This window comes from Lapidilactobacillus achengensis (genome assembly GCF_003946655.1).
GTDB classification, from domain to species: domain Bacteria; phylum Bacillota; class Bacilli; order Lactobacillales; family Lactobacillaceae; genus Lapidilactobacillus; species Lapidilactobacillus achengensis.
The window spans coordinates 1-115,076 of the sequence record NZ_RHOV01000007.1 but is presented as its reverse complement, the minus strand read 5'-3'; the positions used below and the strand labels follow the sequence as shown (position 1 = coordinate 115,076).

The window sequence follows — 115,076 nt, the reverse complement described above, 5'->3', positions numbered from 1 at the left end:
CGGCGTGCGCGTGATTCGGGCCTTTACCAAAATGAAAATGGAAGCTCATAAATTTCATCAGGCCAATGATGAGATCACTACCACGGGTTTACGGATCGGGCGGCTGTCTGCCTTGTACAATCCCTTGACTGGTTTGGTCGTCAACCTGATGATCGTGGTCATTTTGTGGTTTAGTGGCGCGCGGGTCAATGGGGGCACCTTGGCGCAAGGGACTGTGTTGGCTTTGATCAACTATGTCAATATGATTTTAGCGGCGATTCTGATGCTGTCGAACTTGGTGATCCTGATGACCAAGGCGATGGCGTCGGGCGAACGGGTCAACGAGATCTTGGCGATGGCCGCTAGTGAGGATGCCACCACCACTGAACAAATTGACCTTGCCACCGAGACGGCGACGACGATCGCTTTGGATCAGGTTCAATTTTACTTTCCTGACAGTCAAGGCCAACGGGGTGCGGCGATCTTGCAAACACTGAGTTTCGCGCTGAACCAAGGGGAAACCATTGGCATTATTGGCGGGACCGGCGCCGGCAAGTCGACACTTTTGAACTTATTGCCTCGTTTTTACCGGCCGACCAGTGGGAAAATCAGCCTGTTCGGACAGGACGCCCAGACGATTCCACTGCGCCAGTTACGGGGGCTGTTTGCGCTTGTGCCCCAGGAAACTATGCTCTTTACCGGAACGATTCGTAGTAATTTGCAATGGGGCGCGCCTCAAGCCACCGACACCCAATTATGGCAAGCTTTGACGACAGCGCAAGCGGCGGAATTCGTTCGGACTTTGCCAGCGGGCTTGGACGCGCCAGTGGAGCGGGGCGGTCGTAATTTCTCCGGCGGTCAGAAGCAACGTTTGACGATCGCGCGCGCTTTGGTCAAACAGGCCCCGTTCTTATTATTAGACGATGCTACCAGCGCGCTGGATTATTTGACTGAGGCCAATTTCTTACGGGATCTGCGCCAACAAAATTGGCAAAAGAACACCTTACTGGTGACTCAACGCATTGGGACCGTGGCTCATTGTGATCGGGTGCTGGTTTTGCGCAATGGTCAGCTTGTCGGCTTTGATACCCATGCGGCCTTGTTGGCGACGAACCAGTTCTATCAAGAATTAGTCGCCAGTCAATTAGATCAAGATAAGGTAGGTGACCAGCATGCCCGTCTTTAAGCGTTTATTAGGTTATTTCGACCAGAAAAGATATTTGTTCGGTGCGGCCGCTGGTTTAACGATCGGCGCGGTGGTAGGTACCTTGATCGCGCCAGTCTTGGTGGGTCAAACGATTGACCAGCTCTTGGGTCGCGGGCAGGTTGATTTCGCGCGGCTTGATCAAGATCTCCTGCTGCTATTGGGTTTATATTTGGCCAGCAATCTGTTCCTTTGGCTGGCGACTTGGTTCTCCAATACCGTGGCTTATGCTGGTGTCAATCAAATCCGGCGGCAACTTTTTACCAAAATCGGTTCCTTGCCTTTGCGGTTCTTTGATAGCAACCCTCATGGCGATGTGACCAGCCGGTTCGTTAACGATGTGGAAGTGATCTCGGATGGTGTCTTGCAAGGCCTGTTGACCACGTTACAGGCGATCTTTACGATCATTGGCGCCATCATTATTATGGTGCGCTTAGATTGGGTGATGGCGCTAATGGTGTTGATCACCGCGCCACTGTCATTCATCACCACAAGAGTGATCACCACACGCTCGCAAGGCTATTTCAAGGAGCAGGCTGATGATCTAGGCACATTGAATGGCTATGTGGAAGAAACAATCTCCGGCTTGAAAATCGCTCAGGCTTTTCAGCAAGAAGAGCCCAGCCGCGCTCATTTTGAAGCGCTGAATCAACAATTGTATCAGACCGGCTTCAAATCACAGTTCATTTCCTCCTTCGCCAATCCGTCGGCGCGGGCCATCAATAATATCATGTACGCCATCATTGGCATGGTCGGTGGCTTACGGGTGATCGGCGGCCAGATCAGTGTGGGCGAGATCTCTAGCTTCCTGATATTCGCAACGATTTTTGGAAAACCGTTTAGCGACTTTACGAGCTTGACGAGCCAATTTCAGTCCGCCTACGCTTCGGCGAAACGGATCTTCAAGATTATTGATCTAACCGCGGAAATTCCGGATCCCACCCCCGCCCAACAGATCGACCACGTTCAAGGGGCGGTAGCTTTCCACCATGTGGCCTTTAGTTACGAACCGACCCAACGTTTGATCACAGACCTGAGCTTGCAGGTGCGTCCAGGTCAACAAGTGGCGATCGTCGGTCAAACCGGCGCCGGGAAAACCACGCTGGTCAACTTACTGATGCGTTTCTATGATGTGACAGCGGGCCAGATCACGTTAGATGGCGTTGATATTCGCCAGCTGACGCGGCAAAATCTGCGGCAACAATTTGGACTTGTTCTTCAGGATACCTGGCTGTTTGCTGGAACGATCCGCGAGAACATTGCTTTCGGTAAACCTGAGGCCACTTTGGCGGAGATCAAGCAAGTCGCGGCTGAAAGTGGCGTTGCCGAATTCATCGAGCAGTTGCCGCGAGGTTACGAAACACCGTTGCAGGCGGCGACAGATAGCTTATCAGTGGGTCAACGGCAACTGTTGACGATCGCGCGGGTGATGTTGGCCAATCCTCCGATGCTGATCTTGGATGAAGCTACCAGCAATATTGACACTTATACCGAGGCCAAGATCCAACAGGCGTTTAACAAACTGACCGCAGGCCGTACGAGTTTCGTGATCGCCCACCGACTTTCAACGATTCGCCAGGCCGATTTGATTTTGGTGATGGATCATGGGCAAGTGATTGAGCAGGGGACCCACCAAGAACTGTTGGCGGCCCAAGGTTATTACGCTCAACTGTACCAAAGTCAATTCGCGCCCGCTTAGCACACGTAGCAAAAAAGCACTCGACTGCTAGTTGTCGAGTGCTTTTTAGGTAAATCTTTAATCGATTGTCGGATCATAGCCAGTTTGGTCGGCTGCGGTGATGGCTCGCAAAACGCGGGCCGGATTACCCACCGCGATCACATTGGCCGGCAAATCTTTGGTCACGACGCTACCAGAGCCGACGATGGTGTTGGCGCCAATGGTCACCCCGGGATTAACGGTCACCCCGCCACCGAGCCATACGTGATCACCGATCGTAATTGGTTTGGCGTAGCAAGCGCCAGCCACTCGCTCCCGAGCGTCGCTGGCATGGTTGGAAGTGTAGAGGCTGACGCGTGGTCCAAACAGAACATGATCACCGATCGTAATCTCGGCGCCATCTAGCATAATGCAATCGAAGTTCGCGTAGAAGTTCGCGCCCACACTGATATTGTCGCCAAATTCGCAGCGGAAGTTGGGTTCAAAGAAGGCCGCCGTCCCCACTTTTTTCAAAAGTTGACGTAAAAGAGCTTGACGCGTGGCCGCCGGTTGACCGACGCTTTGATTGTAAGCGTTGGTTTTCTGGACGGCCAAAGCCCGCGCCTGAACCAATTCGGGACGTAAATCATTATACATGGCACCAACGCGCATTTGCGCACGCTGGGTCGCTAAATCTTTCTCCATTTGTTTGGACCTACCTTTTTTCAATTTAAGGATCGCAAAATCAACAAGTGGTGGGCGCAGAGCCGGACTTGACCAACCAACTTCAGCGACCTACCTCGCCAAAAGTAAAGTTGAAAGCGGAATAATGACGATTTCTGCGCAGAACCATTGTGTTTCTCTAAGAAACATGATATAACATTAAACGATTTATTGTAATGGTAAAAGGAAGTTGGTGTTGACGTGGTAACAGGTTCAGAATTAGCAATCGGCGAGAAGATCAGTGTCCGCAAGAGTCAAGACGTCCCCCTGAGCTTTAAAGGAACGATTACCAAGGTTTACGAAAATTCGGCCTTAGTTTCGATCGATAGCTTCGATGATCAGTACAAGGAAGTTGTTGCTGATCTACAAAATAAAACGGTTGTTGGCTTTAAGCACATTCGTTTAGTAAATAAAACAGAGAAGTAAGCAAAAGTAAAACCTGGACTGCGGCGATGACCGCAACTCCAGGTTTTTATTTGTTTGGGCACAGCCTCGCGCGTCAACCAGGCGCGGGTGACCCTTGATTCACGCGGAGGCGCGGGTCCCTGAGGCCGCAGTGGCGCGAGAAATTACATGTGCATCTTCATTTTCTCGTAGGAGCCCATGCCGCCGAGCCACAGATCCTTCATTTCGACGCCGCGTTCGTCCGCGAAAGCCTGCATCATCTTGTGATGGTCCATTAGATCGTATTGAACTGCTGGCTTTTCGGGATCGAATACCTCCAGTTGCGCCATCATACCACCATCTTCGTGTTCCAAAATATGACAGTGATACATAAAGACCCCAGTTACATTGAACCAAACCTTGATTTGAACGTGTTCGCCAGGATTCAGGCTGACCACATCTTTGAGCCCAGTTTCGTTAGGATAGGGGGCGTGACCATTGCGGGAGATCACCTTGAAGCCCGTGCCGTGCATATGGAAGGGATGGATCATGCCACCCATTTCATCATTGGTATTTTCAATGTCCCAGATCTGACACTTATGCCAAGGCATACGATAGTCGATCCGATCCATCACAAATTTTGTTCCATCGATCATGACCGCTTCATCCATGCCGGACAAAACAACTTTCTTGATCGGCATTTCTGGATCAGCGTCTGGGACGGCTAAATCTAGCAAATGTTCCGGCAGCGGCCGTGAGTCTGGTTGAAAGTCTTGGATCCGGAAAGTCAACAATGGGGTTTCGTCAGAGTAAAGCGTCACTTCATCCCCGGGCTGATATTGACCGAAATCAACGACGAATTCCTGCCGCTCTGCGCAAGTGATCATCACATGAGTCATCGCGACCGGCTCTGGCAACAGACTCGCGTCGCCAGCAATTTGGACCAGTGGCAGGTCATCACTTAAATGGAGCCGCCACTCCCGCCGATTGGCACCATCAAGGATCCGTAGCCGTACCTTTTGGGTCGTGACATTGAAATAGGGGTTGACTGTCCCGTTGACCAGCGCAGTTGGCCCTTGGACCCCATCTGGATCGTAATCCGCCCGATAATCCCACTGATTATCCTCATGGAAACGCCGATCCTGCAAAATAACCGGAATATCATCCACGCCATAATCACGAGGAAGTGGCAAACTGGCCTCGTGCGCGTCTTGAACGATCGCCAGCGCCGCTAACCCATGATAAACTTGAGCCGCCGTTTCCGGGCAAGGATGGGCATGTAACCAATTCGTTGACGCCATTTGTTGGACCTTAAAGGCCACATCCCGACTACCATCCGGATAAACCGGCGCGTGACAGCCACCATCCTCGATGGGACCAGGAATATCAAGCCCATGCCAGTGAAATGTGGTCAACTCAGGTAAATGATTGACCAAGTGTAAATGGATCGTTTGACCATTCTGAAAAACAGCCGTTTGCCCAAGAAAGGGCGCATTGAACCCCCAAGTCCTCGTCGGCGCTCCAGGCAACATTTGTACCGAACCAGTTTGTGCCGTGATCGTGTAATAAACATCGTTTCCTTCAACACGATCAGGTTGCAACAGTTCTGGAATCCGTAACGGTTGCGGCGCCGTATTCGAAGTTTCTAATGGGACATAACCCGCGTCATGGGTGTTGAATGCCGGTTCATCGAAAAAATAATCAGTATAAGTTTTCATCAAAATACCCCTTTCAACGATCATTCAATTCTAATGTCATGGTACCGCAATCATCTGATAAATGAAAGCCGGACCAATTTCGTGGCATCGTTTGGAAACTGTCCGGTTCCTATTCTTAAACCTGCGCTTAATTGCCGGTGTGGGTGGGTGTTGCGCGTGAGCGCAACCGCCTCAGGACGTTTGTCGTGGCTGGAACGCGGTGGGCACTGTTTTGAGCCAATCCGCAAGCCCGGCGGCTTGTCTCAAAATCAGGCCTTATTCTAAGCGATAAATCGCTAAGAATAATCTCACCGCTGAGCCACACGTCCTGAGGCGGTTGCTAGGCAGAATCGAGCTTATCGGCAATCGAAGCGAAGAATTTGACGGAGTGCTTTTGCAAGATAGAGGTCAAACCATTGCCCCTTTTTTGTGGTGGTACGGCAATGCCAACGGATTTGTATTAGAAGATCGGTACATTTCGGATAGTGCAGACAGCTTTATCTCACTTACCTAAGATGGTTTGAGTTGGAAAGCCAACCGATTCAGTTGATTCGCTGAGAACTAGACCTGTTCATCAGGCAGATTTTACTGGTGTCACCAATTTAAGACTTGTAACCACTAACCACGGCCGTCAACTGCGGGGCTCCCCATCAATTGACCATAGCTTGCCAATTTGGCGTGAGTGCTCAAACGACTGTTATAACGTTGAGCGGCTGGAGCGGAGAAATTCGGGGTGAGATCGCCGTGAAATTGTCCTTGGCGGCTTTGCCGCTTAGGACAAGGCTCAGCTTTGAGATTTTCGGCGCCCTTCCGAAAAGCTCAAAGTGACGCCCACAGCGAGCTCACCCCGAATTTCGCAGCGCAAGCTGCGACCAGCCTACTTTAGAAGAGATCAAGCCAAGCAAATCCACCAACAAAAAAACGCCCTGATCAGTGATCAGAGCGCAATGGAAAAATTATTTTTCGTAGTCCTTGAGGAACTTACTAAATGGAATCAAAGCTTGTGATTGGTAAGTCTCGTTGAATTTGTCGATCGCCGCCTGATCAAACTTCTCTGGATCCAGTTGCAATTGTTCCACCGGCAACGGCCGTTCATCGGCGATTTTCACATCGATCACCACTGGTTCAGTGGCATCTTTCGCGAAATTGAAGGCGTTCAACAACTCTTGATGATTATGGACGGTGAACCCTTTAACACCATAACCTTCGGCGACTTTACCAAAATCAACGTCATCAATGTCAACGCCATAATGACTTTGCTTGGTATCATCTTGCTCGGCCTTGATGAAGCCGAATGCGTGGTTACTGAGAACTACATTGATGATCGGTAAATGGTACTTCGCTTGGGTGACCAGATCTTGGGCGACCATCGCAAAGCCGCCGTCACCACTGATCGAGAAGACTTGACGATCAGGATAACTCAGTTGCGCGGCGATACCAGCGGGCAGGCCATAACCCATGGTCGCGAACCAGCCAGAAGTGGTGAACTTTTGCTTCGGGTTCATTTTCAGGAAACGTAAGCTGTCAATGGTAACGTTACCCACGTCGATGTTGAAAATCGCGTCTTTCTTCGCGATCCGATTGATTTGGGCGAAGACAGGTTCTGGTCGCAATGGCGCTTTGGTTTCTTGCTCCATGGAAGCGACCCAGTCATGCCAATTCTCGTTATTAGCGATGTTCGCCCGATACCAGCCAGTTTCAGGTTGTTCGGTACCTGCGGCAACTAAAGCGCGCAGGGTCGCTTTGGCATCGGCCAAAATCGGCAAATCGGTCCGATGGCGCTTGCTGAATTTCGTGCTGTCGATGTCGACTTGAATAAAGGTCGCCTTGGGATCAAAGAAGAATTTTGCGAAAGGATAGTCACTCCCGACGAACAAAATCAAATCGGCATTTTGTAACGCTTCAACAGATGGCTTGGTTGCTACCCGTCCAGCCGAAGCTAAGTAAGCCGGATTTTTGTCGGGGACGATGCCCTTGGCCAAAGCAGAGGAAGCAATCGGCAGTTTGTACATTTTCGCGAAAGTTTCGATTTCCTCGGTGGCGCCTTTCGTACCTAAACCAACGTAAAGGATGGGATGCTTAGCGGTGGTGATCAACCGCAAAGTCTCCGCAATATCCTTGGCTTCTGGTTGCGGGTAATTGACCCGATAACTAGCGGCGGTGGATTCGAAGGTATCGGGAATGTCTTCCCAACCTAGGCTAACGGGGATAGTGACCACGGCGACCCCTTGCTCCTTGTAGGCGTGCTTGATTGCTTGATCGACCACATGGGGGAGTTGCGCCGCAGTCATGACAGTGCGATTGTAGACCGCCACATCACTGAACATTGGGTTTTCATTCATTTCTTGGAAGTAGTCGGTGTTCATGATATCGGCGCCGACTTGCCCAACCAATGCTAAAACAGGAACGTGATCCATTTTGGCGTCATAGAGACCGTTGAATAAATGGGTAGCGCCAGGACCAGCTGAACCAAAGGCAACCCCGATTTTGCCTGTGATCTTGGCGTCAGCCGCCGCGGCGATCGCGCCAACTTCTTCATGACGAACCTGGATATACTTGATTTTGTCCCGTTCACTGAATAACGCGTCCATCGTTGAGTTGAAAGAACCGCCGGGAATACCGTAGATATGGTCGACACCCCAGTCTTCCAGAACCTTGACCATGGCGATACCTGATTTGATTGTTGCTGTCATTACACAAGACCTCCCAAATAACTTATTTAAAGTTAGTATAATCCTTTTGCCGCGAAAAGGGGTCGATTTTGTCTCCCTGATGCAATCGCTTACTGAAAGGGTACCACACTTTTTTACGAGTGGCCGAAAAAAACCCTCCACCCAAATCGAAACAGTGCGAACCGACCCAACCGGTTGCTGGGCAGAATTGAGTTTATCTGCAATCGGAGCGAAATATCGAACGAAGTTGTTATGCGACTAGCGGTCAAAACGATGGGCAACTTCTTGGTTGGTCCGGCAATGTCAACTAATTCTAGAAACTGAGACGCCGTTTTTGATCTTTCACTTAATTGCGGCCGTGGTAGAGTTTGGTTGGAACGCAACCGCCTCAGGACGTTTGTCGTGGCTGGAACGCAGTGGACGCTGTTTTGAGCCAATCCGCAAAGGGCGCGGCTTGTCTCAAAATCAGGTCTTTGTCTAAGTGGCAAAGCCACAAAGACAAATTTCACTGCTGAGCCACACGCCCTGAGGCGGTTGCTAGGCAGAATTGAGCCTAGCTGCAATCGAAGCTAAGGATCTGACGAAGTGCTTTTGCAAGCTAGAGGTCAAAACAATCGTCCATTTTTTAGGTGGTACGGTAATGCCAATGGGTTCGGATTAGTTGGTTGGGACATTTGTGTAGGCTGAACATCTTTACTAGTTTCCGTAACAATCCATAGCTGAAAAGCCGACCGATTCAGGTGATTCATCAAGAACCTGCCTCGGTTCATCAGGCAGACTGTCCCGGTGTCGCCAATTTAAAGCTGGTGACCACTAGCCAAGGTCGTCAATTGCGTGGTTCTCCATACAATTAACGATAGCTTGCCAAATGGCGCGAGTGCTCAAACGACTGTTAAAACGTTGAGCGGCTGGAGCGGAGAAATTCGGGGTGAGATCGCCGTGAAATTGGTCTTAGTGGCTGTGCCACTTAGACCAAGGCTCAGCTTTGAGATTTTCGGCGCCCTTCCGAAAAGCTCAAAGTGACGCCCACAGCGAGCTCACCCCGAATTTCGCAGCGCAGGCCGCGGCCAAGCTACCAAGGCCAATTTCACCACTGATTGCGTCCACACCCACCACGCCTGCGATACTTTTCAAATCAGAACATGGGTTTGCGGGAGCGCATCAAAGGTTGACAGCCGCAAATTCTCGGTTGATCCGCCTCTTGTTCCCCTTTCCCCAGTCGTTTATAATTAAGGAAGAATACGAGGAGGTTAATGCTTATGACAGATTTTGCTAAATTGCCTTACGCTCGTCCCGAGTACGAGCAAGTGGCCCAACAGTATCAAACCCTGATCGCCGCGCTGAAGAACGCCGACGATCCTTTGACCGCCGTTAAGGCCGCCTTGGCGATCAGCCAATTGAACAGTGATGTGGTTTCGCAACAGATGTTGGCTTACATTCGCTTTAGTGTGAATACGCTGGATAAATTCTACGAAGCGGAAAATGATTATTGGAACGAATTTGGTCCCAAATATGACGAATTCACCACTGCCTATTATCAGGCGCTGGTTGACTCACCTTATCGTCAGGCGTTGCGTCAGGAGTTGCCGGAAACTTTATTTGAAATGGCCGAGAATCAAATCAAAACTTTTTCTGCCGCAGTGATTCCGTTATTGCAAGAGAATAATAAAATCAGCAATCAATATTCAACCTTGATTGCGGCGGCGCAGATCGAATTTGATGGTCAGACTTACAATATTAGTCAATTAGGCAAGTTGCGCAATGACCCTGACCGCGATATCCGACGCCGGGCAACGGCAGCGACCACCCAATGGTTCGTCGACCATGAAACAGAATTTGATACGATTTATGACCAGTTGGTGCAGATCCGGACAAAAATCGCCCATCAATTAGGTTATCGCGATTATGCGGCGATGAGTTTTGATTTCATGAACCGTTTCGATTATGACGAAGCTGATGTTGCTAATTACCGCGAAACCATTCGCCAGAAAGTTGTCCCAATCGTCAACAAGTTGATGGCGCGGCAGCAAACACGCTTGGGCTTGGATAACTTGGCCTTTTATGATGAGGGCTACAATTTCCCAAGCGGCAACGCGTTGCCTCAAGGAACCCCAGAAGAATTGGTGGCCAAAGCTAACGAAATGTACCACGAAATGTCGCCAGAGACAGGCAAGTTCTTCCAAATGATGGTCGATGATCACAACTTGGATCTCTTAAGTCATCATGGCAAGCAGGGCGGCGGTTATTGCGAATTCTTGCCGAAATTCAAGACGCCATTTATTTTCGCCAACTTTAATGGCACTTCCGGCGATGTGGATGTGTTGACCCACGAAGCCGGTCATGCGTTCCAAACCTTTATGGCCCAAAATATCAAGGCGTGGGAATGTATTTTTCCAACCAATGAAGCGGCGGAAATTTTCTCCATGAGCATGGAGTTCATCGCTTATCCTTGGATGCCGAAATTCTTTGGCGAGCAAACGACCAAGTATAAATTTGAGCACTTATCCAGCGCCCTGATCTTCTTGCCATATGGTGTGCTGGTCGATCACTTCCAAACTGAAGTTTATCAACATCCTGACTGGACACCAGCCGAGCGAAAGGCCACTTGGCGTCGCCTTGAGAAAATGTATTTGCCTAGTCGTGATTATTCCGATGACCCCGATTTGGATCGGGGCATCTACTGGTATCGTCAAGGCCATATTTTCGAAGCGCCGTTCTACTATATTGACTACACCTTGGCGCAAGTCGTGGCCTTCCAATTCTGGAAACGATTTGAAGTCGATCATGATCCGCAAGCTTGGTCGGATTATCTGGCGATGGCCAAGGCTGGTGGCAGTTTGAGCTTCAATCAGTTGGTGGCGTTAGGCCACTTGCAAAGTCCATTCAAAGATGGCGCTCTCGATGATGTGTTGACAGCCATCGATCAAAATCTAGCGTCCGTCCCTGAATCGGCGTTACAATAGACCCAGTTTAAGGTAAAAGAGGTTTCGAAATCTTGGTAAAACTAGTCCTGATCCGACATGGTGAGAGTACGGCTAATGCGGATGACACTTATACCGGCTGGTCCGATGTTCAACTGACCAATCGCGGCATCGCTCAAGCCCACGCCACCGCCGACTTGCTGGCCGACCTGACCTTCGCGCCGACCACCGTCCACACCTCTGTTTTAGTGCGGGCGATCAAAACGGCGCTGATCATTTGCGCGGATCGTGATTGGCTAGCTTTGCCATTATTGAAAAGTTGGCGGTTGAATGAGCGTCATTATGGCGCGCTACGAGGTCATAACAAACAACAGACCCGGTTAGAATTCGGCGCCCATCAAGTCGCGTTGTGGCGCCGGGATTTCTGGACGGTTCCGCCGTTGTTGGCCGCGCCTGATCACGATCGCCGCTATGCCAAACTTGATCCGCGCTGTTTACCCTTGGGTGAAAGTTTGGCGATGGCCAGCGCGCGGGTGCTCCCATATTATCAAGATGTGGTCGTCCCCGAATTGTTGCAGGGCCATGATCAGCTGATCGTGGCCCATGGCAGCACTTTGCGGGTCTTGCTGAAGTATATTGAACAGTTGTCGCCTCATCAACTGGATGGGGTCGAGGTGGCTAATGGCGAGCCGATCGTTTACGAGTTTGACGCGCACTTGCAGGTCACTGAGAAAATCGTGCTTGGTGAGTAGTGGCTGCTTGATTGCGGGTGTGGTGGGTTTGGTGGGGACGCAACCGCCTCAGGACGTTTGTCGTGGCTGGAACGCGGTGGGCATCGTTTGAAGCCAATTCCAAAAGCGGGAATTGTCTTCAAATCGAGCCTTATTCTAAGCGATAAATCGCTAAGAATAATCTCACCGCTGAGCCACACGTCCTGAGGCGGTTGCTAGGCAGCGTTAAGCCTATCTGCAATCAAGGCGAAGGATTCGACGAAGTGCTTTTGCAAGCTAGAGGTCAAAAAACTGCCCGCTTTTGAGGTGGTACAGCATTACAACGGATTTGGATTAGTAAGGCAGTACATTTCGGATAGTGCCGACAACTCTATCCCACGTGCCTAAGCGCGTTTGGGTTGGCAACCGACCGATTCAGCCGATTTAGCAAGAACTTGTCTTTAGTTCATCAAGCAGGCTATGCTGGTGTCACCAATTTAAAGCTGGTGACCACTAACCACGGTCGTCAATTGTATGGCTCCTCATCTATTGGCCATAGCTTGCCAGTCGGCGTGAGTGCTCAAACGACTGCTATAACGTTGAGCGGCTGAAGCGGAGCGTGGCGTTGGTGGTGCGTTTATCCGTTTGGCGGAAGGTCGGGCTGGGGGTGAGTCAGCCGCGATATTATTCTTGGCGGCTTTGCCGCTTAGAATAAGGCTCAGCTTTGAGATTCGCACGGGTTTCGCGAAGCTCTAAGTGATGCCCGCAGCGTTCCACCACCCCCAGCCCGACCTGGAGCCCTACTACACTTGTCCACCACCAACGCCACGCGCAGCGCAAGCCGCGGACATCATACTTTCGCAGCGCAAGCCAAACACCAGCAAATTTTGCGATAAAGAAAAACCATGTCAAAAGCGACATGGTTTTTTTGATGAAGATTTAAATTAAAGCGCCAAAGCACCCATTGGATCCCAAGGCTTCAGAACAGTCGGATTGTCATGTTCGTCAGCAACAACCTTTTGTAAGTCAGCTGATAAGAACTTCTTGTCGATGACAACTTGGTAAACGAATTCATCAAACCAAGCGTCACTCATCACGAAGTAGCCCTTGAAACCAGGCTTGTCACCCCATGAGTTCTCAACCTTCCACTTAGTTGGTTGGCCATTGACCAAGTCAACGCCAGTGATCACCATGGCGTGAGTCATCAAGCTTTCGCCGTGGTCCAAACGTTCAGCCTTGGTCATTGAAAGATCAACATCTAAGGTTTCGCCGGTTTGGTAAACTTCAGTATCCAAGATACCAGCTTGGCGATCGGAGATTTTGCCAACATCAGAACCAAACCAAACTGTTTCGCCAGCTTGTAATTGCTTGATCGTTAAGGCTTTGAAATCGTCAATGCTTAAGTTCAAGTGACGGACTTGACGACCGCCAACCACGTTACCCAATAAATCGACTGTATAAACATGGTTGAAAGGCTTGTCAGCCGTTGGGGAGTTGATCAGGGAGATATGATCTTCAAGATCAAGACCAACGAACTTCTCATAGAAACTCTTTGGTGTCAATCCAGCTTCACGGTGATAAACTTTGTCACTGTCTGTATATTCCCAGTCAAATTGAACCGGTGGTTTGCCCAAAGTAAAGACCAAAATACGATAAACTTCATTGAGCATCTTGTCTTTAGCAGCGGCAATCGCGTCAGCAGTCGCTTTGTCAGCAACCAATTGGCGTAATTCAACCGCGTCTTTACGCAATTTAGTGTTCAAAGTTGTGTTCAGTTCGCTTGATTTTGAGCTGTTGTAGGTCTCAGGCATAACATCCTTCGGCACTAAACCATATTTTTCGATCAAGGCGCACAGCATATCCCATTGGCCACCATCTTGTTGAGGTGTTGCCAAAAGGAAGTCAACTTTGCGATCGCCTAATGGCAGGTCAGCTGTTGCAATCACATGTTCCAAGAACCAGTTTGATTTCTCAAATTTATCCCAGAAGTTGGTGTAGTTTTGGGACAATTCGAATCCCTTCAACTTCAATTGATCTTGTAATGGATGGCGCATCGTGTTCAATGCGGCGAACATCCAGCAACGACCAGATTGTTTCTGGTTAGCAACGTCACCAGTTTGGATCTCCACGGAGAAGTTTGGTGTCATTGCCACATCAGCGGCGATGTTCCGGCTCGCAGCCAGGATACCATTGTGGGCAACCGCATTGGCTGTCGCGTTTGATTTTGGCAATTCAGCAAAATCTTGGGCAAATTTTTCAATATTTGCGCTGGTAATTTCTTTACTCATTAAGTCAACCTCCAAAATTTCAAAATTCAATTATATGTTATCCTATTTTAGCACAATAGTCTAATGATTTTTTAATTATTGTCAAAGTAAGCGCGAATTATCAATCGTTGATCGCCAAACAATGATGAGAAAACGCTCTCACAAGCTAACCGTGCTTCCACAGTCCATCGTTTTCAGGAAGACTTTTGAACTGCCAGTAGCAATTGGTATCCTGATCAACCGCGATCGATCATGATTTTTTGGGATCGCCTAGACTAAAGGTGATCTTATCCAACTGCAATTCGCTTAAACGTTGGTCTCCCCAGGCGTACATCGCATCAATGATCGGGAGCAATGATCGCCCCAGCGGCGTCAAAGAATAGACCGTTTTCGTTCTTGGCCCAGCCTCCTCCTGACGATCGAGTAGCCCATCCGCCACCAGTTCCTTCAGTTTTTTGGCGAGTTCTTTGTGTGAGGCCTGGGGTAATAATCGTTGCAATTCATAAAAATAATAAGCGCCGTCATGGCCCAAGTGGTAAATCAGATTGATTTTCCATTTACCACTGAACATGGCTAAAGTGAACTCTTTGCGGCAACTGTAGTCACCATCTTCCAGTTTCTTGAGGACATCTTGACGAATTAAGTCGGTCAAAGCAAGGACTCCTTTCTGTGGTAACTTTAAAGTGCGTTATTGTCAGTTTGATTGCCAGCACTTATGATGGGTTTAGCCAATCTAAGGAGGCCATTTTATGAAAAAAGTATATGTATCCGCACAATTGCCAGCACTTGCGCTGGACAAATTACAGAAAAACCATTTAGCGGTGGCAGTCTATCAAGGTGAAGGCTTGATTAGCCACGCCGAATTATTAGCTCAGGTCCGGGATGTCGATTTTCTGATTACGACCCTTTCGACCGAAGTTGACGCAGCAATCATCGATGCGGCGCCTCAGCTGAAACTAATCGCCAATTTTGGCGCCGGCTTCAACAATATTGACGTCGACTATGCCAAATCCAAAGGCGTCCTAGTTTCCAATACACCGCAAGTCTCAACAAATTCAGTGACAGAACTGACAATTGGGTTGATTTTGGCCCTAAGTCATCGAATCGTTGAAGGTGATCATCAAATGCGGGAATCAGGTTTCCCTGGCTGGGCGCCGCTGTATTTTCTAGGCCATGAAATATCGGGCAAATCATTGGGCATTGTTGGTCTAGGCAATATCGGCCGTGAAATCGCTAAGAAGGCCACGGCGTTGGGCATGCACGTTTCCTATTTCTCACCTCGACGGCTCAGCGCGGCGGATGAAAATGCCCTTGAAGTCAACTATAAATCATTTGCGGACTTGATTCAAACAAGTGACTACATCAGCATTAACGCGCCGCTGACGCCGCAAACCTACCATCAATTTGACGCGGGTGTATTTGCACAGATGAAGTCAACGGCGGCGTTGATCAATGTTGGTCGCGGACCGATCGTTGATGAAGCAGCGCTCCTGCAGGCTTTAAAGGTTCACCAAATCGGTGGCGCGGCCCTTGACGTATATGAAAACGAACCCGAATTTGATGCCGGCTTCAAGACGTTGAAGAATGTTATTTTAACACCTCATATTGGTAACGCCACCGTGGAAGCCCGTGATGCCATGGCCGCGATTGTCGCCAATAATGTCATCTTAATGAATCAAGGCGAGCAACCAAAATTCGTTGTCAATCGGTAATTTTATTAGGCAGAATTCGGTCGATTCGTGAAGATTGGGGGTGGGGTCCGTCAATCCGCGTCCCTGACTACTGAACTTACCTTGATATCAGTCAGCGTGACTGTTCAAATGACTAAAATAACTGACTAAAATAACGTTGAGCGGCTGGAGCGGAGCGCTTCGGGGTAAGATCGCCGTGAGATCGCCGTGAAATTGTCCATAGTGGCTATGCCACTTAGGACAAGGCCTGATTTTAAGACTCGCGTATCTTGCGAGGCTTAAAACAGCGCCCACAGCGAGCTCACCCCGAAGCGCGCAGCGCAAGTCGCGGTCAAACTTTTTTTATCCCACAGCCCACACGTCGTCCAACGAAATCAGCACCACCAATAGTCCCGCCTTGTTATCTCAGATTAATATCAATATAATAAGGTAGTGTAGGTGTACCTGAAAAACACTAGAGAAGGTGAGTCAGATCGTTACATTGAATGACGTGGCAAAATCAGCAAATGTTTCTAAGATGACAGTTTCCCGAGTGATCAATCACCCTGAACAAGTGACGGATGAACTTAAGCAATTGGTTTTCAAGGCGATGAATGAACTGGACTATCATCCCAACTTAGCCGCTAAAGCCTTGGCTGCCAACGCGACCCGAATCATCAAGTTGGTGATTTTGGAAAAGGTTGATACAGTCGAACCTTATTACGCAACGCTCCTGATGGGCGTGGCCCAATTTCTAAACGCGCATCAGTACGCGTTGCAAGTGGTGACCCAGAAGAATGCCGATATTGGTGAGTGTGATGGCTACATCATTACAGGAGCCCGTAACGATGACTTCACCTGGATCCAGGAGCTCCGCAAACCGGTGATTTTATATGGCGAGAATCGCCATCATTATGATTTTGTCGATTCCGATAATAAGTATGGCACTTTTTTGTCCACGGGCGCGGCGATCAAGGATGGCTATGACCAAATTATTTTCTTGGGGATTGAATTGAAGGAATCCTTCGAATATTCCCGCGAACGTGGTTACATGGATACCATGCAAAAATCTGGGCTGCAGCCACAAATTATTCGTTTCGGCAATCATTCTTCAGAGTCGCAACAATATATTGAAGATCATTGGCATGAATTTAAGCCCAATACCTGTTTCGTTTGTTCTAGCGATCGTTTGGCGATCGGCGTGGAGCGCGGGATTCAGCGGATGGGTGGTTCGATTCCCGAGGATTTTGGGATCACCGGTTTTGATGGGGTGTTCTTAGATCAAATCGCGGAACCGAAATTGAGCACGGTCAAGCAGCCGGTGATGGCCATGGGCAGTAAAATCGCCGAATTATTGATGCAAAAAATCAATCACGGCGTCACCACCAATGACCAAAGTCCCGAACGTGATCGCACTGAAGTGATGTTTTCACCGGAGTTGATACGCCGTAATACTACTCGCAATTATCATTTGAATTGAATCTGATTACTTGGTTCTTGAAGTCCATTGTTACGTAACAGTGGACTTTTTTGGTGCCATTTGGCCACTATCCGCTCCCCTGAACATGGGAAAAACAGCGCAGCATGCTGACCAAAATGGTTGGACGATCACAGATTGGATTATGGGATGGATGCCACTCAAAACCATCGATTCACCACCATTGGTCGGCTAGTTGGCGAAAGTATTTCAGCAAAAAAAGCTAATGCAAAAAAGCCGTCCAGGTCGGCTCGCACTCTATTTCGTGTAACCACTGACCATGGTCGTCAGTTGCGTGGCGCTCCATCAATTGGCTATAGCTTGCCACATGGCGTGAGTACTCAAACGGCTATTATAACGTTGAGCAGCGCAAGCCGCGGACATAATTGAAACAAACGTGTTCGTCAACCCAGCTTCCAAAATCCTGACTAGGCTAATGCTCAGAAGCTACCCGGGGCGCTCCGCACTGTTTTTGAAATTGCTGGACAGTATTGGGCCTATCTGCAATCGGAGCGAAGGATTTGACGAGGTGGTTTTGCAATTTATAGATCAATAATTGCTCACGTTCAAGGCGGTACGACAATGCCAACGGATTCGGATTCGGATTTGTTGGTTGGTACAGTTTGCATTGGCTGGACATCTTTGCCTGTTGCCTAAACAATTCTTGAGTGGCGGCTGACCAATCCAACTGATTCATCAAGATCATGTCCTAGTTCATCAAGCAGGCTACACTGGTGTCGCTAATCTAAAGATTGTCACCACTAGCCATGGTCGTCAATTGCGTGGCTCCTCATCAAGTGACGACAGCTTGTCAAATGGCGTGAGTGCTCAAACGGCTGTTAAAACGTTGAGCGGCTGGAGCGGAGAAATTCCGGGTGAGATCGCCGTGAAATTGGTCTTAGTGGCTCTGTCACTTAGACCAAGGCTCAGCTTTGAGCTTCGCGAAGCTCAAAGTGACGCCCACAGCGAGCTCACCCGGAATTTCGCAGCGCAAGCTGCGGACAATCTACTTTTGCTAGGCTAATGCTCGCAGTCAACCCGGGGCGCTCCGCACTCTTTGATCGGAAACGTGCTGCGCGCCCCAGCTTCTTCCGCTTAGCTACGCAATTGTTCCGAAAGCCAAGCCCAGCTTTCAAAACAATTGCTAGGCTAATGCTCAGAAGCTAATCGGGGCGCTCCGCACTCTGTTATGTCAATGTTCTGGCGTCTGATACACGGTCAAACTTGTTACCGATAACATCGACTGGAAAGCTTGTTGTTTCGGCAGTTCTTCCATAAGATAGGCAGTGGAAGTATTGCAGTTCCACGCTCGTTTGTAGCTTTTTCAGAAAGGAACCGACTTATTATGAAGCAATGGTACGAAAACGCGATCATTTATCAGGTCTATCCCCGCAGTTTCCAGGATAGTGACAATGATGGCCTTGGTGATCTGCAAGGCTTATTAGACCGCTTAGATTATATCAAGTCGTTAGGGGTCAATACGATTTGGCTGAACCCGGTGTTTACCTCACCACAAGTTGATAATGGTTATGATGTTTCCAATTATTTCACGGTTGATCCCCATTTTGGCACGATGGCGACCATGGACGCGTTGATCCAACGGGCCCATGAACTGGATCTCCACATTTTGCTGGATTTCGTGCTCAACCACACGTCGGACCAACATCCGTGGTTTCAGGACGCGCTGAAAAGTCCCAAGAGTTTATTCCGGGATTACTATATTTGGCAAGACACGCCTAATGGCCAGGTGCCGAACAATTGGGGTTCCTTCTTTGGCGGTTCGGTTTGGGAACAAGTGCCGACCGAACCCAATACGTATTATTTCCACCTTTTTGACAAACATATGCCTGATTTGAATTGGGCCAATCCAGAAGTACGGCAAGCGATGATCGAGGTTGCTAAGTATTGGGTGGGAAAAGGCATCGACGGCTTACGTTTAGACGCGTTCATTCATATCGCTAAGGCGGATCTAGGTCAGAATTTCCCGACGGATCAGACCGGGCCAGTGATTGCGGAGCCAATGTATGCCAACTTGCCCAATGTTGTGACCTATTTGCAAGAATTCATTGATGAACTGCGGAAAATCAATCCAGATCTGTTCATTCTTGGTGAAGGCGCTTCGGCGGATCCAGCGCTGGCGGCGCTTTATACGCGGACTAATCGGGGCAGCGCTTTGTGCGACGCCATTGTTAGTTTCCGTAATTTACCGAAACAGGCGGTTCCCGCGCCGAAGTTAACGGCGACGGTCAAGTTGCCCCTGGCTGAGCAGCTAGATACGGCGGCGTTACCAACCAGTATCGTACAATGGCAGACCGCATTGGCGCAAACGACCCAACCAACTTTGTATTTCAGCAACCACGACTTACCGCGAATGGCCACTGTTTATGCTGATCGGAAATTCGAAACGCGCAGTTTGAAGACCTTAGCCACGATGCAGTATTTGCAACGGGGTATCCCGATCATTTATTATGGCGAAGAATTGGGGCTGCATAACGCGGAACTGGCCCGCGCGACGGCCTTTCAAGATCAAATGACGTCCACCTTGATTGATCAGGTTCCTGAAGCGGAACGACCAGCTGTCTTGCAGTATTTGTCCGGTCTGCACAAAACCCCGGCGCGTCAGGCGATGCCGTGGGATGACAGCGCGCATCAGGGCTTTTCGGAGCATGAACCTTGGTTACGCACGCAACCAGCGCCGATCACCGTGGCTGCTGCTGAGGCGGATCCAGACAGTATTTTAAATTTCTACCGGAAGTTGTTCCAGTTGAAGCAACAGCCGTTGTTCGCCACTGGTAAATTCAGGTTATTGCTGGTCAAAACCGCCGGCCTAATTGTTTATCAACGGCAATTAGGGCAAAAGAGTGCCTTGGTCTTGACCAACTTGACTAGCGAAACGGTCACTTATCAAAATGACGATTGGCTGAACGCCGACATTACCTTCACGGTAGGTCAGGTGACCTTAGATGAAAACTCTTGGCATTTGGCGCCTTGGTCAACCTTGGTCTTGCAGCAAGATCAAGTGGCTTGGCCAGCTGAATAAATTAAGCGCGACAATCAAATCAAGAAAGTAGGTTATTGAATTTATGGAAGCAGCAGCAATTTATCACCGCCCAGATAGTGAGTTCGCCTATTTATATCAACCAGACGATTTCCGGGTGCGTTTACGGACCAAGCGCGACGATGCCCAAGCGGTCGACTGTTTTTATGGCGACCCATATGATTCCGAGAAGGGGCAATGGCCTTACGAAACGATCGCGATGAGTAAAATCGCCAGCACCGAGGCCCATGATTATTGGGAAGCCGCGTTGGAAGTGCCCCACAAGCGGGTCCAATATGATTTCCGCGTTGTCGGCACTGATGGCTCGGAATTATTGTATGGCGATCGGGGCTGTTTCCCGTTTGAACCTAGTCTGATCGGTGGTGGCGGTAACCCATTTCGGCAGCCGTATTTCCACGAGATCGATCGTTTCCAGGAACCAGATTGGGTGCGACACACCGTGTGGTATCAGATTTTTCCAGAGCGGTTCGCTAATGGCGATACCAGCAATGATCCAGCCGATGTTAAGCCTTGGGATAGCACGGTCAACCCCGGACGGACTGACTATTATGGTGGCGACCTGCAAGGCATTCTTGACCATCTGGATTACTTACAGGATCTAGGCATCAATGGCCTCTATCTCTGCCCGGTTTTCAAAGCTTATTCTAACCACAAGTACGATACGATCGACTATTTGGAGATCGATCCTGACTTTGGCGATAAAGAGGTTTTCCAGAAATTAGTGGCCGCGGCGCATCAACGGGGCATGAAAGTCATGCTGGACGCGGTCTTCAACCATATTGGCGATCGCTCCGTTCAATGGCAGGATGTGTTGACGAACCAGTCTAAATCGCGGTTCGCCAACTGGTTCCACGTCAATAAATTCCCGATCAGCTACCAAGAAACCACTGATTTCGAACACGCCAACGAATTAAGTTTCGACACCTTCGCTTATACCCCGCATATGCCTAAGCTGAATACCGCTAATCCAGAAGTTCAAGCCTATCTTTTGGATGTGGCGACTTATTGGATCAAAGAATTCGATATCGACGCTTGGCGGTTGGACGTGGCCAATGAAGTCGGCCATCACTTCTGGCGCCAATTCGCGGCGGCTTGCCATGCTGTCAAACCTAATTTTTATATTCTAGGGGAGGTCTGGCATTCTTCCCAACCTTGGTTGCAAGGCGATCAATTCTCAGCGGTGATGAATTACGCCTTTACGGAAACCGTGATCAAAGGCTTCGTCGACAAAACTTTAGAACCGACGCGGATGGTCGCTGGCTTGAATTACCAACGGATGTTGTATCAACAACAGGTCAATGAAGTCATGCTGAACACCTTGGATTCCCACGATACGGCGCGGCTATTGACTTTGTGTCGAGGTGACAAAGCGCTGTTACGGCAGACGGTGGCGTTCACCTTCCTGCAAGAAGGCGAGCCTTGTATCTATTATGGTAGTGAAGTGGGGATGGACGGCGGGAATGATCCCGACTGTCGCAAGCCAATGAATTGGGACCCAGCGACCCAGGATCAAGAACTGTTCGCTTTTTACCAGAAGTTGATCAAATTCCGGTTGCAACACGCCGATTTAATGACGCAAGGCGCGTTGACTTGGCAAGTCGTTGATGATGATCAAGGCTTAGTCAAAGTCGTGCGCGATGATGGGGCGACTTTTGTTACAGGTATCTTCAATTTAAGCGGACAAGCGCAAAAGATCGGTGCGCTCCAAACCGCGGATTCAGTGGTTCTTAGTCAAGGCTTGACCAACGACGAATTGGCCGCTTCAGGTTTTGTGATCAGTCAACGCTAAAGTTGGCTTAGGTTTTCTGTTATCGGTAACATTGATTTATCGCTTGCTAAATCCCTTACAAGAAACCATAATGTGGTTGTAAGCGAAATCAATAAATTACGTTTCGAGGAGGAAACAAGTAATGAATTTGAAGAAATGGCGTTATGTAGGTTTAGCTGCTTTGACTGCCACGGTTGCTTTATCATTAGCTGCTTGTGGTAATTCATCAAGTAGTGATAAGAAATCGGCAACGAGTTCGGAATCGAAGACTTTGACGATTTCCGTTGATAAGGGTTATAAGAAGTATGTCAACAAGATCAAGGGTAAGTTCGAAAAAGATAACAATGTGAAGATCAAGATGGTCAACAAAGATATGTTGGATCAACTTGACGCTTTACAACTGGATGGACCTGCTGGTAAAGCGCCAGATGTCATGATGGCACCATTCGACCGGGTCGGTGGATTAGCGCAACAAGGTCAAGTCGCTGAATACAATCCAGTTTCAGGTCGCTATGCGTCAACTGGTGAAGATGCCGTTAAGTATGATGGCAAGCATTATGGCGCGCCAGTGACGATCGAATCAATCGTCATGTACTATAACAAGAAGTTGATTGACAAAGCACCAACTACTTTCGATGAAATCGAAGCAATCAGCAAAGATTCCAAGTTTGCTTATGAAAATGACAAAACTAAGAACGTTGGTTTCTTAGCGCAATGGACGAACTTCTACATTAGCTATGGCGTCTTCAAGGGTTACGGTGGTTACGTCTTCGGCGATGACAACTCAAATCCTAAGAAGATCGGCTTGAACAACGCTGGCTCTGTTGAGGCATTGGACTTCATGACCAACTACTTCAAGAATGTTTGGCCTAAAGGGATGCAAGATATCAAAGCCAACCAGAACTTCATCGACGATCAATTCACCAAGGGTAAGACCGCAGTTGTCATCGACGGTCCTTGGAAGGCATCTTCTTATAAAGAAGCCGGCATTGATTACGGCGCGACTGTCTTACCTACTTTGCCAAATGGTAAAGATTATCAAGCCTTTGGTGGTGGCAAGTCTTGGGTCATTTCAGCTTATTCCAAGAACCAATCATTAGCGAAGAAATGGTTAGACTATGTTTCAAATGACGCTAACCAGAAGACCTTCTTCAACATGACTGCTGAAATTCCAGCTAACTTGAAAGCACAAAACGCTGCTAAGGAAGATGGAACTGAATTAACGACTGCCGTTATCGAACAATTCAAGAAGGATGATCCGTTGATCAACTTGCCTGAAATGTCTGAGGTTTGGGACGCAGGTCAAACAATCGTGACTAACGCAGCTTCTGGCAAGATGACTTCGAAAGAAGCCGCTGATGCTGGTGTTAAGGTCATCAAACAGAAGATTGAACAGAAGTACGGCAGCAAGTAAGCCGCTAGATTGAATTTAAAATGTCGATGGCGACGTACCATCGACATTTTACATAACGGAAAGGAAGGGACCAGTGATGACTGATCCACAAAAGCAAGACCCCAGAAAAGCAAAATTGCTCTCGATTATTCCTGGGTTGGGGCAATTTTATAATCACCAAGTCCTGAAAGGCTCGATCTTCTTAGTGCTCTTCTTAGCGTTCGTCGCTGAATTAGCGCTGGCCGGTGTCCGTCAGATCGTGAATCTGATTACCTTGGGTTCAACCCCAATGATGGATAACTCGCTCTTTATGATGATCGAAGGGACGTTGCAGATCCTTGTACTAGTTGTCGCGATCATTCTCTACGCGGCCAATATCTATGACGCCGGTAACATCGCCAAGCAGGCCAACGAAGGCAAGAAGCCATCGACCAGTTTGGTTCAGATGATCAAAAACATCGGGGATGGCGGCTTTCCATACCTATTCTCGATCCCAGCTTATTTCTTAATGCTGTTTATCATCGTGTTCCCAGTACTCGTTACTTTATTCATCGCCTTTTCAAACTATGACTTTCTCCATGTGCCACCTGCTCATCTGTTGGACTGGGTCGGTTTCAAGAACTTCACCTCATTGTTCTTCCTAAGTAGTTACCGCCAAACTTTCAACGCGGTCTTCGGTTGGACGATCATTTGGACGGTTGTGGCGACAACACTACAATTGTTCTTAGGAATTTTCACGGCAATCGTGGCGAATCAGGACTTTATTAAATTCAAACGTGCTTTTGGGGTCATCTTCCTTTTACCATGGGCAGTACCTGCCTTCATCTCGATCATGAGTTTCTCCAACATCTTCAACGATTCGGCTGGTGCGATCAATGTTCAGGTCATTCCTTTCTTCAATAAGATCTTGCCATTCTTGCACTTGTCATTGCCAGCGTGGAAGACAGATCCATTCTGGACGAAGATCGCGATCATCATGATCCAAGGTTGGTTGGGCTTCCCTTATATCTATGTAATGGTCACCGGGATCCTCCAAGCGATCCCCGAAGACTTATATGAAGCAGCCACATTAGATGGCGCTTCCGCGATCCAAAAATTCAATCACATTACGGCGCCAACGATTTTTACGGTCGCCGCACCAATTTTCATTACGCAATATACAGGTAACTTCAACAACTTCTCAATGATCTATCTGTTTAACAGTGGTGGTCCTGGGGATGTTGGTGGCGGTGCCGGTGGTACTGATATCTTGATTTCATGGATCTATAAATTAACGACGGGTCAATCACCGCAATATTCGATCGCCGCCGCAGTTACCTTATTGATCTCGGTCATTGTCATTGGTGTTTCCATGATCGTCTTCAAGAAGACGGGCGCATTTGATTTAGGAGATGATTAAGATGGCGCGTAGACAAAAGAAAATCAATGAGAAATCAGCAATCCGTAATCGACGGGTCAAGCATTTCTTCACCTACCTATACATGGTCATTCTGGCGATCATCATTATCTATCCGTTACTGATCACCGTCAGTTCGGCCTTTAAAACAGGTAACGTGCAGTCCTTTACCTTGGACTTCAGTTCAAAATGGACGTTGATCAACTTTAAACGTCTGTTCACGGAGACCCTTTATGGGACCTGGTACAAGAATACGGTCATCATCGCCTTCTTCACGATGCTGATCCAAGTCGCGGTCATCACGCTGGCCGGTTATGTTTACAGTCGTTACCGCTTCATCGGGCGGCGTTTCAGCTTGATGTTCTTCATCATTATCCAAATGGTCCCAACCATGGCCGCGTTGACTGCCTTCTATGTCATGGCCAATATGCTCAACGCCTTGGATCATTACTGGTTCTTGACGTTGATCTATATCGGCGGTGGGATCCCAATGAACACTTGGTTGATGAAAGGCTACTTCGATTCCGTTCCATATGACTTGGATGAATCGGCCAAACTTGATGGCGCCGGCAACTTCCGGGTTTTCTGGCAGATTGTTTTGCCGTTGGTCAAGCCAATGATCGCCGTTCAAGCTTTATGGGCGTTCATGGGACCATTCGGCGATTACATCATGTCCAAGTTCTTGCTTCGTTCTGACGAGCATTTGACCGTTGCGGTTGGCTTGCAGCAGTTCATTACCAATACCCGTGATCAACAAGTTGTCTTGTTCGCGGCTGGCGCGATCTTGATCGCCTTACCAATCAGTATTTTATTCTTCTACTTGCAAAAATACTTCACTAGTGGTTTGCTATCAGGTAGTACTAAAGGATAAAACCCCAGTAAAGGAATGAAACAAATTTAATGAAGAAAATCGCTTTTCCCGTTCGTTATTTCATGTCGGCTTTCACGCCGACAGCCATGTTCAAAGGACGTCACGCGTTACGTTGGTGGCAACAGATCATTGTCTTCATTTTCTTGAGCGCACTGATGATCGTGCCGATCCCAATTTTCTACGCCCAACAGACCACCTTCAACTTCCATGCTTTTTTGCCCGACGCCAATGCTTTGCTGGCGCGACAGGAACTCAAGGACGCCAGCCAACAGCTGACATTTAAGGATGATCGGTTACAGACTTCTGAGAACAAGGTGATTTATCAGACGAAGAAGGCGCTGATCGGGACAAATTTGACCAAAAAGCAAATGAAACAAGTGGACAATGCCGTTGATCTGGCCCAAGACCACTTCACCTTGCAAGAACGTGGCTATCTTTTCCAAGCCACGTATCAACAGAAAAACAACGTTGCACCACACAAAAATATCACGAAGTTTCTCCAGAACAGTTGGTATCGTTCTAATCATGGTTCGATCATGATGTTGATGTTAGTTTCCGTCGGGTTGATCGTCGTGGGTTCCAATTTGCTCTTGATCTTGGGAGCGGCGTTCTTCTTGTCCTTAATGAAACGCAATCGGCAAGCCTCGATCAAATCCTTTGGAGAAGCCCATAATCTCGTGCTCAACGCGTCGTTATACGGCACCTTGGCGGCAATGGTAACCGGATTAGTCCGGTTTGATTTCTCATTGATGTTTATGGTTTTCTCAGTTGTTCTTGCCCTGATGATTTTGGCGATTTATTGGCGGACACGATTTAATGACGAATTTACAAACAACAGAGGGGTTCAAAATGACAAAACGATTATTTGAGATCGATCCGTGGGTTCTGACAACGGATCAGTTGGCAGTAGCGGACAAACGTTTGCAGGAAAGTCTGACCTCGATTGGTAATGGTTATATGGGCATGCGCGGTAATTTCGAAGAGAGTTACAGCGGTGACACCCACCAAGGCACCTACTTGGCTGGGGTCTGGTTCCCAGATAAAACGCGAGTTGGCTGGTGGAAGAATGGCTATCCGAAGTATTTCGGTAAAGCTATCAACTCACCGGACTTCCTCAGCATTCCGATCAAGGTCAACGGTGAAACGCTGGATCTCGCCAAAACCAAATTTCATGATTTCAAGCTGGAATTGGATATGCATGACGGGGTTTTGCGGCGGTCGTTCGTCGCGGAGATCGGCGGCGCCAGTGTGCGCTTCAGTTTCTTGCGCTTCATGAGCAATGTCACCCAAGAATTGGCGTTGATCAATTTAGAGGCTGAAGTTTTATCTGGTCAAGCTGAACTGACGCTGGAACCTTTGATCAATGGCAATGTTCATAATGAAGATTCCAATTACGATGAAACTTTCTGGGAATTGCGGCACCAAGGTCCATTAGCTGACGATAATTATTTCGTCACCATGGAAACCAAAGAAAATCCGTTTGGAACACCACGCTTTACGATCACGGAGCAAATGCACGTGGTCGTAGACAGTCCCGTCGCTGTGGACCGCCAACCCTTGGCTGAAAAATCTGGCCGCGTTGGGGAAACAATCAGCGCCCATTTGACCACTGGTCAGGCATTGACGTTACGCAAGCAGGTGGTGGTTGTCACTAGCCGTGATGTCCCCGAGGCTCAGCAAGTCAATCGGGCCACCACATTGATCCAAGCGGCCGACCAAACCAGTTTGGTCACGCAATTAGCGGGGCAAGATCAGGTTTGGGCGCAACGTTGGGCCCAATCGGACGTGCAGATCAATGGTGATCCGGCGGCGCAACAAGGGATTCGTTTCAATATTTTACAATTATTCATGACTTATTATGGCGAAGACTCCCGGTTGAATGTCGGACCAAAAGGCTTTACCGGTGAGAAGTATGGTGGCGCGACTTATTGGGACACGGAAGCTTATATCGTGCCAATGTATGTTTCGGTCACCAAACCCCAGGTCACGCGGCAATTGTTGGAATACCGTTATGACCAATTGGCCGGCGCTTATCACAACGCGCAACAACAAGGTCTCAAAGGCGCCTTGTATCCCATGGTGACTTTCGATGGGATCGAGTGCCACAATGAATGGGAGATCACCTTTGAAGAGATCCATCGGAACGGGGCCGTGGCTCATGCAATTTATGAGTATACCGATTATACTGGAGATACTGATTACGTTTTGACGAAGGGTATCGATGTGCTTGTTGGCATTGCCCGCTTCTGGGCCGATCGGGTCCACTTCTCCAAACGGCATCAGCAGTATATGATCCACGGGGTCACTGGTCCGAACGAGTACGAGAACAACGTCAACAATAACTGGTATACCAATCAAATGGCTACTTGGGTGCTACGTTATACGTTGGAGATTTTACCACAAGTCTCTGACGCCAAACAGCACGCGTTGGCGGTCAGCACAGAAGAACAAGCTCACTGGCAAGATATCATCGCGCGGATGTACTATCCCGTTGATGACCAGGAAGGCATCTTCGTCCAAAACGATGGCTACCTTGATAAAGATCTGCGGCCGGTTTCTAGCTTGGATCCAAGTGAACGGCCTTTGAACCAACATTGGTCTTGGGATAGGATCTTGCGTTCGCCGTTTATCAAGCAAGCCGATGTTTTGCAGGGAATCTATTTCTTAGATGACCAGTTTACCTTGGCGGAAAAGAAACGGAACTTTGACTTCTATGAGCCGATGACGGTTCATGAGTCTTCCTTGTCTGCTTGTATTTATAGCATTATCGCCGCTGAGATCGGTGAAGAAGATAAGGCCGTTGAATTGTACAGCCGGACAGCGCGGTTGGATCTGGATAACTATAACAACGATACCGCCGATGGTTTGCACATCACTTCGATGAGCGGCGGTTGGTTGTCGATCGTCCAAGGCTTCGCTGGTTTGCGCCATTCCCATGGTCAATTATCTTTGAAGCCGTTCTGCCCGAAAGATTGGGAGAGTTATCGTTTCCAGATCAATTTCCGCGGTCGACTTTTGGCTGTTACTGTGGATCATCACGAGACTAAGTTGGAATTGCTTAAGGGCACCGATTTAGCCTTGACTGTGAATGGTCAACCTCAGATCGTTAAGGCGGACCAAGTTTTAACGGTCACAGATTAAGAAGTGAATGGAGGAACAGCAATGCTGAAAGGTTTTGTATTCGATTTAGACGGGGTGATCACCGACACTGCCCGGTTCCACTATCAGGCTTGGTCGAAGATCGCCCAAGATGATATGGGCATCACGATCAATCCCAGCGTGAACGAACAATTGAAAGGCGTTAGCCGGATGGATTCACTGAATGTGATCCTCAAGTTCGGTCAGCGGGAAAATGATTTTACCGAAGCTGAGAAAGAGGCTTTGGCCACCAAGAAAAATGATTATTACGTTCAATTGATCTCCAACATGACACCGGCGGATATTCTCCCCGGGATCCAGGCTTTCTTGGACCAATTAAAAGCTGAAGGCTATCAAATGTCTTTGGCCTCAGCCTCCAAGAATGCGCCACGGATTTTGAATGGCCTGCAATTGACTAATTATTTTGACCAGATCGTCGACCCGGCTAGCCTGCACGCAGGGAAGCCAGATCCTGAAATTTTCGCCAAGGGGGCGACTTTGCTTGGCCTCAAGCCGACAGAAGCGGTTGGTTTGGAAGATGCCTTTGCCGGGATCCAGTCGATCAACGGCGCCGGTGAATTCTCAGTGGGGATCGGTGATCCAGCAATCCTGAACGAAGCTGATCTGAACTTTACCAGCACCGCGGAGATCTCTCTTGATCAGATCAAAACTGCCTTTGCTACCTGGGCAGCTAAGCAATAATTGAGTTCTGAATACGTTTCAACAAAGAGCAATCACGTTTTCTTCGTGTGATTGCTCTTTTTTTGATACGTGCTGGACAGGGGATAGATTGGCCGCGGCTTGCGCTGCGAAATTCGGGGTGAGCTCGCTGTGGGCGCTGTTTTGAGCCAATCCGCAAAGTGCGCGGCTTGTCTCAAAATCAGGCCTTGTCCTAAGCAGCAGAGCCGCCAAGGACAATTTCACGGCGATCTCATCCCGAATTTCTCCGCTCCAGCCGCTCAACGTTATAACAGCCGTTTGAGCACTCACGCCAACTGGCAAGCTATCGCCAATTGATGGGGATCCACGCAGTTGACGAACGTGGTTAGTGGTTATGATCTTTAAATTGGTGACACCAGTACAACCTGCCTGATGAACTATAGAAAGATCTTGTTGAATTGGCTAATTCGGTCGTTTTCCACTCGGGGATTGTTAAGAAAATGAGTAGAAATCTTCAGCCGCTGCCAAATATCCCGACCTTCTAATCTAAGTCAGTTGGTGTTGCGTTCACACCTTAAAAAAGGGCGATTGTTTTGACCTCAATCTTGCGAAACAACTTCGTCAACCCCTCGCCTCGATTGCAGATAGGCTCAATTCTGTTCAGCAACCGCCTCAGGACGTGTGGCTCAGCGGTGAGATTATTCTTAGCGGTTTACCGCTTAGAATAAGGCTCGATTTGAAGACAAGCCGCGCACTTTGCGGATTGGCTTCAAACGACGCCCACCGCGTTCCAGCCACGACAAACGTCCTGAGGCGGTTGCGTCCACATCCAAACCCACCAACCCCCAGCACACCTGCACTCAAGCAGAGACTCAAAAAACCACCGCTAGGGTAGTTACCGCTCGCGGTGGTTAGGCTTTTATTTTCGTATGATTGTTCTTTACTCTTTCGACACTAGAGAAAGGGGATTCGTTGGAAAATTCCCCGGATCGTGGTCAAGTCAGGATCGGCGGCGGAACTGTGGCGGGTGCCTAACATGATCTTGAATTGTGGCAGGTCGAGGAGGGGGAGGTCCAATTGTTGGACGCCATCAGTATCGTGAAGGGCGGTGGCGGTGATGAAACTAATGCCTTGATCGCGACGCACCAGATCCAGAAGCAGCTTGTAATCATTGGTTTGGTAGATCACCTGGGGGAGAATATTATACTTGCGACAGAACAATTGGAAAACTTGTTGGTGGACTGATTGTTCATCAAGCAAAATAAAGGCCTGTTGGGCAATAAATTCCGGCGTTAACGGCCGTGGGATCTGGCGGTCAGCGGCGGCGATCAACTTGAAGGGTTGTTGGCGAATCATGATAAAGTCCAAGTCAGCCGCTTCAGGAATATTGGTGGCGCCTAATAAAGACAGATCAAGCGCGCCGCTTTGCAATTGAGCCAGCAGCTCTTTGGAGCCACTGACCACAGGTTCGATGCGGGCAATCAGATCGGCCTGTTCCAACTCATCGAAAACTTTCGGGAAGAGATAGTTGGTGATGATCGGCGGCATGCCCATGCGGATCTTCTTTGTTTTGATCCGGTGGAGATCCTGACGGAGCAATTGTTCTTCGTGGAGGATCCGTTGCAGATGCTGTAAGGTCTGAGCCCCGGCGGCGGTTAAGGTCAACGAGTTGGCGAAACTAGTTCGGGAGATCAGGCGGCTGCCATACTCAGCTTCCAGCCGTTTCAGCGCGTAAGTGACCGTTGGTTGGCTGACCGCGAAAAATTCCGCCGTTTTTGAAAAACTTTTTAATTCAACTAATTTTTGGAAGTAGGCATAATCCTTCAAATACGTTGTCATAGCAGCACCTATAATTCTTTTTTATTAATTATAGCATATTTGACTATATTATTTATAGTGGACTATCCTAGCTTTTGTAAGATATTTGAGGAGGTTTTTCAAAATGAAAAAATCTGGTTTAGCACTGCTAAATGATCCGTTTTTAAATAAAGGAACCGCGTTTACGGCGGCGGAACGGCAGGAGAACGGCACGGTGGGCTTGTTGCCACCTTTCGTGCAAACCTTGGCGCAACAAGTGGAACAAGCTTATGGTCAGTATCAATTGCGGGAAACTGATTTAGCTAAGCGCTTGTTTCTGATGGATATTTTCAATGAAAATCGGACTTTATTCTATCGATTATTCAGCGAGCACATCAACGAATTCATGCCGGTCGTATATGACCCCACCATTGCCGACACGATCGAGAATTACAGCCGCTTGTTCTTGGACCCGCAAAACGCTGCTTTCTTGTCGATTGATGATCCGGAGAGCATCGAGGCCAGCTTGCGCGCTGCCGCTGGTGAGCGCGACATTCGCTTGATCGTGGTTACTGACGGCGAGGGAATCTTGGGCATCGGTGACTGGGGTGTGCAAGGTGTTGATATTTCCGTTGGCAAACTGATGGTCTATACTGCTGCCGCTGGGATTGATCCCAAATCAGTTTTGCCAGTGGTTTTGGACGTGGGCACCAATAACGAGAAATTATTGACCGATGAGCTTTACCTTGGCAATCATCATCAACGGGTGACCGGTCAACGCTATTATGAGTTCGTGGATCGTTTCGTCGCCACGGCGGAAGGGTTGTTCCCTCAAATGTATTTGCATTTCGAAGACTTCGGCCGTGATAATGCTGCCAATATTTTAAACAAGTACAAGGACGAGATCTTGACGTTCAACGACGACATTCAAGGAACGGGGATCATCACCTTGGCCGGTATCTTAGGCGCGTTGAACATTTCCCACGAGAAATTGACCGACCAAATCTATTTGAGCTTCGGCGCTGGGACAGCTGGTGCTGGTATCGTGCAGCGGATCTTTGACGCGATGGTGGCAGAAGGCTTGTCACCTGAAGAAGCGAAACGGCATTTCTACTTGGTTGATAAGCAAGGCTTGCTGTTTGATGATACGGTCGGCTTGACCCCCGAGCAAAAGCCCTTTACCCATCAACGTTCTGAATTCGCCAACGCCGCTGACTTGACTAATTTAGCCGCAGTCGTCAAGGCCGTTCATCCGACGATCTTGGTCGGGACTTCAACACAACCAGGCACCTTCACAGAAGAAATCGTCAAGGAAATGGCGGCGCACACACCACGGCCGATTATTTTCCCATTGTCTAACCCAACGAAATTGGCCGAGGCTAAGGCGGAAGATCTGTTGACTTGGACCAAGGGCCAAGCGCTGATCGCCACCGGGATCCCCGTTAAGCCGATCGAATATCAAGGCGTGACTTATCACATTGGTCAAGCCAATAACGCCTTGGTTTATCCGGGCTTAGGCTTAGGCGCGCTGGCAGTCAATGCCAAGGTATTAAGCGATGGCATGATCAATAAAGCGGCCCATTCCCTAGGTGGGATTGTCGATCCGACGGAAGCAGGCGCGGCGGTTTTGCCACCGGTCTCGAAATTGGACGCCTTCAGCTTGACGGTTGCCAATGGTGTGGCTCAGCAAGCGATCGACGAACATTTATCGACTGCTAGTGATGCGCAACAAGCTGTCGCTGACTTGAAATGGACACCAGCATACTAATTATTTAGGGGGAATTGAGAAAAATGGCCGCATTTATTACATCATTACAAAGCGTCGCCGAGATCGTCATTGTGATCGCGCTAGGATACTGGCTGAGAAGTTCCAAACGTTTGGATGACAGTTTCAAAGGCAATATCTCGTTTATCATCATGAACATCGCCTTACCCGCTTCGATTTTCGTTTCTGTTTTGAAATATCTGACTCGCGATAAATTAGCCAGCCTGTCTGGTGGTTTGATCTTCGCTTTTGGCAGTTTTGCTTGCAGTTACTTGCTGGCTTGGTTGCTGACCAAAGCGCTACACATTCGCCAAGGTCGTCGGGGTACCTTCATCAATATGTTCGCCAACGCCAATACCATTTTCATTGGCTTGCCGTTGAACTTGGCCCTGTTCGGCAGCAAAAGCCTGCCGTACTTCCTCGTTTATTACGTGATGAACACGATCTCGACGTGGGCGATCGGTGTCTTCTTCATTTCCAATGACGATCCCACCGTTAAAAAAGGCACCAAGAAAGACTTCAACTGGCGCAAACTCTTGCCGGCGCCGTTAGTCGGTTTCCTGGTTTCCTTGGTCTTTCTACTACTGGCGATCCCCGTACCTGATTGGATCACCAAGACCTTGGACATGGTCGGCGGCATCGTCACGCCGATGTCATTGATCTACATCGGAATCATTCTCGCCGATGCGGGCTTGAAGTCGATCCGCTTCGACCGTGATACTGTTTGGGCGCTGTTAGGCCGCTTTATCTTCGCGCCAGCACTGATGATCGTCATGATCCTCATCGGCAAAAGCATGGGGAACACCATGCCCGCGATTGAAAGCAGCACCTTGATCATCCAAGCCGGCGCCCCTGGACTGGCGGTTTTACCGATCTTGGTCGGTCAGGCCCACGGCGACGTGGAATACGCCACCAACCTGGTCACCACCTCCACCGTGCTGTTCGTGATCGTCGTGCCGATCTTGATGCAAGTTGTTAACTTTTTGTAGGAAATTGATTTACATGTTTAAAATAGAATAGGTTTATCGGGAAAAGGTTCTAATCGTGATGTCGCGATTGGAACCTTTTTTTGTCAGGTATTAACGCTTAAAAATGTAATTTTTAAAAATTACAAAATAAAGCTTCCTTTTTGTAGAAACTATGCTAGAATAAAATCATGATAATGAAAGCGGTCAAACAATAGGAACAAAGGGAAGGCGGAGCGATCGATGAAGAAATTGACAGCAATGATTGAACTAATCAGTGGCACACCTCAATTTCGTATTACGGAGACGTCAGATGAGGAAGCACCGCTTTATCAAATCTATGGTCAAACGGAGCTTGAAGCCGACATTGTTGGTCTTGATTCTAATCGGAGCGAGGTGAAGCAAGTGCGCACGTGGGATCGATTAGTCACCGCCAAGTCAGGTGAGCTTGTGCTAAGTCTGATTTCTGGGCAAGTGGCGTGCGTGCAGCCGCGTCACGCTGGTTTTCTCTTGACCCAGAATTATGTCAAGCTGCAGCCGATCGTGTCAATTGATTCGAATTATCTGCTTTATCTGTTGAATGAGGACCCCCATATTCTCCGGCAATTACAACAAGGGCTCCAAGGTTCGACTATTCTTCGCTACAGCCTCCGTCAAATCAAAGATTTGACCTTACCATCGTTACCCGATACCCAGCAACAAAAAGCAATCGGTGATGTTTACGTCAGTCAATTACGGTTGGCAGCTTTAAAACGTCGCGTTGCTACTTCGGAAACCAAGATCATTCTAAAGAAATTAAGGGAGTTAAACACAAATGAATGAAATCAAGTTTGAAAATGAACTGATTCAATATTTGACTAGTGGCACGATTACAGGATCTGCTGTGAAGCCGCAAATTGATGATTTCTCAGGGAGCTATATCGTTAAAACGAAATTATGGCAGTATGAACCGGAAATCAAAAGTACTATCCAGCTTTGGGCTAACTTTAAACTAATTTTGGAACAGCATAACCGGAACACTTTAGAGCACCCTCTCAGTGTGGTTGAGTTTGATCAGGTCAAGAAGATCATTTCAGGATTACGAACCCCCTATGAGGCGGGGCAGTTCTTGTACGGCCTCAACGGCGTTTCCCAGATTGAAATCGACCTCGATGATGGCCGGCACGTTTTCTTGACCGTTTTCGACCAGAAACAGATTGGGGCTGGAGATACAATTTATCAGGTGGTCAACCAGATTGAACGTCCCGCTGTGATTAGTGGCAAACAAGACCGTCGCTTTGATACAACCTTATTGATCAATGGGCTACCGATCATTCAAATTGAAGAGAAACGTGACACTCATGATGTCAACGAGGCTCTGAATCAGATGCAGCAATATGCTGATGAGAATCAGTATCATGATATTTTCTCCACCTTGCAGATTTTGGTGGCGATTACTCCAAATAATGTTAAGTATATGGCGAATACCACAGCGGACAAATTCAATAAAGATTTCGCCTTTAATTGGCAACGTAATTCCGCGGCTAATTCCAAGGATGATGACAGTGGAATTGTGCGGGGTTGGCGGGAATTCGCGGATTCAATGTTATCGATCCCGATGGCGCACCAAATGGCGACCAACTATATGATCCTTGATGGTACGAAGAACAAGCAAATGCTAAAAGTCATGCGACCGTACCAAGTTTATGCCACTCAAAAAGTAATCGAAGGTCTGAAACACGCTGATTTCGATATGGGCGTCAATAGAATTGGCTATATCTGGCACACAACTGGTTCCGGTAAGACAATCACCAGTTTCAAAACCGCCTGGCTGGCCAGTCGCATGCCCAATATTGATAAAGTTGTCTTCGTGGTGGATCGAATCGCACTGACCAAACAGACCAACGAGAATTATCAGGCTTATGATCCTGATGCCAGTGCTGATGCCGTTGGTAGTGTTCAAAGCACCGATAACACCACAGATTTAAGCCGTAAATTACGCTCGAAAGATAATAATATTATCGTCACTTCGGTGCAAAAATTAGATACGCTGGTTAAACGAAAATCCTTTAAATCGCCGAATAAACATATTGTTTTTATTGTCGATGAGGCCCATCGATCTACTGGTGGCGACTCGTTCAAGCGGATCCAGTCGGCTTTCCATCATGCAGCTTGGGTGGGGTATACCGGCACACCGATGTTTGATGAAACAACGACTGGCTTGCGGACGGAAGATATCTTTGGACCATTACTGCATGCCTACACGATTCGTCAAGCAATCGCCGACCATAACGTATTGGGTTTCAAGGTCGATTTCGAAACCACCATCAATGAAGAGAAGATGAAGGCGAAATATTTACCCACCTTTTATCATGAGCAACATCCAGACTGGACAGAAGCGGCGATTCAAGATAAAATCGCCAATCTGACCCAAGATGACATGGACGATGCTGTCGAGCCAAGTTTCTATGATGAGAACCTCGAGCATGTGCAGGAAGTTGTCCGTGATATCTATCGGAACTGGTGGAACCGTTCCAGCGAAGGCCGCTACAATGCGTTGCTGACCACTCATGTAGGTGGTGGCAAGGCCAGTACACCAATGGCGATGATGTATTTCAAGGAATTTCAACGGGTCAATCAGTTAAACGCCGCTAAAGGAGAACGTGTTCTGAAAGTTGCTGTGACCTTCAGCCAGAATTCCTCCAATAATGACAGCATGTTGGCCACCAATCGTGGTTTGTTCGATGCGATCAAGGCGTATAATCATGAGTTCGGGACTAGTTTCGAAATGAATGATGTTTCTGGCTATACTCAAGATGTTACTTCACGCTTAAATCGTTCAGCTAGCGACGGTCAATATCTAGATTTGGTCATTGTGGTCGATCAATTGTTGACGGGCTTTGACGCGCCTGAGCTGAATACCCTTTACGTCGATCGGACTTTGAAAGGGGCCGCCTTGATTCAGGCATATTCACGGACCAACCGAATCGCGGATCTAGAAAAGAAGCCGTGGGGGCGAGTGGTCAATTATCGTTGGCCAGCCCAGAACGAAAAGCTGATGAACCAAGCGCTGGCTATTTATGCCAATAAGAACTCGGCTAGTCTTTCCGATGAAGACCGACGTAAGCAGAACATTGATGACGGGGTAACCGCACCTGATTTCCCTGATGTCTTTGCTAAAGTCAAACAAACGGTTAAAAAATTGGCTGATTTGACCCGTGATTTCACTCAGTTACCACCTTCAGAAAAGCAGAAGGATTACATGTTTGATTTGCTGCGGGATTATAATCAGGGGATGTCCCAGCTAAAGCAATACAATCCAGACGAAAATCCTGATAATGATGATGGCTTTGATTACAGTAATCCCACAGCAATTTATGAAGGGTTAGGGATGACGCCCGAGCAAGAAGTTAGCTTGACCACCGTCCTTGCCAATGAATTGAAGACACATCTTGCGAAGAAGCAGAAGGTTTCGATCCAACAGATTGACTTACAAATGACGCACATTAAAGACGTTAAGGTTGATTACGATTATTTGACTGAACTGGTTGAACAATTATTGAATCAAGTTCATGAAGGTAAGACTGAAGAGGCCAAAGAAACACAAGCTAAAATTACCCAATTTGCTAATGGCTTGGCTGATCGAATCAACGCGGCGCGCATTATTAATGCCGCGGTTGCAATTATCAATGGCCATTATCCACCCGCTGGCGCGCACTTTAAGTATCCGGCTAAATTGAAGGATAGCGAAGTGATTATTCAAGAAGCCAATACGTTAGTTTTGGAACGGACCTTACTTGATTTCCGGGTCAAATGGGGCATTACTGATATTATTTCTGGGCAGGGAATGCGCGAATTATTTAGCCGTCATCATTGGCAGACCCAGGACCTAGATGATACCGGCCAAATCACCACCATCATTTCGCAAGCGTCCCAACAATATCGCACGTTGGCCCACGATCCAGCCGTGCAAAAATTATCGAAAATCAAATATCGGAACAAGTTACGCGAAGCTATCTATGCTTTGGCTGATGAACTGTTGGAACAATAATTAAGGTCACTTCTGGAAGGAGCACAAAAATGAACGAGAAAAAGAAAAATGTTCCACAGCTACGCTTTCCCGGGTTCACTGATGCTTGGGAACAGCGTAAGGTTTCAGAACTAGCAGACCGCTATGATAATCATCGAGTTCCAATTACAGCATCCGAACGTGTAGCTGGGGGAACACCTTATTACGGTGCAAATGGTATTCAGGATCATGTTGAAGGTTTTACTCATGATGGTGAATTTATTTTGGTTGCAGAAGACGGTGCGAATGATTTGCAAAACTACCCTGTTCAATATGTTGATGGTAAGGTTTGGGTCAACAATCATGCCCACGTTCTTCAAGCTAAAGAAGAAACAGCGGACAACAAATTTTTGATGAACGCTTTGAAACATACCAACATAGAACCCTATTTAGTTGGCGGCGGACGTGCTAAATTAAATGCCGATGTCATGATGAAGATTGATTTTAAAGTTCCGACATTACCTGAACAAATTCAAATTGGTAAGTTTTTCGATAATCTCGACCATCTCATCACCCTTCATCAGCGTAAGCTTTCTGACCTGAAAAAACTGAAAAATGGGTTACTTCAGAAAATGTTTCCCAAAAATGGGGAGAAATATCCTGAGATTCGTTTTCCTGAATTTACTGACGCTTGGGAACAGCGTAAGTTAGGGGAATTAGGAAAAATTTATACAGGCAACACACCAAAAACATCTGATTTAGATAATTGGACGGATAATAAACAGGGGCATATTTGGATTACACCAACAGATATTGATAAATTAATTATGTCGGATTCAGACAGGCATTTAAGTGAGCAAGGTTGGTCTAAGGCTCGTAAGATACCTGAAAATTCTGTTTTGATTACTAGTATTGCGTCAATTGGGAAGAACACAATCAACGCTGTTCCTGTAGCTTTTAATCAGCAAATTAATGCAATCGTTCCAGAAAAAAATGATTCTTATTTTATTTTATCGGCAATGATAAAAGACACAGCTCGTTTTGCATCAGTGGCTGGTCAAACTGCAACGGCAATTATCAATAAAACCACTTTTGAAAAATTTCAGATTGCAACACCAAGCTATGAAGAACAACAAAAAATCGGTTCTTTCTTCAAACAACTCGACGACACTATTACCCTTCATCAGCGTGAGCTGGATCATTTGCAATTACAGAAGAAAGCGTTGCTGCAACAAATGTTTGTTTAAAAAAGGAGAATGACAATGAACGATTTACAATCAATCACTTCGAAACTTTGGGCCATGGCCAATGAACTCCGCGGCAATATGGACGCTTCTGAGTATAAGAACTACATTTTGGCTTTTATGTTTTATCGTTATTTATCAGAACACCAAGAGCAGTACTTGATCAACAACCATGTACTCGATCTGGCTGAGGGTCAATCGGTTAATGAAGCTTATTTGGAAGAAGCCAATAATGCAGAATTGAAAGACTATTTGAAAGACATTTCTTCTAGCTTGGGTTATGCGATTGCGCCGGATGACACGTGGGCATCTCTAGTGTACAAGATTGACAATAGCCAGGTTATCCCTAGCGACTACCAAACGATTTTCAATAATTTCAATGAGAACGCGGAACTCAATGCAAATGCTGTTCAAGATTTCCGCGGCGTCTTCAATGATGTTAATCTGGGGGATTCCCGGTTGGGGTCCTCGACCAATGAACGGGCCAAGTCTTTAAACCGAATCGTAAAGCTGGTCGATACAATCGAGTTTGTTGGGCAGGATGGAGAAGATATTCTCGGTTCGATCTACGAATACCTGATTGGACAGTTTGCGGCCTCCGCCGGAAAAAAAGGTGGCGAGTTCTACACACCGCATGAAGTTTCCAAAATTTTAGCGAAGATTGTCACTGAGAATTTACAGCCGTCAGATCAAACATTCTCTGTTTATGACCCTACCTGTGGTTCTGGCTCGTTATTATTGACAGTCCAAGGTGAGGTCCCCGGTGGTGATAAAGCCGGCGCCATTAAGTTCTACGGTCAAGAGAAGAATACAACGACTTATAACTTGGCACGGATGAATCTGATGATGCATGGGGTTTCCTTTAATAACATGACCTTGTCTAATGCCGACACGTTGGAAAGCGACTGGCCTGATGGACTTGACGCGAAAGGTGTGGACCATCCGCGTAACTTCAACGCTGTTGTTGCTAACCCACCTTACTCAGCACACTGGGATAATAGCGAATCCAAACTGAAAGACCCTCGCTTTAAGGATTATGGCAAATTGGCACCGAAGACGAAGGCGGATTATGCCTTTGTGCTCCACAGTCTTTATCATTTGAATGAGAACGGCACGATGGCAATTGTTCTACCACACGGCGTTCTTTTTCGTGGTGCGGCTGAAGGTACAATTAGAAAGAACTTGATTGAGCACCAAACGGGTAATCGAATCTATGCCGTAATTGGGCTCCCCGCAAACCTGTTCTACGGCGTGACCATTCCGACAACAATCATTGTGTTTAAGAAGAAGCGGACAACCAAGGATATTCTCTTCATTGATGCCTCGAAGGAGTTTGAAAAGGGCAAGAATCAGAACCATTTGACCGACGCGAATATTGAGAAAATCATTCACGCTTACCACGAGCGAAAAGATGTGGCCAAATATGCCCATCTGGCGTCCATTGAAGAAATTCGGGAAAATGAATACAATCTGAATATTCCTCGCTACGTGGACACCTTCGAAGAGGAGGAACCGATCGACTTAAATGAAGTTAACCGGATGTTGGCTCAAGATAAGCAAGAAATTGCCGATTTGGAAGCCAAAATCGCCGAACAATTGAAGATTTTAGGGGTTGAAACGACCCTCGGTGAGCAGGTGAAACCGAAAGAGTAGCACTGACGCTTGGGAAGAGCGTAAGTTCTTAAATTTAGCTGAAGTAAGACGAGGCTTAACATATAAGCCATCCGATGTCCAAAAATATGGTGTTAGGGTTCTTCGTTCTTCCAATATTGCAGAAGATACTTTTTTAATTAAATCGGACGATGTCTTTGTAAATAAAGAGGTAGTTAAAATTGACAACGTGAAAAATGGGGATATTCTTATCACTTCTGCAAATGGATCTAGCCGTTTAGTTGGTAAGCATGCTTTGATTGAAGGGATTGAAAATGATACTGTTCATGGTGGATTTATGCTTGTCGCAAGGGCTGAAAAACCGGAATTTGTAAATGCTATTATGAGTTCTTCCTGGTATAGTAAATTTATAAACATTTTTGTTTCTGGTGGGAATGGGGCAATTGGTAATCTAAGTAAATCGGATCTCGAAGATCAAAAGGTTTATGTTCCTAGTGAAATAGAACAAACTAAAATAGGATTATTCTTTAAGGGGCTCGACGATACTATCGCTCTTCATCAGCGTAAGTCGTTAGCTAGACTTTATTTAGCTCAAACCTGAAAGGGAACGCATAACGAGGTCAACGTCTTGATTTTCCAATTCTTGAATAATGTGCAGATATGTTTTCTGAGTTGTTGTCATACTGGCGTGGCCCAGTCGTCGCGCGACACTGGCGGTTGAAACGCCGGCAAATAGTAAAAGCGAAGCGTGGGTGTGACGGAGGCCGTGAATTGAAATAACCGGCACTTGAGCGCGCTCGCAAGCACGTTTTAAAATATCATTTACCGTTGAATTGTATATTTTGCCTGAACCGGTCAAGAAAATGGGTTGTTCCTCAGGAAGACCTTTGATCAACTCTGAAAATTGGATCACGGTTTGCCAATCGATTTGGATTTTACGAACGGATGATTGATTTTTCGTCGGTAAAAAACCACCGCCGCCTTTGTAATTCCAAGTTTTATTGATTGTCAACATTTGGTGGGCAAAGTCAAAGTCTTTAGGGGTCAAGGCCAGTGCCTCCGAGAAACGCATCCCAGTTTTGGCGACCAGGAGGATGAACCAATCCCAATTGACCTCGGCTGTCAGGTGTAAAGTACTTAGCATTGTTTGCAATTCAAACTGGTTTAAATATTTAGGCTTCTTTTCGCGTGGGGTTTTCCCCTTAATTATCGCCTTGCGCGTTGGATCCCGATCGATGAGACCTTCATCCACCGCATCTAAGATGGCGCCCTTAATTTGATGATGGAAGTCCATCGTGGTTTGCCGCTCATGTTCCTGGGCATAATCGTTCAACATTTGCTGATAAGCGATGCGCGTTAACTCGCACATCTTCAAGTTCGGAATTAACTTGACCAGCCACTTGTAAGTCATTAAATATTTCGCCATGGTGATTGAGCGAATGGCACCTTCCTTATAGACCGTGATCCAACGTTTATAGTAAAGATAAAATAATTCATTCTGATCATTTTCCATTGTCACAGGTGAATCCTCCTTAGATTGTTAGCTAACGACCTAGGCTGATGAAGGGTTGGATGGTTTTGGCAGCTGGATCAGTAACTTGACCGGCCGATTGCAGATTACTTCTAAAAGGCCTTGCAACTGATTGTTATTGAATCGGCTGCAAGGTCTTTTTCAACTAAAAAAACACATCGCGCTGGCGATGTGTTTTGAGAATCGAATTAGCGTGGTGCTTGTAAGACTTCGGGGCCAGCGGGATGACCAACGACGACGGTTTTGGCGACGTCCAAGAAGAGGCCGTGTTCCACCACGCCGGTTTGGTGATCCAGCCATTCGCCCAGCACGTGGGGGTGGGGAATATTGCCGATGTGCAGATCGAGAATGTAGTTCTTGTTGTGGGTCAAGAAGAGTTCGCCGTTTGCTTGGCGGCGTAGTACGGGGTGCAGATCCTCAGCCTCTAAACGTTGTGTCAGCTTAGCTAAACCGAAGGGAATCACTTCGATTGGTAGCGGGAAGGCGCCTAGTTGGGGCACGATTTTGCTTTCGTCGACGATCCAGAGGTTGCGGCGAGAATTCAAGGCCACGATCTTCTCCAAAAGCAGCGCGCCACCGCCACCTTTGATTCCTTGGAAATCGGCGCTGATTTCATCGGCGCCATCAATGGTCAGATCCAAGGTCGGCGCGTCATTCAGGTCGATCATTTTGATGCCCAATTCGCTGGCTTGCTTGGCCGTGCGCGATGAGGTGGCCACGGCGGTTAGCTGCAAGCCTTCCGCTTGGACCCGGCGTGCGACTGCCTCCACCAAATAAAAAACAGTTGAGCCCGTGCCTAAACCTAACATCATGCCATCTTCAACATAAGTTGCGGCTTTCTCAGCGGCGATTTGCTTCATTTGATCTGCGTTCATTGTTCGTATTGTGCTCCTTCAGGATTTTTATAGTAAACATCGGCGTATTCAGCCAGCCGATCAAATTCTTTCTTCGCATAAGGACAAAGCGGTAAAATCTGCTTGCCCTCACGGCGCGCCAGCTCGACCACCGCCGCGACTAATTGGTGGGCCACACCCTGTCCCCGCAGTGAAGGGTCGACAAAGGTGTGATCTAGCGCATAGACTGCGCCATCCTTAATAGGTTGATAAGTCACTTCTGCCAGTAAATGGCCCTGCTGATCCACTTGGTAGAAACGACCAGGTTCAAATTCGAATGCCATGAAATTCCTCCTTTGAAATGCGTTGGCCACCCCGGCTCCCTACGCTTGGCTACACAATTGGTTCGGCAGCAAAGTTCAGCTTCCAAACCAATTGCTAGGCAAAGGCTCAGAAGCTAGTCGGGGGCGGCTTGCACTCTGGTTTGTAGACAGATCTGACAACGATAATCTTGGAGCACGATCAATTGATCTTGATTCCATTTTACCTTAATTTGGAAGTTAACGATAGCGCCAGCCTGGGAATAATGGCCACCGCTGAATAAAGTTAAAGTTTAGACAAAGACCGCGACTTGATGCGGTCAAGTTGGCGGTTTCATGGTATGATAGATACTTGGATAGCTATCGATAATGGAGGCGTTTTGGTTTCATGGGTGAACGAAGATTTGAAGTGGTTTCTCGATTTAAGGGTGCAGGGCTGACCTTGCCACAACGGCAAACAACGCATGCGGCTGGGTATGATTTCGCGGCGGCGGAAGACTTTTTGCTGCCATCAATCTGGAAAATGAATTTTGTTAAAATGTTTCGTAAAATCAACAACGAGCATGAATTGATGACCAAGGATTTCCAACGGGCCGAGCAGTCGTTGCGACCATTGCTGGTGCCGACTGGAATCAAGGTGACCATGCCGACCGATGAGGTATTGTTGCTGGTCAATCGCTCCAGCAGTCCATTGAAGCGTTTCTTGAGTTTGCCTAATGGGGTAGGCGTGATCGACGCGGATTATTATAATAATGAAGCAAATGAAGGCGAGATCTTCTTTCAACTGATCAATTTCGGGATTCGCGACCAGCTGATCAAGAAAGGTGATCGTTTGGGGCAAGGGATTTTTGTCAAGTATTTGACCACTGATGACGATCAACCGGCTGATCAGAAGCGGCAAGGCGGGTTTGGCTCCTCGGGACGTTAGTTTTTTTGTTTGGTTTGTAGGGGGTTCATTCTTGATTCTTGACTTGATTGCGGATTTTAGTGGGTGTTGCGCGTGAGCGCAACCGGCTGGGACTGCTGTTGCGGACTGGAACGTGGTGGGCATCGTTTGAAGCCAATTCCAAAAGCGGGAATTGTCTTCAAATCGAGCCTTGTCCTAAGCGGCAAAGCCGCCAAGGACAATTTCACCACTGAGCCGCGCAGTCCCAGCCGGTTGCTGGGCCGAATTGAGCCTATCTGCAATCGAAGTGAAGGATTTGACGAAGTGCTTTTGCGAGCCAGAGGTCAAACAATCCCCCCTTTTTGGGTGGTACGGCAATGCCAACTGATTCGGATTAGTTGGTTGGTACAGTTTGCATTATTTAAACATCTTTACCTGTTCCATAAACAATTATCGGTTAAATCGACCGATTCGGTTGATTCATCGAGACTTGTCTTAGTTCATCATGCAGACTGCGCTGGTGTCACCAATTCAAAGCTTGTGACCACTAACCACGGTCGTCAATTGCGTGGTTCTCCATCAATCGGCCATAGCTTGTCGGTCGGCGGGAGTGCTCAAACGACTGTTATAACGTTGAGCGGCTGGAGCGGAGCGCTTCGGGGTGAGATCGCCGTGAAATGGGTGAGAGTGTGAACCGACCTGGGTAGCTTCTGAGCATTAGCCTAGCAACTATTTTGGAGGCTGGGCCTTGCCTCCGGAATAGTTGCGTAGCTAAGCGGAGGAAGCTAGGTCGGTGAACACGTTTAGTGGCTCTGCCGCTTAGGACAAGGCTCAGCTTTGAGATTCGCGGGTTTTGCGAAGCTCAAAGTGACGCCCACAGCGAGCTCACCCCGAAGCGCGCAGCGCAAGCTGCGGACAAGCTATTTTCAGATTGCCCCAAGCCAGGCCGTCATCGCGCAGCGTGGCTGTGGAATGATCAGAATACATTAGATAGGAGTTGAGGTCCATGGCTAAAATCAAAACACAGTACGTTTGCCAGAATTGCGGTTACACCGCGCCCCAACATTTTGGCCGCTGCCCGAATTGCGGCGCTTGGAACCAAATGGTCGAAGAGAAAGTCGCGCCGGTCAGCACCCAGGCGACCCCGAGCCGCCGAGCCAGCTCCAATGGCGATAGTCGCAGTAAACCGCAACTTTTAGGCGAGGTCAGCTTGGCGCAAACACCACGCGTCACTACCGAAATGCCGGAGCTAAACCGTGTTTTGGGTGGAGGCATTGTGCCCGGTTCGTTGATTTTGATCGGCGGCGATCCTGGTATTGGCAAGTCCACTTTGTTGCTCCAAGTTTGTGGCCAACTACAAGAAACTGGCGAAAAGGTCCTTTATGTTTCTGGTGAGGAAAGCGTGGCCCAGATTAAGCTCAGAGCTTCGCGTTTAGGGGTCAAAGGTGCTAAGCTGTACTTATATCCAGAGACCAATATGACTCAGATCCGGGCGACGATCGCCGAATTGGATCCGAAGTATGTGGTGATCGATTCGGTCCAAACGATGAACGAGCCGGAACTAAATTCGGTGGTCGGGAGTGTTTCACAGATTCGTGAGGTGACGGCGGAGTTGATGCAGATCGCCAAGAACGAGCAACGGACCGTTTTCGTGGTGGGCCATGTGACCAAAGATGGCGCCATTGCTGGTCCGAAGATCTTAGAGCATATGGTGGATACGGTCTTGTATTTCGAAGGGGATACGCACCACGCGTTTCGAATCCTACGTTCGGTCAAGAACCGGTTTGGCTCAACCAATGAATTAGGGATTTTTGAAATGCATGAGGATGGCCTGCAAGAAGTGGCGAATCCGTCACAACTGTTCTTAGAAGAACGGCTAGCAGGTGCGACCGGTTCGGCGGTGGTCGTGGCCATGGAAGGGACCCGGCCGATCTTGGTTGAGATCCAAGCGTTGATTACGCCGACGATGTTTGGTAACGCCAAGCGGACGGCGGCGGGGCTGGATCATAATCGAGTGGCCTTGTTGATGGCGGTTTTGGAAAAACGAGCCAACTTGATGTTGCAGAACCAAGATGCTTATTTGAAAGCGACTGGCGGGGTCAAATTGGACGAGCCGGCGATCGACTTGGCGATGGCGTTGGCGATCGCCTCCAGCTACCGCAACCAAGAAATCGCGCCAGATGATTGTTTCGTCGGAGAAATCGGCTTGACCGGTGAGATCCGCCGGGTCAATCGGATCGAGGAGCGCTTGAAAGAAGCGGCTAAATTAGGGTTCAAACGAGCTTTCGTGCCCAAAAACAACTTGGGTGGTTTGAAGATTCCTAAGGAAATCACCGCTGTTGGTGTCAGCACGATCAAGCAGGCTATTTATTTGGCGTTTCAGGATCAGCCCCGAGGTGACCAAACTGATTAGGCTCGACTAGTCGCGTCGCGTTGTCTGTTTCAGGTGATAGTTTTTTATTTTTAGTGCGGTCAGTTCGCAACTTGAAAGGAGGTGAATGAAATGAAAAGAAAAAGAATCATAACCCAAGTGATCTTAGCCGTTGCCGGCGGTTTTGTCGGCTATTCCTTTCTGCCTTTATTGTGGCAATTATTTGGTTGGCAGAACAGCGCTTGGTTGAACACCCCTTGGATGAATTCCTTGATCGGCATCGTTATTTTCTATTTACTGTCTCTAGCAATTATTGATCCTTTACTTGCTTCTTTGGCAAAAACGGAGAAGCAGATCTTGAATGTCAATCCAAGTAAGATTTTGTTTGGCTCTTTGTTTCTTTTGATCGGGTTGTTATTGGCGAATGTGATCTCGATTCCCCTATACAAAATCAACATTGTCCTGATCAACACGTTCCTGCCGATTCTGTTGATGGTCATGTTAGGCTATTTAGGTCTGCGGATCGGGTTGCAAATGGAAGATTGGCGGAAGCTCTTCACCAAGAAGAAACCGAGTAATGACGTTGAAAATCTGATCTATGATCGCAAACCAGACGATAACTTCCACAAATACAAGTTATTGGATACCAGCGTGATCATTGACGGCCGGATTCACGAGCTGGTCAAAACCGGGTTCGTTGAAGGCGTCTTGCTGGTGCCGGGTTTTGTGGTCCACGAATTACAACTGATCTCCGATTCCGCGGATAGCTTGAAGCGGGCGCGGGGACGGCGTGGTTTGGATATTTTGAACGAAATGAAGGCTGATCCCGAGGTCAAGATCGAGAATTATGATGGCGACTTTGATGATTTGACCGAAGTTGATAGTAAGCTGATCAAATTAGCCAAATTATTGGATGGCATTGTGGTGACTAACGACTACAATTTAAATAAGGTTTCCGAGTTCCAAAATGTGCCGGTTTTGAATATTAATCAGCTGGCCAATGCTTTGAAACCCGCTGTCCTCCCAGGTGAAAACATGGTAGTCAAGGTGGTCAAGTCGGGAACCGAGCGTCAGCAAGGGGTCGCTTATCTGGAAGATGGCACCATGGTCGTGGTCGAAGATGGCCAATACTACTTGAATAAAGAAATCAAAGTGGTGATCACCAGCGCTTTGCAAACAGCGGCGGGGCGGATGATTTTCGCCAAACCGCAACACGCACAACATGGCATCACTGAGCACGGGCCGAAGTCCAACAAGAAATAGGACGGGCGCAGGCAAGTTTATTTTCTGACGGGTCTTGAGTTTGATCTTGGTCGGGCGCAAGACCATTTCCATGAGAATTCGGCTTTTTTTAAGGGGAGCCTTGTTTTAATCGGTAAAAGTCGTTACACTAGAAACTGGTATTTTTTCAGAAAAGGAAGTATGGCAAACATGGCAAAGGATGAAATTCGCGTTCGTTATGCGCCTAGTCCAACTGGACATTTGCATATTGGCAACGCTCGAACAGCGTTATTCAACTATTTATTCGCACGACACAACAAGGGCAAGTTCATTATTCGGATCGAGGATACCGATACGAAGCGGAATATCGCTGGTGGCGAACAAAGTCAGTTGGAGAACTTGACTTGGTTAGGCATGGATTGGGATGAAGGTCCTGATATTGGTGGCGACTACGGTCCTTATCGGCAATCAGAACGGATGTCGATCTATCAACCGCTGATCCAGCAACTGATCGACGAAGGCAAGGCTTACGAATCGTACAAAACCGAAGACGAGCTGGAAGCTGAACGGGAAGCACAACGCGCCAACAATGAAATGCCGCACTATGTTTACGAATATGCTGGCATGACCGATGCGGAGAAAGCGGCGAAGATCGCGGCGGCGAAGGCTCAAGGGCTCCAACCAGTGATCCGGTTCCACGTTCCTGAAGGTCGGACTTACCAGTTCAACGACTTAGTTAAGGGAAAAATCAGTTTTGAAGCGGAGACGGTCGGCGGCGATTTCGTGATCCAAAAGCGGGATGGCATGCCAACTTATAACTTCGCGGTGGTCGTTGACGATCATTTGATGAAAATCAGTCACGTGTTACGTGGTGATGATCATATCGCCAACACCCCTAAGCAATTAATGGTCTATGAAGCGTTCGGCTGGGAACCGCCAATTTTTGGACATATGACGCTGATCATTAATGCGGCAACCGGTAAGAAGCTCAGCAAGCGGGACGAAAGTGTGCTGCAATTCATCGAACAATATCGGGAATTGGGCTATTTGCCAGATGCCATGTTTAATTTTATCGCCTTGTTAGGCTGGTCACCTGTGGGTACGAATGAAGTTTTCAATCGTAAGGAATTGATCAAAGAGTTTGACGAGAAGCGTTTGAGCAAATCGCCAGCGGCTTTCGACGCTAAGAAGTTGGAATGGGTCAACAATCAGTACGTGAAGAAGGCCGACAGCGAGACGATCACTGATCTGTCCCTGCACGCCTTGATCAAGGCTGGTAAAATGCCAGCGGATCCGCAACCCAATGAGATCGAATGGGCTCGGCAATTGATTGCCCTGTACAAGGATCAAATGAGCTATACGGCGCAGATCACGGAATTGTCCGACTTGTTCTTTGAAGAACCTGAACAGTTGGATGAAACGGCGATGCAGGAATTAGTTGATGACAGTGCTTTGCCAGTTTTGCAGGCGTTTCGGGCTGGCGTAACGCAGATCACGCACTTTACTTCCGTGCAGATCATGGCGGCAGTCAAGCAAGTGCAAAAAGATACTGGCGTTAAGGGTCGCAAGTTGTATATGCCGATCCGGATCGCGACGACACGCTCGATGCACGGGCCACAATTAGGCGAGTCGTTGGAATTGCTAGGCCGCGACAAAACTTTGAAGCACATTGACCAGACTTTGGCGCAAATGAAAGGCTAATGACGGTTTATCTGCCGCAAGTTAAGGTTTTATGATATATTAAAGACTGGAACTGAACAGGTTGTTCGGTAGACCAGTCTTTTTTTGTTAGTTGAGTGAGGATGATCGTATGCTTAAAATATATAATACCTTGTCGCGGGAGAAAGAAATCTTTCGGCCGCTGACGCCCGGTCGGGTCAAAATGTATGTTTGTGGACCGACCGTTTATAATTACATCCATATCGGTAACGCGCGCAGTGCCGTAGCTTTTGATACGATGCGGCGTTATTTGGAATTTAGCGGTTATCAAGTTGATTATATTTCGAATTTCACAGATATTGGCGAGAAGCTGGCGCGAACAGCGGTCAGTGAACAAACGACCGTGGCGGCGGTGGCGGCCAAGTACATCGCGGCCTTCAATGAGGACACGGCGGCCTTGAATATCGAACCGGCCACCTATCATCCCCGCGCCACCGAGAACATCAGCGGCATCATCGCCTTGGTCAGCGACCTGATCGCCAAGAATTTAGCCTACGAAGTCGCGGGGGACGTTTATTTTCGCGCGCAGCAATTCCCTAACTATGGTCAATTGTCCCATCAGCCTCTGTCGGAGTTAGAGGTGGGCGCAAGTCAACGGACCAATGACGCGGAAACGGCTCGCAAAGAAGATCCCATCGATTTCGCGCTGTGGAAGGCGGCCAAGCCTGGCGAAGTGGCTTGGGAGTCTCCTTGGGGCGCGGGCTCACCTGGCTGGCACGTGGAATGTTCGGTGATGGCGATCAAGTATCTTGGCGCTACGATTGATATTCACGGCGGCGGCGAAGATTTGGAATTCCCTCATCATGAAAACGAGATCGCCCAAAGTGAAAGCTACACTGGACAAAAGTTTGCCAACTATTGGGTCCACAATGGCTTTGTCACGGTCGGCACCGACGATGAGAAAATGAGTAAGTCTTTAGGCAATTTTGTGACCGCACGGGCGGCCTTGGCCGATTTTGACCACCAAGCGGTTCGTTTCTTTATGGCGGGGACCCATTATCGCCGTCCTTTGCGTTATACCGAGGCCGGCTTGGAAGACGCGCTGAACGAGATCCAACGCTTCAAAGTGGCCCGAGCGAATCTGCTGTATCGGCGCAAAGACGCCACTTCAGGCAGTACCGCGCCGATTCTGAGCGCGATCGCTGAATTTCGCCAGAACTTCATTGCGGCGATGGACGATGATTTCAATGTCCAAAACGGGCTCGCGGTGGTCCACGAATTTATTCGCAGCGCCAATAAATATGCGGCGGCGCCGGCGGTTAAATTGGATGATCTGATGGCTTATGTGGGTCAACTGGATGAATTTCTGGCGGTTTTCGGCGTGGATCTCAGCCAAACCGAAGGCGTTGATAGCGAAGTCGCTGATCTGATCGTGGCGCGCAATGCGGCGCGGGCAGCTAAAGACTACGCGACCAGCGATCGGATCCGTGACGAGTTAGCCGCTCGTCAGATTATTTTGGAAGATACGGCCCAAGGAACGAGGTGGCGCCGACAATGAGTCAACCAGTCAATACAAATTTAGCCCAGCAATTGAATGGCATCGCCTTGGCCTACCTAGGTGATGGGGTTTATGAGGTTTTCGTTCGCCAGCATTTACTGGAGTTAGGCTTTTCCAAGCCCAATCAATTGCAAAAGCGGGCGGTCCACTATGTCTCAGCCAAGGCCCAAGCTTTTCTGATTCAAACGATGTTGGCCCAAGGGGTGCTGACCGCGACCGAGATCAGCATTTTCCATCGGGGGCGCAACGCCAAAAGCTATACCAAAGCGAAGAACGCTTCGGTGACAACCTATCGTCAGTCCACTGGATTTGAAGCGGTTTTCGGCTATTTGAAGTTGGCCGCCGCGACGGAACGGATCACGGAATTGGCCCAATGGTGTATCACCACGATCGAAGCGGCTGAAGCAGCCGAAGGAGAGCAAAATCATGAAGAATAAGCGTACAGGGGCGTCGCGTCCAGAACGCGGGAATGACCGGGACAATGGTTGTGGCAAAGACCGGGGCAACGAACGTTCAGGTCGCCGGCCACAACGCCGGTCCTCCGCTGGTCCTCGGGGAAGCGACCGCTATGAACGGCGTGACCGCCTGCAACGAGCACAACCAGAAGCTGACAACGAGCAACAGTCAGATCAGGCCTTGCAGCCGGAAACTGAATTTATTTACGGCAAACACGCGGCTTTGTCATTCATCAATGATGGCGCGGCCGATAAGGTCAACAAGATTTTCCTCCAAAAAGGGTTGCATGGTGAGTTAGCGGATCAAGCCCGGGAATTTGCCAGTCAGCATCGCTTGGTCCTGCAAGAGGTTCCCAAGACTCGCTTGGACGAATTGACCGATCAAGGCAATCATCAAGGCATCTTGATCACCGTCGCGCCGTATGATTATGTGCCGGTCAGTACGATCTTGGCTCAGGCCGCCGCGAAAGATGAAGCGCCTTTATTGATTATTTTGGATAATTTGAATGATCCGCACAATCTCGGCTCGATCCTGCGGACCGCCGATGCGATCGGCGCGCACGGGGTGATCATCCCCAAGCGTCGATCGGTAGGGGTCACCGCCGTCGTTGCGAAAACGGCGACTGGGGCGTTGGAACATGTGCCGGTCGCGCGGGTCACCAACCTGGTCGCAACGATCAAGGAATTAAAAGATCAGGGTATTTGGGTCTTTGGGACCGCAATGGCCGGCGAAGATTACCGTCAATGGAATAGCCGAGGACCCATGGCCTTGGTGATCGGTAATGAAGGCAAGGGCATCTCGCCGCTGGTTGCCAAAACCGTCGACGGGTTAGTGACCATCCCGATGATTGGTCATGTCCAAAGCTTGAACGCCAGTGTGGCCACCTCGGTCTTGCTCTATCACGTCTTCGATCAGCGGCATCCTTTGGTTACCAAAGATTAATATACGGCCTAATTTGAATATTAATTCTCATAATTGCCCATAATGTGCTAATAAACACTTGTTCGCTTTATCTATTGAATATAATTAGGTAAGATGAAAGAGTCAGAAAGTGCCCATATTGGAGAGATGTTGTATGGGCGTTAATCAAGCAGAACTTGCACTAATCACCGCGGTCCAGCAGACTGGAGATTCGGAAGCGCTGGAAGCACTAGTGACAAAATATCAACCGATGATCCAAAACGCGTCGCATCAATACTATTTGCGATTCTTTGGACCGGATGAGTGGCAACAAGAGGCTCGGATCGTTTGTTATCAGACCTGCCTATTGTTTTGCACACAGCACGATTGTCAGTTTGGTGCTTTCTTCAAATTACGTTTCCATAATCATATGCGAAGTTTGGTTCGTCGAGAATTGGCGTTAAAACGTCGTGCGGACGTCGAGAGTATCTCGTATGATTCCAAACTTGGTGAAGAGTCGCTCCCGTATGATTGGCAAGGGCAGGGTGTGTTCCCGGAAATTATTTTCTGGGATTTCGCGCACTATCTTGATACTTTATCCTATTTCGAGTTACAGGCTTTCCGCGTGGCTGTTCATGAAGCCGAAGTTGACGCGACTTGTCAGCGGTTGGGGTGTACGCCCCAGCAATTGGAGCGCGGAATCGAGCGTTGCCGGATCAAGTTGAAACGGTTTCTAATTTGAACTAGGGTGGATAAAAAGCTGCCATTGTGCGGCTTTTTGTTTGGTCACGTTCGTGGCTGCTGGACCGCTCAATGTCCGATCGACCAGAATCCCGCCAATCAATTTCGGGATTTATGAGGACTGCCGGCGTCTGTTTTGCTGGGCGCCGTCCCATTCTTTTCCCCGGCGGCGCTTGCTTTTTTGTGGGTGGTATGCTAAATTTAACCTAGTTTAAAAGGTGGAATCTAGATGGCAGTTAAGAAAGTTGCGCTGGCTTGTACCGTTTGTGGATCGCGAAATTACACGATTTCCGAGAATAACCAACGGACTGAGCGGCTTGAAGTTAAGAAGTTTTGTAAACATTGCGGGAAACATACCCTGCACAAAGAAACCAGATAAGTACCCAGATCGCGCAAGGTCTGTCTGGGTGTCGGAATTGAGGAGTTAGGCGAATGAAACGGTTATTTAAATTTTTCGGTAGCGTGGGTCAAGAAATGAAATTGGTCGAATGGCCAACAATGAAGCAAACACGGAAAGACAGCTGGGTGGTTGTTTCGACTTCTGTTCTGTTTGCGGCATATTTCGCGTTGTGCGATTTCGTGATCAACAAGTTATTGAAACTGTTTGTTTTGAAATAGTTTCAGTAAAAAATCGCTTGTGACTTGCAGCATGGTCATTTTTTCAGTATACTAAGGTCAATCAGAAAACTTCGTGTTGGCGGAGTTTTTTTATTTTGGCAAAAAAGAAAGGAATCAGCAAAATGGTTGAATCAGTAGCAAAACATTGGTATGTGCTCCACACTTATTCTGGGTATGAGAATAAAGTGAAGGCAAACTTGGAATCCCGGGCCCAATCAATGGGAATGGAAAATAATATTTTTCGGGTGATCGTGCCGGAACAAAGCGAACGCGAAATCAAGAATGGCAAGGAAAAAGAAGAGATGCGCAAGACCTTCCCTGGCTATGTCTTGGTTGAAATGGTGATGACTGACCAGGCTTGGTTCGTGGTTCGGAACACGCCGGGCGTCACTGGGTTTGTTGGGAGTCACGGTGCGGGAAGTAAGCCGGCGCCATTGTTGCAAAGCGAGATTGACCATATTTTGCGTGATTTGGGCATGAGTAGTCGTCATGCGGAACTTGACTTCAGTGTTGGCGAAACCATCAAGATCATCGATGGCGCGTTTGCCAGCATGACCGGTAAAATCATCGAAGTTGATCCAGAGAAGTTGAAGTTGAAAGTGGTTATCGATATGTTCAACCGGGAAACCAACGCGGAGTTGGATTTCAACCAAGTCGACAAACTGGTTTAAGCCGGTTTTGACCCGGACTGCCGCTTCGATGGTAGTTTTTTGAATAATATTTTGAGAAGTATTGCTAGAGCCCGGCCGAGTGTGCTATATTACTCTAGTGTGCTTTTATGTGGGAGGAGAAATCACTGATCTCCATTTACCACAACACGGATTAAGGAGGTTTTATCCCGTGGCAAAAAAAGTAGCAAATGTCGTTAAGTTACAGATCCCAGCTGGTAAGGCAACGCCAGCGCCTCCAGTAGGTCCTGCATTAGGTCAAGCCGGTATCAACATTATGGGCTTCACCAAAGATTTCAACGCACGGACTGCTGACCAAGCAGGCATGATCATTCCAGTTGTGATCACCGTTTATGAAGATCGTTCATTCGATTTCGTAACGAAGACCCCTCCAGCTGCCGTTCTTTTGAAGAAGGCTGCTGGTGTGGACCATGGTTCAGGCGAACCGAACACCAAGAAGGTCGCTAAGGTCACTAAAGACCAAGTTCGTCAAATTGCCGAAACCAAAATGCAAGACCTAAACGCCGCTGATGTAGAAGCAGCAATGCGCATGGTTGAAGGTACTGCAAGAAGTATGGGCTTTGAAGTCACTGACTAAACTGCTCGCTGATTGTTAGTCGGATAAACAATGAAAATTGTTTGATCAAGTGGGAGGACTATAAGTCCATTTGACCACATTTGCAAGGAGGAAAAATAATGCCAAAACATGGCAAGAAATACGTTGAAGCACTAAAGCAAGTCGATAAAGACAAACAATACTCAGCTGAAGAAGCTGTTGCGTTATTGAAACAAATCGATTTCGCAAAATTCGATGCAACTGTTGAAGTTGCTTATAATTTATCCGTTGACCCTAAACAAGCTGATCAACAGATCCGGGGCGCTTTGGTTTTACCTAATGGTACTGGTAAAACTCAACGCGTGGTCGTTTTTGCTGAAGGCCCACAAGCTAAAGCTGCAGAAGAAGCCGGCGCTGATGTCGTTGGTTCTGATGACTTAGTTGAACGGATCCAAGGCGGCTGGTTGGATTTTGATGTTGCTGTGGCAACACCACCAATGATGGCTAAAGTTGGTCGTTTAGGTCGGGTCTTAGGACCTAAAGGCTTGATGCCTAACCCGAAGACAGGCACAGTAACAATGGATGTTACCAAGGCTGTTAACGACGTTAAGGCTGGTCAGGTTACTTACCGTGTTGACAAAGCTGGTTTGATCCACGCACCGATCGGCAAGGTCAGCTTCTCAGACGAGAAATTGTTAGAAAACTTGAAGGCTTTCAATGACCGCATCGTGCGGGTCCGCCCAGCTTCTGCTAAGGGCGTTTACATCAAGAGCTTGACGGTTACAACAACATTCGGCCCTGGTGTTACGGTTGACGCTAACTCGTTGTAAGCAACGAACAGTGATTGACAAGCATGCCTTGGCGTGCTATCTTATTTAAGAATAGTTTTTCTACCGAAGACTCAGGTGACTCACGTCTTAATATCCTGCCGAGGCCAGATGATGAATGAGTAATCAGAATCTCTGTGTCTTTGGACGCGGAGATTTTTTCTTTCGGGCTCCTCGTAGAGAAATAATGAATATGTGGAGGTGAATCAAATGAGTGAAGCAATTATCGCAAAAAAAGCCGTTGTTGTTGATGAAGTTTTCGACAAGTTCTCACGGGCTAAGTCCGCTGTTGTGGTTGACTATTTGGGTTTGACTGTTGCTCAAGCAACTGAATTACGTAAGCAATTACGTGAAGCAGGGGTTGAGATGAAGGTCGTTAAGAATACCTATTTACGTCGTGCCGCTGACAAGGCTGGTTACGAAGGCTTAGACGAAACATTCACTGGTCCAACCGCCGTTGCCTTTTCATATGACGACGTTGTTGCTCCAGCACGGATCATGGCTAACTTTGCTAAGACGGTTGACGCGCTTGAAATCAAGGGCGGCATCATTGAAGGTAAAGTTGCTACTTTGGAAGCCATCAACGAATTGGCTACCTTGCCAAACCGCGACGGGATGCTTTCAATGTTACTTTCTGTATTACAAGCACCTATTCGCAATGTCGCTTATGCTGTTAAGGCTGTTGCCGAAGCAAAAGACGATGAACCAGCAGCTTAAGTTCCGCTTAAGTTAATCATACCCAACTAATTGGAGGAAAATAAAATGGCTTTAGACACACAAGCAATTGTTGATCAATTAAAAGATGCAACAATCTTAGAATTAAACGATTTAGTTAAAGCAATCGAAGAAGAATTTGGCGTTACTGCAGCTGCTCCTGTAGCTGCTGCTGGTGCTGGCGCAGCTGCTGCTGACGCAGAACCAACTGAAGTCAATGTTGAATTGACTGAAGTAGGCCAAGAAAAAGTTAAGGTCATCAAGGCTGTTCGTGAAATCACTGAATTAGGCTTGAAAGACGCTAAAGGCTTAGTTGACAAAGCTCCTTCAATCATCAAGGAAGCAGTTGCTCCTGAAGATGCAGAAGCAATCAAAGCTAAACTTGAAGAAGTCGGCGCTACTGTTACTTTCAAGTAAGCAGGACAACTTTAAAACAAGCGAAAGCGACCATCATCGCCAATTAAGGCGGCTACGGTCGCTTTTTTGTTTGCCTATTTATCGATCACTTGCGAATTATTGCGGTCAAGCGGCGGTACATTTTGATTTGTACCGCCGGCGCTCCCTAAAGGTTGGGATCTGATTCCCAGCTTTTTTTCAAGCGCCGCCGTCAGCGTCGCGCTAAAATTGATGCCATTTTCATTTCCCAGGTCGTTAAGATATTTGGGAATAGTTAAGGTCTTCTTGACGAGTTTGTTTGCCGCGCGTTCACGAGCAATAGTTGTATCAACTTCTACGGGCATTATCAGTTGGCCGGGAAGTACAGAGGTGACATTTTCACTGGAGGGTTTTGGCAGTTTTACGTGATAATCCTCCGCGACCAATAAATAGCCTTCCAGCGCGTCCTTAGCCATGGACATTGCTTTCGGTAGATTATCGCCAAATGTTGCGGCATTGGGTGCCAGATCAGGAAATTCAACTTCGTATTGATTGCTTTTATTTTTTGTAAGTGTCGCGATATATAAATATTTCATGTTAGCGGGCTCCTTCATGTTTATTCTTGGATACCAAGTCGGGTCCCACTTGATCCGGCCTGTTTGCAGCTGCTATTATGCGTTCCGAGCGGTAAGTTCATGACAGGTTGTGGAACCGTTACAATTACAGGCTTGTTTGGATGCATGAAGGGAAGGTGATCAACAGTAGTTCTAACTTCATACCCAACCATCTTGCCTAAGTATCTTGTTAGCCTTTCTTGATTGGAACTTTTGACAACTAGCTGAATTCAGCATTAACTCTAACACGTATTTAAATACGTGTCCACGAGTGATGCCACGCACAGTATGCAGGATTTAATCATCAAACCGACAAAATCATGATTGCCAACTGCGTGACACTAAATCAATTGGATATAGCTTGCTTGTAAATATGGATGTTTAACCTAATCAGATAAGGCTAAGCGGCTGGAGCGGAGCGTGGCGCTGAAACGTGTTCGCCGACCTAGCTTCTTGCGCTTAGCTACGCAAAGGTTCCGGAAGCATAGTGCGGCTTCCAAAACAATTGCTAGGATAATGCTCAGAAGCTACCGGGATGGTTCGCACTCTGGCGTTGGTGGGCTGTTCGTTCGTCAGGCGGAAGGTCGGGCTGGGGGTGAGTCAGCCGCGATATTATTGTTGGCGATTTATCGCCTACAATAAGGCCGAGCTTGAAGATTTTCGGCGGGTTTCCGAAAAGCTTCAAGTCGTGCCCGCCGCGTTCCACCACCCCCAGCCCGCCGCGTTCCACCACCCCCAGCCCGACCTGGAGCCCCACCACATCTGTCAACCACCAACGCCACGCGCAGCGCAAGCCGCGGGCATGATTGAAACGTGTTCGCCACCCCAGCTTCTTCCGCTTAGCTACGCAAAGGTTCCGGAAGCAAAGTACGGCTTCCAAAACCTTTGCTAGGTTAATGCTCAGAAGCAACCCGGGGTGGCTCTCACTCTTTTTTTCATCAATTTCGTTGAAAGGGGTATCTGGGGACAAATCCACTAACAAAGCTGGCGGGAATCCATGCTATAATGAGCAAGGCAGTTTGAATCAATGAGAGAAATGGGGTAACCAGATGGCTAATCAATATTTTGAGAACGATCCGGAGCTAGACCATCAACGGGAAACATTTGACTTCACCTTACTGGGGCAGTCATTGCAATTGACCACCGATCGTGGGGTTTTCTCGCGGTCGCGGGTGGACTACGGGACGGTGGTGTTGCTGAATAGTAGCGCGGCTTTGCTGGCGGCGTTGGCGGCCATTAAGCCGGACTTCACTTGTCTGGATCTGGGGTGTGGCTATGGGCCGGTAGGGATCAGTGTGGCCAAGGCTTACCCCCAAGCGCAAGTGACCATGGTGGACGTCAACCAACGGGCGCTGGATCTAGCGGTTGAGAATGCCCGGGTCAACCAAGTCGCGGATCAGGTGACCATTTTGGCCAGTCAAGCATACACAGCCTTGACTGATCAGCGTTTTGATTTGATTCTGACGAATCCGCCAGTGCGTGCGGGTAAGGCGGTTGTCCGCGATTTTCTTACGTCAGGGCAGCAACATTTGACTGATCAGGGTCAACTCTTGGCTGTTTTGCAAAAGAAGCAGGGGGCGCCGTCAGCCCTGAAATTACTCCAAGAAAAATATCCCCTTGCGCAAGTGCGGCAACGGGATAAAGGTTACTATATTTTACAGGCGCAAATGAGTTGGTAGCAGGCTCAATCGTTGAAGGCGGTCAGCAATAAGTAGCAAAGAACTAGGTCATCCATCTGCTTTAGATTCAGGTTGGTGGCCTCGTAGAAGCGCTCGAGCCGATATTGCAAGGTGTTGCGATGCAAGAACAGTTTCTTGGCGGCTGAGCTGAGATTGCCGGCGCTTTGATAAAGGGCGAGGACCACATCCTTGATTTCAGCATCTTGGCTAAGAATCGTGTTCAGCTGTTGCGCCAACGGAGACTTCCGCAGTTGCGGCCGGGCATAATAGTCCAGCGCCAACGTGGCCAGGCTGCTGACTGACGACGTTGATTTCGCGAAAACTGCCTGTTCTTCATTGAAAATCGCCGCCAATTGTTCATCAACTGGCCAATAATTGCCAACAAAAGCTTGCGTTTTGACCATGAAGTCACTTTCAATCGTTTGCAGGATGCTTTCCAGCTCAACTAGCGTCAGTGTTTCAGGACCATTGGCTTGGACAATGATCAAGGTGTTTTCGTTCAAGTAAAAATTAGTCAGTAAATGACTGAATAAATCGGCGATGGCGTGGGCGAATTCTCGGCGGTCGTGGCTATCTTGGACCGTGGTGCGAAACTGGACCAGGCGCACTGATTTGGCGGTCGTCTTTGGTAAGATCGTGGATTGTTGCGTGAGAAATTGGTACCAAGGATTGCTTTGGTCGGCGGCAATGAAATTCTGATCACTTAAATTTTGTAAGATTTGGGTGCTGGTATTGTTCAGCTCTTTCTTGCTGATCGCCAGCCAGTTGCCGGCAAAAGACCAGGCCCGTTCTTGCGGGGTTGCTTCTTGGGGGCCTTTCAAGGCGCGAGCTTTGGGAAACGTATTTTTGAGGCGCATTAACAAATCAAAGGGTTCGTTCATCGGTAAACGCGAAGTGGTGCCCGAGTAATGTTGGGCACTTTTCGCTGGTCTCCTTTCGCTGAGCGACCAGATCATTAAATTAGCGACGGAACTGGTCAGTCATCACTCATCAGTGAATTGATATAGTTTAGTGTAACATTTTTTGGCAGAAAGGACGAGAAGCTTGCTAAGTTTAACCCCATTACCAGCCGCGCAGATCGACAAATTGATGGGCGCTGCCTTGGTCGAGGCTCAAACCGCGGCCGCGCTTGGTGAGGTGCCGATCGGAGCGATCATCGAGTTGGATGGCCAGATCATTGCCCGCGCCCATAATTTGCGGGAACATAGCCAGGACGCCACGGACCACGCCGAGTTGATGGCGATTCGCCAAGCTTGTCAGGCAAGTGGCAGCTGGCGATTGGAACGTTGCCGCTTATTTGTGACCTTGGAGCCTTGTCCCATGTGCGCCGGGGCAATCATTAATAGCCGGATCGCCGAAGTCTACTATGGCGCGCCGGATCCGAAAGCGGGCGCAGCGGGCACGTTGGTCGACCTGTTGCGTGATGACCGCTTCAATCATCAGCCGCAGGTGTATCCCGATGTGCAGCGAGCGCAAGCGCAGGCGCTGTTACAGCAGTTTTTCCGCCAGATCCGCCAACGACAAAAGGCGGCCAAATTACAACGGCGGGCACAAGAAGCAGGCGGTCAAGCTCCGCCAAGCTAAGTCTCGCCTAGTTTGGTTAGAAATATTTCTACAAATTGATCGTCTTTAGCAACACTTCTATAAAAATACTGGCTTTTTTGCGGTAGATTCGTTACAATAGTAATTGCCGTAAGGCTAAGGCAATGTCTCACCTGTGAATTGTGTCAGGTCCGGAAGGAAGCAGCACTAAGCTCGCTGTGGCATGTGCCTTATTTTTTTGTACTTTTTTATTAAAATGTAGCTTGAATCAATGGGGATCATGGTATTTGATGCCCATTTTTGATAAAGTTAAGACATGCGAAATTAAAATGCGTCAGTGGTTGATTGAGATAATTTAGTTCGTGGGCCGGCTGTTGTGGCCGAATCAAAGTGGAATCGCCGTCGCTGTTTGCAATTTCTAGACGGCCGCGGCGACAAAAATGTGTTAAGGTTAAAATATGGTTTTAAAAGCGATCACTACTGGACAGGGTTAGGTGCTGTTGGTTAGTGATCGGAAAATGGGAACGATTCAGATAGGAGGCGGTGCTCGGATGGCCTATCAAGCACTATATCGGGTTTGGCGGCCACAGACGTTTGCGCAGGTCATTGGTCAGAAGATCGTCACGCAAACACTCCGAAACGCGATCATTACGGATCAAATCAGTCATGCTTATTTATTTGCGGGTCCACGAGGCACTGGGAAGACTTCCTGCGCGAAGATTTTCGCCAAGGCAGTCAATTGCTTACACCCAGTTGATGGCGAGCCCTGCAACCAATGCGCTATCTGTCAGGCGGTCAATGAGAATCGACTGACCGATGTGATCGAGATTGACGCGGCGTCCAATAATGGCGTCGATGAGATTCGTGATATTCGCGATAAGGTCAAATATCCGCCCACTGAGGCGAAATATAAAGTCTACATCATTGATGAAGTCCATATGTTGTCGACCGGGGCTTTCAACGCACTTCTGAAAACGCTGGAGGAACCACCGGCCCATGTGATTTTCATTTTGGCGACGACGGAACTACAGAAGGTACCGGCAACTATTATTTCCCGGACGCAACGGTTCTCATTTCGGCGGATCGTGGCGGCCGATTTAACCGAACAAATGGTTAAAATTCTGACTGATAAGCAAATCACTTATGATCCCGAGGCGCTGGATGTGATCAGTCGCGCCGCGGACGGCGGGATGCGTGACGCCCTGAGTATTCTTGATCAGGTGTTGTCTTTTGGTCAGGACCATGTTTCGCTGGAGAATGCCTTGGAAGTGACCGGCGATGCCAGTGATCAGCAATTGGCGCAATATCTTGTCGCTATTTTCAACAATGATTTGGATCAGGCGCTGAAGACGATCACATCATTGTTCATGAACGGCCGGGCGGCGGCGCGCTTGATCGAAGGCGTGATTGCCTTGTTGCGGAACCTATTATTGCAAAAGAGTAGTCCGGAATTATTGCAAGCTTTGGATTATCGCGCGCTGCCCACCGAGTTGTTGCCTTTCGCGACACAGATTGCCAATGAACGGCTTTATCGAATGATCGATCAGGCCAATGAAACGTTGTTGCAGTTACGAACCAGCGCTCATAGTGATTTGTTTTTGGAGGTGTTAACGGTTCGGTTCGTGACCGCTGAGACTGAAGTGGCTAGCGCGGCTCCAACGGGCAACCCGAGCTCAGATCGGGCCGATCCGCAGGTTGAGTCAACGGCGCCCGCTGGCGAACTGACGCAGCTCCGGACCCAAGTTCAAGAACTCGCGGCGACGGTGGCTCGGTTACAGCAGCAACCGGCGTCTGGCGGCGGACGCAACGCTGCGGCGCGACCAACTTCCGGCGCTGGTGGTCAGCGCCGTGGCACTGTGAAAATCAACCGTGAGGCGGTTAATCAGGTTTTGGCCCAGGCGACGCGCCATGATCTGGATGCGGTTCAGAATGTTTGGCCAGATATGTTAGATAAATTATCCCCCGCCAAACGAGCAATGATGAAAGTGGCTCAACCGGTCGCGGCTAGTCCGGCGGCGATCGTTGTCGCTTTTACTTACGCGTTTACCTTGAAGACGGCCAATGGCGACCAATCCTTGCAAGCCGATCTGAAAAGTGAATTGAATCATTTCATGAACAATGACGCTGAGATTGTTTTGGTCGAGGAAGCGCAGTGGCCGAAATTGCGCCAAGAGTTCATTCAACAACATCGCGCCAAGAAACAAAAACAACCAGTGGCACCACCAGCGGCCCAGTCTGCCGTAACGGCTGAAGGGAAAGCAGCGGCGCCACAGTCGGCTGAAACCGCCGCAAGTCCGGATCAAGCGGCGCCCTTGACCGCGACCCAACAAGCACAGCAACTTTTCGGCGCGGGTAATGTTACGGTTAAGCAAGACTGAGAAGAATCGTTTCGAAAAACAAAGTTAATCTGATCAATAATGATAATGAAAGAGGTTTTTGAAATGCGGGGAAATCCTGGAAATATGGCTGGCATGATGAAAAAGATGCAAAAGTTACAGAAAGAAATGAAGGCGGCCCAAGCTCAGTTGGATGAAACCGAGTTCACCGGTCAATCGGCTAATGACTATGTCACGATCAAAATGAACGGTAAACGCGAAGTGACTGATTTGACGATCAAACCAGATGTGATCGATCCCGATGATCCGGATATGTTGGAGGATTTAGTGATCGAGGCCATCAACAATGTGTTACAAACTGTTGATCAACAAACAGAACAAACAATGGGGCAATATACCCGCGGCTTAATGTAAGGTGTGATCAGAAATGCAATATCCTGAAGCAATCGCGAAATTGATCGACAGTTATATGAAATTGCCGGGTATCGGTAGTAAATCAGCGACCCGCTTGGCTTTTTATACCATTGATATGGATGAAGAGGCGGTCCAGCAATTCGCCGACAGCTTATTGAGGGCAAAGCGGGACCTCCATTATTGTAGTATTTGCGGGAATATCACCGATGTTGATCCCTGTGAGATCTGTCGTGATCCCAATCGGAATCAGGAACAGATCTTGGTGGTGGAACAGCCAAAGGATATCATGGCCCTTGAGAAAATGCATGACTACCAAGGTCGCTATCATGTTTTGCACGGGGTCTTGTCCCCGATGGATGGCAAGGGGCCTGAGGATCTGAATATTGCCGCCCTGATCAAACGCCTGCAAAAAAGTGACGTCAATGAAGTGATCGTCGCCACGAACGCCTCTCCTGAAGGTGAGGCCACCGCCATGTATTTGGCGCGTTTGATCAAGCCTGCGGGGATCAAGGTCACGCGCTTGGCCCACGGATTAGCGGTGGGATCGGATATTGAATATGCGGACGAAATGACTTTGCAGCGCGCGGTTGAAGGGCGGCGGGAAATTTGAGTTTGTTCAAACCCAAGCATCAATTGCGCCATCAAGGCGATGAGATCTTGCGAGCGGAATTGGATCAGGTCCAAGATCAGCTCCAGCGCCTGCAAAAAGCGGCCAATCAGGGATTGGAAGATCCCATCCAGTTTGTTGATAGCATCAAACTGCAGCAGGCTAAATTCAATTTGCTGTATCAAGAGGCCCGCTATCGCGGCACCAAGGCCAAAACGCTGCGGTCTGTGGTGGCGCGCTAGCCATGATCCGGTTAGTTGCCGGCCACAGTTGCGGACCAAGCAAGCAGAAGCAGATATTTGCAGCAAAAAAGTATTATTCGTACAATGAAGGTAGAGGGGTCAAATGGCAGGATTTTTTATTTCGTTTGAGGGACCTGATGGCGCTGGTAAGTCCACGGTGATCCAAGAGTTGATGCAACCCTTGGCCAGCCAAACCGGTCAACAAATCGTGGTCACACGAGAACCAGGCGGTAGCGCCATCGCCGAGAAGATCCGGCAAATCATTCTAGATGTCAATAATCAGGAAATGGATGACTGGACCGAGGCGCTGTTGTTCGCGGCGTCCCGGCGGCAACATTTGGTCGAAGTCATTGAGCCAGCTTTGGCCGCCGACAAAATCGTCCTTTGTGATCGCTTTGTGGACAGCTCGGTGGCTTACCAAGGTGGTGGGCACCAGTTAGGCACGGATCAGGTCGCCGCGTTGAATGATTTCGCGATCCAAGGTCATTATCCTGATTTGACGCTCTATCTGGACGTTCCGGTGACCGTTGGTTTGCAACGGGTCCAGAAGTTAGGCGCCGGCTTCGACCGCCTGGAAGGGCAAAAGCTGGCTTTCCATCAACGGGTCCGTGATACTTATCAGACGTTATTGGCGGCCAACCCGCAGCGGATGATCGCCGTGGACGCCGATCGTCCGCTGGCGTTGGTTCAACAGGACTGCTTAGCAATCATCAAGGAACATTTTCAAGCTAGGAATTCGGATTAATAGACACTGATCAATTAAAGGAGGAACTACCATGAAGTTGATTTTAGCGATCGTGCAAGATAAAGATGCCAATATTTTAAGTAACGAGTTTATTGATGCCAACATTCGGGCAACCAAGCTCTCAACGACTGGCGGGTTTTTACGTTCCGGCAATACAACCTTTATCGTTGGGGTGGAAGATGATCGGGTCGAGGAAGTCTTGGAGCTCATCAAGCAGACTTCTCACGCTCGGCAACAGTTTATGACGCCACCGGCTAATTTGGATCCAATGGGCGATAGTTCGATGCCTTACCCGATTGAAGTCCAAGTTGGCGGCGCCACAGTCTTTGTCATGCCAGTGGATCAGTTCCATCATTTTTAGTCTGCGGTCGTGATGGAGAAGTTAACACTGGCGGACATCCAAACCCATTTTAAAAATCTGATTGCGACGGACCATTTGAGTCACGCCTATTTGTTTGCGGAGCCGGTCAATGCTGGCGCTTTAGCCTTGGCTCAGTGGCTAGCGGAGCGCTTGTTTTGTTCGCAGTTGACCGAAGATGGCGCTCCTTGCGGCCATTGCGCGGAATGCTTACGGATTCAGAATGGCAATAATCCGGATTATTTGGTGGTTCAAACAGCGACCCAATCCATTGGGGTGGATGACGTCAGGTTTTTAAAGCAGGAACTGAGTAAAAGCGGCCTGTCCAATCGCCGTGTCTTCGTGATTGCAGATGCTGATAAAATGACGTTACCTGCGGCCAACTCTCTGCTTAAGTTTTTGGAAGAGCCGGTCAGCCAAGTTCTGATTATTTTGACGACCACGCGGCTGGCACAGATTTTGCCGACAATCCGTTCGCGGGTCCAAACTGTCTTATTGCCCGAACCGGTTTTGGCGGAGCGGGCCGCGCAGATCGCCACGCTGGGGGTCACACCGGAATTAGGACACTTGTTGAGCCAGATGCCGCTGACGTTGGCGACGATCAAGGAGCTTCAGGAGCAGGATCTCTTTCAAGAGACCTTAAGCGCCTTCTGGCAATGGTACGAGAACTTGGCCCAAGGGCAACCGTTGGCGTTTGCCCAAGTCCAGAGTACGATTTTGCCACGCTTTAAGGCGAAACCCATGCATCAATTCTTGGAAGAGCTGTTGATCATGGCTTTTAGTGATTTATTCACCACGAAATTCCAGTTGACCACGGCGTTGCGCTGGCCGCAGCAGAAAGAACGGCAACAAGAGCTAGCGGCAAAATTGTCAGCGTCGCAGGTCACGCGCTTTTTGAGTCAGGCGCTAGGGGTCAAACAGCAGTTGGACGCCAACGTTAGTTTTCAGAATACTTTGGAGCAGTTATCTCTACAACTAATTTTGATAAAAGAGGGAAATTTTAAATGAATCAACGCGATCCTTTTACTGATTTTCAGCGTTTGTCAACCGAAGCCGATAACTTAGCTCACGACTTGGCGGGATTTCGTCAAGAGCTTAATCGTGTTCTTGAACAGAACGCTGAATTGATCATTGAGAATAAACATTTGCGCGGGCGCTTGAACGAGTTGGCGCCTTCGACAGAAACGGAACCGAAACCAGCAATGTTGCCGTCACGGCGCAATCTAGAGAAGCTTTACGATAGCGGTTATCATATTTGCAACATGATGTATGGCGCTCGCCGGGAGAACAATGAGCCCTGCGCTTTTTGCACCAACATTATTTATGGCAATAACCGTTCACACCAGAAGAAATAACGGAGGGTCATCTTTTGCGGATTCAGCAGAGTTTTGAACCGACGGCGCAAGGGACCCTTTTTTTGGTGCCGACACCGATCGGAAATTTGGACGATATGACTTATCGAGCGGTGGCGACCTTACAGCAGGTGGACTTGATCGCAGCCGAAGACACGCGCAATACCGGGAAACTGTTGGCCCATTTTGCGATCAAAACCCCACAGATCAGTTTCCACGAGCATAATACCCAACAACGGATCCCGGAATTGGTGGCGAAGCTGTTGGCAGGCACGACGATTGCCCAGGTTTCTGACGCCGGGCTGCCTTCGATTTCTGATCCTGGCCAAGAACTGGTGCAGGCGGCGATCGCGGCGGGCATCGCCGTGGTACCGTTGCCAGGCGCCAGTGCCGGGATCACGGCGTTGATTGCTTCTGGGTTGACCCCACAACCCTTTTATTTCTATGGCTTTTTACCCCGGAAAAAGAAGGACTTGCGGATCGCGTTGACCGAGTTGACCCAACGCCGAGAAACCACGATCCTCTACGAATCGCCGCATCATTTGCGCCGAACCTTAGCCGATTTGGCCACGGTTTTCCCGGCGGATCGCTCCTTGGTATTAGGTCGAGAACTGACCAAGTTACATGAATCGTTTGAGCGGGGGACCTTGGCTGAATTGCAGGCTTGGTATGCGGAGCACGATCCGCGCGGGGAATACGTCCTGTTGCTGGCGGCAGCGCCAATCACACCGGTGACCGCGGCGCCATTGGCGCCTGCGGACTTGCAGGCGGCGGTGCAAGCGTTGATCGCGACGGGGATCAAGCCCAATCAGGCCATCAAACAAATTGCCCAGGAGCAAGGTTTACCGCGGCAAACCGTTTATCAGCAGTATCACGATTTCTAAGCCAACGGCGGTTGAACCAACGGTGGACTAAACCATGGTCAATAGCAGCAGCGTTTCGGGTCCAGTTGGACTGAAGCGCGAGTTGAGGCACGGTCACAGGCCGAAAATCAGAACAAAGTGGAAAAAATTCAAATGAGGGGCACGCAAATCATGACTTATTACGCAGAGAAATTTATCGTACCGTTTTATGAATGTGATCCGGCGGGCGCGATGCATCTGTCGGCGGCCATGAATCACTTGGTCTTAGTTTCTGAGCGTCAATTAGCGGCGCACGGGTTAGGACCGGAAGACATGAATCGCTTGGCATTAGGTTGGGTGACGACGGAGTATTTGATCAATGTGACGCGGCTGCCGCGACAACATGAAGTGATCGAGGCGCGGACCGAGGTCAGTCAATACAACAAGTTCTTCTGTTACCGCAACTATTGGCTCTTTGACCAGGCGGGCAATGAATTAGTGGCGGTGCGTAGTACTTGGGTGGTGATGAGCCTCAGCGCCCGGCGGATGATCAAAATGCCCGAGGAACTGACCAGTAAGTATGACGCGCCCTTTTCCAAACAAGTGCTGACCATGCCTCATTTACCGAAACTGGATTGGGCAGAAAACCAGGTCGACAAGGCGTATCAGGTTCGTTACTTCGACATTGATTCCAATCGCCACGTGAACAATGCCCATTACTTCGATTGGATGCTGGATGCGTTGACCGCCACCTTCCTACGAGAAAATCAATTGCAGGAGATGCTGATCCGCTATGAGCACGAGGTTCGTTATGGTGATCAGATCCAAAGTCAGTTGATCCAAACCACAGCAGGGGATCAGATGCTCACCCACCATCGAATCTTGAATGGCACAGAGATTGCCGCGGAGGCCCAGGTGAAATGGCGCTGATTGCTGGCAACCGTAGGCGGCGCGTTTCGGTTGAGTGCGGGGGCGCGTTAGGTGCTCACTCGAACGTCACGCCGTCAAGTCGCTTCAATCAAGGAGAGACGGTTGGTACCAGCGTCATCATGGCTGCGCGTTCCTTTCAGGAGCCGGTGTTGTCCTAATAGCAGGCAGGATGAATAATTATCACAAACGTGAGACTTGCAAAATCATGAGAAAGCCAGTAGAATTTTTCTATTCGGAGTAGGCGGCTAAGCGTAAAGTGCTGATGGAACGGAATGTGAACATCGGACGAAGATCGAACGGATTCGATCGCGGTTTAGCTGCCGCATTCGCCGCTTTTGGTGGCGCTCCAACGAGGGAGTGTTCAGAATGGAAAAAACAACTAGGCATGGTCTGTCCATGCAAAGGCTTGTCTTCTTAGCGGCCCTAATCGCGATTCAGCTGATTTTAGGTCGTTTTTCTTTTGGCACGAATTTCTTGAAAGTGTCGGCCACTTTCATTGTGTCAGCTTTGATTGGCTATTGGTATGGTCCGTTTTACGCGGGCATCGCCGGGGGTGTCAGTGATTTGATCGGGGCCTCACTGTTTCCGCAGGGCGCGTTTAATCCAGCGTTCACGGTGGTGGCGATTTTCAGCGGCTTCATCTATGGCTGGTTGTTGGATCAGCGTAAAATGTCAACGGTCAGCTGGTGGCGTGTATTGTTGGTGGCGGTGATCATTAATTTAGGCAGCAATTTGGTGATCAACACGGCCGTCTTGCAATTGATGTATCACGTTTCCTTTTGGCCATTATTTTGGCTACGTTTACCGAAGGAATTGATGATGATCCCCATCTATTTCGTGGGTATTTATGTGATGCTCAAGGCGGTCACGCGCCTGAAGTTGACCCAGCGGTTGGACTGAACGGCCTTGACTGGGCCTCAACCAAGGACACAGGGAAAAACTGCCCTGGTAGGGAGGAATCCCCACGACTAGACGGCGCTTGTCAGCCGCCGGGCGTGCTTCAATTCTGAAGATGCCGTCAGCTCGGCCAGTCGCGGTGATCATCATAAGATCCTCAGCGGCCAGTTCGTGTAGGGAAAGGATAGCCTAAATCACACTTAGGGGAAAATACTCGCTAACGAATTTGACAAATGTAATATTAGGTTTAGAATGAACTTGAAGTGATCGCCTATTGCCTTTAGGGTAAGGGATTTGTTCTTAGCGGATCAGGTCCCCGAATCCCCGTCTCGACAATTTAGCGCGGTCACTTTTTGTCTATCACGATTTCAACTTGAGCCAGTGGCTACGGGCAATTGCCGCAAGCACTGGAAACGAGGCGCGGCCGTCACCGCCTAGGTTGTTTGATCAAACTCACAGCGGCCAAGCGACGCTAGCGCCGTGAAAAACAATTTCCCCGATCCAAAAGGGATGTGTTAAACTTAAGCTAGATATTTTCAGAAAGCAGAGGCGTTTTTTTGTGCTGACTCTAGCATTAGATACATCAAATCTACCTTTAAGCGTGGCTGTCATCGCGGATGGTCAGCCCTTAGCCATGATCCAAACCGCCAAGGCCAAGAATCATAGCGCGACGTTAATGCCAGCGATCGATCAGGCCTTGCGTTACGCTGGTGTGGAATTGGCGGCGGTCACTAGAATCGTGGTTGCCATGGGCCCAGGATCTTATACAGGTGTCCGAATCGCCATCACCACCGCCAAAATGTTAGCCTGGACTTTGAAGATTCCCTTATACGGCATTTCCAGTTTAGCGGCTTTGACGACAGCTTGGCGGTGGCAACACACAAGCCCGTTGATCGTGCCATTGATTGATGCTCGGCGCGACTGCTATTTTGCCGGGTTTTATCGCTGGTCGGCGGCAGAGCCTGCCACTGTTCAGCGTCTTCAGCCTGATCAGTATTTGGCGGCGGCCCAAATCGTTGCGCAAGCGCAGGCGTTGGCACCAACGGGACCGATCGTGGTCACGGGACAGCTGACCGAATCACAGCAAGCTTGGTGGCGTCAAGCTTGGCCTGACGCGGTTGTTACCGTGGCCGCAGGGAGTGTGACAATGCCTAACGCGGCTGATTTTGATTTATTGGCGACGCCAGCGCAACAGGTTCAGGATCTGAATGGGTTTGCGCCTAATTACTTACGACCCACCGAGGCGGAAGCGACGTGGCTAAAGAATCATCCAGGTGAAGCACATGAGAGCTTTGTTGAAGAAGTTTAAACAGTTTTTCTGGCCGCCGGTGCCCAATGCGCCACAGCCACCAACAGCAAAATTGCCGCTACAATGGCAACAGGGAACCACCACGATGACATTGCGGCGGTTGGTCGTGGCCGACTTGAACCAAGCGTTGGCCATTGAGCGCGATGTCTATCAAGAAAAGATGCCCTGGGATCGGCTAACGTTTATGAATGAAATGACGCGCCAAGGTGACCGCCTTTATTTGGGACTTGAGGCTAATGAGACCGAATTGGTTGGCTTTATTGGGGCTTGGTTTTCGTCAGAAGAGGTCCATATCACCAATATCGCCCTTCTGAGCACTTGGCAACGCCAGGGCCTGGGTCGCCGGATGATGACCTTCTTGATTGAGGTTGCGCAAGCGCAGGACTGCCAGCGCGTCACCCTTGAGGCTCGGGTCGATAATGAACCAGCGCTGGGCCTGTATCGCCAACTGGGATTCAAACCCGTGCGGATCCGGCACAACTATTATGAACAAGAACACGCGGACGCGGTCTCAATGTTATTATCATTGGATCCATCCCAGCAGCCAAAAAAATGAAATGAGCGATGAACGTTTTGAAGAATAGTCGGAGAGAATTGATTTTAGCGTTTGAAACCAGTTGTGATGAAACCAGTGTGGCCGTGATCGAATCTGGTCGCCAGATCTTGAGCAACATTATTGCCACTCAAATCAAGAGTCATCAACGTTTTGGTGGGGTCGTGCCAGAAGTGGCCAGCCGCCACCATGTTGAACAGATCCTGCACTGTACGGATTTGGCGCTGACTGAGGCCCAGGTGGGTTACGAGGATCTGTCAGCAATCGCGGTTACCTATGGACCGGGATTGGTAGGGTCACTTTTGATTGGGATCAGTGCGGCCAAGGCTTTGGCCTACGCGCATCATTTGCCGTTATTGCCGATCAATCACTTGGCTGGTCACATTTATGCGGCGCAACTGGTCAAGCCTTTGGTGTACCCATTTATGGCCCTGGTGGTCTCTGGCGGGCACACAGAGCTCGTCTTGGTTTCAGCGCCGAATCAATTCGAGTTACTCGGCGAGACCCGGGATGATGCCGCTGGCGAAGCCTATGATAAGATTGGACGCGTGTTAGGCATCAATTATCCCGCGGGCAAAGAGGTTGACCGGCTGGCCCATTTGGGGCGTGACACCTTCAAGTTTCCTCGGGCGATGATTGATGAAGATAATTTTGACTTCAGTTTCAGCGGGTTAAAAAGTGCCTTCATCAATCGGGTCCATCATGCTAGTCAAATTGGCGAGACTTTAGCGCGGGAAGATCTCGCCGCCAGCTTTCAAGCCAGCGTCGGTGAGGTGCTGGTGACCAAAACCATGCATGCGCTGGCGCAATATCCGGTTGAGCAATTGGTGATTGCCGGCGGCGTGGCGGCCAACCAAGGGTTAAGGGAAATGATGAGCGCAAATCTGGCCACGAATTTCCCGGAGATCGAGTTGATCGTGCCGCCATTACGGCTTTGCGGTGATAACGCTGCCATGATTGGTGCCGCGGCGCAAGTCTCCTTGGACACCGGCGCGCCGGCAGCTGATCTAACCTTGAACGCGGATCCCAGCTTGGATCTCGTTAGATATTAATCATTGACACATCAGCTTTTTTAGACTATCATCGATATTGTATTGAAAACGGTTTAGCCGTTTTCATTAACATTTTGTAAGGAGCGTTTTTATCATGGCCGAGAAAACAATCATGTTAGTATGTAGTGCTGGTATGTCTACCAGTTTATTAGTTTCAAAAATGCAAAAAGCTGCAGCAGCAAAGGGAATTGAAGCAAACATCTTCGCAACTGCCGCTGGTGACGCTGATAACGCCTTGGCATCTAATGACGTTAATGTTCTCCTCTTAGGACCACAAGTTCGTTATATGTTGAAGCAATTCCAAGATAAAGTTGCTGGCAAGAATATTCCAGTTGAAGTGATCGACATGCGTTCATATGGCATGATGGATGGCGACGCTGTTTTGGCACAAGCTGAGAAATTGATGGGCGAATAGTTCAAATTGATCAATTGTTCCAAATAAGTTAACATAGCAAAAAGCGCCATATTCGTTGGAATAGGCGCTTTTGTTATACTCATTTTTCTCATTTTCCGTTTGCGGCTGACCTTGAAATTGGCGGCACTGACCTTGACCTTGAAACGCGGTGGGTTGCCTGATGTTAACCGCGGGCAGCCAGCTTAATTTGTCGCTGGTCCTTGTTCCAGGGCTTCAGTAGCCAGTAGCCAATCATTCTCAGCGGCGGTTTCGGCCGCTTGGATCTGGTCCAGTTCCTTTTGTAGATCACCTAGCTTGACAAAGTCGGCTTGGATCGCTGGTTGGGCCATTTGTTGCTGTAAGGCTTCCGCTTGCTGGTGACGCTCGTTCATCAGCGCTTCGGCGTTACTGACCGCCCGCTCCAGCTTCCGAACTTCACGTTGTTGGGCCTTGTCGGCGATGAACTGCGCTTGATTGTCAGAAATTTCAGTGGTGGTGGTGACCGCTGCAATTTCCGGTTGGCGTTTCTCCAGATAAAAGTCATAATTGCCTTCGTAAACTTGACTGCCAGTTGGCGTTAAGTCCACGATCCGATCGGCCAAACTATTGATCAAGTAACGGTCATGGGAGACGAAAATCAGCGTTCCAGCAAAGTTGGCCAAGGCCTGTTCCAGAACTTCTTTGGACTGGATATCCAAGTGGTTCGTTGGTTCGTCCATCAGTAACACATTGCGTTTTTCCATGGCCAACTTGGTTAAAAGCAGACGAGCTTTTTCACCACCAGAGAGCTGATGGACCACTTTTTGAACATCATCACCACTGAACAGGAAACTGCCTAAAACGGTGCGAATCTCTTGTTCCGGTAGTAAGGGGTGTTCTTGCCAGATCGTTTCCAACACGGTCAATTGTGGGTCCAGTTGGCGTTGATCCTGATCGTAGTAGCCGATCTGGACGTTCGCGCCAAATTTGAAACTGCCGGCCAGCGCGGGAATCTGTTGCAAGAGGGTCTTGACTAGGGTGGATTTACCCACCCCGTTAGGACCGATGATCGCCACGCGCTGGTGCTTGATCACGGCGAAATTGATCGGGCTGGACATGACTCGGTCTTCATAACCGATCGCTAAGTCTCGGACAAAGAGAACTTCTTTGCCAGTTTCCTTGGTCAGGTCGAAGTGGAAATGGAGACTTTGATTGCTGTCGACTGGTTTGTCCAGGCGGACCATTTTCTCCAGCTGTTTGCGGCGCGCTTGTGCTCGTTTGGTGGTGGAAGCTCGCGTGATGTTCTTCTCCACGAAGGTTTCCAGCTTCTTGATCTCCGCTTGTTGTTGATCGTAGGCCTTGGTTGCCGTCTGAAAGTTCTGAGCCCGTTGCTGCAAATAGGCGCTGTAATTGCCGTGATAATGGGTCAAACTGTGATGCTCAAGCGCGAAGATTTCCTTGGTCACATGATCCAGGAAGTACTGGTCATGGGAAACAATCAGCAGGGCGCCGCGATAGCTTTGCAAATAGTTTTCTAACCAGTTCAGGGTTTCGATATCCAAGTGATTGGTCGGTTCGTCTAAAATCAACAAATTCGGACGTTGCAACAGAATCTTCGCCAGCGCTAGCCGCGAACGTTCACCACCGGATAATGAGCTGATCGGTTTCTGATAAGTTTCAGCGGGGAATTGAAAGCCTTGGAGCACGGTTTTGATTTCCGCTTCGTAGCCGTAGCCGTTCTCCAACTTAAAGCGATTCTGTAGTTGGTCATATTGATTCAACAGTTCCTGATCGGTCGGGTGTTGGGCCAAGTCAAGTTCCAACTGGCGCAATTGGCGTTCCATTGCTTGCAGAGCGGCGAACACCGCCGTCATTTCCGCAATGATCGTGTTGTGGGAATCAAGACCACTATTCTGAGCCAAATAGCCAATGGTCAGGCCTTTATTCTTGACGACTTGACCCTCATCGGGGGGATCGATTCCGGCGATGATCTTCAGCAACGTTGATTTTCCCGAGCCGTTAACGCCGACGAGCCCGACGCGGCCTTGATCTTGTACCTCTAAGTTGACACCTGAGAACAGCGTTTCGGCGCCGAAAAAACGAGCGACTTGTTGCGCTTGCAGTATAATCATTGTGAGTTTCCTCCGTAACAAATGAAAATTAATAAAAGTTTAAATTATTTTGATGTGAGAACATTATAATGTGGAAAGCTATAGAATAAAGGGTTCAAGCATTTTTATTGCATCTTTTTCACGAATCAGTTATTATGCAACTTAGAAAACAAGTTGTTTATTTACTCAATTTGTGGAATAATCATTTTGGATAATTGACAAGCTTTACAAAAAAACGATTGAAAGACTGAGGTGTTTCAGCAATGGCTGAAATAAAAATTCCAAAGGCAACGGCACGCCGTTTACCTTTATATTACCGTTATTTACAATTTCTGCACGATGGCGAGAAAAAGAAGGTTTCCTCTGCGGAACTCTCTGAAGCTGTTAAAGTGGACAGCGCGACGATCCGCCGCGACTTTTCTTACTTTGGCGCTTTAGGCAAACGTGGTTATGGTTATGACGTTGACTCTTTGTTAACGTTCTTCAAACGTTTGCTGAACCAAGACCATTTGACGAATGTCGCTTTAGTTGGTGTTGGTAATTTGGGTCACGCGTTATTGAACTATAATTTCCGGCAAACGAATAATATTCGGATCAGCGCGGCTTTTGATGTGGATCCTGACCTGACGGGCACGATCCAAAGCGGGGTGCCGATCTATCCGATGGCCCAGTTGAAGGAACAATTGCGCGCCCAACAAATCGATATCGTGATTTTGACGGTTCCGATCGAACAAGCTCAGGAAATTACTGACGAATTAGTCAAAGTCGGCATCAAGGGTATTTTAAACTTCACGCCTTTACGGGTCAATGTGCCTGATGATGTTCGGGTTCACAATGTGGATCTGGCCAACGAATTACAAACGTTGATCTACTTCTTGGACAACTTCAATGAAGACGGCACTTTGATCAACCCATTGGCTCATGATCCATTGTTCAATTAAATTTTGTTCAATTAAGTTTTTCTAAGAAACTGTTTGATCAGCCACCTAATTTGTTTAGGTGGCTTTTTTGGATCCCAGGTTTAAAAATCTGTGGTCAGCTGACCAAGTGAGTCGCACTGAATATTCGCCAGTTACTTCAGCAAAAAGAGGGAGATCAGTAAAGAAATACTGTTGTAAATGATGTGGGCGGTGATGGTGACTTTGATCGACTTGGTCTTGTGATAGAGCCAGCACTGCACGACCCCAATGCCCGCGTAGACGATCAAGAAGCGATTGTCATTATGAGCCAGGCCAAAGAGTAGGCTGGAGATTAAGGCCGCGCCGATTGGATTCATCAGGCGACTGCCTAAGCCGTAAAGCGTTTTGCGGAAAACCAGCTCTTCCAAAATCGGGGCGATCAGCGCCGCGTAAACAGCATAAAGTGGTGCTTTGCGGACAACTTGCAGGATCTCCTGAGTGTTTTGGGAGGTTTGCGGCGCGCCTGAGAAGAGGGTGATCAACACCGTGCCCAGTAAGCTAACACCATAGAACAGCAAGAGTCCCAAAAAGCCATATAATAACACATCGGCCACCGCGATTTTAGCTTCAGGTTGGATGCCGATCTGGCGGTCCGAGCGCCGGTCAAACCAAACGAAAATACCGGTCAGGACAATGCTGAGCCCCATTTGCCAATTCACGCCGGTGACGCCTTTCAAGCCCAGCGCTGATAAAATCAGACCGGGAACGAGGAGAATTCCCAAATAGCTCACAATGATCCAAACAATTTTAGACCAAATTTTTCGGGGATCGATTTCTTGATTAGTCATAGCAATATCCTTTCTTCTTAAGCCGGACTTAGGTGATGCAGTCCGACGATCGTGCCGCGACGCGCTGATTGCCGCGCTGGAGATGGCCGCGACACGACCTGATAAAGTTGAACAAACTAGTTCCATGATAACAATATTTGCCCCGCAAAAAAAGGTTAACTTTCGTTGGGCTCAACCAGCTTCCCGAAAACAAGCGCTACTTTTCAGTAAAATGCGGCCGCTTTGCCGACTTTATTCGTGGATTGAACACAAAAAATCAAGAAGTGGGTTGAAATAACTTGCAATCAACCTGAAAAATGCTATTATAAATCTTGTGGTTAGCACTTGATGCAACTGAGTGCTAAAAAAGAATAAATGTTAACGGAGGGATTTTCTGTGTTAAAACCTTTAGGAGATCGTGTTATCGTAACTGTTGAAGAACCAGAGGAACAAACGGTTGGCGGGATTGTTTTAGCAAGTAACGCTAAAGAGAAACCACAAACTGGCAAGATTGTGGCAATCAGCGCAGGTCGCTTTACCGATGATGGTCAGCAAGTACCTTTGACTGTTAAAGAAGGCCAAACGGTCTTATTCGACAAGTATGCTGGCTCTGAAGTTAAATACGAAGGCGCGTCATATTTGGTCCTTCACGAGAAAGACATCATGGCGATCGTCGACTAGTTCGTCGTTGACGACAGACGTTATAAATAAATTTTTTGATAAGGTGGTAATTTTTAATGACGAAAGAAATCAAGTTTTCTGAAGACGCACGGTCAGCAATGCTCCGTGGGGTCGATCAATTAGCAAATACCGTTAAAACAACTTTAGGACCGAAAGGCCGCAACGTTGTTTTGGAGAAATCATATGGCTCACCTGAAATCACCAATGATGGGGTCACCATTGCCAAAGACATCGAATTAGAAGATCATTTCGAGAACATGGGCGCGAAACTGGTTTCCGAAGTTGCTTCGAAGACCAATGATATCGCCGGTGATGGGACAACCACTGCCACGGTTTTGGCCCAAGCGATCATCCGTGAAGGCATGAAGAACGTCACCGCCGGCGCGAACCCAGTCGGCATTCGGCGTGGGATCGAGTTGGCAACAAACGCGGCAGTCGCTGAGTTGCACAAGATCGCTCATAAAGTTGAGAACAAGAGCCAGATCGCTCAGGTTGCCTCTGTTTCCTCTTCCAGCGATGAAGTTGGTAAGTTGATCGCGGACGCCATGGAAAAAGTTGGTCATGATGGCGTGATCACGATCGAGGAATCAAAGGGGATCGAGACAGATCTCAGCGTGGTTGAAGGGATGCAATTCGATCGCGGCTACTTGTCACAATATATGGTGACTGATAACGACAAGATGGAAGCTGACTTAGACAATCCTTACATCTTGATCACCGACAAGAAGATCAGCAACATTCAAGAAATCTTGCCAATGTTGCAAGAAATCGTGCAACAAGGTAAGGCACTCTTGATCATCGCGGATGATGTTGAAGGTGAAGCATTACCAACCTTGGTTCTGAACAAGATCCGGGGGACCTTCAATGTTGTTGCCGTCAAGGCGCCTGGCTTTGGCGATCGTCGTAAAGCACAATTGGAAGATATCGCTGTTTTGACCGGCGGGACTGTCATCACCAGTGACCTTGGCTTGGAATTGAAAGATACTAAGCTGGAACAATTAGGTCAAGCTGGTAAAGTGACCGTCACTAAGGACAACACCACGATCGTTGAAGGCGCTGGCGCTAAAGACGCGATCCAGGAACGGGTCGATTTGATCAAGGGTCAAATCGCCGAGACAACTTCTGATTTCGATCGGGAGAAGTTGCAAGAACGTCTGGCTAAATTAGCTGGTGGTGTTGCGGTGATCAATGTTGGTGCTGCAACTGAAACCGAATTGAAAGAACGCAAATATCGCATCGAAGACGCTTTGAACGCAACACGGGCCGCAGTTGAAGAAGGCTACGTCGCTGGTGGTGGGACTGCCTTGGTCAACGTGATCTCCGCTGTCAAAGAATTGCAAGAAACTGGCGATGTTCAAACTGGGATCAACATCGTGGTTCGGGCTTTGGAAGAACCTGTTCGCCAAATCGCTGAAAATGCTGGTTTGGAAGGTTCCGTCATTGTTGAACACATGAAGAGTCAAGCCAACGAAGTAGGTTACAACGCGGCGACCGACAAGTGGGAAAACATGATCGAAGCTGGGATCTTGGATCCAACGAAGGTTACGCGTTCTGCTTTGCAAAACGCTGCTAGTGTGGCTGCTTTGATGTTAACAACGGAAGCTGTTGTCGCTGACAAGCCAGAACCTGAGAAGCCTGAAGCTCCTGCTGGCCCTGGTGCTGGCATGGGCGGCATGATGTAAGCTGTTCTACCCAAAATGGTTACCAAAAGAGGTCGATCCGAACGGATCGCCTCTTTTTCTATACTCATTTTTGGATCACCCATACTGCTACTGGGCTTGGCGCCGCCGATCAATCACCGCTTTGGCGTTGGTGTGGGTGCGATTAGGGGCGCGGAATAACTTGTGGATGTTGCGGTTACATTTTAGTCAGATTAGTTTTGTGTTTAGCTTTAGAAACAGATATACTGATACAGTAGACTGTCAGATAAAGTGGGTGAGTTCTTGGCAACAAAACATGAAGAGATCATTCGTTATTTAGAAACTTTGCCGATCGGCCAGAAGGTTTCAGTGCGCTCGATTGCACATGAGCTACAGGTCAGCGAAGGCACGGCATATCGGGCCATCAAATCGGCAGAAACCAATGGGTTGGTGGCGACGATCGAACGGGTCGGTACGGTCCGCATTGAAAAGGAGCGACCGAAACAGATCGAGGAACTGTCTTTCTCAGACATTCTTGAGTTGATCAATGGGCGCTTACTTGGCGGCGCGGCCGGGCTAGCGAAAACTTTAAATAAATTTGTTATTGGCGCGATGACGGAAGAGGCGATGATTCCCTATATCACGCCAATGTCCCTGGTGATCGTTGGGAATCGAACTGGCGCTCAGCGAATCGCTCTGGAACATGGCGCCGCGGTGTTGATCACCGGTGGCTTTGAGGCGTCAAGCGAGAATATCCGCTTGGCTGATGATGAAGAGTTGCCCTTGATCAGTACCAGTTATGACACTTATACCGTGGCGAGCTTGATCAACCGGGAGATTTCCAACAAGAATATCAAACAAGATATTTTGACGGTCAACGACGTTTATGAGCCCCGCGACCAAATCCAGGTATTGCTGCAATCGCAAAAAGTCAGTGATTATCTGGCTTTACGCAATAGCACCAATAAATCGCGGTTTGCGGTGGTCACCGATAAAGGACGCTTGGTCGGCGTGATTACCTATCATGATATTCAAGGTTTCAGCGCGGGGACCGGGCTTGATAAGGTGATGGTCAAGAATCCGATTACGGTGACTTTGCACACCTCGTTGGCCAACGCGACACATCTACTGATGTCTAATTCAATTGATTTACTACCGGTCGTCGATACCGGGTTCAATTTAGTGGGTTTGGTCAATCGCAACGATGTCCAAGCGCATGAACGGCCGCTTTCGAAGATGGGCACCTGGACGTTGGAGGCGCAGATCGGCGAGGCGTTGTCTGTGGAGGAAACGCCAGTGGTCAATGGCGACGATTTTCCCGCTTGGCGTGCCGTGGTAACACCACAAATGGCCAATGACGATGGGACTTTGGCCATCGGGGTCTTAACCGAACTGTTGACTTTGGCCGCGACGCGCTCACTGCGCCTTTACCAGCAAAAGGTCAGTATGGTTGATCAATTGAATCTATATTATTTACGCTTGGTCCAGATCGATCATGAATTGACGATCAAATTACGGGTCGTTAATGCCAGTCGGCGGCGCACCTATTTCGATATTGATATTTTATCGGATCATCTGGTCGTGGCCAAAGCAATGGTCACTTGCCAAGTTATTGAGGAGATATAAACGATGGAAGCAAATTTTGCACAGATTCTAGAAAAAATCAAAGCCTACGATAAAATCGTGATCCACCGCCATCAAAATCCGGATCCGGATGCGGTTGGGTCTCAGGCTGGGCTAGCGACAGCGATCCAAGCGGGCTATCCTAACAAACAAGTTAAGATCGTGGGGAGCTCGGTCGGCGATTTAGATTGGTTGGCCCAGCCTGAAGAGGTCGCGGATGACTTTTATCAAGGGGCCTTGGTCATTGTGGTGGATACGGCGAATACGCCGCGCATTAGTGATCCGCGGTTTGACCAGGGGGACTTCCTGATCAAGATCGATCATCATCCTAATCGTGACGCTTATGGCGACTATTATCATGTTGTGCCCGAGGCATCCAGCAGCTCCGAATTGGTCGTTGATTTGATCAATGACAGTGAGGGCGCTTTGGTGCTGACCCAAGAAGCGGCGCGGGTGTTGTACGCGGGGATCGTCGGAGATACTGGTCGCTTCATGTATAATTCCACCACCACCCATACGTTCAACGTGGCTGCTCAACTGATTGGCACTGGTTTCAATCATTCAGTTGTTAGTGAGAACCTTTATGAAATGACGTTAGCGCAGGCGCGGTTGCAGTCGATCGTCTTCGATCAAATCAGTTTTGATGGCCATGGCGCCGCTCATGTGATGATCAGCCGCGAATTGATCGCGAAGCTAGGACTCCGTGATGATCAGGTGAATTCGATCGTGTCCACGCCTGGTCGTTTGAAGGGTGTTCTACTTTGGTCGATCTACGTTGAGAAGCCTGACGGCACTTATCGGGTTCATTTCCGTTCCAAAGGGCCGATCATCAATGTCATCGCCCAGGAGCATGGTGGTGGCGGGCATCCGCTGGCCAGTGGCGCCAACGCCCAGGATCAAGCCGAGGTGCAAACGATCATTGCCGAAATGGTCGCCGCTGGGTCGGCTTATCAAACCCAACCCACAGTAAACTAAAACAAGCGCTCAGCACAAGGACGTCAATGTCAGTCTCGATCGAGGCTGGAAACGGCAGCCTACGTGGCTGATTGTTCAGCAATCTGATCCGGTCGATGGGTCATGAATAAGGAGAAATGCAATGCCTAATGATTTTACAAATTTTGGTTTAAAGGACAGTCTATTGACCGGTTTGACCGCGATCGGCTTCCGGCAACCCACCCCAGTTCAAAACGCGGTGATCCCGGTGTTACTTGCTGGGAAAGATGCGGTGGTCGAGTCGCAAACCGGGAGTGGTAAGACTCACGCCTTTCTGTTGCCACTACTAAGCCGCTTAGAGAAGCATGAAGATTTGGCGCAATTGGTGATCACGGCGCCTAGCCGCGAGTTAGCGACGCAAACCTACGAGATGGCCAAGGCACTATTGACGGCCAGCAATGAGCATTGGTCCACTCATTTGTACGTAGGGGGCAGTGATAAGGAGCGCCAAATCGAGAAGTTGCAGCGGCAACAACCAGATATCGTGATCGGGACGCCTGGTCGGATCCTTGATTTGGTTTCCAGCGCCGCGTTGCGGGTTGATCAAGTTCGCTTTTTGGTGATCGATGAAGCTGATATGACCCTAGACATGGGCTTCTTGAATCAAGTTGACGCGATTGCCAGCAAAATGCCAGCAGCGCTGCAAACGGCGGTCTTTTCCGCCACGATCCCGGATAAGTTGCAACCGTTCTTGCGGAAGTATCTGCACGCGCCGGAACAGATCAAACTTGCGCCGAAGTCTGTGATCAACCCGCAAGTTGAGAACTGGCTTTTCGCGACGGGGGGCAAGAATAAGGCTGAGTTAGTCGCGCAATTATTGACGATCGGCCAACCATATTTGGCGCTGGTTTTCGCCAACACGAAACAGACCGTTGATGATTTGACCGATTATCTCAAACAAAAGGGTCTGCGCGTGGCCAAAATCCATGGTGGCTTACAACCGCGGGAACGCAAGCGGGTGATGAAGCAAGTCGAGAACTTGGAGTACCAGTATGTGGTGGCCACTGATTTGGCGGCCCGGGGTATTGATATTCCTGGAGTTTCCTTGGTAATCAACTATGAATTGCCGAAGGATCTCGAGTTCTTCGTCCATCGGGTCGGCCGAACCGGGCGTAATGGACTTGAAGGCACTGCCATTACCCTGTACCGCCCAGCGGAGGAGAATCTTGTTGCCCAACTGGAACATATCGGCGTTAAGTTTGTGCCCAAAACTTTGGAGAAGGGCCAGATCGTGACGACCTATGACCGCCAACGCCGGACTCAACGCCGCGCGACCCAACAGAAACTCGATCCAACTTTGATTGGCTACGTCAAGAAGGCGCGGGGCAAAGGCAAACCGGGCTACCGTAAGAAAATCAAACAAGCAATCAGCGATGATCGCCGGCGCAAACGCAAAATCGAACAACGAGCGGAACATCTACAACAAAAGCAGAAGAGGAAGGCGCAACGATGATTACAGAGAAAATGCTGTACTGGAATTCTTGGCATCAATTGACAGTGGAGGAACAACAACGGGTTTTTGAACAAATCCTACGCTACTTCGTGAATCCACTCTGGAATGTCGAAAACATCAAGTATCTAGAAACGCCAAGTCAAAACGGCCCCTTGCGGACTTTCGAGGTTAATCTTAACGGGCAGACCTATTTCTTCATGCCGGGGCAAGAAGCCGGTACCGTCGTCGCTGAGCTTGATGATGTGGCACCATTTCTGATGAGCGTTCAAGCACTACCGTCAAGCTTGAAGTTGATTGGTCAATTGAACCTAGTGAACGGTGAACGTCACGGCAATCAAAAGCTTTTGAAAAAGCATGACCGTGAGATAACGGCGTATTTGGAGCGCAGTTCGGATAGCTTGAATCCGTTTGCGAGCGATAACGATCTTTTTGGTAATCATGACTTGGTCTTTATTCCGGCCAATAATGGCGTCATGCATATTTTTGTACAGCAGAGCTTGAAATTTGCCGGTTTACGGCGCGAGTTGCGGCGGGATGGCGCTAATCTACCAACAAGGAATCAGTGGGAATATGCGGCTTTGGCGAATTGGAGCGGTAGTTTTGCGGCCATTGATGACACCCAAAGTCAGCACCAATTAGGCTTAGGAATGTTGTTTGACACACTACCAACGTTGGAAATGCTGGACGATCCGGCTGTGGCCAAGGAGAACCCATTTGGCGCTGGTTTTGGGCTTTTCGGTGGCACGGGCACCCAGGTCAAATCGGAAGATGACTTGTTGGGGTTGATTGGTGATGTGTCTGAAACGGATTTCAGTCATGGGCCGTTATCGCACTTCGCCGTTTACCGTTCTGTCTTCAATGTGCAATTAGACTAGCGGCCGACTAAAATTTGTTGTCATTGATTGACAATAAACAGCTTTTTAATTATAATGTTTTTGACTTAAGATATGTTGACGCGGGCCGTGTTCAGAGAGAGGCTGTTGGTGTGAAGCCTTCACGTAAGCGTGATCGATGCTCCTTAAGTGGCAATCGAATAGTAGTTCAATTAAGAGGTTAACGATCAAACATCGTTGCAAACAAGGTGGTACCGCGCATTAGCGTCCTTGTCAGCAACGGTGTTTTTATTTGTTTAGTCGTTAGGAAAGGTGTTAGCATGAAAAAATTATCAAGTAGTGAATTTCGACAAATGTTTCTCGACTTTTTCAAATCAAAGGGGCATGATGTTGAACCCAGCGCCTCACTGATCCCCCACGATGATCCCACCTTGTTGTGGATCAATTCCGGAGTAGCCACGTTGAAGAAATATTTCGACGGCACGGTTATTCCGAAGAATCCGCGGATCACCAACGCACAAAAGAGTATTCGGACCAATGATATTGAAAACGTCGGGAAAACGGCGCGGCACCATACATTTTTCGAGATGTTAGGTAATTTCTCTGTGGGCGATTATTTTAAAGCGGACGCGATTCCGTGGGCCTGGGAGTTTCTGACCTCACCAGCATGGTTGGCAATGGATCCGGCGCGTTTATATGTCACGGTTTATCCGAAAGACACCGAGGCTTATCGGATTTGGCACGAAGTCGTTGGCCTACCCACAGATCATCTGATCAAGGTGGAAGATAATTTCTGGGATATTGGCGAAGGTCCCAGTGGTCCTGATTCCGAGATTTTCTACGATCGTGGTCAACAGTTCAATAATGTGGCCGAAGACGATCCGGAGAATTACCCAGGCGGCGAAAATGAACGCTATTTGGAATTGTGGAACATCGTTTTCTCGGAGTTCAACCATTTACCTGATGGTCGGTTTGTGGAACAACCCCATAAAAACATTGATACGGGGATGGGCCTGGAGCGGGTCGTTTCCGTGCTTCAGGACGCGCCGACGAATTTCGAGACCGATTTATTCTTGCCGTTGATCCACAAGACCGAGGAAATCAGCGGTCAGGTGAAATATGGCACGGATCCCAAACAAGATGTGGCCTTTAAGATCATCGCCGATCACGCTCGGACGGTAAATTTTGCCATTGGTGATGGCGCGTTGCCATCAAATGAAGGTCGTGGTTATGTGTTGCGGCGTTTGATCCGGCGCGCCGTCTTGAACGGACGCCGTTTGCAGATCAGCAAGCCCTTCTTATATCAATTGGTGCCGGTCGTGGGCGAAATCATGGCCAGCTATTACCCAGAGGTCTCCGCGCAAAAGGACTTTATCGCCAAAGTGATCAAGTCCGAAGAAGATCGTTTCAGTGAAACGTTGACGGATGGGCTGGCCTTACTCAATGATCTGATCGCCAAGCAAAAGCTGGCTGGTAGCACGGTTATTGATGGCCGCGCCGCTTTTAAATTGTTTGATACCTTTGGCTTCCCCATCGAATTGACGGTGGAATACGCCGCTGATGAAGGGATGACGGTCAACGAAGCTGAATTTGACGAAGCCATGAAGGAACAAAAGGCGCGGGCGCGGGCGGCTCGAGGCGATCTCCAATCAATGGGATCACAAAACGAGACCCTGATGGCCATCAAGGCCGCTAGCGTTTTTGATGGCTACCAACACTTGACGCTGCATGACGCTAAATTAGTGGTGGCCTTGCAGGCGGATCAAGAAGTGACCTCTGTGGCTGCGGGTCAAGCACAATTGATTTTCGACCGCACGCCGTTTTATGCGGAAATGGGCGGTCAGGTGGCCGATCATGGCGTGGTTCAAGATGCGGCTGGTCAGGTTGTGGCTCAGGTGGTTGATGTGCAGCATGCGCCAAATGGGCAGAATCTGCATACGGTCAAGGTGTTGGCCCCAATGATCGTTGGCCAGGAGTACACATTGGCTGTGGATCATCTTTGGCGGATGAAGGTGCGCCGTAACCATACGGCGACTCATTTACTGGATCAGGCGTTACGCGATGTCTTAGGTGAGCACACTCATCAGGCGGGTTCATTGGTTGAGCCGACCTATTTACGTTTCGATTTCACGAATCTGGGTCAGGTCACCTCAGCGCAACTCGCGCAAGTTGAACAAATCGTCAACGAGAAGATCTGGGCGGAATTGCCGGTGGAGACTGTTGAAACAGATCTGGAATCGGCGAAGAAATTAGGGGCGATCGCCTTATTCAGCGAGAAGTATGGCGAGCGGGTCCGGGTGGTCAAGGCTGGCGATTATTCCATGGAATTGTGCGGTGGCACCCACGTGAGCAATACCGCGGAGATCGGACTGTTCAAAATCACCTCAGAATCAGCGATCGGTGCGGGTGTACGGCGGATCGAGGCGGTGACGGCCACTGAAGCTTTCCAATATTTGGAAGACCAAGCGCAGATGTTACACCAAGTTGCGGGCACCCTGAAAGTCAACCAGTTGAAAGAATTGCCCCATAAGGTCGAAAGTTTGCAACAGGAGCTGAAGGACAGCCAACGCGATCTACAAAACCTGAAAGCGAAATTGGCCCAATCGACGGCCCAAGATCAAGTGCAAGTTGTCGCGGCCGGTGCCTTCAAATTAGCCAGCGCGGTGATTCCGAATGTGACCATCAACGAACTGCGGCAGTTAGCCGATAACTGGCGGGATAAGCCAACCAGCGATGTTTTAGTTTTGGGTACGGCGCAAGGCGAGAAAGCCAACCTGTTGGTAGCGGTGACAGAAGCGGCGGTGGCGCAAGGGCTGAAGGCCGGCGCGATCATCAAGGCCAGCGCACCGGCAATCAATGGCGGTGGCGGCGGTCGCCCTGATTTAGCCCAAGCAGGCGGCAAGAAACCAGCTGGGTTACCGGCGGCGCTGGAAGCGGCCCAAGCCTTCGTTAGCCAACAAGACGCTGATTCTAAAAACTAGATTAAGTAATGATAACAATCATTGTTTTTTGGTCATGATTCCTGTATGATTCAGGTAGAGTGAGGTGACTGTCATGAGTGAATTGGATAAGACAATGTCCTTTTCTTTTAATGAAAATGAATCAAAAAACGTCAAGGATACCTTGGAAAGTGTGTATCAATCTTTGGAGGAGAAGGGTTATAATCCGATCAACCAAATCGTTGGTTACCTGCTTTCCGGCGACCCTGCTTATATTCCCCGGCATAATGATGCCCGTAATTTGATTCTGAAGCATCAGCGTGACGAGATCATTGAAGAATTGGTTCGTAAATACTTGAATAAGGATCGTTGATCGATGCGTTTGATGGGATTAGATGTTGGCTCGCGAACTGTTGGCGTTGCCATTAGCGATGAACTGGGCTGGACCGCTCAGGGAGTCGAGATCATTCAGATCGATGAAGCAAATGAGAATTTTGGGATGAAGCGGTTAAAGAAGTTGGTGGCGGATTATCAAGTCACCGGCTTCGTTTTAGGTCTGCCCAAGAATATGAACAACACCAGTGGGCCACGGGTCGCGAAGACCAAGGCTTATGGTGACCGTTTGATTCATAAATTTGGCCTACCCGTGGATTATCAGGATGAACGTTTGTCCACGGTCCAAGCGGAACGGATGCTGATCGAAGAAGGCAATGTTTCACGCAAGAAGCGCAAGGAAGTCATCGACAAATTAGCTAGTGTGGTGATCTTGCAGAATTATCTTGATGCCCATGGGCAATTGACCCAGCAATAGGAGGAACTATGACAGATAAGAAAATCGACGATTTCAGCGATATGAATGCTGACGACCGCCAAATCACCCTTGTTGATGAAAATGGCAACGAGGAACTATACGAAGTATTATTTACCTTCGATTCCGAAGATTATGATCGTTCTTATGTGCTGTTGGTCCCAGCCAACTCAGCTGAGGACGAGGCAGTTGACATCTATCCTTTCGCTTACACACCAGACGAGAATGGTGACGCGACTTCCGGTGATTTGATCCCGATCGAAGACGAGGACGAATGGGAAATGGTTCAAGGCGTTCTCGACGTCTTTTTGCAAGATGAGAATTTGAATGGTCAATCCAACGATTGAGTGTTTTGTGAAAAGGGTTCGGCAACGCCGAGCCCTTTTTTCTTTGGCGGCTGGGCTAGCTCAGAGCGGCATTTAGTGATAAACTATTAATTAGTTTTATGAGCGTGGTGAATTTTTTCAGGTATGGCGAAACAAAATCAACCTTACAAAGCAGTGATCAATCATCGGGAATATCAGATCATTGGTCCGCGGACACCGGAACAGATGGCGCAGATCACTCAGCGAGTCAATGAGCAACTGCAAGCATTGAAACGCCAAGATCCTCTTTTGAGCTCTGAGGATGCGGCGGTTTTGCTGGCGTTTAATTTGGTCGCACAACAACTGGCCCACGAGAATTTACAGGCCAAACGTCGGAAAAAATAAGTGTTTAGATTGTTGAGGAACTTATGCTTAGTTTTGTGATTATTCTTATCTTTGCCTACAATCTCTATATGGGTGCTCGACGGGGACTTTATTTGCAGGGTGCATACACGCTGGGGTATTTGGTCAGTTTGTTGTTTGCTCGGCTTTTTTACGCAGGTCTCAGTAGGAAACTCGATCTGCTGATTCCTTACCCGTCAGCAACGTTGGACAGCCATTTCGTTTTTTTCTCCAATGATGTTGGGTTGAATCTGGATCAGGCGTTTTATCGCGGTTGTGCTTTTTTACTGATTTTATTGATCGGGTGGGTGCTGACTCATCTTGTGGTCATGTTCTTCAGTGATTTGGCTTATTTGGAATTGCCTCAGGTGGACCACACTGCTAATTTAGTCGGGAGCCTCTTCCTCGCATTTATTGTCTGCTATTTTGGCGTATTTTGTTGTTTTTACTTAGTGGCGGTCATTCCGATCCCAGGGATCCAAGACGCCTTACAGAAGTCCTGGTTAGCAACGTTGATCGTTCGTTACACCCCGATCCTGACCAAATGGATCACCGCATTATGGGTCGCATGAACAACCGCCAAATGAGAGCGAGCAGGGTGCTCGGTCTCATTTTTTATCGGAATATTTTGAAGTAAAGTGGTGACTATCAAATGAATTCAAGAGTTTTAAGATTACTAGAATTTAATAAAATCAAACAACAGATCCAGCCCTATTTGGCAACGGAAATGGGACGCTCGACCTTGGCCGAGTTGATGCCTAGCGCGGATGCGGATACGGTGCAGTTGTGGTTGGATCAGACTAAAGATGGCGCGGACTTATTGCGTCTCAAGGGTGGGTTACCTTTGGCCCAGTTAGTCGGCATGGACGCGCCATTGCACCGATTAGAAATCGGCGCTAATTTGAATGGCCCCGAACTAGCGGCGATCGGACGCAGCTTGCGGGTGGTCAGTCAGATCACGAATTTCTTCCGTGATTTGGATGACACGATCGAGTTACGAGCGCTACCAGAGTTGGCAGCCAATTTGGTCAATTTGCCGGAGCAGAGTCAGCTGTTACGCCGCTCCATCGAAAGCGACGGCTCGGTTTTGGATACGGCTTCGAGTCAGCTACAAAGTTTACGGAAAACGATTCACAGTCAGGAAACTGAGATCCGCAGTCGGATGGATGGTTACACCCGCGGTAGTCAGGCTAAATATCTGAGTGAACCGATCGTGACGATTCGGAATGATCGCTATGTCATTCCGGTGCGGGCGGAATATCGGCACCAATTCGGCGGCATCATACACGACCAAAGCGCCAGTGGGCAAACCGTCTATGTGGAACCACAAAGTATTTTGGAAATGAATAACAAATTGCGTCAGGTCCAATTGGCGGAAAAACAGGAAATCGAGCGGATCCTCGCTGAATTATCCGCGGCCTTGGCGCCTTATACCAATGAATTGCGGAGCAACGAATATTTGTTGGGGCAGTTTGACTTCATTAATGGCAAGGCCAAGTACGCCGCGCAAATTCGTGGGACGGAACCCCTGGTTTCCACCGATAATATTGTTAAATTGCGTCAAGCGCGTCATCCATTGTTGGATCCGCGCCAAGTTGTCAGTAATGATATTTTGATCGGGGACACGTATAAGACGATCGTGGTCACCGGTCCCAATACCGGTGGGAAAACGATCACCTTGAAAACACTGGGCCTGATTCAATTGATGGCCCAATCAGGGTTGTTCATTCCCACGCGGGAAGAAAGTCAAGTGGGGATCTTCCACGAGATTTACGCGGACATTGGTGATGAACAGTCGATCGAGCAGAACTTGAGTACTTTCTCCAGTCATATGGATAATATTATTAACTTCCTGGATCCGGTTGACGACCGGGACTTGGTGCTCTTGGATGAACTGGGCGCTGGGACCGATCCCCAGGAAGGCGCGAGTTTGGCCATCGCGATTCTGGATTATCTCGGGGGCACTGGGGCTGAAGTCATGGCCTCGACCCATTATCCCGAGTTGAAGGTCTATGGCTATGAACGGCCAGAAACGATCAATGCCAGCATGGAATTTGATGTCAAGACCCTGAAACCGACTTATCGGTTGTTGATCGGCATGCCTGGTCGTTCCAACGCTTTCGATATTTCACGGCGTCTCGGCATGCCGGAAGCGATCGTGGCGGCGGCCAAGGAATTGATGAACGGTGCCAGCCAAGATTTGAATGATATGATCAGCGACCTGGAAGCGCAGCGTAAGCAAACCGAGACACGAGGCGAAGAATTGGCGCAGCAATTGCAGGAAGCCACGGCGCTGCATGATGAGTTGAAGTCGGCCTGGACCGATTTTCAAAAGCAGAAAGAGCGGCTACAAGCGACGGCTCAGGAAAAGGCCAATCAGTTGGTTGACCAAGCACAAACCGAGGCCGACCAAATCATTGACGAATTGCGGCAGATGCGCTTGAACGGCGCTCAGAGCGTCAAGGAGGATCAACTGATCGCGGCCAAGGGACAATTGAACCAATTGCACCAAGAACGTAGCCTGAAGCAAAATAAGGTCTTACAGCGCGCCAAACGCCAGCAGGAGATCAAGGTGGGCGATGATGTCCGCGTGCTTTCTTATGGACAGGTCGGTGTGGTCACCCAGAAATTCAGCGCCCATCAATACGAAGTCCAAATGGGCATCATCAAAATGAAAATCGCCGAACGGGAATTAGAGAAGATCAAGGCGCCGCAACCAGCGGCACAACGGCAGATCGTCACCGTTCGTGGCGGTAGTGATCATCACGTTTCCACTCAGTTAGATCTGCGTGGTCAACGCTACGATGAAGCGCTAGCCAATCTCGATCGCTACATTGACGCCGCGTTATTAGCCGGTTATGAGTCCGTGACGATCGTTCACGGTAAAGGTACCGGCGCGATCCGGCAAGGCGTGCAGGATTATCTCAAACAGAATCGTCGCGTCAAACGTTATGAATACGCGCCGGCATCAGCAGGTGGTAATGGCGCGACCCTGGTTTTCTTCAAGTAGTCAGCTTGGTTATTTTTTGTAAGCAAAAAGTTTGAAAAAAGTGTTGGGGACAGTTAAGATAATAATATCTTTATTGGAGGTAAGCAAAATGGTAAAAGCGATCACAGACAAAACTTTCACCGCGGAAACTGAACACGGGGTTGTTTTAACAGATTTCTGGGCAACTTGGTGCGGTCCTTGTCGGATGCAGTCACCGGTTATCGAGAAGCTGGAAGAAGAGAACAAGCAGGTCAAATTCACCAAAATGGATGTGGATGAGAACCCAAATACACCGCAACAATTTGGCATTATGGCCATCCCAACCTTGATCATCAAAAAAGATGGCGAAGTTGTGGAGAAAGTTGTTGGCTACCACAGCAAGGAACAACTTGAAGCAACCTTAGCGAAATATACCGCGCAATAAATCTCAGAATCACTAATTCACGCAGTCAAAAAGACATTCAACGCCGCTACTTTCAGGCGTTGAATGTCTTTTTTTGATGGGCGCTGGCTACTCGGTTGGCGCGCTATCCGCTACCGGTGTGGTCAATTGAATGAATTCGGGCCGTGGTTGCGCCACGGGGTCCTTTAAGTCCGTTTGGATCCGCAGGCTGACGCGCTGATGCCGCGCGTCCACGGTGAAACTCGCTTCCGTTAGAAAGCCCAGCTGTTGTTCGCGGGTCTGCGCCACGAAGCCAGTTTCTAAACTAAAACTAGCCGTTGCCGGGAAGGCCAAGCGTTTAGCGACGGTCGGACCTTGAAGGCGTAATTCGGTCACGCTCTTCTTCTGACTGATCAGGCTCAGTTCACCCCAATCCGCCCGCGCAAAGAAGCTGACCAGATCGTCCCATTCGGCTAAAGGCAGGCGCCGCGCTAACGATTTGCCCAACCAATAAGAGAGATCCGCCGTATCTTCCCCTAACAATAAGGGTAGCAAAATATCACGATCTAAATATCCCTGAAAATCTTCAGGTCGTTGCTTCAGTAGCTCTTGAATCGATTGCCAGTTCATTACGTTTCAACCTCCAAGTTAGTTCAATTATACCTGATTTACCGGAATGGCGGGCAAGAAAAAGTGCTTTTTACCAAAAATTAGCGAGAAAGTGCTGGCGGCCAACTTTATGGCGTGTGGACTTGCGGTGTTCATTGGTGTTGGTTAGCCAGCCTGGTAGGGGATTCGGTTACCAACTCGCGGCGACCGCGCTGGCCGATTGTCTGACGATCCCACCTGGTTGGCTGTTTCTCACGATGATTTACGAAGGAAATCGGACCGGATCGCGTTGTCAAGACTTGAAAAATCAGTCAAAAAAAGCGACAATAAAGGCTAAGTCAAAATTGAAGGGATCGCAAATGAATAAGCAACCAATTGGTTTTTTGGATTCTGGGGTCGGCGGGTTGACCGTCGTTAAAGAAGCCCTGCGCCAGTTACCGCATGAAGATATTGTCTTTATCGGTGACCAGGCACGATTACCTTATGGTCCGCGGCCCGCGCAGCAAGTGCAGGCGTTTACGTGGCAATTGACCCGCTTTCTGTTGAAACAGAATATTAAAATGCTTGTTTTCGCCTGTAATACCGCGACCGCCGATGCGCTTGAAATAATCAAGCCACAGTTGCAGATTCCGGTGGTGGGAGTGATCTTGCCCGGTGCCCGTGCGGCGATCAAGGCTACCAAGAACCGCCGGATCGGCGTCATCGCCACCGAAGGGACCATCAAGTCCGCGGCCTACCAGCAAGCGATCCAGCGTCGTGATCCGCAATTACAGGTCCTGAGTTTAGCCGTCCCCAAGTTTGTGACCTTAGTCGAAAGTGGCCAATATAATCGCCCGATCGCCCGAAAAATCGTGGCCGAAATGCTGCAGCCCTTTGTCGGCAGCGGCATTGATACTTTGATTCTAGGGTGTACGCATTATCCGCTTTTGCGCCCGTTGATCCAAGACTTTCTTGGGCCCGAGGTGCAGTTGATCGATTCTGGCGCCGAGGCGGTTTCTGAGGTGTCGGTCTTGCTGGACTATTTCGAGATCACCAACCAGAATCTGGCTCACCATGGTCAGGCTCACTTTTACACCACGGCTTCACCGAAGATGTTCGATCAGATCGCGTCAGACTGGTTGGATTTGCGGGATTTGAAGGCGCAACAAGTCAATGTGACGCAGGAAGAGTGAGAGCCACCCCGGTTAGCTTCTGAGCATTAACCAAGCCAGGCTTTTGGAGGCAGGGTTTAGCCTCCGGAAGCCAGGCGTAGTTAAGCGGAAGAAGCTGGGGTGGCGAACACGTTTCAAAAGGAGGAGACCAACGCATGAAGCATGAATTAGTGATTGCCACGAATAATCCAGGCAAGGCGCGGGAGTTTAAAGCTGTTTTCGAACCAGCGGGTTGGCAGATCAAGACCTTGGCCGATTTCCCCCAGCTGGATCAAGTCAAAGAAACGGGGCGGACGTTTGAAGCCAACGCGCGCTTGAAGGCCGATCATTTCGCCCAAGTATTAGACCAGGTTGTCTTGGCCGATGATTCCGGTTTGCAAGTCGATTATTTACACGGTCAACCAGGGGTTTATTCCGCGCGTTATGCGGGAGCCGACCACGATGACGCCGCTAATAATGCGCGTTTGTTGGCGGAATTAGGCGGGGTGGCACCAGAACAACGGCAGGCCAACTTCCACAGTACGCTGGTCTTGGCTTGGCCCGGCCGCCCGGACGCCGATTTGGTCGTCGCTGGCGATGTTGCTGGTGAGATCCTTAGTGTGCCGCGCGGCGTGGACGGTTTTGGTTATGATCCCTTGTTTTACTTACCCGAGCTGACCAAGACTTTCGCGGAACTATCCGCGGTCGAAAAGACTAAATATAGTCATCGTGGCGCCGCGATTCGTAATTTGATGCCGCGATGGCAAGCATGGTGGCAAGAACAGGAGCGAAACTGATGGCAAAAATCTTAGTAGTCAGTGATAGTCATGGTGATCGTGGGATTTTGACCAAATTGGTGCAGCATTATCAAGATCAGGTCGATCTCATGGTTCATTGCGGCGATTCAGAATTAGCCGCGGCAGATAGTTTACGTCGGCAGTTTCTGATCGTGACCGGCAATATGGATTTCGGCGGCGACTTACCCGAAACGGCCAGTGCTGTTGTTGGGCCTGAGCGGATCTTTGTCGCTCACGGCCATTTGCTGGGGGTCAATTATGATCTGTTACAGCTCCAATTATTGGCCCAAGAACACCAAGCAACGCTAGCGTTTTACGGGCACACCCATCATCTGGATTGTCAGATGGTCGCGGGGCTTCTGCTGCTTAATCCGGGCTCGATCAGTCAACCCCGAGGACCATGGGCCAAACTAGGCGGCACCTATGCCTTGGTTGAAACGACCCCCACCACCATCACCGTTCAGTATTATGATCGGGCCTTACAACCCGTTCCAGAACTTCACTTCAGTTTCACACGCTGATTCGCTGGCAAAAAAACTGCCCCGCCAATGTCGGCAGGGCAGTTTTCATCTGAAATGATTGCAGCAACGTCGTGGGTTGGCGTGCTTACATGAAGAGATGCTTATAAGTGAACACGGCGCAAACACCAGCCAGGATCGGGGCCAGTACCGGGATCCAAGCGTAACGCCAGTCGGACTTACCTTTGTTCTTCAACGGTAAGAGTGCGTGCAGGATCCGTGGCGACAGATCCCGGGCGGGGTTCAAGGCTGGACCAGTGGGACCACCCAGAGAGGCCACCAAGGTCATCACCAGAAAGCCCAGCGCCAAGTGCGCGGTGCCCAAGTCATTCTTGAAGAACGGCGCTTTGGTGATCCCTAAAGCTGAGAAAATCAAGATAAAGGTGCCGACAAACTCGTTGAAGAAACCGTTGAGTCGACTGGAAGTCGCATCGATCGTCGAAAAGGTACCCAAAATGTGTTCAGGATTGGTGGTCATGTCATAGTGTGGCTTGTAAATCAAAACCACAACCGCCTGGCCACAAAAGGCACCTAACATTTGCGCGCCCAAATAAGGCAGGACCTCTGCCCAAGGAAAGAGTCCTGAGGTTGCCAGCCCCAAGGTGAAAGCGGGGTTGATGTGGTTGCCCGAGATCCCGCCGAAAATCAATGCGGGGATCATGACCCCGGCACCATAGCCCAAAGAAATCAAGATCCAACCACCATGTTCGCCCTTGGTGCCTGCTAAATCAACGTTGGCGACCGCACCATTGCCCAAGATCACCATAATTGCTGTACCAATAAATTCTGCCGCTAAGCGCGTCATTAGTGAATATGTCATTTTTATCCTCCAAAGTTGAGATACAAATAAATATTATACTTGGTAATGGCAGAACAAGCAATCTGTGTCATAATAAAAGTGGGGAAGTCAGAAAGGATTTTTAGATAATGATTGCAAAATCGATTGATAAGATGTTGTTAAAGAAACAAACGGGGTTCTTGATCCCAGCTGATCGGGTGGCGCAAGTCCAGGCCAGCAACCCTTTGACGCACGCGTTCTTAGTTTTGACCAAGGTTCGTTATTCTAAGATTCCTGTTTTAGATGCGGATTCGCATATTATTGGTTTGTTGACCATGCCAATGATCACAGACGCGATGATTGGTTTAGAAGAGTTGAGTTTCGATCCCATTGCCAAAATGACCGTGGCGGATGTGATGCAAACGAATTTCGATACGATCCAAGTCGATGCTGATATGGATCAAACGTTACATTTATTGGTGGATAATCCTTTCTTGCCGGTGGTTGATCGGGAGAATGTTTTCCAAGGAATCTTAACTCGCCGGGAAATGATGAAGGCCTTTAACTATGTGGCTCACAATATTGAGCAACAATATGAAATCATCGCCAAAGATGATCCCGCCGTCGAAGAAGCTTAATCCGCGGTGACGCTGGCCGCGAGCCACGTCAGGCAACATCAAAGTAAAAATGACCCCCAAAGGTTGGCTTGTCAGTCAACCTTTGGGGGTCATTCATTTATTCTAGATTCTGGCGCTGACCTGAAGCGGCTGTGAGCCTTAGCCCAACTGAATGATATTGCGCGGCAGCTTGATGCCAGCTTCCTGCAAAGCTGGCAAGTAATGATCCAGCAAGAGCCGCTGCATCGGCAATTCCGCACCCTGTTGCGGCGTGACTAAGATTTGATAAACCAGATTGCCACTAGCGGTGGTGTTGGTGCCCAACAATTGGGGCTGCGCCAGCAATTCGGGGGTTTGTGGGTACAGGCGCGCGTTGACCGTTTCTAAGATCTGCGCCAGTTGCGTCAGATCGGTCTCAGCCGTAATGTTCAAGCTAATGATCTGTTGGCGATGCCCCCGAGAGAAGTTCGAAACAATGGTAATGTTGCGATTGGGAATATAATGGAGCGTGCCATCGGTGCCCCGCAATTCGGTCGTGCGCAAACCGACAGCAACAACGGTACCGCTGACTTCGGCGATTTTGACAAAATCATCCACCTGGAATTGTTGCTCGAACAAAATAAAGAACCCCGTGACCACGTCGTTGACAAAGCCTTGCGCGCCTAAGCCAATGGCCAAACTGGCGACACCGGCGCTAGCCACTAAGGTACCCACGGGGATACCGATCATGCTCAGGATGGTGTAAATATAAAACAACAGTAAAGTATAGCGTAAGATGTTCTTTAGCAGTGATTTCAGGGTTTGGCTGCGGTTCGTCGAGGTCTGCTCAAGCCGGCTGTAGCGATCCATTCCCTTACTGATCAGTTTCTGACCAATGAAATTGATCAAATAAAACAACACTGAAACGAGGATCAGCTGCAGACCTTTCGTCAGAATGTTGGTCCCAATTTCATCCCAGTCAAATTTGGCAAAGAGATTCAGTTTCGACAAAGTAAATCCGACTCCTTTTACGACAGAAATTTAGTTTCAGTCTTTATTCTAGCAAATCTTTTTCCTTGATGGTGGATTATCTTTTTATTTTAGCAAATCCTCATGAAGATTGCGCGCCTTATTTCAAACGGTGACGACGAAAGCGGCGCCCAACCGGCCCAATATTTATAAAAGCGATTTATTGGTTTCTAATTGCTTAGGGTCGCCATTGGTGCTATGCTTAACGTACATGATTTTGTAATTCAGAGGAGGTTAATGATGTCTGGTGGAGAAATTGCTGGGTTGATCGCAGCTGGAGCTTTCATGATTCTGGTTATTTTCACAGCGGTCTTCCTGAATCGATTAAGCAAAGTGATGAAGAATGTCGAGAAGACGATGGGTAGTGTTGATCAATCCTTACAGGCTGTGACGAAGGACGTCAATACGTTATCCGATGAGGTCGAGGGACTGTTGGTCAAGAGCAACACCTTGTTAGGTGATGTCAATCAGAAAGTCGCCACGTTGGATCCTGTTTTTAAAGCCATGGGTGATTTAGGCGAGTCGGTTTCCGATCTCAATGCCTCGTCACGGAATTTGGCAGCCAAAATCACCAATGCTGGTGGCACGGTCGCTAAAGTCGGGGTTGGCCGACGCGTTTTGAGTTCATTGTTATCACGTAATAAGGAAGATCAATAGACAAAGGAGTCGTTATCATGGCAAAGAATGGACATTTTCTATTAGGTTTGATCGTAGGTGGCGTGGCCGCGGCCAGCGCAGCGTTACTATTAACACCGGAAACTACCGCTGATCTCCGTAAGAAAGCGGCTGAGAAATGCGATCGCGCGCGGGAAAAAGCAATCGATCTTTACGAAGTCGCAGGCGACGCGACCGCTGATTGGCGGGAAGATGCTGCGGCTAAGGTTGACCAAGTCTTACATGAACATGAAGGACTACAATCCGCGGTTTCAACTTCTAACGAGAAGTTCCAACAGTTGATCAGCAACTTTCAAGACGCGACTGAATCATTGAAATCGCAGTTAAGTGATGTTTCCCAACAATTGAAGACCACGGTTGATGAACATGCTAGCGCAGACAACGACGATTTCGATGACATCGTGCTGGACAGCCAGTCTGCTTTCCAAGAAGCTAAGGATGACCACGAAGACGCTGCGGAAGCTGCTGATGCTGAGCAAGCGCCGGCGGACGAGCAGGAAGCTGCAACCGAACCAGCAGCACCGGCTGAGTCTGAAGACAAAGCTGACGAAGCCGCTACAACAGAGAATGACAAGTTTAGCTTTGACGAAACAGATCCCAAATTAGGGGCTAACCCAACCGAGAAATAAGCTGTTTGCTTTGATTGACCGGCAGAAATCCCCAAAAAGATCCAGAACTTCCGGTGAGAAGATGTTTTTCAACAGCGGAATTTCATAACCTTGGTTTTTTAGGCGCTAACCCTTTGATAATAGGTGTCATCAAGCAGAAAAAGGGGAGTCGAAAACGACGATGTTTTCGCCGCAACCAAGGAAATTTCAATGATATGACCTCAAATCCCAGCTAGTGGCTGGGATTTTTATGTAGGATCAATTTGCATGACAAAAAGTTCTAAGTTCAGCTTCCTGAAGCAAAAGTTAAAAATAGACGCAAACTTCCTTTTCACAAAAGTGCGAAGGAAGTTGCGTCCATTTTTTTATTTATCTAACTAGCGATTGAAAGGACAAAAGAGAGACAAGCCATTGATACGACTGATTTTTCATATGAAAAATCAGTTTCATCCATTATTTTGACCAACCAATTAGATGATCTAAACTTGTCGGTAGTGTCCTGACAAATTCAGCAAAAATCTAATTCCAATTGATCCATTTGGATTCATTTGTTTACCTAGACTGGCGCTCATTTTTTTGTAATTAATGTAGCGGGATGTGGTTCAGTTCCTTAGAAGTATGCGTGAAGGCTTGGGCGCCATTTTCAGTGACATGGACACAATCTTCGATCCGCACCCCAGCAAATCCAGGAATATAAATACCTGGTTCAATCGAGAAACACATTCCTGGCTGTAAGACTAGTTCATTGCCCGCCATGATCGAAGGGAATTCATGGGTCGAAGTACCGATCCCGTGACCCAAACGATGGATGAAGTATTCTCCATAACCAGCCTTGGTAATGATATCGCGAGCGATGGCGTCCAATTCTGCCGCCGTCAAGCCTGGCTTGACCGCGTCTTGGGCAGTCAGTTGGGCCTCTAAACAAACATCGTAGATCTCTCGCTGTTTGTCGCTCAGTTGACCAAACGCCACGGTCCGGCTGGCATCGCTCATGTAGCCCTTGTGGTTAGTTCCCAGATCAAACAAGATCATTTCATTACCCACGATGGGATCCTTTTCAGGGCCACCATGAGGATTAGCAGCATTGGCCCCAGCCTGGACGATCGTGTCAAAACTCATTTCCATGATGCCTTGTTTCATTAACCCGTATTCGATTTCCGCAACAACCTCTTGTTCCGTGCGTCCTTGTTGGATCGCGTTGAAACCAATCGAGAAAGCCAAATCAGCTTCCTCACCGGCTTCTTCCATCAAGCGGATTTCGTCAGGGGTTTTGAATAATTTCAGATGTTCAACGAAGCGCGACACATTACCTGGGAAGTCCGCGTTCGGGAACTGGGCCCGAACCGCTTCAAAACGTTGGACTGGTAAACTATCTTTTTCTAAGCCCCAGTGGGTGGTCTGCTGGGCCCGTTGTTTGATCAGGTCCGCGATCATCGCGAAGGGGTGCTGGTGGTCGAGATAGCCATAAACATCACCGGTCCAGCCAGCCTTCTTCGCCGAATTGACCTCCAATTCCGGTGCGAAGAGGAACGGTTGGGCATCGGCGAAAACGAAGAGGCCAAGGATCCGTTCGTGGGGGTCAGAAACAAAGTTCGTAAAGTAAGCGACACTATTCGGATCGCTGATATAAATAACATCCAATTGCTGTTCTTGGAGCCATTGTTGCAATAATTCCAGTTTTGTCATGATAGGGCTTCCTTTCAATAAGACTTCGCTTTCAGTATACCATAATTCAGCACAACTCAAATGAAAAAAATATGAAAGCCAATCTAGTGAAAACGGTTTATTTTCAGAAGAAAATTGTAAAAACGTTTGCATTTATGATTATACAGTGCTAAATTAATAACTAGGAATATGAAAATAACAGGGAGATCTACTAATGGAAAAACAAACAATTACAATTTATGATGTCGCACGTGAGGCTAGTGTTTCCATGGCCACGGTCTCGCGAGTTGTTAACGGCAACCCTAATGTTCGACCAGATACGCGTGAGAAAGTCTTGAAAGTTATCGAGAAACTTGATTATCGTCCGAATGCGGTCGCCCGTGGTTTGGCCAGTCACCGGACAACAACGGTCGGGGTCTTGATCCCCGATTTGACCAACATCTTTTATGCGTCATTGGCGCGCGGCATTGACGATGTGGCCACGATGTATAAGTATAATATTATTTTAGCGAGCGCTGATGCGGCTAAGAATAAGGTCGATACCGTCTTGGAGAGTATTTTGGCCAAGCAGGTCGACGGCTTGATTTTCATGGGGCCGCACTTATCTGACTCGACCCGCAAGGAGCTGGAGCGCAGCAAAACGCCAGTGGTCTTGGCCGGGACAGTGGATCCATTGGATAAATTAGGCAGTGTCAATATTGACTACGTCGCCGCGGTCAAAGAGGCGACGCAACGTTTATTGTCAACGGGTAACGAACATATTGCCTTCGTCACCGGTGCAATGACTGACCCGATCAATGGTCAATATCGGTTGAAGGGCTATCAAGCAGCCTTGAGTGAAGCTAAGATCGCCTACGATGAGAGTTTGGTTTTCGAAACGGAATATAGCTATCGCGCTGGCGAAGCGATCTGGGACGCGGTGAAGCGCTCTGGTGCGACGGCCGCCGTGATTACCGACGATGAATTGGCAGTTGGCTTTTTGAATGGGGCCAATGATGGTCATACGCGGATTCCTGAAGACTTCGAAATCATTACCAGTAACAACACCATGTTAACAGAAATCGTTCGGCCGAAACTGACTTCGATCGCGCAACCGCTGTATGATATTGGGGCCGTAGCGATGCGGTTATTGACCAAGATGATGAACAAGGAAGAGATCGAGCAGAAGACGGTCTTGTTACCGCATAGCATCATCACGCGGAGTTCAACCAAGTAGGGACCAAGGCAAGTCTTGCTTAGTGAAGCACCAGCTTGGCTGGGTAGCGCCTTAACGTCACTCGCTTGAAAGTATCACCGTGTAGTTATCAAATTGTTTGGAAGAGTTTGTCAACGTGCAAAGCGTTGGCAAACTTTTTTTGTGGGCGGGTCATTGTCAGCGGCGTCGTCGTCCCCACCGATTCGCTGATCGTCTCGGTAAATAGCAGATATTGACATAGCAAAAACCACCACCGAAGTTTTCATTCGGTGGTGGTTTTGGTTACCCGTTTCTGCTAGAGTTCGCGGTCAAGGTGTTGCCGGGGTCTCAGGGGTGACCGTCGAGCTACTATTGGCGCTGCTGGAGGTATTGCTGCTGGAGTTTGCAGTTGAACTGCTACTGGAAGTGGAGCTACTGTTGGCCCCGTTTTCATTTTCGGGGTCCGTAGTTTCATCCTCATTTTCTTCATTGCCAGCTGTTTCTTCTTCGTTTTCTTCGTCTTCGGTTTCGGTTTCATCCGTGGTACTGGTACTACTTTCAATGACGTCACCGTTGGCATCGAGATGCAGGATGACACCATAATTGTTCTTGATTCCTTGCAAGTAATCGAAGAAGAGCTTGTAGTCGGCCGCGGTGCCACCAATGCCGAACTGGGCACTAATATTACTTGGTCCATGATTATTAAAGAGCGCCGAAACGCGATTACCTGTGACGGCGATCGACTGTCCCTGATAAGAAACCGTCCCGCTATTGGTCCCGGTATTGGCTAAGACCGTATGGGTTTGAACATTGTCGGGTTTACTGGTAGTTTGATTTAGTTTCAGTAAGCTGGCGTCCTGTTGATAGATTGCATTGGCCAGTTGCGCCCAATAAGTGGTGTTGATCGTGCTAGCATTAGAGCTCAGGTTGTGAACATTACCATAGAAATTGTCATAACCCAACCAAGTGGCCATGGTGATTCCCGGGGTGGAACCAACGAACCAATTGTCGCGGTAATCATTCGTTGTCCCGGTCTTACCATAAACGTTGCTCGTATTGAAGTTCAACTGCCACGAGAGGTTGGCGGCGGTTCCGGCTGAAACGACTTTCTTCAGCATTTCTTGCATGATATAAGAAGTTGAGGCGCTAAAGACTTTGGTTTTCTTCGTCTTATGCTGGTAGATCACACTACCATTGGGCGCGGTGATCTTATTGATCACATAAGGCTTGAGGTAGCTGCCTTGATTGGCAAAGGTCGCAAAAGCTGCGGCATTTTGTTCGACGGTGAAGCCTTCCTTGGTCCCACCTAAAGCCAACCCTAATTGGGAATACTCATCGGTGGTCAGGTCCAGACCCATCTTCTTCATGTAGGTGCTGACGTCAACGCGCGTATTATTGCGCAAGTGATAATAAAGATTGACTGCTGGCAAGTTATAGGACCATTCCAACGCTTCGGTGGTCGGCACAAACCGGTTCTGGATCGTGGAGCCATAATCAGAAGGCTTGTAATTGCCGAATGCTCGTGGAAAATCAGCGAGGGCAGTTTGGCTATTGATCACTTGGTTCTCGATAGCCGGTCCATAGATCATCAGAGGTTTGATGGAAGAACCTGGTGAACGTTTCGTACTGAACGCATGATTGATCTGATTTTCATTGAAGTCCTGACCGCCAACAAAGGCTAAGACGGCGCCAGTGCTGTTGTCCAAAACCACACTCCCAGGTTGGACCTTTTCGGTGATCGTGACTTCCTTTTTCAAATTATCATCGTAGGCGGTCTCCGTGTAAGTTTGACCAAAATTGACACTGGCCGTCTTCGTAACACTTTCCAGCTGATCATAAAGGTCTTTGTTGACGGTGCTGTCGATCCGATAACCTTTCTGCTTCAACAGTTCATCCGCACTTTCCCAATAGCGATTATATAATTGGGTGTCTTTCTCGACCTTACTAACGCTACGACCATTTTGCTTGATCAATTGCTTGATCAGGATCTCCCGGGCCTCGGACATGAGCAGATTGTACATATAGCCGTATTTAGTTGTTGAGGTGCTTGCGGTCGTTGGCTTCTGGAACTGGCTACGGAGGTCGACTTTCTTGGCGTCTTCATAGGCTTTTTTGGTAATGTCGCCATGCCGGTACATCCGAAACAGAACCACATCTTTGCGCTTCATGCTATAAGTGAGGTCTTTCTTGACGGTGCCGTCTTGCCGATAGGGGGTATAAATCGACGGGCTCTGGGGTAAACCGGCGATGAACGCAGCTTGGGCAAGACTAAGTTTCGCGGCTGATGTGCCGAAGAGCCCTTGGGCCGCTGTTTCTACGCCAGCGATATTCTGGCCAGCATTGTTACGGCCAAAAGTTGCCACATTCAAATAGGATTCCAAAATCTGATCCTTGGAGAAATACTTATCGATCCGCAGGGCCAACATGATTTCTACAGCCTTACGCCGCCAAGTTGTTTCCGATGATAGAAGTTGCATCTTGACCAATTGCTGGGTCAAGGTTGAGCCCCCAGTCTGCGTGCCTAGACCAGTCACATCGGCCAAAACAGCGCGAACCAGAGATTTCGGCACCACGCCGGCGTGATTATAATAATCCTCATCCTCAGTAGCGACGATGGCCTTTTTCAAGTTCGCGGAGATTTGACCCGATTTGGTTTGTGTCCGGATCAAATCGCTTTTGACGCTGGCCAATTTGACGTCCTTAGCGAAGTAAAGCTCTGAAGATTGGTTGATATTTTCGATTTGCCGTTTCATGCTATTGTATGACGGAACCTTCTCATGACTCATCAAGCCACTGAAATAGCCTAAGCCCAGTCCAAGCACGAGCGCGCCGAGAATAAAGAGGAAGGACATGAAGTATAGCACCAACCGTCGTAGGGTTTGTAACCCCACATCGACGTTGAAGCGCCAGTCACGGCTGAAATTGATCTGGCCGAATTTCTTCCGCAAAAAAGCGCTCAGGGCGATCCCTTGTTTTTTCAGGAAAGCACCGAGTCGTCGGCTGTAGAGTTTGATTTGCTCCAGAAGATTCTGCCACCAGTTTTGAGGCTCGTTCAAGTATAGCGCCACCTTTAATTAGATACTCTTCAGAATTATATAACATTTCCTAAGAAAAATGGGCGAAATCGGGCAAACTGTCATTAGATTGTTAAGTTGACCTATGTTTGAGCACAGAACAAATGCGACTGCTGATCGAAATCAGCTCCGTTTTCCGGTTGCGCCACCTTAAACAGCACGACAACGCTGGCGATGTTGACCCGACCATTATTCGTTGCTGCACCGGTGCTGCCTTGCTGATTGAGTGGGTGAAGTGAACGCTGAGATCCAGTCTATTTTGGCGGCTGTCCCAGTTGGTTTGGTACCCGTTGTTTTTTCCAAGTAAATCGGCTAGACTTAAGTTATTAGGAAGTGAGACCCCATGACAAAAAATACCGCAGCGGACTACTGGAATGAATTTCGTCAGGCCGATTCGCGCGTTAAAACGGATTATCAGGCCCATCAGGCGTGGTCGTTTGGCAATAGTCGCGCAATGGCCGATGAACTGTTGGCCTTGGTTCTGGCTGGGACGAAACAAGCTACAGCCTCGCTTTACCAATTATATCGTTGGACGAACGAACCACTGCCGCAGGTGGGTGATTTTAGTGTGATCCTTGATGGGGCGCAGGTGCCTAGCTGCATCATTGAAACAACTGCGGTGGAAGTCGTGCCCTTCGCTAGCGTGACCGCCGAACACGCCCGTTTGGAAGGCGAAGGTGATTTAAGCCTGACCTATTGGCGTGAAGTCCATTGGCAATTCTTTAGTCATCAGGCCGCGGCGGCCCATCATCATTTCAATGAAGATGATTTAGTCGTGTGCGAACGGTTCAAAGTAGTCTATCGTTGATCAATTCAAGCCTTACCATCAAAAAAACGTCGATCCTCCCCAGCACGCGCTCATTTCAGTGCGCAGTGTGGGAGAATCGACGTTTTTTAATTGGCGCTGCGTGCACTAGCTCTAGGTACCTCGGGTCAGCTGACTAGGGACGCACGAGTTCGTAGATCGCTTCCGCGTAAATGGCGGTTGCTTTGATGATATCGGCGATCGGCATGAATTCGTTAGCTTGGTGCATCACGTTGGGCTGGCCCGGGAATTGAGCGCCAAAGGCCACGCCACGTTTCAGGATCCGACCATAAGTGCCGCCACCGATCACTTGTTCATGACCTGGTTGGCCCGTTTGCCGCTCATAAACGGCCAGCAATGTTTTGACCAATGGATCCTCACCTGAAACATAATGAGGCTCCTGGGCATGGCCTTCGATTTGACAAGTCACATTGGCCGCGTTGATTTGTTGTTCAATTTGCTGGTTGATCAATTCCGCGTTGGTGCCTTGCGGGTAACGGACATTGATCAGAACGGTGCCACCTTGGCCAGCCTCATACGCAAAAATATCAGGACTAGCAGTCAATTCACCCATCAGTTCGTCTGTGTGGGCGATTCCTAATTTGGCGCCGCGGGAATCCAAGTGCAGCCATTGACTGATGGTTTGCACATATTGTTGTCCGGCTGGATCTAAGGCTTGTTGGCTCAAGAACAGGGCCAAATAAGTGCCCGCGTTAACGCCATCCCGAGGTTCTTGGGCATGGGCGCCTTTGCCGGTCAGGGTCAAACTAACCTGCTCGTCTTGGATTTCGGCGTCGGCGATCAAGTCGTTTTCCGCGGCGAAGGTGGTTAGAGCAGTCCCCAGTTGGTCTAGATCATGTCCCTTGACAATGGCAACCGCGGTTTGCGGCACCATGTTGGCGCGAATCCCACTTTGAAAATGGCTTAATTCCCGCGAACCTGCCGTGGCCAGTTCCGGCTTGAAAGTCACCTTGAAGGAGGCGATCCCCTTTTCACCATTGATGATCGGGAATTCCGCGTCTGGCGAGAAGCCGAAATCTGGCGTTGGTTCGACTTCCAGATAACGATCGATGCCTACCCACTCACTCTCTTCGTCGGTGCCGAAAATATAATGAATCTGCTTATTGACCGGTAGTTCCAGTTCTTTGATGATTTTTAGGGCGTAATAAGCCGCCATGGCAGGCCCTTTGTCATCGGAACTGCCGCGGGCGATCAGATTGCCATCCTTGATGACTGGCTTGAAGGGGTCCGTTACCCAACCAGGACCTGCGGGGACAACATCCATATGCCCCAATAACCCAAAGATTTCTGAACCGGCGCCATATTGGATCCGGCCAGCCACATTTTCCACGTTTTTGGTGACAAAACCGTCCCGCTCACCGATCGCTAACATTTTGGCCAAAGCTTTCGCTGGTCCGGGGCCAAGCGGATAGTCTGAAGTGCCGTGTTCTGTAGCGCGCTCGCTAGGAATCTCCAAAATACTCGTTAAGTCCGCCAGCAAGTCATCCTGCCGCGCTTGGGCTTCTTTTAACCAATCTACCATTGAGGTACCTCTTTTCTAGAATTATTCATTGATGTGTTCAATGACTTGTTTGAAAATCGTCATCACATGATCATCCGCTAATGAATAGTAGACTTCTTTGCCGCTCTTTCGAAACTTGACCAATTTCGCCTGCTTGAGCAATCGCAATTGATGGGAAACACTGGATTGCGATAGGCCCAGGATCGCTACGATGTCATAGACCCGCAATTCGGATTCATATAAGGCGTAGAGAATTTTGGCGCGGGTCTGATCACCGAGAACTTTGAAGAGTTCGGTGATCAGCGTCATGGTCGCGTCATTAGGTAAAGTCGCCGCGACGGTTTGAACCAGGGCGGCGTGATCGATTGAAGGAACGGTTGGTTCGTCTTGCCAGTCATTCAAATTCATTGTCAGACTCCTTGCGATGTTGACTCCATGATTCGATTATAACGAATTCACGGGTCCTTTGACCACTGCTTTAACTGAAAAAACTTACGATTCTAACTTTTACTTGATTTGGGCCAGTAATAAGCGGAGCCGATTACGGGTTAGTTGAAGGCCCCTTCCCGGAGGTGTCGGTTGCGCTTGCCAAGAGAAACGGGCGGGCCAGTAGGGAATCGCTAGCTTGTCCTTTGCTGGCAATCGTTGATAAAGCGCGGCCGCCTGGCTCCCTGGGGTGAACAGCGTTAATCCTAATTGCGCCCGGATCCAACCCCCGGCGACTTGAAACCAAAGGGTGGTGTTGTTCAGCTGCACAGCGGTGATCTGGTAGCGCTGGTCAACTTGGAGATACCGACCAGTGGGCCGCGGCGCGAAGGGGTTGTCGGCCAATTGCCGCTGGTGACTGGTCGCCGGTAAATAGAAGCTTTGTTGTAAATAAAGCTGCGTTAACGGTAAGGCCGTTGCTGAATTAAAACCGGCCGCTTCAATAAAACGATTGGATCCAATTTGATAGTAAGGGATACCTTGGCTGATGACATAGTTTTGGGCGTGGTAGCTGGTCAGTGGGGTAGCGTTGGCCTTGATCAGATTTAAGTTATACGGATTCTCATAACTGGTGCGGGGCTTGGCGGTGACCAAGGCGCCAGTGAAATCAGCCTTCTTGATCTTGGCGTCCAGTTTCTGGTTGCGATATAAGTTGCCAGTTCGGGGATAATTGGTGACCACCCCATCGATCGGTAAATTGACCAGCCAGTTCCATTGACTGGAATGTTCGGTCATTTGGGCCCAAACGTAAACTTTCTGACCTAGACCATGGAGTTGGCGAATCAATTTAGCATCCACTAGCTCTGAGGAAATGTTGATCCCCGTGGAAGTTTGGAGAACTTCGAAATTGATTTTCTTCAAGGTGCCGGCGATGAAAATACGGGGAACTTGGGGGAGGCTCTTTTTCAAGTTCTGGAGGCTGATCAATGAAAACGAATGGAACATCACACGGTTGCCCATCCCATAGCGCTGAATGCTCGCCACTAGGAGATCTTCCATATTTTTGGGATTTCCTTTTTTCGTTTTCTTGGTTTCGATTAGAAATTTAGTCTCTGGTCGCTTCTGGTAATAGGCGAATATTTCGTCTAAACTGTGCATTGGTTCGCTATTGGCCTGCTTGAAAGTTTTGATTTGCGCCCAGGGCGTTTGCGAAACGATGGCGTCATGTCCGGTGATCCGGGCTAAATTACGATCATGGGAAACGACCAATACATTGTCTTGGGAAACGTGGAGATCCAGTTCGACATAATCGGCGCCATTTTTGAAGGCGGAGTCGAAGCTGGCCAGGGTTTCTTCCGGCGCGTTGAGCGGATCGCCGCGGTGTCCCACCACGACGAAGGCGCTGAGGACTACCCATAAGGTTAGCAAAAATATCAATTGGCTTATTTTTCGGATCGAACTGATAATGAACACCTAACTTTATTTGGAATGAGAGTTGCAGGGGAATTATGGTGAGATGATACCCGTTCTTTCTAAAACATGATACACTTAAACTATTGCTGGAGGGACCAAAATGGCTGAAAAATATCAAACGCTGGATCTCATTGAGCAGATCACGCGGAATGATGGTAGTAAATATTACGAAATCGCGAATATGTTTATGAATGGTCGCGCCGAGCTAGCGGCGGTTCGAGGCCTGATCAAAAGCGTGCGCATCCTGCAGCTGAACATTCCCCATTCCAATGCTGTCGGTGTCTATGAACGTTATGTCAATGACACCTACCAAATGCCGGCGGAAGATTTCACGACTTGGACCGAGTGGGTCAAGCCGACCGGTCAGATCGAAACCGCGGTGGCCGAGATCTTGCGGGCCAATCATATTGGCTAGCTGCGATTGGCGAGCTGCGAACCGGATTTGCGCCACTGGGCAGGTCGGCCGCTGGCGATCCTTGCCGAATAGCCCACTGATTGCGGCGACGGCCACTTGCCGAGCGGTCTGATGATATTATACCTGTTTGTTGGGCGAGGTCCAAACCCCGTTGGGCACTTTGACCACTGTGGCGACTGTCCAAGTAGGTTCAGGCCGCGATCTAAGCTTGAAAAAGTGGCGTTGCGCCACGTAGATCTTAAAAGGAGCGTTTTGTGTGAACACTGATGAAATTGGCTTGGCACCACTAACAGGCCAACCTCAAATCTTTAATTTGAAACATGAAGAGGACCCTGATTATCGTGGGGTCAGCGTTAAAGTGTTGGACCCGGAGAATTTGGAGATAGGGCCGCGCCGCTATCAATTGCTGGCCAACTATCGTGATGGGTTTGAGCCGGAGCGCTTGGGCCAACGGTTTGAGCCGATCCTTGGGAAATACGATTATATTGTCGGCGACTGGGGGTTCGATCAGTTGCGGTTACGCGGCTTTTACGTGGATGAGAATCGTAATGCTAATCGCGATCAAGTAATCTCCAGTTTGGAAGATTACCTGATCGAATTTTGCAATTTTGGCTGTGCTTTTTTCGTGATCCAACGGGTTGGACCGAGCACGGTGACCACTGAACGTGAAACTCGGCGCCGCCAACGACCACGGAACAGTAACAACAATGCCGAGAACGGCAAAGGCAAGAAGCGGCCTGCACCTTCTTCCGGTGCTCGCGGCAGCAGTGCGAATAACAAGAGTGACCGCCGCCGCAACAATCGCCGCGGCGACACGCCACGGGGAGCAGGGTCACGGGCGGAAGCCAACAATGGCACCTCTGCGACTACCAATGCACCGGCGGGAACCGCACCAACTGGACGGCGCTCGCGCAGTGATGAAGGCAAGGGTCGCACCTCTGAAAAGCGGCGTCCACGTTCCCGCGGAAATTCAGGGAAAAACAAGGTGCCAGGGGATCATCACAACAAGCCTAGCGCGGAAACTCAGTCCAACGGGGCGACTAGTTCCAAGCGTTCGAATCAGCCTACCGCCGCGGCGAAAGCGCCAAGTCAGCCGAAGCAACATCGCTTTCACATCCGCAACCTTGACCAACCCCCTAAGTAGGTCGTCGGCAGCGGTCTGATCCACCCAAATCAAGTAAAAATGGAGTTCTTATTTTGAAACAATATTCAGCTTATATGATTGACTTAGACGGCACCGTTTATCGCGGTTCCGAGAAAATCCCGGCGGCGCGCCGATTTGTGGAACGATTACAAGCGGCGCAGCTTCCGTTTTTGTTTTTGACCAATAATACCACCAAGACGCCAGCCGCGGTGGTTCAGAACCTGGCCGACAATCATCAAATCAGCGTTCGCCCGGATCAAATTTATACACCATCTCTGGCCACGGTCAGCTACTTAAAAGCGAAGAATCATGGTGATCTTCACGGCAAATCCGTTTATGTGATCGGTGAATTAGGGCTGGTTTCGGCGTTGCTGGATGCAGGGATGGTTTTGAATGAAACAGATCCTGATTATGTGGTCGTCGGCCTAGATTACGATGTGACCTATCATAAATTTGAAGTGGCCACCTTGGCGATTCGCCAAGGTTCGACTTTTATTGGCACGAACGCGGACACCAATCTGCCCAATGAGCACGGTTTGGTCCCCGGAGCGGGTTCAGTGATTGCCATGGTTGAGCGGGCCACCCAGCAAACGGCGACTTATATTGGCAAGCCGGAACCGATCATCGTGCAGGCGGCGCTCAGTGTCTTAGGGCGGGAAGCGGCGCAAGTTTTGTTGGTTGGCGACAATTATGAAACCGACATTCGCGCCGGGATCAACGCCAATGTGGACCAGCTGCTGGTTTATACTGGCGTCAGCAAACCGGCAGTCGTCGCCACCAAAGCGCAACAACCCACTTATCAAATCAACTCGTTAGATGAGTGGCAACTATGATCAGGGCGGTGATCAAACGGATCTGGCTTACTTTGTCGGCGCTGGTCGGCTTGGTGGCGGGCACCGTGGGGCTGACGCTTTTAGGCAGTTTTCCCTTATATTGGGGTGAGATTCACTGGCTCAAATTGACCGAGTATGGCTTCACCTCAGGACAGTTATTTGGTAATTATCGCCAATTGATGGCCTATTTGAATTTTCCCTGGGTGCAACCGTTGCGGATGCGTGATTTCCCCACGTCGGTTGCCGGGGCGCAACACTTTGGCGACGTTAAGCAATTGTTTCTGCTGGCTTGGCTGCTATTATTGCTGAGTCTACCTGGCTTGGTGGTCTTCTTTCGTAGTGAGCAGTGGCGGCGACAAGTGGAAAGCCTTTACTATCCTGCTTGGGTAGTCGCTTTATTACCTGTTGTCGTAGGTGGTTTGGCAGCGTTGGATTTTGACCAATTCTTCGTGACGTTTCACCACCTGTTCTTCAACAACAATAATTGGCTCTTTGATCCCCAAACGGATCCCGTGATCATGGTCTTACCTGAAGCCTTCTTTGCCCATTGTTTTATTTTGGCCTTTGTCTGTTTTGAGGCGATGCTTGTGGTCACGATCATTCGCGGTTATCGCGCGCGGCAACGATTAAGTCGCTAAGCGGAAAAGTCAGTTGCCAGTAGCACGTTTCAAAAAAGAGTGGGAACCACCCCGGGTAGCTTCAGAGCATTAGCCTAGCAAAGGTTATGGAGGCGGGGCTATGCCTCCAGAAGGTTTGCGTATCTAAGCGGAAGAAGCTGGGGTGGTGAGCACGTTTCAAAAAAGCTTATTTGTCCACCGTGATGTTGGCGGACAAATAAGCTTTTTGCTTGGTCAAAATTGACTATTCAGTTTTGAAAATATCGACGTCATCTTCCAATTCTGGATGAGCGTGGGCTAAGCGACTAGCGGCCGCCGCGGCGGTCGCGCCGACAAGATCATCAAGAAAAGTATGAATAATGCCGGGTTCATGAGCGTTAAGTTTAGCCAAGATCCCTGGTTTGACTTTATCAATGTAGCCATAGTTGGTGAAGCCGATCGAGCCATAGACATTGACGATACTGAGCGCCATGATTTCATCGACGCCGTACAGACCTTCATCGTGAGCTAGAATCGTTTGCAAGGGCTCCTCCAATTTACCTTCCTCGGCCAGAATATCCAACTGGATCCCAGTGATCATCGCGTTTTGCACTTCGCGTTTGCGTAAGACCATTTCGACGCTTTTGAGCGCTTCGGCAGTGGTCAGATCCCGAATATAATCCCGTTGGAGAAAAATCACCAAGTCGGCGATGTCGGCGATGGTCACGCCACGTTGCGCCAGAAGCTCAATTACATGGCGATAAAGAATCGAATGTTCAGTTTCCATAATTTTCCCTCTTTCAGATAGTCCAATCTGTTCAGCTAAAATCAGTTAACCAATCATGATACGCTAAAAACCATTAAAACCATGATACGCTTGAAGCCTGTAAATAGATATCGTCAGTGCTTGAAGAAACGTGACCATCGGGGAAACGACCGCAAAGAGCACCATTTGACCCAGTGAACTTAAGGCCAGCCGGCTAGTGTTCAAATAGGCTGGTACTATGAACGGGTTGGATTTTCTCGGGGTAGATTGTTTGCAGGGCGGTGGCCACCGCGATCGGTGCTTCGGCGTAACCCACAGCTAGTAGATCCAGTTTGCCAGGGTAGGTGACCACATCACCGATCGCGTAGATCCGCGGCCGGTTGGTGGCCATTTGCGTGTTGACCTTGACTTTCATTCCCGCCAGTTCCAAGCCCCATTGCCGCAAAACCCGACTATCAGCAGTAAAGCCGTAGTTGACGATCAGCTTATCCGCCCGCAGTTGTTCATGGTCATCGGTTTTGACCTTCTTGAGATCAATCACCAGTTGGTCGGCCGCCGTTGCTAATTGAGAAATCAAGTAAGGGGTCTTGATTTGGACCGGAGATTCTTCCAGCTTGGTCACGCTGGATTCTAAACCGCGAAATTGATTGCGGCGGTGAACTAGCGTCACGTGTTGCGCAATCGGCGCCAGGGCCAGCGCCCAATCAATGGCGGAGTCACCGCCACCGGCAATGACTACATCGCGGTCACGATAAGTTTCAAGGTCTTGAACGAAATAGTCAAGATAACCCGCTGTTTCTAACGCCGGGTCGTAGTCGAAAGCCAAGCGCCGCGGGGCAAAGGCGCCAGTCCCGATCGCAATGATAATGCCGCGAGTGTGCAAGTCACCTTGTGTTGTGGTGATGACATAGTCGCCATCATCGTCTGTTTCGATCGTCTGCGCTTCCGTTTTTAAGAAAATCTTAGGTGGAAAGAGAGCCAATTGCGCCTCTTGCTGCTTGATCAGATCTTTGGCTTTGATCCCGGCGATGCCGCCGACATCGTAAACCATCTTTTCTGGGAAGAGCGCGGCAACTTGGCCACCTAATTGGGGTAGACTTTCGATGATCGCGACATCGGCATTGCGCATTCCGGCAAAGTAAGCGGCGAAAAGTCCCACGGGCCCGCCGCCAATTATGGTCAAATCATATTTATGTGTCAATTTTTCACGCATCCTTAATCTGATTCAACGGTCAATTTCAATGGTCGATCCATTGGCTGACTGCTTGTGCATCTACTTTAACACATTTATCTCGTCCTGAAAGCTGCCGGATTGAATTTATCTGAGTGGTTTCAACGATTTTTGCCAGGTTGCCGCTTTGCGAAACAGACGCATCCTGTTAGAATAGAAACTAGTATGATGACACTTGGCCAACAGGAACGACGGCCGGACAGCCAGTCGCTGCCGCACCTGGCGCGAACTGACCTGGTGCAATCAAGTGGCTCAATCAATCGTAAAGTGAGCGGCAACTCGGCTTGTCGTTCGAATCAAGATCAGCGCCGCGGTCTTTCTCTTAATGGACTCATCAGACATTAATAGGCAGACAATTGCGGGTTGAGGATAGTTGATTGGTATTTTTTTGAAAGGAGTACAGCTAATGGCATATCGAATTGGTGATATTTTGCCTGGCCGCGTGACCGGCATTCAGCCCTACGGCGTGTTTGTTCTATTGGACGATCAGACCCAGGGGTTGATTCATATCTCGGAATGTACCCATAGTTACGTTACAGATCTGCATGATATTGTCCGAATCGGCGATGTGATCAAGGTCTTGGTGTTGGATGTGGACGAGTATTCGCAGAAAATCAGTCTCTCGCTTCGGGCGTTAAAGCCAGATCCCTATCTGGTCAAGTATCGGCGTAAGGCCCACTTTTGGACAAATCATCGGTTAAATAGTGGTTTCCGTCCAATTGCAGCGCGACGGGATAAATGGATCGGTGAATCCTTGAGTTATTTTGAAAGACAGCCACAACGGCGGCAGAGTAAGCATAGCTAAGCTTTTTTCGCTGTTATTCCGATCTCGTTTTCAAAAAAATGACGGCTTTTTGAAATTTCGTATTGACGAATGTCTTTGAAATTGATAAGATAGTTTCTGTTGCGAAATAGCAAACGTCGAAGCGCTTCATTCATTGTCCTAACAACCTTTTCAAAAAAAGCTGTTGACAAGGAAATGACCACGTGCTAAGATATAAAAGTTGCTTTTGCGACAAGGTAGACCTTTGAAAACTGAACAAAGTTTCGATAAATGTGCAGGGTCGATAGCGATTTCGGTCGCTATCTACAAAGAACATTTGCGAAGTCAATTCGCTAGTTAATGAATTTAAAATTGAGTCTAACTCAAACTTTTATATGAGAGTTTGATCCTGGCTCAGGATGAACGCTGGCGGCGTGCCTAATACATGCAAGTCGAACGAGTTTCGACAT

Annotated in this window: 115 protein-coding genes, 1 rRNA gene, 1 other RNA gene, 1 pseudogene, 1 riboswitch and 1 other annotated feature (1 of these 120 running past the window's edge); of the genes and pseudogenes, 91 read left to right on the top strand and 27 right to left on the bottom strand. The window is 48.8% G+C overall.

Annotated elements, in window-relative coordinates; genetic code table 11:
* Positions 1–1,165 carry the 3' portion of an ABC transporter ATP-binding protein gene (locus EKM94_RS06030; RefSeq protein ID WP_125598997.1) on the top strand. 599 nt of this gene lie to the left of the window's left edge, so the window shows 1,165 of its 1,764 coding nt (coding positions 600–1,764); its start codon lies beyond the left edge, outside the window; its stop codon occupies positions 1,163–1,165.
* A complete protein-coding gene (locus EKM94_RS06025) occupies positions 1,152–2,882 on the top strand; it encodes an ABC transporter ATP-binding protein (RefSeq protein WP_225422172.1) in 1,731 nt (576 codons plus the stop codon). The genes EKM94_RS06030 and EKM94_RS06025 overlap by 14 nt, the downstream gene beginning before the upstream one ends.
* 57 nt (positions 2,883–2,939) lie before the next feature.
* Here the strand turns inward: EKM94_RS06025 and EKM94_RS06020 are convergent, their stop codons facing one another.
* Positions 2,940–3,545 carry a sugar O-acetyltransferase gene (locus tag EKM94_RS06020; RefSeq protein WP_225422171.1) on the bottom strand — a complete coding sequence of 202 codons (606 nt, stop codon included), beginning with the start codon at positions 3,543–3,545 and terminating at the stop codon, positions 2,940–2,942.
* 219 nt (positions 3,546–3,764) lie between these two features.
* Here EKM94_RS06020 and EKM94_RS06015 point away from each other — a divergent pair, with 219 nt between their 5' ends.
* On the top strand, positions 3,765–3,989 hold the full coding sequence (locus tag EKM94_RS06015) for a DUF2187 domain-containing protein (RefSeq protein WP_125598992.1): 225 nt from the start codon (positions 3,765–3,767) through the stop codon (positions 3,987–3,989).
* Between the two features lie 143 nt (positions 3,990–4,132).
* On the opposite strand, the gene EKM94_RS06010 is transcribed toward EKM94_RS06015, so the two are convergent.
* Positions 4,133–5,665 (bottom strand): multicopper oxidase family protein, encoded by a 1,533-nt coding sequence (locus EKM94_RS06010; protein WP_125598989.1) that lies wholly within the window; start codon positions 5,663–5,665, stop codon positions 4,133–4,135.
* A 127-nt stretch (positions 5,666–5,792) separates the two neighbouring features.
* Entirely contained in the window at positions 5,793–5,969 is a 177-nt protein-coding gene (locus EKM94_RS12355) for a hypothetical protein (protein WP_164511127.1), read from the bottom strand.
* Positions 5,970–6,298: 329 nt separating this feature from the next.
* Between EKM94_RS12355 and EKM94_RS12350 the strand changes: the two genes are divergently transcribed.
* Positions 6,299–6,472, top strand: a complete 174-nt coding sequence (locus EKM94_RS12350) for a hypothetical protein (protein ID WP_164511126.1) — start codon at positions 6,299–6,301, stop codon at positions 6,470–6,472.
* Positions 6,473–6,600: 128 nt separating this feature from the next.
* Here EKM94_RS12350 and spxB read toward each other — a convergent pair whose 3' ends face one another.
* Positions 6,601–8,337: a pyruvate oxidase gene (spxB, locus tag EKM94_RS06005; RefSeq protein WP_125598987.1), complete on the bottom strand. Its 1,737-nt coding sequence runs from the start codon at positions 8,335–8,337 to the stop codon at positions 6,601–6,603.
* A gap of 813 nt (positions 8,338–9,150) precedes the next feature.
* Between spxB and EKM94_RS06000 the strand changes: the two genes are divergently transcribed.
* The 4 genes from EKM94_RS06000 to EKM94_RS05985 all read left to right on the top strand — a co-directional run bounded on the left by EKM94_RS06000 (position 9,151) and on the right by EKM94_RS05985 (position 12,558).
* Complete coding sequence (locus tag EKM94_RS06000; RefSeq protein ID WP_125598984.1) at positions 9,151–9,339, top strand: hypothetical protein; 189 nt, start codon at positions 9,151–9,153, stop codon at positions 9,337–9,339.
* A 236-nt stretch (positions 9,340–9,575) separates the two neighbouring features.
* On the top strand, positions 9,576–11,279 hold the full coding sequence (locus tag EKM94_RS05995; RefSeq protein ID WP_125598981.1) for a M3 family oligoendopeptidase: 1,704 nt from the start codon (positions 9,576–9,578) through the stop codon (positions 11,277–11,279).
* A 32-nt stretch (positions 11,280–11,311) separates the two neighbouring features.
* Positions 11,312–11,989, top strand: coding sequence for a 2,3-bisphosphoglycerate-dependent phosphoglycerate mutase (locus tag EKM94_RS05990; protein ID WP_125598978.1), 678 nt, complete (start codon positions 11,312–11,314; stop codon positions 11,987–11,989).
* Positions 11,990–12,366: 377 nt separating this feature from the next.
* Entirely contained in the window at positions 12,367–12,558 is a 192-nt protein-coding gene (locus EKM94_RS05985; protein ID WP_125598975.1) for a hypothetical protein, read from the top strand.
* Between the two features lie 333 nt (positions 12,559–12,891).
* On the opposite strand, the gene EKM94_RS05980 is transcribed toward EKM94_RS05985, so the two are convergent.
* Positions 12,892–14,235, bottom strand: coding sequence for a C1 family peptidase (locus EKM94_RS05980; RefSeq protein WP_125598972.1), 1,344 nt, complete (start codon positions 14,233–14,235; stop codon positions 12,892–12,894).
* 229 nt (positions 14,236–14,464) lie between these two features.
* The gene (locus EKM94_RS05975) at positions 14,465–14,866 is read right to left on the bottom strand and encodes a winged helix-turn-helix transcriptional regulator (protein WP_125598969.1); all 402 of its coding nucleotides are present in this window, start codon (positions 14,864–14,866) and stop codon (positions 14,465–14,467) included.
* A gap of 97 nt (positions 14,867–14,963) precedes the next feature.
* On the opposite strand from EKM94_RS05975, the gene EKM94_RS05970 reads away from it, so the two are divergent.
* The 11 genes from EKM94_RS05970 (at position 14,964) to pgmB (ending at position 29,687) form a co-directional block, all read left to right on the top strand.
* A complete protein-coding gene (locus EKM94_RS05970) occupies positions 14,964–15,926 on the top strand; it encodes a 2-hydroxyacid dehydrogenase family protein (protein WP_125598966.1) in 963 nt (320 codons plus the stop codon).
* A 451-nt stretch (positions 15,927–16,377) separates the two neighbouring features.
* Complete coding sequence (locus EKM94_RS05965) at positions 16,378–17,364, top strand: LacI family DNA-binding transcriptional regulator (protein ID WP_125599015.1); 987 nt, start codon at positions 16,378–16,380, stop codon at positions 17,362–17,364.
* 775 nt (positions 17,365–18,139) lie between these two features.
* Positions 18,140–18,385: a hypothetical protein gene (locus EKM94_RS05960; RefSeq protein ID WP_125598963.1), complete on the top strand. Its 246-nt coding sequence runs from the start codon at positions 18,140–18,142 to the stop codon at positions 18,383–18,385.
* A gap of 321 nt (positions 18,386–18,706) precedes the next feature.
* Complete coding sequence (locus EKM94_RS05955) at positions 18,707–20,401, top strand: alpha-glucosidase (protein WP_125598960.1); 1,695 nt, start codon at positions 18,707–18,709, stop codon at positions 20,399–20,401.
* A 43-nt stretch (positions 20,402–20,444) separates the two neighbouring features.
* Positions 20,445–22,208, top strand: a complete 1,764-nt coding sequence (locus EKM94_RS05950; RefSeq protein ID WP_125598957.1) for a glycoside hydrolase family 13 protein — start codon at positions 20,445–20,447, stop codon at positions 22,206–22,208.
* A gap of 121 nt (positions 22,209–22,329) precedes the next feature.
* Entirely contained in the window at positions 22,330–23,601 is a 1,272-nt protein-coding gene (locus tag EKM94_RS05945) for an extracellular solute-binding protein (protein ID WP_125598955.1), read from the top strand.
* Positions 23,602–23,674: 73 nt separating this feature from the next.
* Entirely contained in the window at positions 23,675–24,979 is a 1,305-nt protein-coding gene (locus EKM94_RS05940; protein ID WP_379860862.1) for a carbohydrate ABC transporter permease, read from the top strand.
* 1 nt (position 24,980) lies between these two features.
* Complete coding sequence (locus tag EKM94_RS05935) at positions 24,981–25,847, top strand: sugar ABC transporter permease (protein WP_379860860.1); 867 nt, start codon at positions 24,981–24,983, stop codon at positions 25,845–25,847.
* A gap of 29 nt (positions 25,848–25,876) precedes the next feature.
* On the top strand, positions 25,877–26,716 hold the full coding sequence (locus tag EKM94_RS05930; RefSeq protein ID WP_125598946.1) for a DUF1189 family protein: 840 nt from the start codon (positions 25,877–25,879) through the stop codon (positions 26,714–26,716).
* Positions 26,697–28,988, top strand: a complete 2,292-nt coding sequence (locus tag EKM94_RS05925) for a glycoside hydrolase family 65 protein (RefSeq protein WP_125598944.1) — start codon at positions 26,697–26,699, stop codon at positions 28,986–28,988. The genes EKM94_RS05930 and EKM94_RS05925 overlap by 20 nt, the downstream gene beginning before the upstream one ends.
* Before the next feature lie 21 nt (positions 28,989–29,009).
* The gene (pgmB, locus tag EKM94_RS05920) at positions 29,010–29,687 is read left to right on the top strand and encodes a beta-phosphoglucomutase (RefSeq protein WP_125598941.1); all 678 of its coding nucleotides are present in this window, start codon (positions 29,010–29,012) and stop codon (positions 29,685–29,687) included.
* Between the two features lie 18 nt (positions 29,688–29,705).
* Here pgmB and EKM94_RS05915 read toward each other — a convergent pair whose 3' ends face one another.
* From EKM94_RS05915 to EKM94_RS05910, 3 genes are all read right to left on the bottom strand, one after another.
* Positions 29,706–29,987 carry a hypothetical protein gene (locus tag EKM94_RS05915; RefSeq protein ID WP_125598938.1) on the bottom strand — a complete coding sequence of 94 codons (282 nt, stop codon included), beginning with the start codon at positions 29,985–29,987 and terminating at the stop codon, positions 29,706–29,708.
* A 330-nt stretch (positions 29,988–30,317) separates the two neighbouring features.
* Positions 30,318–30,443 (bottom strand): hypothetical protein, encoded by a 126-nt coding sequence (locus tag EKM94_RS12780; RefSeq protein ID WP_263853230.1) that lies wholly within the window; start codon positions 30,441–30,443, stop codon positions 30,318–30,320.
* A gap of 156 nt (positions 30,444–30,599) precedes the next feature.
* Positions 30,600–31,484: a LysR family transcriptional regulator gene (locus tag EKM94_RS05910; protein ID WP_125598935.1), complete on the bottom strand. Its 885-nt coding sequence runs from the start codon at positions 31,482–31,484 to the stop codon at positions 30,600–30,602.
* A 103-nt stretch (positions 31,485–31,587) separates the two neighbouring features.
* On the opposite strand from EKM94_RS05910, the gene EKM94_RS05905 reads away from it, so the two are divergent.
* From EKM94_RS05905 to EKM94_RS05875, 7 genes and pseudogenes are all read left to right on the top strand, one after another.
* Complete coding sequence (locus EKM94_RS05905) at positions 31,588–33,210, top strand: malolactic enzyme (protein WP_125598932.1); 1,623 nt, start codon at positions 31,588–31,590, stop codon at positions 33,208–33,210.
* 23 nt (positions 33,211–33,233) lie between these two features.
* Positions 33,234–34,196, top strand: a complete 963-nt coding sequence (locus EKM94_RS05900; RefSeq protein WP_125598929.1) for an AEC family transporter — start codon at positions 33,234–33,236, stop codon at positions 34,194–34,196.
* 219 nt (positions 34,197–34,415) lie between these two features.
* Positions 34,416–34,994: a restriction endonuclease subunit S domain-containing protein gene (locus EKM94_RS05895; protein WP_125598926.1), complete on the top strand. Its 579-nt coding sequence runs from the start codon at positions 34,416–34,418 to the stop codon at positions 34,992–34,994.
* On the top strand, positions 34,987–38,202 hold the full coding sequence (locus tag EKM94_RS05890; protein WP_125598923.1) for a type I restriction endonuclease subunit R: 3,216 nt from the start codon (positions 34,987–34,989) through the stop codon (positions 38,200–38,202). The genes EKM94_RS05895 and EKM94_RS05890 overlap by 8 nt, the downstream gene beginning before the upstream one ends.
* A gap of 29 nt (positions 38,203–38,231) precedes the next feature.
* Positions 38,232–39,407: a restriction endonuclease subunit S gene (locus EKM94_RS05885; RefSeq protein WP_125598920.1), complete on the top strand. Its 1,176-nt coding sequence runs from the start codon at positions 38,232–38,234 to the stop codon at positions 39,405–39,407.
* Between the two features lie 15 nt (positions 39,408–39,422).
* The gene (locus EKM94_RS05880) at positions 39,423–41,057 is read left to right on the top strand and encodes a type I restriction-modification system subunit M (RefSeq protein WP_125598916.1); all 1,635 of its coding nucleotides are present in this window, start codon (positions 39,423–39,425) and stop codon (positions 41,055–41,057) included.
* A 19-nt stretch (positions 41,058–41,076) separates the two neighbouring features.
* Positions 41,077–41,616, top strand: a pseudogene (locus tag EKM94_RS05875) (restriction endonuclease subunit S); the annotation flags it as partial.
* Here the strand turns inward: EKM94_RS05875 and EKM94_RS05870 are convergent.
* The 3 genes from EKM94_RS05870 to EKM94_RS05860 form a co-directional block, all read right to left on the bottom strand.
* Positions 41,602–42,528: a site-specific integrase gene (locus EKM94_RS05870; RefSeq protein WP_125599012.1), complete on the bottom strand. Its 927-nt coding sequence runs from the start codon at positions 42,526–42,528 to the stop codon at positions 41,602–41,604. The pseudogene EKM94_RS05875 and the gene EKM94_RS05870 sit on opposite strands and share 15 nt — an antisense overlap.
* Positions 42,529–42,734: 206 nt before the next feature.
* Positions 42,735–43,421, bottom strand: coding sequence for a ribose-5-phosphate isomerase RpiA (gene rpiA / locus EKM94_RS05865; RefSeq protein WP_125598913.1), 687 nt, complete (start codon positions 43,419–43,421; stop codon positions 42,735–42,737).
* Positions 43,418–43,723, bottom strand: coding sequence for a GNAT family N-acetyltransferase (locus EKM94_RS05860; protein ID WP_125598911.1), 306 nt, complete (start codon positions 43,721–43,723; stop codon positions 43,418–43,420). Before EKM94_RS05860 ends, rpiA begins: the two co-directional genes overlap by 4 nt.
* 364 nt (positions 43,724–44,087) lie before the next feature.
* Here EKM94_RS05860 and EKM94_RS05855 point away from each other — a divergent pair, with 364 nt between their 5' ends.
* The 17 genes from EKM94_RS05855 (at position 44,088) to rplL (ending at position 57,291) form a co-directional block, all read left to right on the top strand.
* Positions 44,088–44,627 (top strand): dCTP deaminase/dUTPase family protein, encoded by a 540-nt coding sequence (locus EKM94_RS05855; protein ID WP_125598908.1) that lies wholly within the window; start codon positions 44,088–44,090, stop codon positions 44,625–44,627.
* Positions 44,628–44,753: 126 nt separating this feature from the next.
* Positions 44,754–45,278, top strand: coding sequence for a hypothetical protein (locus EKM94_RS05850; protein WP_125598905.1), 525 nt, complete (start codon positions 44,754–44,756; stop codon positions 45,276–45,278).
* 113 nt (positions 45,279–45,391) lie between these two features.
* A complete protein-coding gene (locus EKM94_RS05845; protein WP_125598902.1) occupies positions 45,392–45,586 on the top strand; it encodes a hypothetical protein in 195 nt (64 codons plus the stop codon).
* 5 nt (positions 45,587–45,591) lie between these two features.
* Positions 45,592–46,998, top strand: a complete 1,407-nt coding sequence (radA, locus tag EKM94_RS05840; RefSeq protein ID WP_125598899.1) for a DNA repair protein RadA — start codon at positions 45,592–45,594, stop codon at positions 46,996–46,998.
* A gap of 90 nt (positions 46,999–47,088) precedes the next feature.
* The gene (locus EKM94_RS05835) at positions 47,089–48,219 is read left to right on the top strand and encodes a PIN/TRAM domain-containing protein (RefSeq protein ID WP_125598896.1); all 1,131 of its coding nucleotides are present in this window, start codon (positions 47,089–47,091) and stop codon (positions 48,217–48,219) included.
* A gap of 168 nt (positions 48,220–48,387) precedes the next feature.
* Complete coding sequence (gene gltX / locus EKM94_RS05830) at positions 48,388–49,878, top strand: glutamate--tRNA ligase (RefSeq protein ID WP_125598894.1); 1,491 nt, start codon at positions 48,388–48,390, stop codon at positions 49,876–49,878.
* A gap of 109 nt (positions 49,879–49,987) precedes the next feature.
* Positions 49,988–51,394, top strand: a complete 1,407-nt coding sequence (gene cysS / locus EKM94_RS05825; RefSeq protein WP_125598891.1) for a cysteine--tRNA ligase — start codon at positions 49,988–49,990, stop codon at positions 51,392–51,394.
* Positions 51,391–51,831 carry a Mini-ribonuclease 3 gene (locus tag EKM94_RS05820; RefSeq protein ID WP_125598888.1) on the top strand — a complete coding sequence of 147 codons (441 nt, stop codon included), beginning with the start codon at positions 51,391–51,393 and terminating at the stop codon, positions 51,829–51,831. Before cysS ends, EKM94_RS05820 begins: the two co-directional genes overlap by 4 nt.
* On the top strand, positions 51,821–52,792 hold the full coding sequence (rlmB, locus tag EKM94_RS05815; RefSeq protein WP_225422170.1) for a 23S rRNA (guanosine(2251)-2'-O)-methyltransferase RlmB: 972 nt from the start codon (positions 51,821–51,823) through the stop codon (positions 52,790–52,792). The genes EKM94_RS05820 and rlmB overlap by 11 nt, the downstream gene beginning before the upstream one ends.
* 133 nt (positions 52,793–52,925) lie before the next feature.
* Positions 52,926–53,492: a sigma-70 family RNA polymerase sigma factor gene (locus tag EKM94_RS05810; RefSeq protein ID WP_125598885.1), complete on the top strand. Its 567-nt coding sequence runs from the start codon at positions 52,926–52,928 to the stop codon at positions 53,490–53,492.
* A gap of 228 nt (positions 53,493–53,720) precedes the next feature.
* Complete coding sequence (rpmG, locus tag EKM94_RS05805) at positions 53,721–53,870, top strand: 50S ribosomal protein L33 (RefSeq protein ID WP_125598882.1); 150 nt, start codon at positions 53,721–53,723, stop codon at positions 53,868–53,870.
* Between the two features lie 53 nt (positions 53,871–53,923).
* Positions 53,924–54,109 carry a preprotein translocase subunit SecE gene (gene secE, locus EKM94_RS05800; RefSeq protein ID WP_125598879.1) on the top strand — a complete coding sequence of 62 codons (186 nt, stop codon included), beginning with the start codon at positions 53,924–53,926 and terminating at the stop codon, positions 54,107–54,109.
* A 122-nt stretch (positions 54,110–54,231) separates the two neighbouring features.
* Positions 54,232–54,780, top strand: coding sequence for a transcription termination/antitermination protein NusG (nusG, locus tag EKM94_RS05795; protein ID WP_125598876.1), 549 nt, complete (start codon positions 54,232–54,234; stop codon positions 54,778–54,780).
* 169 nt (positions 54,781–54,949) lie between these two features.
* Positions 54,950–55,375: a 50S ribosomal protein L11 gene (rplK, locus tag EKM94_RS05790; protein WP_125598873.1), complete on the top strand. Its 426-nt coding sequence runs from the start codon at positions 54,950–54,952 to the stop codon at positions 55,373–55,375.
* Between the two features lie 98 nt (positions 55,376–55,473).
* Complete coding sequence (gene rplA, locus EKM94_RS05785; protein ID WP_125598870.1) at positions 55,474–56,163, top strand: 50S ribosomal protein L1; 690 nt, start codon at positions 55,474–55,476, stop codon at positions 56,161–56,163.
* A gap of 45 nt (positions 56,164–56,208) precedes the next feature.
* Positions 56,209–56,331, top strand: a sequence feature (ribosomal protein L10 leader region).
* 39 nt (positions 56,332–56,370) lie between these two features.
* Positions 56,371–56,877 carry a 50S ribosomal protein L10 gene (rplJ, locus tag EKM94_RS05780; RefSeq protein ID WP_125598867.1) on the top strand — a complete coding sequence of 169 codons (507 nt, stop codon included), beginning with the start codon at positions 56,371–56,373 and terminating at the stop codon, positions 56,875–56,877.
* Between the two features lie 45 nt (positions 56,878–56,922).
* Entirely contained in the window at positions 56,923–57,291 is a 369-nt protein-coding gene (gene rplL / locus EKM94_RS05775; protein ID WP_125598864.1) for a 50S ribosomal protein L7/L12, read from the top strand.
* Positions 57,292–57,365: 74 nt separating this feature from the next.
* On the opposite strand, the gene EKM94_RS05770 is transcribed toward rplL, so the two are convergent.
* Both EKM94_RS05770 and EKM94_RS05760 read right to left on the bottom strand, forming a co-directional pair.
* The gene (locus EKM94_RS05770) at positions 57,366–57,845 is read right to left on the bottom strand and encodes a type II toxin-antitoxin system HicB family antitoxin (protein ID WP_191987496.1); all 480 of its coding nucleotides are present in this window, start codon (positions 57,843–57,845) and stop codon (positions 57,366–57,368) included.
* Positions 57,846–58,383: 538 nt separating this feature from the next.
* Complete coding sequence (locus EKM94_RS05760) at positions 58,384–58,839, bottom strand: hypothetical protein (protein ID WP_125598862.1); 456 nt, start codon at positions 58,837–58,839, stop codon at positions 58,384–58,386.
* A 73-nt stretch (positions 58,840–58,912) separates the two neighbouring features.
* On the opposite strand from EKM94_RS05760, the gene EKM94_RS05755 reads away from it, so the two are divergent.
* Complete coding sequence (locus tag EKM94_RS05755) at positions 58,913–59,542, top strand: class I SAM-dependent methyltransferase (protein WP_125598859.1); 630 nt, start codon at positions 58,913–58,915, stop codon at positions 59,540–59,542.
* A gap of 5 nt (positions 59,543–59,547) precedes the next feature.
* Here EKM94_RS05755 and EKM94_RS05750 read toward each other — a convergent pair whose 3' ends face one another.
* On the bottom strand, positions 59,548–60,423 hold the full coding sequence (locus EKM94_RS05750) for a PucR family transcriptional regulator (RefSeq protein WP_164511125.1): 876 nt from the start codon (positions 60,421–60,423) through the stop codon (positions 59,548–59,550).
* A gap of 208 nt (positions 60,424–60,631) precedes the next feature.
* Between EKM94_RS05750 and EKM94_RS05745 the strand changes: the two genes are divergently transcribed.
* From EKM94_RS05745 to EKM94_RS05665, 17 genes are all read left to right on the top strand, one after another.
* The gene (locus EKM94_RS05745) at positions 60,632–61,126 is read left to right on the top strand and encodes a nucleoside deaminase (RefSeq protein WP_125599006.1); all 495 of its coding nucleotides are present in this window, start codon (positions 60,632–60,634) and stop codon (positions 61,124–61,126) included.
* A 106-nt stretch (positions 61,127–61,232) separates the two neighbouring features.
* Positions 61,233–61,331: signal recognition particle sRNA small type (gene ffs, locus EKM94_RS05740), an RNA gene on the top strand.
* A gap of 304 nt (positions 61,332–61,635) precedes the next feature.
* On the top strand, positions 61,636–63,462 hold the full coding sequence (gene dnaX, locus EKM94_RS05735) for a DNA polymerase III subunit gamma/tau (RefSeq protein WP_125598853.1): 1,827 nt from the start codon (positions 61,636–61,638) through the stop codon (positions 63,460–63,462).
* Between the two features lie 63 nt (positions 63,463–63,525).
* On the top strand, positions 63,526–63,834 hold the full coding sequence (locus EKM94_RS05730) for a YbaB/EbfC family nucleoid-associated protein (RefSeq protein ID WP_125598850.1): 309 nt from the start codon (positions 63,526–63,528) through the stop codon (positions 63,832–63,834).
* Between the two features lie 13 nt (positions 63,835–63,847).
* The gene (recR, locus tag EKM94_RS05725; protein ID WP_125598847.1) at positions 63,848–64,444 is read left to right on the top strand and encodes a recombination mediator RecR; all 597 of its coding nucleotides are present in this window, start codon (positions 63,848–63,850) and stop codon (positions 64,442–64,444) included.
* Positions 64,441–64,683: a DUF2508 family protein gene (locus tag EKM94_RS05720; RefSeq protein WP_125598843.1), complete on the top strand. Its 243-nt coding sequence runs from the start codon at positions 64,441–64,443 to the stop codon at positions 64,681–64,683. Before recR ends, EKM94_RS05720 begins: the two co-directional genes overlap by 4 nt.
* A 103-nt stretch (positions 64,684–64,786) precedes the next feature.
* Positions 64,787–65,428: a dTMP kinase gene (tmk, locus tag EKM94_RS05715; RefSeq protein WP_125598840.1), complete on the top strand. Its 642-nt coding sequence runs from the start codon at positions 64,787–64,789 to the stop codon at positions 65,426–65,428.
* A gap of 31 nt (positions 65,429–65,459) precedes the next feature.
* Positions 65,460–65,789 (top strand): cyclic-di-AMP receptor, encoded by a 330-nt coding sequence (locus EKM94_RS05710; protein ID WP_125598837.1) that lies wholly within the window; start codon positions 65,460–65,462, stop codon positions 65,787–65,789.
* 12 nt (positions 65,790–65,801) lie between these two features.
* Positions 65,802–66,794 carry a DNA polymerase III subunit delta' gene (locus EKM94_RS05705; RefSeq protein WP_125598834.1) on the top strand — a complete coding sequence of 331 codons (993 nt, stop codon included), beginning with the start codon at positions 65,802–65,804 and terminating at the stop codon, positions 66,792–66,794.
* Positions 66,791–67,141, top strand: a complete 351-nt coding sequence (locus EKM94_RS05700; RefSeq protein ID WP_125598831.1) for an initiation control protein YabA — start codon at positions 66,791–66,793, stop codon at positions 67,139–67,141. Before EKM94_RS05705 ends, EKM94_RS05700 begins: the two co-directional genes overlap by 4 nt.
* Positions 67,142–67,155: 14 nt before the next feature.
* Positions 67,156–68,022 carry a 16S rRNA (cytidine(1402)-2'-O)-methyltransferase gene (gene rsmI / locus EKM94_RS05695; RefSeq protein ID WP_125598828.1) on the top strand — a complete coding sequence of 289 codons (867 nt, stop codon included), beginning with the start codon at positions 67,156–67,158 and terminating at the stop codon, positions 68,020–68,022.
* A 132-nt stretch (positions 68,023–68,154) separates the two neighbouring features.
* Positions 68,155–68,910, top strand: coding sequence for an acyl-[acyl-carrier-protein] thioesterase (locus tag EKM94_RS05690; protein ID WP_125598825.1), 756 nt, complete (start codon positions 68,155–68,157; stop codon positions 68,908–68,910).
* A gap of 231 nt (positions 68,911–69,141) precedes the next feature.
* Positions 69,142–69,244: riboswitch (THF riboswitch) on the top strand.
* A 32-nt stretch (positions 69,245–69,276) separates the two neighbouring features.
* Positions 69,277–69,810 carry a folate family ECF transporter S component gene (locus EKM94_RS05685; protein WP_125598821.1) on the top strand — a complete coding sequence of 178 codons (534 nt, stop codon included), beginning with the start codon at positions 69,277–69,279 and terminating at the stop codon, positions 69,808–69,810.
* 556 nt (positions 69,811–70,366) lie between these two features.
* A complete protein-coding gene (gene tsaB / locus EKM94_RS05680; protein ID WP_164511124.1) occupies positions 70,367–71,116 on the top strand; it encodes a tRNA (adenosine(37)-N6)-threonylcarbamoyltransferase complex dimerization subunit type 1 TsaB in 750 nt (249 codons plus the stop codon).
* Positions 71,103–71,672: a ribosomal protein S18-alanine N-acetyltransferase gene (rimI, locus tag EKM94_RS05675; RefSeq protein ID WP_164511123.1), complete on the top strand. Its 570-nt coding sequence runs from the start codon at positions 71,103–71,105 to the stop codon at positions 71,670–71,672. The genes tsaB and rimI overlap by 14 nt, the downstream gene beginning before the upstream one ends.
* 8 nt (positions 71,673–71,680) lie before the next feature.
* Entirely contained in the window at positions 71,681–72,721 is a 1,041-nt protein-coding gene (gene tsaD / locus EKM94_RS05670) for a tRNA (adenosine(37)-N6)-threonylcarbamoyltransferase complex transferase subunit TsaD (RefSeq protein ID WP_125598812.1), read from the top strand.
* A 94-nt stretch (positions 72,722–72,815) separates the two neighbouring features.
* The gene (locus EKM94_RS05665) at positions 72,816–73,136 is read left to right on the top strand and encodes a PTS sugar transporter subunit IIB (RefSeq protein WP_125598809.1); all 321 of its coding nucleotides are present in this window, start codon (positions 72,816–72,818) and stop codon (positions 73,134–73,136) included.
* A gap of 182 nt (positions 73,137–73,318) precedes the next feature.
* Here the strand turns inward: EKM94_RS05665 and EKM94_RS05660 are convergent, their stop codons facing one another.
* Positions 73,319–75,226: an ABC-F family ATP-binding cassette domain-containing protein gene (locus tag EKM94_RS05660; protein ID WP_125598806.1), complete on the bottom strand. Its 1,908-nt coding sequence runs from the start codon at positions 75,224–75,226 to the stop codon at positions 73,319–73,321.
* Between the two features lie 242 nt (positions 75,227–75,468).
* On the opposite strand from EKM94_RS05660, the gene EKM94_RS05655 reads away from it, so the two are divergent.
* Positions 75,469–76,146, top strand: coding sequence for a redox-sensing transcriptional repressor Rex (locus EKM94_RS05655; protein WP_125598803.1), 678 nt, complete (start codon positions 75,469–75,471; stop codon positions 76,144–76,146).
* Between the two features lie 131 nt (positions 76,147–76,277).
* Here the strand turns inward: EKM94_RS05655 and EKM94_RS05650 are convergent, their stop codons facing one another.
* A complete protein-coding gene (locus tag EKM94_RS05650; RefSeq protein WP_164511122.1) occupies positions 76,278–76,952 on the bottom strand; it encodes a CPBP family intramembrane glutamic endopeptidase in 675 nt (224 codons plus the stop codon).
* A gap of 375 nt (positions 76,953–77,327) precedes the next feature.
* Between EKM94_RS05650 and groES the strand changes: the two genes are divergently transcribed.
* The 14 genes from groES (at position 77,328) to trxA (ending at position 92,021) form a co-directional block, all read left to right on the top strand.
* Positions 77,328–77,612, top strand: a complete 285-nt coding sequence (gene groES / locus EKM94_RS05645) for a co-chaperone GroES (RefSeq protein WP_125598799.1) — start codon at positions 77,328–77,330, stop codon at positions 77,610–77,612.
* A gap of 56 nt (positions 77,613–77,668) precedes the next feature.
* On the top strand, positions 77,669–79,294 hold the full coding sequence (groL, locus tag EKM94_RS05640; protein WP_125598796.1) for a chaperonin GroEL: 1,626 nt from the start codon (positions 77,669–77,671) through the stop codon (positions 79,292–79,294).
* Between the two features lie 261 nt (positions 79,295–79,555).
* Positions 79,556–80,878 carry a DRTGG domain-containing protein gene (locus EKM94_RS05635; RefSeq protein ID WP_125598793.1) on the top strand — a complete coding sequence of 441 codons (1,323 nt, stop codon included), beginning with the start codon at positions 79,556–79,558 and terminating at the stop codon, positions 80,876–80,878.
* Between the two features lie 3 nt (positions 80,879–80,881).
* A complete protein-coding gene (locus EKM94_RS05630) occupies positions 80,882–81,850 on the top strand; it encodes a DHH family phosphoesterase (RefSeq protein ID WP_125598790.1) in 969 nt (322 codons plus the stop codon).
* 121 nt (positions 81,851–81,971) lie between these two features.
* On the top strand, positions 81,972–83,321 hold the full coding sequence (locus tag EKM94_RS05625) for a DEAD/DEAH box helicase (RefSeq protein WP_125598787.1): 1,350 nt from the start codon (positions 81,972–81,974) through the stop codon (positions 83,319–83,321).
* Positions 83,318–84,196, top strand: a complete 879-nt coding sequence (locus EKM94_RS05620) for a hypothetical protein (protein WP_125598784.1) — start codon at positions 83,318–83,320, stop codon at positions 84,194–84,196. Before EKM94_RS05625 ends, EKM94_RS05620 begins: the two co-directional genes overlap by 4 nt.
* A 278-nt stretch (positions 84,197–84,474) precedes the next feature.
* Positions 84,475–87,135, top strand: a complete 2,661-nt coding sequence (alaS, locus tag EKM94_RS05615; RefSeq protein ID WP_125598781.1) for an alanine--tRNA ligase — start codon at positions 84,475–84,477, stop codon at positions 87,133–87,135.
* A gap of 73 nt (positions 87,136–87,208) precedes the next feature.
* Positions 87,209–87,466 (top strand): IreB family regulatory phosphoprotein, encoded by a 258-nt coding sequence (locus tag EKM94_RS05610; RefSeq protein WP_125598778.1) that lies wholly within the window; start codon positions 87,209–87,211, stop codon positions 87,464–87,466.
* 3 nt (positions 87,467–87,469) lie between these two features.
* Positions 87,470–87,904, top strand: a complete 435-nt coding sequence (gene ruvX, locus EKM94_RS05605) for a Holliday junction resolvase RuvX (RefSeq protein ID WP_125598775.1) — start codon at positions 87,470–87,472, stop codon at positions 87,902–87,904.
* A gap of 41 nt (positions 87,905–87,945) precedes the next feature.
* On the top strand, positions 87,946–88,248 hold the full coding sequence (locus EKM94_RS05600; RefSeq protein WP_191987498.1) for a DUF1292 domain-containing protein: 303 nt from the start codon (positions 87,946–87,948) through the stop codon (positions 88,246–88,248).
* A gap of 123 nt (positions 88,249–88,371) precedes the next feature.
* Positions 88,372–88,611, top strand: a complete 240-nt coding sequence (locus tag EKM94_RS05595; RefSeq protein WP_125598769.1) for a cell division protein ZapA — start codon at positions 88,372–88,374, stop codon at positions 88,609–88,611.
* 23 nt (positions 88,612–88,634) lie between these two features.
* Entirely contained in the window at positions 88,635–89,180 is a 546-nt protein-coding gene (locus EKM94_RS05590; protein WP_125598766.1) for a CvpA family protein, read from the top strand.
* Positions 89,181–89,260: 80 nt separating this feature from the next.
* Positions 89,261–91,618, top strand: coding sequence for an endonuclease MutS2 (locus tag EKM94_RS05585; RefSeq protein ID WP_125598763.1), 2,358 nt, complete (start codon positions 89,261–89,263; stop codon positions 91,616–91,618).
* An 88-nt stretch (positions 91,619–91,706) separates the two neighbouring features.
* Positions 91,707–92,021, top strand: a complete 315-nt coding sequence (trxA, locus tag EKM94_RS05580) for a thioredoxin (protein WP_125598761.1) — start codon at positions 91,707–91,709, stop codon at positions 92,019–92,021.
* A gap of 87 nt (positions 92,022–92,108) precedes the next feature.
* On the opposite strand, the gene EKM94_RS05575 is transcribed toward trxA, so the two are convergent.
* Positions 92,109–92,609, bottom strand: a complete 501-nt coding sequence (locus tag EKM94_RS05575; protein WP_125598758.1) for a YslB family protein — start codon at positions 92,607–92,609, stop codon at positions 92,109–92,111.
* A gap of 338 nt (positions 92,610–92,947) precedes the next feature.
* Between EKM94_RS05575 and racE the strand changes: the two genes are divergently transcribed.
* The 3 genes from racE to EKM94_RS05560 all read left to right on the top strand — a co-directional run bounded on the left by racE (position 92,948) and on the right by EKM94_RS05560 (position 95,036).
* Positions 92,948–93,760 carry a glutamate racemase gene (racE, locus tag EKM94_RS05570; RefSeq protein ID WP_125598755.1) on the top strand — a complete coding sequence of 271 codons (813 nt, stop codon included), beginning with the start codon at positions 92,948–92,950 and terminating at the stop codon, positions 93,758–93,760.
* Positions 93,761–93,894: 134 nt separating this feature from the next.
* The gene (locus EKM94_RS05565; protein WP_125598752.1) at positions 93,895–94,515 is read left to right on the top strand and encodes an XTP/dITP diphosphatase; all 621 of its coding nucleotides are present in this window, start codon (positions 93,895–93,897) and stop codon (positions 94,513–94,515) included.
* Positions 94,515–95,036 carry a YfcE family phosphodiesterase gene (locus tag EKM94_RS05560; protein WP_125598749.1) on the top strand — a complete coding sequence of 174 codons (522 nt, stop codon included), beginning with the start codon at positions 94,515–94,517 and terminating at the stop codon, positions 95,034–95,036. Before EKM94_RS05565 ends, EKM94_RS05560 begins: the two co-directional genes overlap by 1 nt.
* A gap of 85 nt (positions 95,037–95,121) precedes the next feature.
* Here the strand turns inward: EKM94_RS05560 and EKM94_RS05555 are convergent, their stop codons facing one another.
* A complete protein-coding gene (locus EKM94_RS05555; protein WP_125598746.1) occupies positions 95,122–95,853 on the bottom strand; it encodes an MIP/aquaporin family protein in 732 nt (243 codons plus the stop codon).
* 107 nt (positions 95,854–95,960) lie between these two features.
* Here EKM94_RS05555 and cbpB point away from each other — a divergent pair, with 107 nt between their 5' ends.
* Entirely contained in the window at positions 95,961–96,449 is a 489-nt protein-coding gene (cbpB, locus tag EKM94_RS05550; RefSeq protein WP_125598743.1) for a cyclic-di-AMP-binding protein CbpB, read from the top strand.
* A 138-nt stretch (positions 96,450–96,587) separates the two neighbouring features.
* On the opposite strand, the gene EKM94_RS05545 is transcribed toward cbpB, so the two are convergent.
* Positions 96,588–97,418, bottom strand: a complete 831-nt coding sequence (locus tag EKM94_RS05545; RefSeq protein ID WP_125598740.1) for a mechanosensitive ion channel family protein — start codon at positions 97,416–97,418, stop codon at positions 96,588–96,590.
* A gap of 258 nt (positions 97,419–97,676) precedes the next feature.
* Here EKM94_RS05545 and EKM94_RS05540 point away from each other — a divergent pair, with 258 nt between their 5' ends.
* Both EKM94_RS05540 and EKM94_RS05535 read left to right on the top strand, forming a co-directional pair.
* Positions 97,677–98,093: a DUF948 domain-containing protein gene (locus EKM94_RS05540; protein WP_125598737.1), complete on the top strand. Its 417-nt coding sequence runs from the start codon at positions 97,677–97,679 to the stop codon at positions 98,091–98,093.
* A gap of 17 nt (positions 98,094–98,110) precedes the next feature.
* Positions 98,111–98,740, top strand: coding sequence for a YtxH domain-containing protein (locus EKM94_RS05535; protein WP_125598734.1), 630 nt, complete (start codon positions 98,111–98,113; stop codon positions 98,738–98,740).
* A 561-nt stretch (positions 98,741–99,301) separates the two neighbouring features.
* Here EKM94_RS05535 and EKM94_RS05530 read toward each other — a convergent pair.
* A complete protein-coding gene (locus EKM94_RS05530; protein WP_125598720.1) occupies positions 99,302–100,405 on the bottom strand; it encodes an aminopeptidase P family protein in 1,104 nt (367 codons plus the stop codon).
* A gap of 193 nt (positions 100,406–100,598) precedes the next feature.
* Between EKM94_RS05530 and ccpA the strand changes: the two genes are divergently transcribed.
* On the top strand, positions 100,599–101,600 hold the full coding sequence (ccpA, locus tag EKM94_RS05525) for a catabolite control protein A (RefSeq protein WP_125598717.1): 1,002 nt from the start codon (positions 100,599–100,601) through the stop codon (positions 101,598–101,600).
* A gap of 287 nt (positions 101,601–101,887) precedes the next feature.
* Here ccpA and EKM94_RS05520 read toward each other — a convergent pair whose 3' ends face one another.
* Positions 101,888–104,614 (bottom strand): transglycosylase domain-containing protein, encoded by a 2,727-nt coding sequence (locus EKM94_RS05520; protein WP_125598714.1) that lies wholly within the window; start codon positions 104,612–104,614, stop codon positions 101,888–101,890.
* Positions 104,615–104,721: 107 nt separating this feature from the next.
* Between EKM94_RS05520 and EKM94_RS12345 the strand changes: the two genes are divergently transcribed.
* Together EKM94_RS12345 and EKM94_RS05515 are read left to right on the top strand one after the other, a co-directional pair.
* A complete protein-coding gene (locus tag EKM94_RS12345) occupies positions 104,722–104,871 on the top strand; it encodes a hypothetical protein (RefSeq protein WP_164511121.1) in 150 nt (49 codons plus the stop codon).
* A 104-nt stretch (positions 104,872–104,975) separates the two neighbouring features.
* Entirely contained in the window at positions 104,976–105,440 is a 465-nt protein-coding gene (locus tag EKM94_RS05515; RefSeq protein WP_125598711.1) for an ASCH domain-containing protein, read from the top strand.
* A 133-nt stretch (positions 105,441–105,573) separates the two neighbouring features.
* On the opposite strand, the gene pepV is transcribed toward EKM94_RS05515, so the two are convergent.
* From pepV to EKM94_RS05500, 3 genes are all read right to left on the bottom strand, one after another.
* On the bottom strand, positions 105,574–106,980 hold the full coding sequence (gene pepV, locus EKM94_RS05510) for a dipeptidase PepV (protein ID WP_125598707.1): 1,407 nt from the start codon (positions 106,978–106,980) through the stop codon (positions 105,574–105,576).
* A gap of 21 nt (positions 106,981–107,001) precedes the next feature.
* A complete protein-coding gene (locus tag EKM94_RS05505) occupies positions 107,002–107,268 on the bottom strand; it encodes an ArsR/SmtB family transcription factor (RefSeq protein ID WP_225422173.1) in 267 nt (88 codons plus the stop codon).
* Positions 107,269–107,466: 198 nt separating this feature from the next.
* On the bottom strand, positions 107,467–108,813 hold the full coding sequence (locus tag EKM94_RS05500; RefSeq protein WP_225422169.1) for a glycerophosphodiester phosphodiesterase: 1,347 nt from the start codon (positions 108,811–108,813) through the stop codon (positions 107,467–107,469).
* A 145-nt stretch (positions 108,814–108,958) separates the two neighbouring features.
* Here EKM94_RS05500 and EKM94_RS05495 point away from each other — a divergent pair, with 145 nt between their 5' ends.
* The 4 genes from EKM94_RS05495 to EKM94_RS05480 all read left to right on the top strand — a co-directional run bounded on the left by EKM94_RS05495 (position 108,959) and on the right by EKM94_RS05480 (position 111,888).
* Positions 108,959–109,273, top strand: coding sequence for a hypothetical protein (locus EKM94_RS05495; protein ID WP_125598701.1), 315 nt, complete (start codon positions 108,959–108,961; stop codon positions 109,271–109,273).
* A gap of 256 nt (positions 109,274–109,529) precedes the next feature.
* Positions 109,530–110,417, top strand: coding sequence for a YutD family protein (locus tag EKM94_RS05490; protein WP_225422168.1), 888 nt, complete (start codon positions 109,530–109,532; stop codon positions 110,415–110,417).
* Between the two features lie 74 nt (positions 110,418–110,491).
* On the top strand, positions 110,492–111,250 hold the full coding sequence (locus tag EKM94_RS05485; protein WP_125599003.1) for a TIGR01457 family HAD-type hydrolase: 759 nt from the start codon (positions 110,492–110,494) through the stop codon (positions 111,248–111,250).
* Positions 111,247–111,888, top strand: coding sequence for a TIGR01906 family membrane protein (locus EKM94_RS05480; protein WP_125598695.1), 642 nt, complete (start codon positions 111,247–111,249; stop codon positions 111,886–111,888). Before EKM94_RS05485 ends, EKM94_RS05480 begins: the two co-directional genes overlap by 4 nt.
* Positions 111,889–112,111: 223 nt before the next feature.
* Here EKM94_RS05480 and EKM94_RS05475 read toward each other — a convergent pair whose 3' ends face one another.
* Both EKM94_RS05475 and EKM94_RS05470 read right to left on the bottom strand, forming a co-directional pair.
* A complete protein-coding gene (locus EKM94_RS05475) occupies positions 112,112–112,633 on the bottom strand; it encodes a phosphatidylglycerophosphatase A family protein (RefSeq protein ID WP_125598692.1) in 522 nt (173 codons plus the stop codon).
* Between the two features lie 193 nt (positions 112,634–112,826).
* A complete protein-coding gene (locus EKM94_RS05470; protein WP_125598689.1) occupies positions 112,827–113,825 on the bottom strand; it encodes an NAD(P)/FAD-dependent oxidoreductase in 999 nt (332 codons plus the stop codon).
* A gap of 424 nt (positions 113,826–114,249) precedes the next feature.
* Here EKM94_RS05470 and EKM94_RS05465 point away from each other — a divergent pair, with 424 nt between their 5' ends.
* Both EKM94_RS05465 and EKM94_RS12570 read left to right on the top strand, forming a co-directional pair.
* Positions 114,250–114,648, top strand: a complete 399-nt coding sequence (locus EKM94_RS05465) for a CvfD/Ygs/GSP13 family RNA-binding post-transcriptional regulator (protein WP_125598686.1) — start codon at positions 114,250–114,252, stop codon at positions 114,646–114,648.
* Positions 114,649–114,997: 349 nt separating this feature from the next.
* Positions 114,998–115,076, top strand: a 16S ribosomal RNA gene (locus EKM94_RS12570); the annotation flags it as partial.

Bases quoted from the DNA above. Each gene is read 5' to 3' on its own strand.
- ruvX (WP_125598775.1), top strand. From the start codon at position 87,470: ATGCGTTTGATGGGATTAGATGTTGGCTCGCGAACTGTTGGCGTTGCC.
- EKM94_RS05465 (WP_125598686.1), top strand. From the start codon at position 114,250: ATGGCATATCGAATTGGTGATATTTTGCCTGGCCGCGTGACCGGCATT.
- rplL (WP_125598864.1), top strand. From the start codon at position 56,923: ATGGCTTTAGACACACAAGCAATTGTTGATCAATTAAAAGATGCAACA.
- EKM94_RS05540 (WP_125598737.1), top strand. From the start codon at position 97,677: ATGTCTGGTGGAGAAATTGCTGGGTTGATCGCAGCTGGAGCTTTCATG.
- EKM94_RS05515 (WP_125598711.1), top strand. From the start codon at position 104,976: ATGACAAAAAATACCGCAGCGGACTACTGGAATGAATTTCGTCAGGCC.
- EKM94_RS05610 (WP_125598778.1), top strand. From the start codon at position 87,209: ATGAGTGAATTGGATAAGACAATGTCCTTTTCTTTTAATGAAAATGAA.
- EKM94_RS05495 (WP_125598701.1), top strand. From the start codon at position 108,959: ATGGCTGAAAAATATCAAACGCTGGATCTCATTGAGCAGATCACGCGG.
- EKM94_RS05660 (WP_125598806.1), bottom strand. From the start codon at position 75,226: ATGATTATACTGCAAGCGCAACAAGTCGCTCGTTTTTTCGGCGCCGAA.
- EKM94_RS05625 (WP_125598787.1), top strand. From the start codon at position 81,972: ATGCCTAATGATTTTACAAATTTTGGTTTAAAGGACAGTCTATTGACC.
- EKM94_RS05595 (WP_125598769.1), top strand. From the start codon at position 88,372: ATGGCGAAACAAAATCAACCTTACAAAGCAGTGATCAATCATCGGGAA.
- EKM94_RS05530 (WP_125598720.1), bottom strand. From the start codon at position 100,405: ATGACAAAACTGGAATTATTGCAACAATGGCTCCAAGAACAGCAATTG.
- trxA (WP_125598761.1), top strand. From the start codon at position 91,707: ATGGTAAAAGCGATCACAGACAAAACTTTCACCGCGGAAACTGAACAC.
- EKM94_RS05590 (WP_125598766.1), top strand. From the start codon at position 88,635: ATGCTTAGTTTTGTGATTATTCTTATCTTTGCCTACAATCTCTATATG.
- EKM94_RS05565 (WP_125598752.1), top strand. From the start codon at position 93,895: ATGAAGCATGAATTAGTGATTGCCACGAATAATCCAGGCAAGGCGCGG.
- EKM94_RS05980 (WP_125598972.1), bottom strand. From the start codon at position 14,235: ATGAGTAAAGAAATTACCAGCGCAAATATTGAAAAATTTGCCCAAGAT.
- EKM94_RS05880 (WP_125598916.1), top strand. From the start codon at position 39,423: ATGAACGATTTACAATCAATCACTTCGAAACTTTGGGCCATGGCCAAT.
- EKM94_RS05700 (WP_125598831.1), top strand. From the start codon at position 66,791: ATGAATCAACGCGATCCTTTTACTGATTTTCAGCGTTTGTCAACCGAA.
- EKM94_RS05910 (WP_125598935.1), bottom strand. From the start codon at position 31,484: ATGACAACGTATTTGAAGGATTATGCCTACTTCCAAAAATTAGTTGAA.
- spxB (WP_125598987.1), bottom strand. From the start codon at position 8,337: ATGACAGCAACAATCAAATCAGGTATCGCCATGGTCAAGGTTCTGGAA.
- secE (WP_125598879.1), top strand. From the start codon at position 53,924: ATGAAACGGTTATTTAAATTTTTCGGTAGCGTGGGTCAAGAAATGAAA.
- EKM94_RS05555 (WP_125598746.1), bottom strand. From the start codon at position 95,853: ATGACATATTCACTAATGACGCGCTTAGCGGCAGAATTTATTGGTACA.
- EKM94_RS06020 (WP_225422171.1), bottom strand. From the start codon at position 3,545: ATGGAGAAAGATTTAGCGACCCAGCGTGCGCAAATGCGCGTTGGTGCC.
- EKM94_RS05835 (WP_125598896.1), top strand. From the start codon at position 47,089: ATGAAAAGAAAAAGAATCATAACCCAAGTGATCTTAGCCGTTGCCGGC.
- radA (WP_125598899.1), top strand. From the start codon at position 45,592: ATGGCTAAAATCAAAACACAGTACGTTTGCCAGAATTGCGGTTACACC.
- EKM94_RS05650 (WP_164511122.1), bottom strand. From the start codon at position 76,952: ATGACTAATCAAGAAATCGATCCCCGAAAAATTTGGTCTAAAATTGTT.
- groL (WP_125598796.1), top strand. From the start codon at position 77,669: ATGACGAAAGAAATCAAGTTTTCTGAAGACGCACGGTCAGCAATGCTC.
- EKM94_RS05890 (WP_125598923.1), top strand. From the start codon at position 34,987: ATGAATGAAATCAAGTTTGAAAATGAACTGATTCAATATTTGACTAGT.
- EKM94_RS05690 (WP_125598825.1), top strand. From the start codon at position 68,155: ATGAGGGGCACGCAAATCATGACTTATTACGCAGAGAAATTTATCGTA.
- recR (WP_125598847.1), top strand. From the start codon at position 63,848: ATGCAATATCCTGAAGCAATCGCGAAATTGATCGACAGTTATATGAAA.
- EKM94_RS05955 (WP_125598960.1), top strand. From the start codon at position 18,707: ATGAAGCAATGGTACGAAAACGCGATCATTTATCAGGTCTATCCCCGC.
- EKM94_RS05885 (WP_125598920.1), top strand. From the start codon at position 38,232: ATGAACGAGAAAAAGAAAAATGTTCCACAGCTACGCTTTCCCGGGTTC.
- EKM94_RS05860 (WP_125598911.1), bottom strand. From the start codon at position 43,723: ATGGCATTCGAATTTGAACCTGGTCGTTTCTACCAAGTGGATCAGCAG.
- EKM94_RS05620 (WP_125598784.1), top strand. From the start codon at position 83,318: ATGATTACAGAGAAAATGCTGTACTGGAATTCTTGGCATCAATTGACA.
- EKM94_RS05900 (WP_125598929.1), top strand. From the start codon at position 33,234: ATGGCCGCATTTATTACATCATTACAAAGCGTCGCCGAGATCGTCATT.
- rlmB (WP_225422170.1), top strand. From the start codon at position 51,821: ATGAAGAATAAGCGTACAGGGGCGTCGCGTCCAGAACGCGGGAATGAC.
- EKM94_RS05655 (WP_125598803.1), top strand. From the start codon at position 75,469: ATGGCTGAAATAAAAATTCCAAAGGCAACGGCACGCCGTTTACCTTTA.
- EKM94_RS05685 (WP_125598821.1), top strand. From the start codon at position 69,277: ATGGAAAAAACAACTAGGCATGGTCTGTCCATGCAAAGGCTTGTCTTC.
- cbpB (WP_125598743.1), top strand. From the start codon at position 95,961: ATGATTGCAAAATCGATTGATAAGATGTTGTTAAAGAAACAAACGGGG.
- dnaX (WP_125598853.1), top strand. From the start codon at position 61,636: ATGGCCTATCAAGCACTATATCGGGTTTGGCGGCCACAGACGTTTGCG.
- EKM94_RS05770 (WP_191987496.1), bottom strand. From the start codon at position 57,845: ATGAAATATTTATATATCGCGACACTTACAAAAAATAAAAGCAATCAA.
- pgmB (WP_125598941.1), top strand. From the start codon at position 29,010: ATGCTGAAAGGTTTTGTATTCGATTTAGACGGGGTGATCACCGACACT.
- alaS (WP_125598781.1), top strand. From the start codon at position 84,475: ATGAAAAAATTATCAAGTAGTGAATTTCGACAAATGTTTCTCGACTTT.
- EKM94_RS05970 (WP_125598966.1), top strand. From the start codon at position 14,964: ATGAAAAAAGTATATGTATCCGCACAATTGCCAGCACTTGCGCTGGAC.
- racE (WP_125598755.1), top strand. From the start codon at position 92,948: ATGAATAAGCAACCAATTGGTTTTTTGGATTCTGGGGTCGGCGGGTTG.
- rplJ (WP_125598867.1), top strand. From the start codon at position 56,371: ATGAGTGAAGCAATTATCGCAAAAAAAGCCGTTGTTGTTGATGAAGTT.
- EKM94_RS05535 (WP_125598734.1), top strand. From the start codon at position 98,111: ATGGCAAAGAATGGACATTTTCTATTAGGTTTGATCGTAGGTGGCGTG.
- EKM94_RS05730 (WP_125598850.1), top strand. From the start codon at position 63,526: ATGCGGGGAAATCCTGGAAATATGGCTGGCATGATGAAAAAGATGCAA.
- EKM94_RS05905 (WP_125598932.1), top strand. From the start codon at position 31,588: ATGAAAAAATCTGGTTTAGCACTGCTAAATGATCCGTTTTTAAATAAA.
- EKM94_RS05665 (WP_125598809.1), top strand. From the start codon at position 72,816: ATGGCCGAGAAAACAATCATGTTAGTATGTAGTGCTGGTATGTCTACC.
- EKM94_RS05480 (WP_125598695.1), top strand. From the start codon at position 111,247: ATGATCAGGGCGGTGATCAAACGGATCTGGCTTACTTTGTCGGCGCTG.
- EKM94_RS05750 (WP_164511125.1), bottom strand. From the start codon at position 60,423: ATGAACGAACCCTTTGATTTGTTAATGCGCCTCAAAAATACGTTTCCC.
- EKM94_RS05485 (WP_125599003.1), top strand. From the start codon at position 110,492: ATGATTGACTTAGACGGCACCGTTTATCGCGGTTCCGAGAAAATCCCG.
- EKM94_RS05710 (WP_125598837.1), top strand. From the start codon at position 65,460: ATGAAGTTGATTTTAGCGATCGTGCAAGATAAAGATGCCAATATTTTA.
- rpmG (WP_125598882.1), top strand. From the start codon at position 53,721: ATGGCAGTTAAGAAAGTTGCGCTGGCTTGTACCGTTTGTGGATCGCGA.
- EKM94_RS06010 (WP_125598989.1), bottom strand. From the start codon at position 5,665: ATGAAAACTTATACTGATTATTTTTTCGATGAACCGGCATTCAACACC.
- EKM94_RS06025 (WP_225422172.1), top strand. From the start codon at position 1,152: ATGCCCGTCTTTAAGCGTTTATTAGGTTATTTCGACCAGAAAAGATAT.
- EKM94_RS05755 (WP_125598859.1), top strand. From the start codon at position 58,913: ATGGCTAATCAATATTTTGAGAACGATCCGGAGCTAGACCATCAACGG.
- EKM94_RS05895 (WP_125598926.1), top strand. From the start codon at position 34,416: ATGAAGAAATTGACAGCAATGATTGAACTAATCAGTGGCACACCTCAA.
- tsaD (WP_125598812.1), top strand. From the start codon at position 71,681: ATGAACGTTTTGAAGAATAGTCGGAGAGAATTGATTTTAGCGTTTGAA.
- EKM94_RS05855 (WP_125598908.1), top strand. From the start codon at position 44,088: ATGGGTGAACGAAGATTTGAAGTGGTTTCTCGATTTAAGGGTGCAGGG.
- EKM94_RS05560 (WP_125598749.1), top strand. From the start codon at position 94,515: ATGGCAAAAATCTTAGTAGTCAGTGATAGTCATGGTGATCGTGGGATT.
- EKM94_RS05870 (WP_125599012.1), bottom strand. From the start codon at position 42,528: ATGGAAAATGATCAGAATGAATTATTTTATCTTTACTATAAACGTTGG.
- rplA (WP_125598870.1), top strand. From the start codon at position 55,474: ATGCCAAAACATGGCAAGAAATACGTTGAAGCACTAAAGCAAGTCGAT.
- EKM94_RS05475 (WP_125598692.1), bottom strand. From the start codon at position 112,633: ATGGAAACTGAACATTCGATTCTTTATCGCCATGTAATTGAGCTTCTG.
- EKM94_RS05945 (WP_125598955.1), top strand. From the start codon at position 22,330: ATGAATTTGAAGAAATGGCGTTATGTAGGTTTAGCTGCTTTGACTGCC.
- EKM94_RS05600 (WP_191987498.1), top strand. From the start codon at position 87,946: ATGAATGCTGACGACCGCCAAATCACCCTTGTTGATGAAAATGGCAAC.
- EKM94_RS05630 (WP_125598790.1), top strand. From the start codon at position 80,882: ATGGAAGCAAATTTTGCACAGATTCTAGAAAAAATCAAAGCCTACGAT.
- EKM94_RS05470 (WP_125598689.1), bottom strand. From the start codon at position 113,825: ATGCGTGAAAAATTGACACATAAATATGATTTGACCATAATTGGCGGC.
- EKM94_RS05505 (WP_225422173.1), bottom strand. From the start codon at position 107,268: ATGACGCTGATCACCGAACTCTTCAAAGTTCTCGGTGATCAGACCCGC.
- ccpA (WP_125598717.1), top strand. From the start codon at position 100,599: ATGGAAAAACAAACAATTACAATTTATGATGTCGCACGTGAGGCTAGT.
- gltX (WP_125598894.1), top strand. From the start codon at position 48,388: ATGGCAAAGGATGAAATTCGCGTTCGTTATGCGCCTAGTCCAACTGGA.
- pepV (WP_125598707.1), bottom strand. From the start codon at position 106,980: ATGGTAGATTGGTTAAAAGAAGCCCAAGCGCGGCAGGATGACTTGCTG.
- rpiA (WP_125598913.1), bottom strand. From the start codon at position 43,421: ATGAACGCAGATCAAATGAAGCAAATCGCCGCTGAGAAAGCCGCAACT.
- EKM94_RS05745 (WP_125599006.1), top strand. From the start codon at position 60,632: ATGGGCGCTGCCTTGGTCGAGGCTCAAACCGCGGCCGCGCTTGGTGAG.
- EKM94_RS05950 (WP_125598957.1), top strand. From the start codon at position 20,445: ATGGAAGCAGCAGCAATTTATCACCGCCCAGATAGTGAGTTCGCCTAT.
- EKM94_RS05575 (WP_125598758.1), bottom strand. From the start codon at position 92,609: ATGAACTGGCAATCGATTCAAGAGCTACTGAAGCAACGACCTGAAGAT.
- EKM94_RS05935 (WP_379860860.1), top strand. From the start codon at position 24,981: ATGGCGCGTAGACAAAAGAAAATCAATGAGAAATCAGCAATCCGTAAT.
- tmk (WP_125598840.1), top strand. From the start codon at position 64,787: ATGGCAGGATTTTTTATTTCGTTTGAGGGACCTGATGGCGCTGGTAAG.
- EKM94_RS05930 (WP_125598946.1), top strand. From the start codon at position 25,877: ATGAAGAAAATCGCTTTTCCCGTTCGTTATTTCATGTCGGCTTTCACG.
- EKM94_RS05995 (WP_125598981.1), top strand. From the start codon at position 9,576: ATGACAGATTTTGCTAAATTGCCTTACGCTCGTCCCGAGTACGAGCAA.
- EKM94_RS05820 (WP_125598888.1), top strand. From the start codon at position 51,391: ATGAGTCAACCAGTCAATACAAATTTAGCCCAGCAATTGAATGGCATC.
- EKM94_RS05585 (WP_125598763.1), top strand. From the start codon at position 89,261: ATGAATTCAAGAGTTTTAAGATTACTAGAATTTAATAAAATCAAACAA.
- cysS (WP_125598891.1), top strand. From the start codon at position 49,988: ATGCTTAAAATATATAATACCTTGTCGCGGGAGAAAGAAATCTTTCGG.
- nusG (WP_125598876.1), top strand. From the start codon at position 54,232: ATGGTTGAATCAGTAGCAAAACATTGGTATGTGCTCCACACTTATTCT.
- EKM94_RS05705 (WP_125598834.1), top strand. From the start codon at position 65,802: ATGGAGAAGTTAACACTGGCGGACATCCAAACCCATTTTAAAAATCTG.
- EKM94_RS05925 (WP_125598944.1), top strand. From the start codon at position 26,697: ATGACAAAACGATTATTTGAGATCGATCCGTGGGTTCTGACAACGGAT.
- EKM94_RS05810 (WP_125598885.1), top strand. From the start codon at position 52,926: ATGGGCGTTAATCAAGCAGAACTTGCACTAATCACCGCGGTCCAGCAG.